The organism is Sulfurospirillum sp. E15m, from assembly GCF_059415145.1.
The window spans coordinates 57,672-173,014 of record NZ_JCAHZS010000005.1; the positions used below are offsets into that span (position 1 = coordinate 57,672).

Genomic DNA, 115,343 nt, shown 5'->3' on the forward strand with positions numbered 1-115,343 from the left:
TTTGCGCTACCAACAAGGCAATGTTCGTAAAACGGTTTTGCTTTTAGGACTCATGCAAATTTTGTTTTCGTATTTGGGATTGGGTTTTAAAGTAAGAGACGATATTTTTATTTTTATTTTGTACGCACTTTGTTTTACGCTAATCTATTTTTTATTAACGAAAGATAAGTTAGAAGCTTATCGAAACGAACGGGATTAACCAGGTCCTAAGTGATTATTAGATACCATCAACTGAAATATTCAGAGATATGGAGATTGCCAATGAAACTTTTAGTCACCGGTGGAGCAGGATTTATAGGTTCTCATACGTGTGTAGAACTTCTTAATCAAGGTGACGAGATCATCGTTTACGATAATTTTTCCAATAGCATGCCGCAAGTGCTTAAGCACATAGAAAAGATTACATGTAAAACCGTTCCTTGTATCGTCGGCGATCTTCGCGACGAAGCTGCACTTGAAAAAGCGTTGGAAGGATGCGATGGTGTTATCCATTTCGCGGGACTTAAGGCTGTAGGCGAGTCGGTAGAAAAACCGTTAGAATACTATGATAATAATGTTCACGGCACACTTTGTTTATTGCGAGTTATGCAAAGATTGCAGATTAAGAAACTTATTTTTAGTTCTTCTGCAACAGTCTATGGTGCCCCACAATATCTTCCTCTTACAGAAGACCACCCTCTTCGCGCAACAAATCCGTACGGTCATACAAAATTAGTTATTGAAGAGATGTTACGTGCTTTATATGCCAGCGATTCTACGTGGTCTATTGTGATTTTGAGATACTTTAATCCAGTAGGTGCGCATGAAAGTGGGTTACTTGGTGAAGTGCCTCAAGGTATCCCAAATAATCTTATGCCATATCTTGCACAAGTGGCAAGTGGACAACGTGAGTGTGTTAATGTTTTTGGCGATGATTATGATACATATGACGGAACAGGTGTTCGTGATTATCTGCATGTGGTAGATTTAGCTAAAGGTCATCTTAATGCTTTAGAAATTTTGAAACAATCGCAGTGCACAGCAATCAATCTTGGAACGGGACGAGGATATAGTGTTTTGGATGTAATACAAACATTTTCAAAAGTATGTGGTAAAAAGATTTCTTATGCCATTTCTCATAGGCGTCCAGGAGATATTGCAATGTGTTATGCAGACCCATGTAAAGCAAAAATATTTTTACATTGGGAAGCACAATATGATTTGACAAAAATGTGCGAGGATATGTGGCGATTTCAACAAAATCTTAATAATAAAAATCTCTTATGAAAAAAATTCTTATTGTTTTTGGAACACGCCCTGAGGCTATTAAAATGATACCTCTGGTAAAAAGTTTTGAAAGACATCTAGGTCTATTTGATATAAAGGTGTGTGTAACGGCACAGCATAGAGAAATGCTAGATCAGGTTTTGGAAATTTTTCAAGTAAAACCTGATTTTGATTTGAACATTATGAAATCAGGGCAAGATTTATATGATATTTCAGCAAATGTTCTTTTAAGAATGAGAGACGTACTCCAAGATTTCCAGCCGGATTTAGTGTTTGTACATGGTGATACGACAACATCTTTCGTAACTTCACTTGCGTGTTTTTATGAAAAAATAAAAGTCGCGCATGTAGAAGCGGGGCTTAGAACATATGACATGTACTCTCCTTGGCCGGAAGAAGCCAATCGACAACTTACATGTAAACTGACACATTTTCATTTTGCACCTACTTCAAAAGCACAAGAAAACCTTCTTTTAGAACATGTTCCTGAAAAAAATATCTTAGTAACTGGCAATACGGTGATTGACACTCTTTTTATGGTTAATGATCAAATAACGAACAATTTTAACTTACAAAGCCAATTACAGGCTGAACTAAAGACGAGCGGGTATGGTATAAATAATGACAGAAAAATCATTCTCGTGACAGGGCACCGTCGAGAAAACTTTGGTCAAGGGTTTGTCAATATTTGTGAGGCATTAAAGGTCTTAGCGTTCAACAATCCTGCTGTAGACATTGTTTATCCTGTGCATCTTAATCCGCATGTTCAAGAGCCTGTTAGAGAAATACTCTCACAGGTTGCAAATATCTTTTTGATCGAACCTTTAAGTTATTTACCGTTTGTGTATTTGATGTCAAAGTCTTATCTTATCATAACCGATAGCGGTGGAGTTCAAGAAGAAGCACCTAGTTTAGGGAAACCCGTGCTGGTTATGCGAGATACGACAGAACGTCCTGAGGCAGTAGATGCTGGAACGGTCAAGCTTGTTGGTACGGATAAAGAAAAAATCATTCAAGAAACACAGATACTTTTAGATAACAAAAATGCTTATGACATCATGTCCAAAGCCAATAACCCTTACGGTGATGGTAAAGCGTGTGAGAGAATCGTAAAATTTGTAAGAGGACTTCAATGAAAAAAAGAGATATTTGTATTATAGGGCTAGGTTATATTGGACTTCCAACTTCAGCATTACTTGCCAATAGAGGATATATGGTGCATGGTGTGGATGTTGTACAAAATGTAGTAGATACTATTAACCAAGGGAAAATTCATATCGTAGAACCAGAATTGGATGTTTTTGTGAAAGCAGCCGTAAATAGTGGAAATCTGACAGCAGATACCAAAGCGACGTTCGCAGATATTTTTATCATTGCTGTTCCAACTCCTTTTCATAAAGGGTATGTCCCAAATATTGATTATGTTATTTCTGCGACAAAGTCTATTGCCCCTTATGTAAAAGAAGGCAATATTGTCATTCTTGAGTCTACATCTCCTGTAGGGACGACCTATCAAATAGAAAAAGTCTTAAAAGAATGTGGTATTGATACTACGAAGATTTATATTGCTCATTGTCCAGAGCGTGTGCTCCCTGGACATATTATGAAAGAATTAGTAGCAAATGATCGTATTGTAGGTGGCATAACGACTGAAGCGACAAACATGACGGCAGCTTTTTATCGAGAATTTGTTGCAGGTGAAGTACTTGAAACAGATGCCAAAACAGCGGAGATGGCAAAGCTTACGGAGAACTCTTTTAGAGATACAAACATAGCATTTGCCAATGAACTAAGTATGCTTTGCGATAAGTTTGGCATCAATGTTTGGGAACTTATAAAACTAACTAATCGCCACCCAAGAGTAAATATACTTAACCCAGGTGCTGGTGTAGGTGGACACTGTATAGCGGTTGATCCGTGGTTTATAGTCCATGCGGGGCAAGAAACAGCAAAACTTATCAAAACAAGTAGAGAAGTAAATAACTACAAAACAGAATGGGTGATCGAAAAGATAAAAAATGCATCATTAAAGTTTGAAGCTGAAAATGGAAGAAAAGCAAAAGTTGCATGTATGGGACTTGCTTTTAAACCAGACATAGATGACTTAAGAGAATCACCAGCACTCTACATAGCTAGAAGGCTTAAAGCTGATGGATTAGATGTGTTAGCAGTTGAGCCAAATATAGAATCTCACAAAGAGTTTGAGATAATAAACTACAAAAAAGCATTAGAACAAGCTGACATAGTAACGTTTTTAGTAGCTCATAAAGAGTTTAAAAAACTTGATATAAAAACTGATTTAGATTTTTGTGGGGTACTTAACTAATGATACAAGCAATAGTAAAAAAAGGAAAAGTTTTAGGAGAAGAAATTTCAGCTCCAAATGTTTCAAAAGGTTCAATTCTTATAAAAGTTGTCAATAGTTGTATATCAGCGGGAACTGAAATAAGCGGTGTTTCAAATAGTGGAAAATCACTTATCAAAAGAGCAATGGAACAACCTGAAAATGTAAAAAAAGTGCTCAATATGGTCAAATCTGATGGTATTGCCAGTGTTTACTTAAAAGTAAAAGGCAAACTAGAGAGAGGAAACCCTACAGGGTATTCTATAAGTGGAGTTGTTATAGCAGTTGGTGAAGGTGTGACAGACTTTAAAATAGGGGATAGTGTAGCAGCAGCTGGTGCAGGTCTAGCTAATCATGCCGAGTATGTAGATGTACCTCAAAACCTTGTGATGAAAACCCCAAAAGGGATGAGTTTTGAACATGCTTCTACGGTTACTCTTGGTGGTATCGCTATGCAAGGCGTGCGAAGAAGTGACCTTAAGCTTGGAGAAATGTGTGTGGTTGTAGGTGCAGGGATACTTGGACTTCTTGCAGTACAAATGCTTAGACTTTCAGGTGTGAGAGTATCTGTTACAGATTTTGATGATAGACGACTTGAAATTGCAAAAGAATATGGAGCAGAATTAGTACTGAATCCATCAAGAGAAGATGTTGCAAATACCATCACAAATTGGAGTGATGGTCATGGTGCTGATGCAGTCCTTTTTACCGCAGCAACAGGTAGTAGCGAGCCACTTTCTCAAAGCTTTCAGATGTGCAAGAAAAAAGGTAAAGTCATCCTTGTGGGTGTAGTAGGTATGGAGATAAAAAGAGAAGATATGTATGCTAAAGAGCTTGATTTTCTTATCTCTACCTCTTATGGTCCTGGGCGATATGACAAAAACTATGAAGAGAAAGGGTTTGATTATCCGTACAGTTATGTAAGATGGACTGAAAATAGAAATATGACAGAGTATCTTCGACTTGTACACACAGGTGCTATAAATCTAGATAAACTTATCGATGCCAACTTCCCAATAGAAAGAGTTACAGAGGCTTTTGAGTCACTGCAAGCACCAGGTGCTAAGCCTTTAATGGTATTGCTTGATTATGGAATAGTAGATTTAGAACAACTTGAAACATATCTAAATCACGATAGAAAAGTCGTTCTTAACAACAATCCTATCCAAAAAGAGATCATCAATGTAGCACTTATCGGTGCAGGTGGATTTGCTACTGGTATGCACTTACCAAACATAGCTAAACTATCAAGCAAATACAAACTTCATGCAGTGATGAATCGCACAGGACATAAGGCGAAAGCAGTATCGGAGCAATACAAAGCAAACTATGCAACAACAAACTATGAAGATATCCTTAATGATAAAGATGTAGATTTGGTACTTATATCTACTAGACACGATAGTCATGCAGAGCTTAGTCTAAAAGCTTTACAAGCTGGAAAAAATGTATTTGTAGAAAAACCACTTGCTACAAATCAAGAAGACCTAGATAGTATTAAAGCTTTTTATGAAAGCGACACTTCAAATAAACCAGTACTTTTTATAGGATTTAACAGACGATTTAGCAAATACACAACTGAAATTAAAAAACATACAAACAAACGAATTAATCCTATGATGATACGATACCGTATGAATGCAGGATATATACCGCTAGATCACTGGGTACACGAGGATGGTGGTCGTATGGTGGGAGAAGCGTGTCATATCATAGACCTTATGACTGCACTAACAGAAAGCAAAATAGTGAGTATCTCGGTAGAGTCACTTACCCCAAAAACTGATAATTATAGTAGTAGTGATAATAAATCTATCACACTAAAATATGCTGATGGCTCAGTGGCTAGTATTGAGTACTTTGCAAATGGAAGTAAAGAGCTCGCAAAAGAGTTTATGGAGGTACATTTTGATGATAAAAGTATCGTCATGGATGACTACAAATCTCTTAAAGGTTACGGTGTAAAACTAACTGAGATAAAAGATGAAATAAGCCAAAAAGGTCAATATGAAGAGCTTGAAGCACTTTATGAGACTATCAAAGGCAACAAAAAAGAGTGGCCAATAGAACTTTGGGATATGGTACAAACTACTGAGGCTACATTTGTAGTATAAAGGCTGCAAAATGGTAAAAAATGGAAAAATTGATGATTTGGTAGATAAATTAGATGATGACAATACCATAAGTGCTGATAAATTAGATCCTATTTTAGATGGAACTTGTCCTACAAAAGTAAATTTTTCTAGAAGTACGCCAAATGTATTTGGGATATTTAGACAGTATAAAGAAAAAAGATAAATCTTGCTCCACAATTTCAGCGAGAAAAAGTATGGACTAAAAAATAAAATTCAGAATTTATAGAATCTATTTTGATAGGAATACCGCTTCATATTAATAGTAGATTATGAAATCCTGATGATAGTTCGAGTAAAGACTTTAGTTATATGGAAAAGGTGAAGTAGATGAAAAATAATATACTCAAAAAAATAACTAATAAAACACTAAATTATTTATCATTTAAAAAGAATGTAAAAGAATATCAAGATTTTCAGTGGAAAACAAAAGTTGAGATCACAAATATTCAAACTGAAAAACTAAAGAAACTATTATCAATAGCAGTTAAAACGGTTCCATTTTATAAAAATCTTAATTTAAAAATTGATTTTGAAAACTTCACATTGAAAGAACTAGATAAATTTCCAATAGTAGATAAAAAAATAATAAGAAAAGATTTTAAAGCTTTTTGTTCTACTAAATATGATGGTAAATTATCTCATACTTCTGGTTCAACGGGTAATCCATTTGAATTTAAAATTACTGAAGAAAGTGATGTATTTGAAGATTTGACAAAATGTCGTGCATGGGGTATGGGAAAAGACTATAGCTATAAAAAAGGTGATCCTATTATTGTACTTAGAAGTTACTCTCCAAAAGAAAATGAACCACTTGTAAAAGTATCTAAATCTTCTAACTATTGGTATCTATCTCCATTTCACATAAATAAAGAAAATCTTGATTTATACATTGATTTTATGAAAAAATCAAATGCCAAAATCATAAGAGGATATCCAAGTTCAATTTATATTTTTACTCTTTTATTAAAAGAAAACAATATCAAACTACCTCAAATAAAAACTTTGATAACTTCATCAGAAACTCTTTTACCAATGTATCGAGAGATTATTAAAGAATACTGGGACCTTCCAGTATTAGATTGGTATGGACAAAATGAAAGAACAGTTACAGTACAACAGTGCTGGGCTGGAAGTTATCATAATAATGATGATTATGGAATTGTAGAGATTGATGAGCAAAACAATATTATAGCTACTTCTTTAAATAATTATAGTATGCCTTTTATACGATACAACACAAGTGACAAAGCTATTCCTTTGGATAAATCAATAGAAATTTGCCCTTGTGGAAGAGAGATGTCAATACCATTTAAAGGTATAGAAGGCAGAAGTGATGATATTTTAATAAAAGATGATGGGACAATGATTCCATCAATTAATATATATACACTAATGCATGAACTTGATTTTGTAAAGCAATTTCAAATTATTCAACAAAAGAATAATTCCATGATAATAAAAGTGGTAGGAGACATTAACAATGGAAATTCAATTAAACTTGAAGATGGCATGAAAAAGAGATTGGGAAATATTAATTTAATAATTGAAATTGTTGAAAATATTGAAAGAGATATGAAAACTGGCAAAATCAAAACGATAGTAAGGGAACAATAAAATGTTTGCAAATAAATATGTAAAAGTATTAAAACCATATCCTTTAGTTTCTCATAGAGCATGGGAGTTACAAGGTAAAGAAGATGTATTAAAACTTGATTGGAATGAAGCAACCGTACCACCTTCGCCAAAAGTAAAAGAAAATATTTTAAAGTTTTTAGAAACTGGGAATATGCATTGGTATCCAGATGTAAATAATAGTCTATTGCTAGAGGAATTATCAAGTTATAATAATTTACCAGTAGAAAATATTCAGTATTTTGCTAGTTCAGACTCACTACATGAGTATATTGTTAGAACATTTATAGAGCCAGAAGATAGAATTGTGATAGTGGCACCAACTTATGATAATTTTAGAGCAGTAGTCGAAAGCAATGGGGCAATGACAGAGTTTTATTATCTTGATGAAAATTTTCAGTTAGATTTGGAACATTTCGAAAATTATCTTAGCTTACATAAGCCAAAAATAGTATATATTTGTAATCCAAATAATCCAACTGGAACAATGTATAAGAAAGAAACTATAGAGCAATTAATAGTAAAATTTGATGACATAATGTTTATTATAGATGAAGCATATTATGAATTTACAAAAAATACATGTAAAGATTTAGTACCTAATCATGAAAATTTGCTTATTTCAAGAACATTTTCAAAAGCATTCGCATTGGCAAGTTTTAGAATTGGATATACTATTTCATCACAGCATAATATTAAACTACTTTCAAAAATAAGAAATCCAAAAAATATAAGTACATTTTCTCAAATAGCTGCCATATCAGCACTCCAAGACAAAGAATATATGAATTCTTTTGTCGAGCAAGTAAATAATGCAAAAACATTTTTTGATAGTGAACTCAAAAAATTAGGTTATACAGTTATGGGTGATGGCGGTAATTTTAGTATGTTGAAATTTGATTTTTCTGTTAAAAAAGATTTTATTAAATATCTTGAAAAGAACAATACTTTTGTTAGAGACTATGGACATGTTAAAGGTATGGAAAATTATTTGAGAATTACAATAGGTACAAAAGAACAAATGAAGAAAGTGTTAAAAATAATTGAGAGTTTTAAAAGTGCTAATTAAAAAAAAGTTATCTATTTTTGACTTTTGTGATACTATTTTTGATGGACAGTCAATAAGTTATTTTTTGGATTATTTAGAATCAAAATTACCAATTCATAAAAAAATTTATTCAAAAATACGGAAAAGACTAAATCGAATACCATCTAGTGAAAGTAAAAGATATAAAGAGCATTTATTAAAAGTTTTTAAAAATATTAGTAAGTCCGAAATAGAAAAATACTCTGAAGAATATTTTGAAAATATAATCCAAAAAAAATTGCATAAATCGGTTATTGAGAAGTTAACGGAGCATAAAAAACAAGGTCATATAATTGTTATAGTCTCTGGAGGTTTTGAAAACTATCTGAAATATTTTGCTGATAAGTATAAAATTGACTATCTTTTTTGTACAAAATTGCAATTTAGAAATGAAAAATTTACATCAAAAATTTTTGGAAATGAATGTTTAGGGATTGAAAAAGTGAATCAACTAAAGCAATTGGATTTAAGTCAGTATGATTTAGAAAATTCTTATGTATATAGTGATCATCATAGTGACAAGCCACTTTTTGATTTAGTTGGAAATAAAGTTTTAGTCAAAAATAAACAGAATATAGATTGGATAGATGAAAGATATACAGTATTGGATGTAAATAATTAAATGCTTAAAAAACTAAAATCCTCAAAAACATCTATGCAAACATTGTTACTATTTAGTGCTCAAATATTTGGTATGGTAGTTGGATTTATATCAAATATGCTTTTAGCAAAAGAGATGGGTGTTCAGGCTTTTGGAATATACTCGTTTGCTTTGGCTATTATCTCTTTTTTGGCTATATTTTTTGAGTTTGGATATTTTTCAAGTGCTTCACGACTTCTGGCGGTTAATCATGACAAAATAAAAGAAAAAGAGTTGATAGGGTCTTCATTGGTGATTGTTTTGGGAATATCTATTTTATTTTTTATTACCATATTTGTGGTCTCATTCTTTATAGATAATATTTTTCAAGATAAAGTCGGAGAGATCATAAGAATAGCATCTATTGTAAGTTGGAGTTTTATAGTACCCTTTTTTATGGATTTGATATTAAAAGGAAGTAATCACATAGAGTATTTAGCAGGATTTAATCTCTTTTGGAAACTCCTTTTTGTTGCTTCTTTGTTTGGTTTGTATTTTCAAGATGTATTGACACCTTTAAATGTTTTATTGTGTTTTTCTAGTACGGCTATTATCTCGTTTGTTATTTTTATCATTAAACTAAAACCTTCATTTATAAACCTCAAATCAAATATTTCTCAAATCCATAATGAAAATATGATCTATGGCATACATTTATACAGTGGGAGAGTTGTAGATACTGCAAGCTATCAGTTGGATAGATTAATGATAGGATTTTTTGTAGGTGCTAAAGATGTTGGTTTGTATTCGTTAGCTAATTCTATGGCTGCACCTATAAATACTTTTTCAAATGCTTTGTCCAGTTCAAAATTCAAAAGTTTTTCAAATAGACTTGAAATTCCTAAAAAAGTTCTAAAAATTAATTTTTTATGGATATTAATAGCTTTATTAGGCACTAATTTATTAGGGTTTATTATTATTCAGTTTTACTTAACTACAGAATATCAAGATGTCCAGTTATTACTATTTTTTATGTCTTTGGCAATAGCTTTTCAAGCGGCATATCAACCTTATAATGCATGGCTTGGCACAAATGGTTTTGGAAAATTTTTAAAGAAAAAAGCAATTTATACAGCAATAGTAAATGTAGTATTGAATTTTCTGCTTATTCCCGTTTACGGAGTAATTGGAGCAGTCATAGCTAGTATGCTTTCTATGTTTTTTTCGTACATTTTACATATCAAATATTACAGATTAGGAGTATCAAGTGAAAATACTCTATCTTAGAACACTTTATTGGTTTAATCTAAAAGCAGGTGGCTCAGTAGGTCATACTGCTGGTGTTATAAATGCTATGGATAAAAAGGCTGATTTACATGTTGTGTCAAACGACAATTTAGCAGAAGTGAAAAAAGAGATAGAGATTCTAAAACCTATATTTTTACCATTTTTGCCAATAGAGATAAGTGAGCTGTTTTATAACTTCAATGTCATAAAGCATTGTAAAATTATGAAAAGTGATGTGATTTATCAAAGATACAATGGTTTTAGTTTTTGCGGAGCATATTTAGCCAAACAAAAAAATATCCCCTTTGTACTAGAGTTTAACTCTTCTGATGTATGGAAGATTAAGCACTGGAAATCAAATGATAATAAAGTTAAAAAAATAGCAAAATTAATATATAACAAGTTATTTAGACTCCCAATTGTGAGCTTTATAGAAAACTACAATCTCAACAATGCTTCTAGTATCGTAGTAGTATCTGATGCACTCAAAAATACTCTCGTAGAGTTTGGAGTAGATAAAAGAAAGATTATAGTTAATCCAAATGGAATAGATGAAAAAAAATATCGTCCAGATATAGAATGTGATGATATCAAACAAAAATATGACTTAGAAAATAAATGTATACTTGGATTTATAGGCACTTTTGGTCAATGGCATGGAGCTGAAAACATTGCTTTAGCTTATGGAAAATTGTTACAAAAATATCCAGAATATAAAGAAAAATCAAAACTTCTAATGATAGGTGACGGTATTAAAATAGGTGAAGTAAAAAAATACATCTCTGATTTTGGTATTGATAAAAATGTAGTTTTAACTGGACTTGTACCTCAAAGTGTAGGAGCTAAATATTTGGCAACTTGTGATGTTCTGATAAATTCTACCGTACTAAATCCTGATGGAAGTGAATTTTTTGGGAGTCCTACAAAGCTTTTTGAATATATGGCAATGGGTAAAGCTATCATTTGTAGCGATATGGCTCAGATGGGAGAGATTTTAAAACAAAATAAAACAGCCTATATGGTAAAACCAGCTGATATTGATGAACTAATAATAGCAATGAAGATACTTATAGATGATAAAAAAATACGACAGTTGTTAGGTGAAAATGCTAGAAAAGAAGTAGTTGCTAAATATACTTGGGATAAGCATGTAGAAAATATTTTGAAGAGAATAAATGAGTAAACTTAACCATTACATAAAAAAAGCATTATCAATGCCACCTCAAGAAGTGGCAAAAAAAGTGGTAAATAAACTAAACACTAAAGTTAAAAATAAACTACAAAGAACCAAAGATTTAAGTAAAGGCACTCATATAGACTTTGATGTGCCACTGATACAAAATAGCTATATAGATATAAAAGAGCTTGATACTTCAAATATAGATACGAAGGTGGCTCAGTATTTATCTCAGATGTATATCGACCACCGATTTGATTTACTTGGTAGTGGATGGGTCAAAAATAGTTATGACTCAATAGCTTTTGGCGTTGAGGGATATAAGTATGATAGGAATGTATCTGCTCCTAAAAATATTGATGATAGCTATAAGCCGATAGACTGGCAAAAAGATTATAAAAGTGGTTTCAGATGGAGTGAAAAGACTTGGTATAAAGAGCAGAGAATCGGTCATAAAATAGGAAGTGATATAAAAGTACCTTGGGAGTTAGCTAGGTTTCAGCATCTACCACAACTTGCAATCTTTTCACTTGTTGACGAGAGCCTAAAAAAGCAAAACATCAAAGAGTTCAAACATCAAATGCTTGACTTCATAGCAAACAATCCACCACGAATGGGTGTAAACTGGGTTTGCACTATGGATGTAGGTATCAGAGCTGCCAATATGCTTGTAGCTTATGATATGTTTACACAAATAGATAACTTTGGGATACTTGATGATAAATTTAAACAAATATTTGTTAATAGCATTTATGAACATGGCGTGCATATAGTTAATAATCTTGAATATAGTGAATTTTTAACTTCCAATCATTATCTTAGCGATATCGCTGGACTTCTATATGTAGCAGTATACTTAGAAAACAGTAAAGAGATAAACCAATGGCTTGCATTTAGCATCCAAGAAGTTATAAATGAAATGGACTATGAGTTTTACGAAGATGGTGGAAACTTTGAGAGTTCTACCAGCTATCATAGACTAAGCGGTGAATTGATGATATTTAGTACTTCTTTGATACTTGGTTTAAAAGAAAATAAAATCAATGCACTTCAAGACTATAATCTCAAGGGCTGGAAAGTTAAGCCAAAATTAAAACCACTTCAAAATCAACAATTTAAAATTAATAATTTAGCATTCAAAATTGAATTACCTCCACAGTATATCGATAGACTTTATAAAATAGGTAGATTTACAGTTGATATTACAAAGCCAAATGATGAAATACCGCAATTTGGGGACAATGATAGTGGGAGATTTTTTAGGTTTAGTCCAAATGGAGAGTTTCTTTTAAATAAAGAGGCTGTAAGAAAGTATTTAAACCTCAAGGGATATAGTGAGGATGATGAACTTTCTTGGGATGAAAATATATTAAATCATAGTACTTTTATAAGTTGTTTTGGTGGATTATTTACAGATGAAATATTTGAAAATAATATAAAATTTGAAAAAAGCTTTATAAAATCTACAGCTAATAATACTCTTCTAGCTAAAGATAAATCTTATAAAGAAATTCGGAAAAATAGTTATAGTTCAGAAGGATTAAATCACAAAAAAAGTATAATCATAAATACAAAACTAGATACTAAAAACTTAAAATTTATAGCTTATCCTGATAGTGGAATATATATTTTTAAAACAAATAATTTTCATTTAAGTATTTGTGCTACACCGCTTGGGCAAAAAGACAGTGGCGGTCATACGCATAATGACAAACTTGGGTATGAATTATGGATAAATGGTGAGGATGTAGTTAAAGATCCGGGAACATACCTTTATACACCATTGCTTAATAGAAGAAATGAGTTTAGAAGTGTAATGGCTCACAATGTACCAATAGTTGAATGTATAGAGCAAAATAGCTGGAGCAAAGGAAATATTGGACTTTTTGGAATGTTTAATGAGTCAAAATGTTTTGTGAGAGATTTTGGAAATGATTTTTTAGAGTTGGTTTTGGAATATAAAGATATCAAAATAATAAGAAAATTTCAAATCAAAAAAGATAGTTTAGAGGTCATTGATATATGTAATAAGGAATTTATATATTATAAATATGAATTATATTCAAATGGCTATGGAAAAGTAACCCTTAATGATATTTTATAACATAGTCATTATTGTAAGTTATTTAATTGGATTGTATATTATTTTACTATACTGTCAAGACCTATTTTCAATAAAATCTTTTTTTTATGTGATAGCTGGAACATGGATTTTTGGTAGTCTTTTGACAGAAAATGGATATTTTGCATGGCCAGGTGATGAGATAGCTAGTCCACATAACTACGCCACATTGGTTTTAATGATCAGTGTACAATTGACATATCTTATAACTAAAATTCTGAGTGCATCCCTGTCTAACGCGTATCATTTAGAAACTATAAATAATAAATTTATTGAATTAAATAATTCTATATTTTTGATTGTCGAAATTATGATCTTTTTAATTCAAGTTTTATTTTCAGTTTATATTATTTGCGTCGGTGCACCTTTTTTTGCAGAAAATTCAGATATTGCTCGTACAGTATTTTGGAAAGAAAATGCATATGAGTTTTTAAATCGGATGATAACTGTTTTTTTACCTGCCGCCTTTATTTTTTTATATTTGTATGGACGAACAAAAATACAAAGTTTATTTTTGATTATTAATATAATAAATTATATTTTTCTTTGTATTTTATTGTCTCAGAAATCAAATATATTATTTATTATTTTTCCATTATTTTGTGCATTTTTTTATAAAAATAGAAAAATAATAAATATTAAAAAGAATATATTGGTTGCTCTTATCATCGGATTAATATTCTTTGAATTTTCATCTTTTTTAGCTTATAACAATATGACAGATCCTTTATTAGTGCATGGAAAAGAATTACGAAAAAGTTTTATCTCTGGCAATATAGTGTTTGCAAGTAGAATCACACTGGGACAAGGAGAACCGTATTGGCGAATTTATAATGATTATATAATAAATGAAGAAGACCCATTGCAACTAAATGGGATTCAACATTTTTTCAGTACTATTGTTAACTCAAAATATTTTGGTATCGTACTGTCGCATGATGATAGTTTTGAATATTGGATTACAAAAAAATTGACTTCAGATTTGTTTGCCGAAAATAGGAATTTAGTTATCACATATTTGGGAGAAGGTATAGTATATTTTGGTTTTTTTGGATTAGGTATAGGAATACTTACTTTGTCATTTGTCTTAGGCATTATTGATTTTATTTTAAAATATACAATGCAACAAAAATATTACATAAGCTTTATATTATTTTTGATTTTTTTTCAATACAAAATCTTTGCTTGGATACAAATGGGTAATATATTTAACCTTTTTAGAATCATGGATTATCTATATATAATATTTTTGTTTATATGTTTGGTAATTTTAACAAAAATTACGGATATAAAACTTTTGAAACAGAGTCTTGTATGAAAAAATTGTTAATGCTTGAAAATCTTCCCTTTAAAGCAAATATTAAAATAGGGAGCCATCATTATGCAGAGATATTTTCTGAAAAATATGAAGTATTATGGATCTCACTACCGTGGCATATTTTACAATGGATAAAAGACAAAAAAACTGATCGCATACAAAATTGGAATCGAAACAAACCATTAAAAATCAAAGATGGTTTAACGGCACTTACACCTTTTATTTTGCTTCCTTATCGTAATAACTTTGTATTGAAAAGCCCTTGGTATCTTGAACACTATTATCTTTTTATGCCTTTTTTACTACGGCATATTAAACAACTTGGATTTGATAAACCTGATGTTGTGTGGTTTACCGATCCTAGGCACATATCCATTTTGAATTATATAGAACCTAAGCAAATTTTTTATCGTTGTGTTGATAACTTAGAACATTTTGATGATATACCAAAAACATTGATGGCTCAAGAACAACAACTTGTTGCGATGGCAGATGGGGTCTTTTTTACATCGTATGACCTTATGGAAAAATATAAAAAGTATAATCAAGCTTCTTTTTATCTTTCAAATGGGTGTGATTTTGATTATTTTGATGATGTTCTAAATAATACAGAGATGGATGCTCAAATTGATCCATATTTCGCAAAAGGAAAATTGAATATACTATATACGGGTGCTATTGCAGAATGGTTTGACTTTGAAGCTATTTTAGAACTTTCAAATTTTTCAGATGTACACGTTGTTGTCGTTGGGCCTATTCGGACAGAGGTGCCCCAGGTATTAAAAGATCAAGAAAATATTATTTTTTCTGGCCCATATCCATATGCTTTTATGCCTTATTTTGCTAAAAAGGCTAGCATCGGCATTATTCCATTTAAAATAAATACTATGACAGACTCCGTGAATCCTATTAAGCTTTATGAATACTGTGCTTCTGGATTACCGACAATAACTTCTGCATTCAAAACAGTAAAAGATATAGATGGACCCTTTAAAATGTATAGTAACACTAAGGAACTGCAAGATGCTTATAAATGGGCTTGTAATATGATTGATAAAGTAGATGAAAAAATCATAATGAAAAATTTTGCAAAAGAAAATTCTTGGCGACAGCGTGCAAAATTCGTTGAGAATTTTTTTATAAAAGAGGATTTCTTGTGAAAATATTAATTAATGGCTATGTAGGTAAAAAAATTACAGGCATTGGAAGAACGTTAATAGAAACGATAAAGCATATGGCAGCACTCAATAAAAGTAACCAATTTGTAGTTTATACTAACTATGATAATGATGATTTCTTTAATATTGAATTTCCAAAAAATGTAATTATTAAAAAAATAAATGTGACTAAAATGAGTTCTTTAAAAAACTTATTGTTCAATACTTTTATTTTTCCTTTTTTATCAGTAAAAGAGAATGCAGATATAGTTTATTTACCAAATTTTACATTGATAAGCTTTTCTTTTAAACCTATTGTTGTTGTAATTCATGATATGATTGAGTTTAAAGTCGGAGAAAAGTTTTCTAAACTTCGTATGGGTTATCGACATATGATTGTTCCAAGAATGGCAAAAAAATCAAAAACAGTTATAACAGTATCGGAAAATTCAAAAAAAGATATTATAGAGATATGTGGAACAGAAGCCGAAAAAATAAATGTTATTTACGATGCAGTATCAAATGATTTCAATAAACTGAGAGATGAAAACTCCAGACTTGTTCAAGATCATTATATTCTATATGTAGGTACAGTTGATCACCCAGGGAAAAACCTTTTTAACGCTCTTAAAGCATTTGAAAAATATAAAGATAGTACTAAAAGCAGTATAAAGTTTGTAGTGTGTGGGATGCCAGGCAAGGGCTTTGAAATAGTTGATGATTTCATGAAAAATTCAAAATATAGTTATGATATTTTATACAAAGGATTTGTAAATGATAAGGAGTTATTTAACTACTATTCATTTGCAAGCTTATTTGTTTTTATCTCATATTATGAAGGTTTTGGTATGCCAATCCTTGAAGCTATGAAGTTTGGAATACCTGTAATAACTTCTAATAGATCATCTTTACCTGAAGTTGCTGGAGATGCTGCGATAATTTGTGACTCTGATAATATTGATGAAATTGCAGCATACATTGATAAAATTATTCGTGATGATGCCATAAGAAAAAACTTAATTATCAATGGATATAAAAACTTGGAACGATTTTCATGGGATCAAACTGCAAGTAAAACTTTAGAAGTATTTACAAAAATAATGGAGAATAAATAATATGAAAAATAATATAACTATGCCAACAGATATATCAATCATCACAACATACAGATGTCAAATGGAGTGCAAGATGTGTAATATTTGGCAAAATTGGACTGATCCTAAAAAAGAGATAACGCCACAAGAGTTAGAGATATTACCAAATTTTAAATTTGTAAATATTACTGGAGGAGAGCCATTTTTAAGAGATGACTTAGAAGAGATTGTCGAAGTCATGTTTAAAAAATCTGAGAGAATTGTTATATCGACATCAGGTTGGCATACGGAAAAAATATTTAAACTAGCAAAACGCTTTCCCAACATTGGTATAAGGGTAAGTATCGAAGGACTGAGTCAAAAAAATGATGACTTAAGAGGAAAAGACGGTGGATTTGATAGAGGGCTTAGAACTCTTTTAGGATTAAGAAATATGGGCGTAAAAGATGCAGGCTTTGGTATTACGGTGTCCAATAAAAACTCTGGTGATATGCTTTGGCTTTATGAACTTGCACAGCAGTTAGGTATGGAATTTGCAACGGCTTCGTTTCATAACTCATACTATTTTCACAAAGATGACAACTTTATTACTAACCAAGATGAAGTTATAGCAAACTTCACTGAACTCATTCAAAGACTTATGAAAGAAAATAGTCCAAAAAGTTGGTATAGGGCTTTTTTTAACCTTGGTCTTATCAACTATATCAAGGGTGGAAAAAGGATGCTTCCGTGTGAAGCTGGCACTGCTAACTTTTTTCTTGATCCATATGGTGAAGTTTTACCATGTAATGGACTTGAAGAAAAGTACTGGAAAGAGTCTATGGGAAATATTAGAGAAGCTAAAAGTTTTGAAGAGATATGGTTTAGCGATCAAGCACAAAAAGTAAGAGACTTAGTAAGAACTTGTCCTAAAAACTGTTGGATGGTAGGAACAGCTGCTCCTGTTATGAAGAAGTACATCAAATATCCAACGAAATGGGTAGTGAAGAATAAGATAAAAAGTTTACTAGGTCGCTCTATATGTACAGACTTTATTCCAACATGTGATGTAGGACAAGACCCAAGGCAAGGAGACCTTAGGATTCCTCACAAATGAAGATTGTAGTACTAGGCACTAGAGGAATACCTGATATCCAAGGTGGGGTTGAGACTCATTGTCAAGAGCTTTATCCTAGACTTGTTAAGTTGGGTTGTGATGTTACACTAATAACTCGAAAATCTTATGTAGAAGATTTGGGGATGAAAGAGTTTCATGGTGTAAAGCTAAAGCATATTTTTACCCCAAGGAAAAAAAGTTTTGAAGCAATTATCCATACTTTTTTAGGTGTACTATATGCTAAAACTCAAAATCCAGATATTTTGCATATCCATGCCATAGGGCCATCCCTTTTGGTACCATTTGCGAAGCTACTAGGACTCAAAGTAGTAGTGACAAATCATGGGCCAGATTATGATAGACAAAAATGGGGAAAATTAGCGAAAAAAGTCTTGATGCTTGGTGAAAAATTTGGTAGTAAATATGCAGAGAAAGTGATTGTGATATCAAATGTAATCAAAAGGATTCAAGAAAATAAATATAATAGGATGGACTGTGAATTGATTCGCAATGGAGTTAATTTACCTGAGAAATCTGTAAACATCGACTATATAGAATCATTAAAACTTGAGCCATTCAAATATATTTTAGCGATAGGTAGGTTTGTTCCGGAAAAAGGTTTTCATGATTTGATACAGGCTTACAGTACTTTAAATACTCATTTAAAGCTCGTCTTGGTGGGTGCTGCTGATCATGAAGACGAATATAGTATATTGCTGCAAAAAGCAGCTAAGGAAAATGAAATTATTTTGACAGGTTTTATTAAGGGCGAGCAATTAAATCAAATTTTTACTAATGCAAGATTATTTGTTATGCCGTCATATCATGAAGGATTGCCTATTGGATTATTAGAAGCGATGAGTTACAATCTTGATGTCTTAGTAAGTAATATCCCTGCGAACCTAGAAGTAAAATTAGCGGAAGAAGATTATTTTGAAGTAGGTAATTTGGTAGATTTAGTATATCAGTTAAAAAGAAAAATTTTTACTAACATACAAACTAAACAATTTTTTTTGAATTTATTGCGAACAGAATATGATTGGGAACATATTGCAATGCAAACCAAAAAAGTCTATGATGATATCTTAAAATGAAAGCAATGAAAGACTAAAAATGAAGATATATTTATCATATAGTGTCTTGATGATTGTTGATGCGAGTTGTATAGCAATAACTATTTTTTTTGCATACCTCTTACGTCTTCAATTAGGGAATTTTTCAGGAGAAGGAACTATTTATGAAGTTGTAACTTACATAAGATTACCTTTGATTTATAGTGTAGTTTTAGTGCTTTTTTTCTATGAAGGGTTATACACAAAACGTTATGATTTTTGGCATGAAAGCTATTTAATTCTTAAAACATTGCTCTTTAGCTTGATTATCATATTAGCGTATCTTGGTCTAACAAAGACAATTCAAGAATATTCGCGTTTTATCATTATCGTCGCTTTTGTGATAATGACTTTTTTGATTCCTTTAGTAAAAAAGATACTAAAAAAATTTTTATTTCATTTAGGTCTTTGGGAAAGAAAGGCGAAAATCTATGGAAGTCAAGACTCTTTCATCGAAAAAGAAATTTTCGAAAATCATTATTTAGGATATTCCAAAGCTCATGGGACAGAAGCAAAAACAATTTTTATTAATTCTTTGACCTTTAGTACTGATGCACTAAGAAACGTTATTGAAAATGAGATACGTCAGTCTCATGAGGTTGTTTTTATACCATTAGTGAATGATTATGACTTTTCAAAATCACCTATGTATTTATTAAACAATTCTCGTACAAATCTTTTTATTTTAGAAAATCGCTTAAAAAGCCGCTTGAGAAAATATATCAAACATGTTATTGATATTATTCTTTTAGTCAGTATCTTTCCAATAGCATTGATTGTTTTTGCGTTCATTATTTTCTTAATAAAAAAAGAAGAACCCAATGCAAAGATTTTTTTTATACAAAAAAGATTAGGCAAAGACGGACATATTTTCAAGTGTTATAAGTTTAGAACGATGTATGATAAAAGTGAACTAAAGCTTCAAAGTTATTTGAATGCGCACCCGGAGGAAATAGAATATTATTCGACCTATCATAAATATAAAAATGATCCTCGAATAACTACAATAGGAGCATTTTTACGTAAGACATCTTTAGATGAGTTACCTCAGATTTTTAATGTTTTAAAAAATGAGATGAGTTTTATAGGTCCAAGACCGTATATGCTTAATGAAGCTGAAAAAATGGGTCGTATGAAAGATATAGTTCTTGATGTAAAACCAGGGATTTCTGGCTTATGGCAAGTAAGTGGTCGAAGTGATCTGGATTTTTTTAAACGGATAGAGCTAGATACATGGTATGTTCGCAATTGGAGTATTTGGCTTGATGTTGTCATTATACTCAAAACGATTAAGGTTGTTTTACTTCGTAAAGGTGCGAGTTGATGAGAATATTACATATTTTGCATGCAGATACACTAGGTGGAATGGAAAAACTCTGTATTGAATTGTGTAATGCGTTAAGTGCTGAACATGAAGTATTCTTGATGACCGATAAAATATTTTTACCAAGAATATCTCCTGCAGTTAGATTTATTGAAATTAATATCAATGCCAGTAAAATGCGTCCCAAAACATTATGGTGGTTTTACAGAACCATTCAACATATTGCTCCTGACATTATTCATACACATAAACAAAAAAGTAGTTACATAGTTAAGTGGATATTCCCATTTTTGAAGATACCATATGTTGCAACTAAACATGATATGCAAAGAAAAAAAGTTTATAATAAAATCCCTAATGTGATAGCAATCTCTGATGAAACTGCAGGGACGTTTCAGGCATCACATGTATATAAAATTTATACGGCTGTTCAAAAAAAAGAGCAGCCGAAAATTGATAAAGAATCTTGCTTTACGATAGTCGCTGTGGGCGGATTACGAGCTGTAAAAGGTTTCGATAAGCTTATTTGTGCATGCCAAACATTACCATTTCTTTTTCAAGTGTGGATATTGGGAGAAGGCGAAGAACGTGCTCGATTAGAATCTTTGATTGCTTCTGTTGGATTGCAAGACAAAATTCGTTTATTGGGATTTCAAGAAAATGTTCATGAATGGATTGCAAAAGCTCACTTACAAGTTATTAGCTCCCATTCTGAAGGCTTTAGCCTCGCGATGATTGAAGGTGTTTTTTATGCAGATGTGCTAATAAGTACGAGAGTGAGCGGTTGCGTAGAGGTATTGCCCGAGGCGTTATTAACCAGCCAAGATGAAATGACACAAAAAATAATTGAAATTTACAATAACTACAGCTACTTTAGGACATTATTCGAATCTATTAAAATATTATGGACGCAAAAACTAGAAATCAATTTTTGTAAGGAGGAACATGTTACAGTTTATCGAGATATTATCTCCAAGATTTAATAAACGCTTTATTGTGAAATGGAGTTATATTCTCTTTTTTGCTTCAGTCCCGTTGACAAAAAGTATTTCATATGTAGGTTACGGTTTACCAATAATATTAATGATATATTTTAGCTACGTAGATGATGGCAGTCGAGCTATATTGAATAAAATCATAAAAAGTCCGCTGACATATTTTTTCGTTTATCTTATTATCCTTAATTCTTTACATCATATCGCTTTTGTAAAATCTCAAATAGAGATGAAGTTGTTATGTTACAGTTTGATTATGGTGGCGACAAATTATTTCCTGAAGCACAATATGATTACGTTACGGTTTTTATATTCTAGTTTTTTAGGGGTGGCATTATTGCTATTAGTAGATGGATATTGGCAATATTTTTTTGGTATAGATTTTTTATTAAATCGTACGCTTGGTAATAAATATTATGTGATTAGTGCTATGGAACACTGGAATTCTTTCGGATTGCTAATGTTCTTTGCTTATATATTAGTTGTTTATCTTTTATTTGAGAAATCTTCAAAACCAATTTATAAAATCTTAACTATCGTTTCTCTTTTTGCGATATTCGGTATGATTTTGTTATCAGGAAGCAGAAGCATATGGTTAGCGACAATTGGTTTTAGCATAATTATCTTATATTATAAACGGCAGGAACTTTCATGGAAAATATGGGGGCCGTTTATAAGCTTGAGTGTGGGTGGCTTTTTGAGTATAAGTTATTTCATTCCATCCGTTTGGGCACGCGTTCTTATGATTTTGCAAGGAAATTCTTCGGGGAGGGGAAGTATTTGGCTATATTTTTTGGAAAAAATTCCAGAAAATTGGTTCTTTGGACACGGACTGACTTCCCCACATTATATTGAATCGTTAAAATGTAGTTTTTTATATCCTCATAATCTCACAATAGAAATAATTTATTCATTTGGTGTGGTGGGCTTTGGGTTGGCTATTTTTTGGTTTTATATGATGCTATTAGCACTTCGTAATGTCTCAGATATACATATTCGTCCTTATTTAATTGCAAGTTTTTTAGCGCTTTTCTTATTGCAACAACAATTTGAAACATCTATTTTTATTCATAAAGTAGCAGGACCTTTTTTATTTTTATATCTAGGGGTTGTATATTTTCTAATTTTAAATTCTAAACAAAAGGTAGTATCGTGAATCAGAATGTATATTGTCAAGACGACGAAATTGATCTTCGGGATATGTGGCAAACACTTGTTAAACGAAAAGCATTAATCGCTATAGTCACTTGTTTCGTAACTATTTGTGCGACAATTTTTGCTTTTGTTCAAATACCTTTGTACGAGGTTAAGACAGTTGTAGATATTGGTTTTTATGGAACATCTTTATTGGAAGAACCTGCCAATTTGGTAAAGCGCGTGGAAATAAAATATATCAATAACGAAAACAAAGAAGCCGTAGCAAGATTGGAGAAGGTCATGCAAGTTAAAGGTGCTAACAATTTGGTAGAGCTAACTGCCATTGCGCCTTCAAATGAAGAAGCAAAATCTCTGCTCAATGCAATCGTAGAAGATATAAAAAATAGGCATCATCAACTATTGCAGTCGTATGTCGGGTCCGTGCAGGCAAAAATACAAAATTTAGAGAATCAAAAAAAAGATTTAGTGGCAGAACAAAAACAACTTGCTCAAGAGATTGTTCACAAGACAGCCAATATTGATCGAATTATTAAAGACAATCCTGCCGTTGCTGCAGTTTATACTATAGAACTCAGTAGCAAAACGACCGAATTGTCAGCGTTAAAAGATAAAATTTTTATGTTAAATAATCAATTGAGCGATTTATCGTTAGCAATTTCGTCCAGTAATATTCAAGACACAAACATGATGGACAAAATGACGTTTGGTGATTCTCCTGCAAAACCAAAGAAAAAAATGATTGTTACAGTAGCCTTGATATCAGGTGCTATAGTGTCAATTTTTCTCGCATTTTTTTTGGAATTTATAGGAAAAAATAGACATGAATAGTTTACATGTAAACTATAAAGTAATTTTATATATATTTTTAGCTTTTCTCTTTAGCGTTGCCGTACGCCTTATTTGGGTGTATCAGTTCCAAGATTTTGAGAGTTTCAAATACGCCGGGCAATTTATGATTAATACTAATGACGGTTATTATTGGGCCGAGGGTGCTAGGGATTTGTTCAGCGGGGTACATCAAAAATTTGATCTTTCACCGATAGATCAAGCGCCTGCGCAGCTCACATATCTTTTAGCAAAAATTTTACCTGTATCGTTTGAAACACTTATTTTTTATATGCCAGCGTTGATAGGTTCGCTGATTGTCGTTCCTATTATTTTAATAGCTTATAATTTGGCAATAGTGGAAGTAGGATTTTTAGCGGCTCTCTTAGCGTCTATTGCCGTGAGTTATTACAATCGAACGATGATAGGCTATTACGATACGGATATGCTTACAATCGTATTGCCTACATTTTTGCTGTGGTCACTCATATTGTCTTTACGAACCAAAGAAGAAAAGTATCTTCTTATTACGGCTTTGGAGATTATCGCTTATCGTTGGTGGTATCCTCAGAGTTATTCGCTTGAGTTTGCTTATTTTGGTTTGATTTTAGTGTATGCATCTCTCTTTGATCGCAAAAATCTTTTTAATTTTAAGTTGCTCAGCATTATGATTTTTGCAATGATGGGGCTACCTAGTCTTATCCGTTTGATGAGTGTTATTGGTATCTATGTTATTTTTAAAAAAATCAAATTACCAAAATATGTTTGGTATGTATTGGTCGTTGGTATCCTACTATTTTTTGTTACAGGTGGGCTATCGCCAATTGTAGGGCAACTTAAAGGATATGTATTTAAAGATGCAATTGAAATAAGCTCTGAAAACTTATCGCTTCACTTTTTCTCTGTCATGCAAACGGTTCGTGAAGCAGGCCAAATTCCTTTTAGCGTTTTTGCTGAACGCATTAGCGGGCATACGATTACCTTTATTACTTCTATTGTGGGATGTGCTCTTCTTATGTGGCAATACCGTGTAATGTTATTAGGTCTTCCACTCCTTGGATTAGGTTTCCTAGCTCTTTGGGGAGGACTTCGTTTTACCATTTATGCCGTGCCAGTCTGTGCATTAGGGACATCATATCTGCTCTTCACCTGTGCTCAATATATTACCAGTATTTTTACAAATCAAAAAGCCGGAAGCTTTGTAAAATCAAGCTTTGTGGTGCTTGCTAGCTTAGGTATTTTGTATCCAAATCTTTTACATGTAATTGATTATCGTGTCCCAACAGTCTTTACCAAAGCGGAAGTCGAAGAACTCATTAAATTAAAAAAGATTACAGGAAGAGAAGATTACGTTGTTTCGTGGTGGGACTATGGCTATCCGATTCGTTATTACAGTGATGTTAAGACATTAATAGATGGAGGAAAACACAATGGCGATGTGAATTTTCCTGTGAGTTATATGCTGACCCATGATGAAGAGAGTGCTGCACGTTTAGCTAGGTTGGAAGTCGAATACACTGAAAAAGCATTTATAGAAGCAGAAAAAAATGAGACAAAACCAAGTAAAGAGCAGACAAAAATTATTAACAATACCGCACAAATGACGTTAGATTATGGCTTTCACGATGCCAATGATTTTTTGGCTGCTTTGCAAACACCTCTTACTTTACCGGTTAAAACACGGGATATCTATTTTTATTTACCGTTTCGTATGATGAGTATTTTTCCAACTGTTGCACAATTTAGCAATATTGATTTGATGAACGGCAATACGATACGCCAACCGTTTTTCTTTCAAGCAACTCGTTTTCAAGACAGTGCAAAAACACTTAATTTTGGCAGTGGCATCGTGCTTGATAAAGAAAAAGGGATGCTCAAAATTGGTATGGATGATGTGCCTGTGAAGCATTTTATACAAACAACGTATGATGCCAACAAAAAACTCGTAAAAAATCAACAAATCATTCATCAAAATGGTATGGTTAATATTATTTATATGCAACCGTACAATACCTTTTTATTGCTTGACACGGCGATGTTCAATTCATCGTATATACAGCTTTTTGTTTTAGAAAATTTCGATGAACGCTTTTTTGAGCCGATTATTTTAGAACCATACGCTAAAATATATCGTCTTAAAATTTAGTTACAATTAGAAAAAACAAAAGGTAGAAAATATGATTATTCGAGAAATTCAGCAGTTTGCTGAAGTACGAACACGGGCAAGAGCCTATTTGTGCTATCTCTTTACCCGTAATATCCCCAATCGTATGCCTGCCCCTAATTTGGATGTGATTACAGCCAGTTTAGATAAGATTGTGCATGAGGTAGAAGATTTTGAGGCACTTTATCTCCTCGATCATACGGGGGAACAAGTGATTAATAATATCACGGATGACCCTCATAAAAAAGGTGGTTTAGGTCAAAATCGTAGCGGAAAATCCTATTATTATCGAGCGGTACGCGAAAAGCGTTGCGTGTTAAGTGACCCTTATCCTTCTACTCTGACCAATGATTTAACGGTTACGGCTTCGTATCCTATTTATGATGACCAAGGTGCGTTAAAGTTTATTGCCTGTATTGATGTCTCTTTAGAGCATATTTTAAAAATTGCACATCCTTCATCATTGCAATCAGGCTTTGGAAAAACGTCACAGCTTATTTATACACTTTTTTCGGCGTCCTTGTTGGCAGTTGCGCTTTTATTGTTGTTTAATGGTATGCGTAGTCTTTTTATGCACGGATTGGCGTTTGAACTTCTAGATATTAAAGCCATGTTTGAATCCACGATTTTAATTACATTGGCACTTGCCATTTTTGATTTAGTGAAAACCATTTTTGAAGAAGAAGTGCTTGGGCGTAATGAGAAAGATGAAACATCGGGAATGCATAAAACAATGGTGCGTTTTTTAGGTTCTATTATTATTGCATTGGCGATTGAGGCATTGATGCTGGTCTTTAAATTCGCTATTATTGATGCTTCGCATATTGTGAATGCTGTTTATTTGATTTGCGGTGTTGCATTATTGTTATTTGGCTTGGCGTTTTATGTCAAATCTGTAGGACAAAAGAGAGATTTATGATTGGTTTAATTGATTATAACATGGGAAATTTACGTAGCGTTACCAATGCCTTTGAAAAGCTTGGGCGAAGCATCGAAATTGTCAAAGATGCAGACGCTGTGGACAAATACGATAAGATTATCCTTCCGGGTGTGGGTGCCTTTAAAGATGCGATGACGTGTTTAGAAGAACGCAATATGGATAAAGCCATCAAAGCGTTTGCGGCTTCTGGAAAACCGCTTTTAGGTATTTGTCTTGGCATGCAATTGCTCTTTGAGAGCAGCGTCGAATTTGGAAACACGCAAGGGCTAGGTTTGATTGAAGGTCAAGTGATTAAATTTGACACGTCCCGTTTTCAAACACGGTTGAAAGTACCGCATATGGGATGGAATGAATTACATGTAAAAAAAGAGACACCGCTTTTTAAAAGAATGCCGGCTTCTTTTTACCTCTATTTTGTGCATAGTTTTCATGTGCAGTGTGATGAACGCTATGTGATTGGTTCAACAACCTATGGGTATGAATTTCCAAGTGCCGTACAAAAAGACAATGTGTATGGTTTTCAACCGCACCCTGAAAAATCACATGCGAATGGATTAACAATTTTAAAGAATTTTGTGGAGTTATAATGGATATTTTACCAGCAATTGATCTCAAAGATGGCAAAGCTGTACGCCTTAGCAAAGGACTCATGGAGAGTGCAAAAATTTATTCCAATGAGCCTTGGGAAGTAGCAAAAACATTTCAAGAGATGGGTTCATCGTGGGTACATTTAGTGGATTTAAACGGGGCATTTGCAGGTGAACCAAAGAATTTAGAGCAGATTCAAAAGATCCGTAAAAAATGCAATTTAAAGCTTGAACTAGGTGGCGGCATCAGGGATGAAGAGACAATTCGCCGTTATGTGGATTTAGGAATTGACCGTGTTATTTTAGGCTCGATTGCTCTTAAAAATCCTGCTTTTGTCAAAGAAATGTGTCAAAAATACCGTGTTGTCGTGGGGATTGATGCCATTGATGGTTATGTCGCTGTTGAGGGATGGGCAGAAAAATCTACGATGAAAGCTACTGATTTAGCAAAGGAATTTGCTAATGCGGGTGTGGAAGCAATTATCTGCACAGATGTAGGACGTGATGGAATGCTCAGTGGCGTGAACGTGGATTTTACCCTTGCAATTGCTGAAGCATCAGGTATTGCTACGATTGCGAGTGGAGGCGTTAAAAATTTGGACGATATAGTAGCATTGAAAGCGTGTCAAAAAGTTGCTGGCGTCATTGTCGGCAAAGCATTTTATGAAGGTACGTTGGATTTACATGAAGCCTTTGCACTTTGTCGCTAAAAGAGTGCTTTAAACTAAGTTCAAACTAAAGTTCGTTAGAATTGAACACTATAACCTAAGATAAAGGAGTGACATTGAAGCTGCTTGTAGTAGATGATAGCTCAACAATGCGCCGTATTATAAAAAACACATTACAGAGATTGGGTTTTAATGACGTATTAGAAGCAGAACATGGTGTTGAAGCATGGCAAATCATGGAGCGAACACCGGATATTAATGTACTAATTACAGACTGGAACATGCCTGAAATGAATGGACTTGACTTGGTTCGTAAAGTAAGGGCCGAGAAACGTTATGATGGCATGCCAATCATTATGGTTACAACAGAAGGTGGAAAAGCTGAAGTTATCACAGCTCTTAAAGCAGGTGTGAATAACTATATCGTTAAGCCTTTTACGCCACAAGTCTTAAAAGAAAAACTCGAGGATGTTTTAGGTTAATTTGAATGAAACAAACCTATAACGAACTGCATCTCACCCCTAGTAGCGAATACTCACTTTTTATCGATTGTCTGATGAGCCTCAGCGATGAGGCCATTGAAGAAAAAGATGGCACCATCATTCTTCGAAGCGAAGATGACCTTGACATGATTCAATTTGGTATGGAAACCTTTGCAAAAGAGCTCTCCCTTGCGCTTGGCAAAAAAATTGATCTTGTTTCCGCCTTGTATGTAAAAGAAAATGAGGACTGGATATCGCAATATCGCAACTCCATACAGCCTTTACATGTAAAAGAGCTGTATATTCATCCTAGTTGGCTTGAAGATGACGCTTCAAAAATAAATATTATTATTGATCCGGCACTTGCATTTGGATCAGGCCATCATGAAACAACATACGGGTGTTTACTTCTTTTACAAAAATATGTACACAAAGATATTGCATTGCTCGATGTGGGATGCGGCAGTGGTATTTTGTCAATTGCCGCACGTAAATTGGGTGCCGTTGTTGATTTGTGTGATACGGACGAGCAAGCAACGAGTAGTGCTGCAGAAAATTTTAAATTAAACCATGAAGATTTTCATCGTATCTGGACAGGCTCCGTACAAAAACGTACACAAGAGTATAATATTGTAGTTGCGAACATTATTGCGGATGTGCTGATTATGCTTGCAACGGATCTTCAAAGTGCAGTTAAAAAAGATGGCTTGTTAATTTTATCGGGTATTTTAGATAAATATGTTGAGAAAGTTGAACAAAAATTTTCTTCCATGAAATGTATGGAAAAATACCAAAAAGATGAGTGGTTTACACTCGTGTTACAAAGGAACTAAATGAATCCGAATCAAAATAAAGATAATAAAAACGACAAAAAAAATAGCTTTTTTAACCAAAATCCTCTTTTGATGTTTGCTATTTTCTCGATCATCGTTATTTTACTTTTTAAAAATTTTACATCCGTCTCCGATAATGGAATGGCGGCAAACTTTAGCGTTCAAAACAGTGCAACAAAGAACATTAGCTATTATGATCTGAAAGAACTTATCAAAAAAAATCAGATTAGCTATGTCGCAATCGGACAAACTACCATAAAAGCATTTTCTAACGAAGGTGCTCAAAAAACAGTTTATATTGTCAAAAAAGTTGGTGAAGATAGCACGTTTATCCCTTTAATGGATGAGAAAAAAGTAGGGTATGGTGGCTATAACGAATCCAATATTTTTACAGAAATTTTATTTTCATGGGTCTTACCCGTGTTTGTCTTTTTTGGAATTTGGATGTTTCTGGCAAATAAAATGCAAAAAAATATGGGTGGCGGAATTCTTGGAATGGGGAGCAGTAAAAAGCTTGTCAATTCTGAAAAACCAAAAGTTAAATTCGAAGATGTTGCAGGTGTTGAAGAGGCAAAAGAAGAGGTCAAAGAGATTGTTGATTTTCTTAAGTTTCCAGACCGCTATATGAATTTAGGAGCAAAAATTCCTAAAGGTGTTCTTTTAGTAGGCCCTCCAGGTACGGGTAAAACGTTATTGGCAAAAGCTGTTGCAGGAGAAGCAAGTGTTCCTTTTTTCTCTGTTTCAGGATCAAGTTTTATTGAGATGTTTGTAGGCGTTGGCGCAAGCCGTGTACGTGATTTGTTTGAAAATGCTAAAAAAGAAGCACCTGCAATTGTCTTTATTGATGAGATTGATGCCATCGGTAAAAGCAGAGCCGCGAGTGGTATGATGGGTGGCAATGATGAAAGAGAACAAACACTCAATCAACTCCTTGCTGAAATGGATGGTTTTAGTTCTGATAAATCACCTGTTATTGTCCTAGCGGCAACCAATCGACCAGAAGTCTTGGATGCTGCGCTTTTACGACCAGGTCGTTTTGACAGACAAGTGTTAGTTGATAAACCTGATTTTCAAGGAAGAAAAGATATTTTAAAAGTTCACAGTGTGGATATTAAAATGGGTAAAGATATCAATCTTGAGGAGATCGCGCGTTTGACAGCTGGTCTTGCGGGAGCTGATCTTGCCAATATTATCAATGAAGCAGCTCTTTTGGGTGGTCGTAAAAATAAAGCCTATGTTGAACAAATTGATTTAGTAGAAGCTGTTGAAAGAGCTATTGCCGGACTTGAAAAGAAAAGCAGACGTATTAATCCGGAAGAAAAACGTATTGTTGCTTATCATGAAAGTGGCCATGCACTCATTGCTGAAACAACAACCGGTGCTAAAAAAGTCTCAAAAGTATCTATTATTCCAAGAGGCTTAGCGGCTCTTGGTTATACGTTGAATACCCCTGAAGAAAATAAATTTTTGATGCAAAAACATGAATTGATTGCAGAAGTTGATGTTCTTTTGGGAGGACGAGCCGCAGAAGAAGTTTTCTTAGGTGAAATTTCAACCGGTGCTGGTAACGATTTAGAGCGAGCCACAGATATTGTCAAAGCGATGGTGAGTATTTACGGCATGAGTGATGTCGCTGGGCTTATGGTTTTAGAAAAACAACGCAATACATTTTTAAACGGTGGCACAACCAAAGATTACAGTGACAAAATGGCTGAGAATCTTGATGAACATATTAAAAAGACGCTACAAGAACGTTATGTGATTGTCAAAGAGCGCTTAGAAGAGTACCGCGAATGTATTGAACGTATTGTTGCTAAATTAGGTGAGTACGAAACAATTGATGGTGAACAGTTACGCGAAGTGATTGTTGCTTTTGAAGAGGAGTTTAATATCCCTTCAAAGCTTAAACATGTCACTCCATCCAATAAAATTTCACACGAGCAACCCAACAGTGATGCGTAATTCGTACACCACAACACAAATTATTGCGAAAGAGGGCTGGAACAGAATCGTTCTAGCCTTTATGGTTTTTTTGCTCTCTTACGCACTTTCATTTTTTTCATGGTTTTTCTTTGCGATTTTTTTAGGAACGCTTTATGGGTACCGCAATCCAGAGCGTATTCCTGAAGAAGATGATGCGCGATGTATTATTGCACCGTTGGATGGAAAGATTACGAATATTTCAAAAATTAGTCTCAGCGATGGAAGCGATGTTCTTCGTATCGTCATTCGAAAATCATTTTGGGATGTAGGCATCCTAAGAGCACCAATGAGTATGGAAGTCACAAGCGTTAAAAATCGTTTTGGTCTTTTCATGGACTCATCATCCGCTCTTTTTGATACGTTATGTGAACGAAAAACACTGACATGTAAAACAGCATTTTCTCCGTTTAAAATTGTGATGAGTGTGGGGATACTAGGTCAAAAGATTGATTTTTTTCAAAAAACAGGTTTGTTTAAAACAAGTGAAAGAATAGGTTTTCTACGAGACGGTGAACTTGCCTTGTTAGTTCCACTTGATACGCGTGTAAAAGTTGTTTTAAACAATGAAGTTAAAGCCGGTGTGAGTGTACTTGGCTACCTTTCCTATAAGGATAAAGATGATCAATAATAATGGCAATAAATTACAATTAATTTATATTTTCCCAAATTTGTTTACCGCGGCTAGTGCTTTTTTGGGAATTATCAGTATCTTAGCTTCTGCCAGTGGACAATTTGAAAAAGCAGCAGTCTATATTTTATTATCTTTGATTTTTGATGGACTCGATGGCAGGGTTGCTCGTCTTACGAATGCAACCAGTAAATTTGGGGCTGAATTTGACTCTTTGGCGGATATTGTAGCCTTCGGTGTTGCACCAGCGATGCTTTTTTATTTTAGTATTGGGCATATGTACGGTAAATTGGGTTCTTTGCTGTGTGCAATGTATGTTGTTTTCGGGGCAATCAGACTGGCACGTTTTAACGTGATGATAGGTTCGGTTGAGCCATCCGTTTTTATAGGCGTACCTATTCCAACAGCCGCCGTTGTTGTTTCCATGTGGATATTGTTCTACAAAGAATATACCATGATGCAAGGGTTTGAAACTTTGATGCTTTTTGGACTTGCTGTTCTTTCTTTCTTGATGGTAAGTAATATTCGCTATCCAAGCTTTAAAAAAATTGATTTTAAGAAAGCCAATTTAATTAAGATACTTGTTTATATGGTTATCTCTTTCTCATTACTCTATCTTTATCCGATAGAAGTAGGGACATTTTTAATTACGCTCTATTTGATGTATGGATTGGTGCGAGGTGTTTATAATTTTGTCGTTGCTAAATATCATAAAAATTTAGTATAATACCCTCACTTTGAGTCATCAAAGAAATTTTTGCAAAGGAGAAGCGATGAATAGCGTTGATACCGGCATTATGAAATCAATCAAAATTTTACCTAAAATAGAGATCAAAAACGCTCTCCTGCACAAACTTCTCTCCCTCTAATCTACTCTTATTTTTATATTTTTAAAGACATACCCAAAGGATAAACACTATGGACAATAATACTATTATCATTTTTGATACGACATTACGCGATGGGGAACAAAGCCCTGGTGCTTCGATGAATACGGAAGAAAAAATTCAAATTGCATTGCAACTCCAAAAATTAGGGGTTGATGTTATTGAAGCAGGTTTTGCTGCGGCAAGTCCTGGTGATTTTGATGCAATTGCCAGAATTAGCGAGGTAATCACCAAAAGCCGTGTTTGCTCGTTAGCGAGAGCTTTAGACAAAGATATTAAAGCTGCAGGGGAAGCTGTAGCAAAAGCCAATTTAAGACGTATTCATACCTTTATTGCTACGAGTCCTATTCATATGCAGTACAAACTTAAAATGAGCCCGGACCAAGTTATCAAAAAAGCAGTTGAAGCCGTACAATATGCACGAACGTTTTGTGACGATATTGAGTTTAGTTGTGAAGATGCAGGTAGAAGTGACATTAGCTTTATGAAAGAAGTTCTTGATGCTGTTATCAATGCGGGAGCTTCTACGCTAAATATCCCTGATACGGTAGGCTATCGCCTACCAACAGAGATGGGCTCCATCATTAAATCATTGGCAGATTTTGTGGGCAATAGGGCTATTATCTCTGTGCATAATCATAACGATTTAGGCTTAGCGGTGGCTAACTCTTTAGCGTGTATTGAAAACGGTGCACGTCAGGTTGAATGTACGATTAATGGTTTAGGTGAGCGCGCTGGAAATGCGGCACTTGAAGAGATCGTGATGGCTCTTCGTACGCGTAAAGATTACTTTAGCGGCTATGAGACAAACATTAATATCAAAGAGATTTATCCAACCAGCAAGTTGGTCTCTTCAATTACCGGTATTGAGCCTCAGCCTAATAAAGCTATTGTCGGTAAAAACGCATTTTCGCATGAAAGTGGTATTCATCAAGACGGTGTTTTAAAACATACGCAAACGTATGAGATTATGAGTGCTAAAGACATTGGTTTAGATAAAAACTCCATTGTGCTTGGTAAACATTCAGGTCGCCATGCATTTAAAGACAAATTGAATAGTTTAGGTTATGAACTTAAAGATGAAGAAGTCAATGAAGCCTTTGATCGTTTTAAAATTTTAGCCGATCAGAAAAAAGAGATTTTTGATGATGATTTACGTGCGCTTGTTGCAGAAGAAATTACAAAAATTCCTCAAATTTTTGAATTGACACGCTTACAACTTTCAGATTGTGCACCAGGAGGCGTTCCAAGTGCTGCTGTGACAATCTTACATGAGGGAAAAGAGATTACGGATGCTGCCATCGGTAATGGTACAATGGATGCTATTTTTAAAGTTATTGATCGTGTGTGTGGGGTGAGTGGAGAATTGAAAGATTATAAAGTAGATGCTGTATCACAAGGTAAAGATGCGATGGCACGCGTGCTTGTTAAAGTCGTTTTTGATGAGAGCAAACCGGCGATTATGGGACATGGTCTTAGTGTAGATACTATGCTTGCAACGGCAAAAGCATATATTGGCGCACTTAACAGTTATATGTCTATGAAAGAGCGTTTACGTAGTGTCCAAAAGATTGAGCAAGAAGGGATTTAAAACGTTTTTACATGTAAAGGATTTTCTCCTTTACATGGTCTTTATTTAACGAGAGCAAATGTAAAATATTGTGAGATGAATCCTATATTTCCAATACTACGATATTGCGCATTTGCCGCTTCATAATTGCCTACTTCTTGATACAATAATCCTAAAGCGTATTTACTTTCGACATTACTTGGATCGGTAAGTTTTGAAAGTTCTAACAATGCAATGGCATTTTCACTGTGACCTGCACCGATTGCGGCAACGGAAGCTAAAAAGATAGTATGCGTGTCTTTTTGTTTGAAGTCATCTATAAGCTTATTGTACAGGGTAAATGCCTCTTCAAAATTATTGGTATAAATTTCCATATACGCTAGTGTCTGCATAATAGAAGGAATATCGACGCGCTCTTCTTCCATTTTTGCTTTGACACTGTTGCGTTTTTGATGCAATAACCCTCCAATTTGGAGCAGGGTAATATACTGCTCTTTAACAATTTTCGGTCCATAATAAAACGCATCATAATCCAAATTGAGATGATTGAATTCCATTTGTATGGCTTTAGCATAGTTCTTAATATCTTGTTTTTGATGTTTGACATTAAAGGCAATGATATTTGCCATAATATCTTTGGGGAGCAATGCTTGGAGCTTTTGCGTATTCAGACGGTAGAGACGGTCATTCCCCAATTTTTGAGCAGCAATGATATTTAAAACCAGACTGAGTGGTGTGTCATCTTTATCTTTTTCAATCCATCGTGTGAGTGAAAACTGATTGCCATCGGTAAGATGAATCAGTGAAGCGTAAAGACTATCTTTTTCCAAAGAGCTATTTTTAGCAATACTTTCTTTCACATCTTCACTTAACTTTGTGATGTCTTTACCAATGAGATTGCCACTCATCAAAGCAAAAACACCGGCTAAATAGTTGTTACTATCTAAATGGTAACTTTTTGAAAAATGTTTATAAGCTGCTGCATAATCACCCATTTGAGCGTAGGTTAATGCTAAATTGTAGTGCAGTATCGAGTGGTTTTTGTACTCTTCGACCATTTTAAGAAAAATTTCATTGGCTTCATAGACATGAAAGTCGAGTGCTTTTTTGATGCCTTTACTAATGGCAATATTAACTTTAGAAATTGTAGAGCTGGCTTTGAGGTATGAGAGGGCTGGCCCAATTTCATCAATGAAGATATTCATACTGCCTTTGCGAATATAATCAATCGTCTGTTTAGCATCAAATACTTTATACGGCGCATAATAGAAAATAAGATTATAGGTATTTTCATTGTCAAAGAAGAGCTCTTTTTCAAATTCACTTTGCGCTTTGTCCACATCAAACAGTGTAGGTCTTAAAATAGCACGCGTTTTATAAATAGGTGTGACATCGGTATTTTGAACTTTGACCACTTCGCTGATAAGCGAAGCCGTGTTGGCAAGGTTACCCAATTTATTTTCTACCAATGCCAATGCCATTTTTATTTTAGGATTTTCACTATCATTTTGTAGGGCTTTAGTGAGGTATGCTTTGGCTTTGGTGTAGTCACCTAGTTTTGCTTCGAGTAGGCCTAATGTAAAATTATCGCTCTCTCTCGCAATGGGTTCTAATACTTTAAGTGCGGCATCGTTGTAATTAAGTGAGGCTAAAATTTTGGAGGCGAGATATTTCTGATCGTCTTGATAAAAATCATTGATAGGATGTGAAACAGCGCTTAACGCTTCGTAATAGTAGTTTTTATAGTAGTGTACTAATCCAACGTAATAGGAATACAATGGCGCATTACTCTCTTCAGGAAGGTACGCGTACGCAAGATCAACATAATAGTGAAAGAGCTTTTTGTCTTTCATCTCTAAGGCACACACTGCAGCATTAATAGCGCTAATGCACCGATGTTCTTTATTCTGAATTGCTTTTTTGAACGCATCAAGAGCATCACTGAAATTGCGCTCTTTAAGTTTTGCAACACCAATATTATAAAAGGAGATAGCTTCATTATAAGTTGCAATTTTTTCATAAATTTTCAGCGCTTCATCTTTGTTGCCTTGTTCGTAAAGCAAATGCGCTTTTTTAATCATACCATCGAGTCTGGATGGCGAAAATTGTTCTTTGATAATAGGGGCTTCTTCAACTTTTGTAACGACAGCGGGGGGAGTTTCAGTGTGAGATTTTAATTTAATAATAACAATAATAGCAACGATAATGGCAAGAAGAAGTATGCCGCCAGCTAAGAGAAGGAGCAATAGTTTTTTCTTTTTAGTTTGTGTTGCTCTTTCATCAAAAGCAACAATCTCTAAACCGGTTCCTTCTTCACTGTTTTCCTCTTCAATAGGTGCAAATCCTTCTTCATTGGATGTTGCTCCATCGGCTTCGAGGATAACGACTTCTTCTTCAGCCATCTTACATGTACTTTTTCAAAACTTCAGGAATGGCTATCGTGCCATCTTCTTGTTGATAATTTTCCATAAGAGCAATGAGGGTTCGACCTACTGCCAATGATGAGCCATTGAGTGTATGTACCAAACGATTTTTACCATTATCTTTAAAGCGGATTTTGGCACGTCTGGCTTGGAAATCAAAGGTATTTGAGACTGAGCTGATTTCTCTGTATCTGTTTTGTCCTGGCAACCACACTTCAAGATCAACAGTTTTTGCCGCACTAAAGCCAAGGTCACCGCCACACAACATCAAATGACGGTGAGGAAGTCCTAGGGACGTCAAAAGGTCTGATGCGCAAGAGAGCATCTCTTCAAAAACAGCTTCACTTTGCTCAGGTGTCGTAATAGAGACAAGTTCTACTTTATCAAATTGGTGTTGGCGAATCATGCCTCTTGTATCACGCCCCGCGCTTCCTGCTTCTTTTCTAAAACAAGCAGAATAACAGGTCATTTTCAAAGGAAGCTCTTCTGCATTGAGAATTTCATCTCGAAAAAGATTGGTGACAGGAACTTCAGCAGTAGGAATTAAAAAGAGGTCTTCGCCTTCTATTTTGAAGAGGTCATCTTCGAATTTAGGTAGCTGTCCCGTGCCCATCAGTGTTTCGCGATTGACGATGTAGGGAACGGCGACTTCATGAAAACCGCGTGTTCGATTAAAATCTAACATATAATTAATCAGCGCGCGCTCAAGTCGTGCCGCTTCATTTTTCAACACGCTAAAACGACTTTTAGAGAGTTTGACACCTCTTTCAAAATCAATCCAATTTTGTTTACTATCGATATCCCAATGCTCTTTAGGCGTAAAAGAAAAGACACGAGGCTCAAGAACACGTTTTAACTCGACATTATCATTTTCATCTTCACCATCGGGGACTAAAGGTGAGGGCATATTTGGAATAACCGCAGCCATGGCTTCTAGCTTTTCTTCAAGGCTTCGAACACTTTCTGTTGCTTCAGCTATTTTTTCTTTGTTCAAAGAGAGTTCGGCTTTAAGTGCGCCTACATCTTTTCCCTCTTTTGCATAGACACCAAAAAGCTTACTTTTGGCATTTTGTTCTGCTTGCAAAGGCTCTAAAACAAGACGTGCACTTTTAAGTTCCAATGAAAGAACACGCAGTTCTTCTAAAAGACTCTCATCGACTTTTTTCTTGCGAAGGCTTTTAGCAACGGCATCAAAATCATTTTGTATCAGTTTTATATCTAACATACTTTCCCTTAACGATAAATTCCAACAAGATCACGAATAACACGCATTTTTTCACTAGCAATTTTACGTGTTTTAGCAGCACCGTCGTCTAAAATAGCAAACACTTCATCTTTATGGTCTAAATAATATGCTCTTTTTTCACGTGCTTCTGTAAAATAATCCCAAATCAGTGTGCTGAGGTAGGCTTTAAAATGACCATAGCCTTCACCACCTTTTTTGTAGCGTTCTTGCAATGCAACTACTTCGTCATTTTCCAAAAAGAGTTTAGCGAGTGCGTAGATATTGCATGTCGTATAATCTTTTGGCTCTTCCATCGGAGTAGAGTCGGTCACAATACGTGAAGTAGCCTTTTTGAGCTCTTTTTCAGTACAAAAAATATCAATGGTATTGCCATAGCTTTTACTCATTTTAGCACCATCAAGCCCAGGAACAGTTGCGACATTATCATCCACTCTAAATTCAGGCAGTGTAAAAATATCTCCGAAATCGTTGTTGAACTTTATCGCGATATCGCGTGTGATTTCAACATGTTGAATCTGGTCTTTTCCCACAGGAATGATGTCTGCGTCATACAGTAAAATATCGGCTGCCATAAGCACAGGGTAAGAGAAAAGGGCATGATTGGCCGCGATACCTTTAGCGACTTTATCTTTGTATCCATGGGCTCGCTCTAAAAGTCCCATCGGGGTGTATCCTGAAAGTACCCAGTAGAGTTCCAAAACTTCTTTGACATCCGATTGCGCCCACAAAGTTGCTTTTGTTGGGTCAATGCCAAGGCTTAAAAAGTTAATAGCTGCATCGAGCGTGTTGTTTTTAAGTGCTACCCCATCTTTTAAAGAGGTGAGGGCATGATAGTTGGGGATGAAAATAAATAGGTCGCTTGTTTCTTGAAGATCGACCATTTGTTTAATGGCACCAAAATAGTTTCCTATATGCAGTGCCCCTGAAGGTTGAATTCCCGTTAGTACTCTCATAAATCTATCCTAATCCTTTTTTAACTTTAAAACCTGAATAATGTCAGCCACAATCTCTTGTACACTGCGATTTTCAACATCAATAATAATATCTGCTTTAGCTTCGTAAAGGGATGAGCGCTCATTAAACAATGCGCGTGCTTTGTCTTCGTCAGTCAGTAGTGGACGCTTTGCCAATTTAAGATCAGCATTTTCATGGGCTTTTAAACGTGCTAAAATACCATCAAATGAAGAACGAAGATAGACAATCGTGCCAATTTTGTCGAGATTATCCACTTTAAAAAAACCACCGCCGGTTGAGATAATGGCATTTTTGACATTTTTTTGAAGCCATTTTGCTGTTTTCTTTTCAAGCTTGCGAAAATAACTTTCACTATTTTCTTCAAAAATTGCTTTAATCTTGCGGTTTTCCATACTCTCAATGAGGTCGTCCGTATCGAGTCCAAAACGTTTGGTGGTTTTAATGAGGGCTCTTGAAATCGTTCCTTTTCCCACACCCATAAAACCGATAAAAACAATATTTTTATTTTTAGGATTCAGCACCGTTGTCTTCCTGTTCGACGTCTCTTTCACCTTTAGCGCGAGGATAAAGGAGAATTGGAGAGCCTTCTAAGTTAAAATGCTCACGTAATTTATTGGCAAGATAGCGTCTATAGCTAAAATGAAGGGAACGCGGTTTATTCATAACCAACGCGATACGTGGAGGCTTTGTTAAGTATTGGGTCGCAAAATAAATTTTGACGACTTTTGAGTGGTCACTTGGAATTTGATGCTTAATTGTCGCATCTTTGATGACTTCATTGAGGACACGTGTTGGAAGATGTTGTGAATAATTGGCATAGACTTCTAAAATCATATCTTTGATTTTTGAAACCCTTTGTTTGCTTTTTGCCGAAACGGTAATCAGTGGCGCATAGGAAAGAAACTTAAATCGGTGTCTGACTTCAGCGGTCACTTTTTCATAATCATCCATCGCATTGTCCCATTTATTTAACACAATGATACATGCAAGATGATTCTCTTCTACCAGCCCTGCAATACGCTCATCCAGCTCTAAAAAGGGTTCACTGGTGTCTAAAACAAGTAATGCAATGTTGGCACGTTCTAGCATCTCTTTGGTGCGCATAAGTGCAAACTTTTCAATGCCTTCTATCTTTCCACGGCGGCGAAGCCCCGCAGTATCGACAAAATTGATAATTTTATCTTCGTACTCAATACTCTCATCCACAGGGTCAATCGTTGTGCCAGCCACACTACTCACCACAGCGCGTTGTTTACCAACAAGAGCATTTAGAAGAGAACTTTTCCCAACATTCACACGTCCAATAATCGCAACATTGATTTGATTGGTTTCGACTTCTTCGACGATTTCAGGAATCGCTTCTTCTTCATCGTCTTCCTCAAAGGATTCTTCTTCATCCCAATCGTCTTCAACGTCTTCATCATCATTCTCATCTTCATCGCTTGGCGGTGGTGTTGCACCTTCCACTGCTGGTAAAAATCCACCGATCCACTCTAAAAGAGCACTGACCCCTCGGTTATGAGAGACTGAAATTGGGAAAACATTTTCCGCACCAAATTCACTAAATTCCCAAGCGCGTTCCATCTCTTTATCGTTGTCAATTTTATTGATGACTAAGGCAATGGGCTTATTGCGTGCTTGCAGTGCATAAAAAATCTTTTTTTCTTCATCACTTGGAAGGAGTTTGCCATCGACGACCATGATGATGATATCTGCTTTTTTAGACGTCTCCATAGACATATTATGAACGTTTTCAAAGAGCTCAGATGATTTATCAAGTCCGCCTGTATCGAGGATAAGGCAAGGTTTTTCAGTGATATAAACTTGTTGTGTTTTAATATCGCGTGTTGTGCCGCTAAAATCAGACGTAATAGCGATACGTTGTTTAGCGATACGGTTAAAAAGGGAGCTTTTGCCAACATTGGGCAGCCCGATAATTGCTATTTTTTTCATAGTAACCTTTAATAATGTGTACCTAAATGGGATACATTATACCTTTTGTTTGCTGTTATTTTGGTAAACTCTCAACATAGAGCGATTGGCTAGGGAAGGCAAAACTGGTTCCATGTTTTGCGACAATCTGCATGATTTTAAAATTGACATCTTCTCTTACATGTAAATAATCATTCCAGACCGTTGTTTTCGTAAAACAGTAGAGAAAAATGCTTAACGCGCTGTTCTCAAATTCATCAAAATTAACAAGAATGGTCTCTTGGTGAATATCGGGATGGTTTTTGAGCATCGTTTTAATGTCGCTTACAATTGCTTGCATTTGCTCAACCGTGGTGCTGTACGTAAGTCCAATTCTCGTTCGAATGCGACGTTTTCCCATACGTGACCAATTAGTAATGGGTGTATTGGCAAGCGTTGCATTAGGAACACTGACTAATGCTTGGGCAAACGTACGCACTTTGGTGGAACGAATACCTATCTCTTCAATAAACCCTTCCACTAAAGGCGTCTCGACCCAATCGCCAACTTTAAAAGGACGGTCACCAAAGATAACGAGCGAACCGAAAAGATTGGCAACCGTATCTTTCGCTGCCAAAGCAAATGCCAAACCTCCAAGACCCAGCGATGCAACAAAGGCGCTCACATTGATGCCCCATTCTTGTAAAATAGCCATGAGTCCTAGTGCGATAATAATCACACGCATGGTTTTGGTCAAAAAGTTTTGAATATCGGAATGGAGTTCTTTGCCAAATTTTGAAGAAAAAAGATGAAAAAGGTGTGAAAATGCATCCACGAGGCGATACAAAATCCAAAAAATAACAAAGATAAAGACGGAGCGAACAAACAACTCTAAAAAGCGGTCAATGCCATCAACAGGAAGCCATCGCATCGAGAAATAAGCGCCACCTAAAACAATTGAGACTTTTAAAGGCTCTTCAATAACATCAATGAGTTTATCATCGTTAAGTGTTTTTGTTCTGTTGGCAAGTTTGCGTAATGGTTTGAGCAGAATCTTGCTCAGTAAGGTACGACATAAAAGTGAAAAAAAGAAAATTGCGATAGCAATGCCTATGTGTGTGATAGGAATGCCCCACAGCTTATAGTTTAGAATAAGATGAAAATCCATACTCTCTCCCGAAGCTAAGATGTAAAAATCAACGGATTTTAACACATAATGGATTAAGATTACGTATTTATGGTCTTCATTGGAGTGAGCGTGAAAGAGTTTTTTTTAGGGATTAACAAAGGTGTTATCTTTATGTTAATTTCTTCATTTAGTTTTGCCTTTGATGGTGCTTTTGCAAAAGTACTCAGTCATGACATGGATTCAGTAGAAGTCGTTTTTTTTCGTAATGGACTTACGATGCTTTTTGTCGCCTTAAGTATTTTTAAATTGCCGATTAAACAAGTAGGCGGCAAGCCTTGGCTACTGCTTTTTAGAGCCTTGATTGGATTTGCTTCGATGTTGGTTTTCTTTTACAATATTGCGCATATCCCTTTGGCCGATGCCATTACCTTCTCGCGTACAGCACCTATTTTTACCGCTATTTTGGCGTTTATTTTTCTGAAAGAAAAGATTGGTTGGAAAGGCTGGGTTGCTGTATTTGTTGGGTTTATCGGCATTGTTTTTGTCATGAAACCCAGTGGATTGATGCTCTCAAAAACAGATTTGTTTGGGCTGTTTAGCGGTCTTGGCGCGGCACTGGCTTATACCAGCGTGCGTGAACTCAATAAAGTCTATGACACTCGCGTCATTGTGTTGGCTTTCACATCAACAGGAACGATTTTCCCTGCACTTTTTATGGTTTTGAGTGATTATTTTCACACACCTATGTTTGATTTCATGTTGGGACATTTTGTAATGCCCTCAGGCGTAGCGTGGCTTTATATCATTTTGATGGGCTTTTCAGGTGCCATTGGTCAGGTCTATATGACCAAAGCATTTGCAACCACGAAAGCAGGCATTGTCGGCGCTGCTGGATATTCTATTATTTTCTTTTCACTGATTATCGGCATTTTTTTAGGAGATGCCTTACCAGATTTTGCTGGACTATTTGGTATACTCTTAGTCGTTCTTAGTGGAATTATCGTAGCAAAGGAGAAAGAGTGATTTTAATTGCAGGACCATGTGTCATTGAAAGCAGAGACAACCTGTTTCGGGTTGCAGAACAATTAATGCCTTATCATGAAGATACAACCATAGATTTTTATTTTAAAAGCAGTTTTGACAAAGCCAATCGAACCAGTATTGATAGTTTTAGAGGTCCAGGTATGGATGAGGGTTTAAAACTACTCGATGAGGTACGAAAAGAGTTTGGATACAACCTCTTAACCGATATTCATGATTACACCCAAGCCAAACCGGTAGGTGAGGTGGTTGATGTGCTTCAAATCCCCGCATTTTTATGCCGCCAAACGGATTTGTTGGTTGCAGCAGCACAGACGAAATGCGTGGTCAATATCAAAAAGGGGCAGTTTTTAAATCCTGCTGATATGCGCTATTCGGTCAAAAAAGTGCTCGATACCAGAGGTATCAAAGAAGAGGGGTATGCAGCAGCCAAAAAAGCTGGCGTATGGCTTACTGAGCGAGGAAGCACGTTTGGATACGGCAATTTAGTCGTCGATGCACGCAGTTTTGTCATTATGAGAGAGTTTGCGCCCGTTGTTTTTGATGCAACGCATTCGGTGCAAATGCCTGGAATGGAAGGGGGCAAAAGCGGTGGAAAACGCGAATACGTCCGTCCTCTTTCACGCGCAGCTGCGGCTGTGGGCGTGGATGGTTTCTTCTTTGAAACCCATTTTAATCCATGCGAAGCGTTGTGCGACGGTCCGAATATGCTTGATTTAGATGATTTGTCGTTGGCAATACGTGACATTAAGGCAATTCAAAATACCCTAAAGGTGTAGGTATGCAATTGATTCCAACACGAAATATTCTTCTGAATGTAGGTGATGCGGAGCACAAAAGGCAAGAAATCAGGGACTATTTTTTAAAAACATATAGCCTTTACGAAAAACTTTTTGAACTGATGAAGGATGAAGAGAGTTACTACCTCACGGCAGACCCGCTGCGTCATCCTTTGGTTTTTTATTTTGGACACACTGCGACATTTTTTATCAATAAACTTGTTCTTGCCAAACTCTTAGATAAGCGTATCAATCCTACGTATGAGTCCATTTTTGCCATTGGTGTGGATGAAATGAGTTGGGATGATTTGAACCAAGAACATTATAAATGGCCTAAAATCGCTGAAATTAAAGCGTATCGTGATGCGGTGAAAACCAAAATTCTAGAACTGATAGATACGTTACCTCTTCGTATGCCTATTTCATGGGATAGCCCATTTTGGGCAATTTTGATGGGGATTGAGCATGAACGCATTCATCTTGAAACATCATCGGTTTTAATACGCCAACTTCCACTGACAAAAGTTCAGCCAAGCGATTTTTGGAAAGTCTGTCCTCTTGATACACCCATTGTGGAAAATACGTTATTACATGTAAACGGAACAACACTTCGTTTGGAAAAGAAAAAAGACGATGCATTGTACGGATGGGATAACGAATACGGTTTACATATAAAAGAGGTCAAAGCATTCAAAGCTTCGAAATACCTTGTCAGTAATGCCGAATTTTTGAGTTTTATTGAAGATAGTGGTTATGAAAATGAGTGCTATTGGAATGAAGAGGGGTGGAAATGGAAGTGCTATAAAAACGCCACAATGCCTCTTTTCTGGCGCAAAGATACGTCAGGCTACCGTCTTCGATTGGTAGCAGAAGAGATAGCGATGCCATGGAGTTGGCCTGTTGAGATTAATTATCTTGAAGCCAAAGCCTTTTGTAATTGGAAAAGTGCCAAAACAGGCAAGTCGATACGCCTTCCAAGTGAGGAAGAGTGGTATGTTCTGCGCGATTTACATGTAAAAAAAGATGAGCCTTTTTGGGAGAAGGCTCCTGGTAATGTCAATTTGGAATATTTTGCCTCATCTGTCCCTGTCGATACCTTCACTTTTGGTGAATTCTATGATGTCATCGGCAATGTGTGGCAGTGGAGTGAAACCCCTATGAATGGGTTTGATGGCTTTGAAGTTCATCCCCTTTATGATGATTTTTCGGTTCCTACATTTGATGATAGACACACTATCATGAAAGGCGGTTCGTGGATTAGCACAGGCAATGAACTGATTCGCTCTTCTCGTTATGCATTTCGCCGTCATTTTTATCAACATGCAGGATTTCGTTATGTTGAATCGAATGACCCGGTGGAAACACACTCTGTATTTTATGAAACTGATTTTGCCCTTTCTGAAATTTGCCATGCTCATTTTGGTGAAAAAGAGAGTAATTACTATGAGACAATGGCTCAGTTTTGTATTGATTTGGGGAGTGCCAAAACCAAAGCATTGGAGATTGGGTGTGGCATAGGGCGCGGAACCTTTGCACTTGCAAAAGCATTTTCTATGGTTCATGGTATTGAATTTACGGCGCGAGTCGTACGTTTAGCAACGAATTTCAAAGAGAGCGGAAAACTCAAATATGCCCTGAAAGAAGAGGGCGAATTAGCTTCGTTTCTTGAGCGGAATCTCAGTGATTTTGGCATCGACCCTAAGTCTCAAAAAGTAGAGTTTTGGCAAGCAGACCCACACAATATGAAGCCTTATTTTGATGGCTATGACCTCATTCTTGCCAATGATATTTTAGATACGCTTTATGATCCAGCGCTGTTTTTAAAGACGATAAAAGAGCGGCTCAATGAGAAGGGGTTATTGGTGATTGCAAGCAGCTACGACTGGGATGAAAGTAAAACACCGAAGGAAAAATGGTTGGGTGGCATTAAAAAAAATGGTGAAAAGTACAGTACATACGATGCTTTAAACGAACATCTAAGTTCATCGTTTATCAACATGCAAGAGCCAGTAAACATGGCGTTAGTACGCTATGTCAGCGAGCGCAAAAGTGTGATAAAAACGTTACACGTGAGCGTGTGGAAAAAACGATAATAGTTCTCTAATCAAAAATGCGGTATTATTGAACCACTTTACAAATAATTGAAGGATTGTTATGAATATCATTGAAGGAAAATTATCCCTTAGTGGCAAAGAAAAAGTAGCCATCATTAACAGTAGATTTAACCATATTATTACGGATCGTCTTGTTGAAGGTGCCCGTGACGCTTTTATTCGTCATGGTGGTGATGAAAAACATTTAGACCTTATATTAGTTCCGGGCGCATATGAAATTCCCTTAGCACTTGATAGAATCTTAAGCAGTGGTAAATACGATGCGGTATGTTGTGTCGGTGCTGTGATTCGCGGAAGTACACCGCATTTTGATTATGTTGCAGCTGAGACAACAAAAGGCGTTGCCAATACCGCACTCAAATATCAAAAACCCGTTACCTTTGGTGTTTTAACAACCGATACGATTGAGCAAGCGATTGAACGTGCGGGTAGTAAAGCCGGAAACAAAGGGTTTGAAGCGATGACAGGTTTGATTGAGCTTATTAGCCTTTACAAAAACCTTTAAGGAACTCTTTTGGCAACACGACATCAAGCACGAGAAAGTATTATAGGTCTTTTGTACGCAGAAGACATTGGTAACGCAGGCATTGAAAAATTTATTGATGAACTTTTTGAAGAAAAAAAGATTCGCAATCAGCAAAAAGAGTTTGCATTAGGACTGTATCATGGTGTTAAAGAGCATCTTGAAGTTATAGACGCTGCGATTAATTGCCACCTGAAAGAGTGGAATTTAAGTGAAATTGGTACGATTGAACGCGCTATTTTGCGTTTGGGCGGTTATGAAGTGCTTTATTCATCGTTGGATAATGCTGTTGTCATTAATGAAGCGATTGAACTTGCTAAAAAGCTCTGTAATGAAACCAGTCCAAAATTTATTAATGGTGTTTTAGATGCCATTTGTAAAGATCAGGAAAATAAGCAATGAAGCTTTGTGTCGCACTTGATCTTCCTAGCAAAGCCGAAAATTTAAATTTAATACAAAAACTAAAAAGCGAAGATGCCTGGCTTAAAGTCGGCCTTCGCTCCTTTATCCGCGATGGCAAATCGCTTCTTGAAGAGATAAAAACCATCAATCCCTCTTTTAAAATCTTTTTAGACCTTAAAATTCATGATATTCCCAATACAATGGCAGATGCGGCAGAGTCTATGGTTGGGCTTGGCGTGGAGATGTTTAATGTTCATGCCTCTAGTGGTAAAAAAGCGATGCAAACCGTTATGGAACGGGTGAATGCTTTGCCAAAACCACCTATCGTTTTAGCCGTGACGGCATTGACCAGTTTTGATAATGCGTCTTTTGAAGCGGTGTACAACGCTCCCATTGCCGAAAAAGCAGTGACATTTGCTAAAGATGCTTATGAAAGTGGTATTCATGGTGTTGTCTGTTCTGTTTTTGAAAGCCACGCGATCAAATCGCATACCAGCCGCTCTTTTTTAACATTGACACCTGGCATTCGCCCTTTTGGCGAAAGCAGTAACGATCAAGAAAGAGTAGCCGATTTAGCCCTTGCCAAAGAACAACTCTCCGATTTTATTGTTGTTGGACGCCCTATATATCAAAGTCCAGACCCCCTAGGGATTGTTAAAAAAATTCTTGAAAATATATAAATTATAAGAGGTAAGAATGGTCCAAAAAATATTGCTTAGTATTGTCTTATTTTGTGCTGTAAGTATTGTTGCGTTTTTTTTGCTCATTAAAGTGATTGATTTTAATGAATATAAACCAAGAATTCAAAAAGCCATCAAAGAGAGTACCGGCTATGAGATTGTCATTCATGGCGATATTGCACTCTCATTATCCCCAGCAGGTGTTAGTATCTCAGATATTGAAGTATCGAATCCTTATTATAAACCAGAAGCACCTTTTGCAAAGCTAGGGAGTTTTGACATTGCGCTTGATTTATCGGCTCTTTTGAAAAAAGAGGTAAAAGTCAGTCATCTTTCATTGGACAATTTAACGTTGGTGATTGAAAAAAACAGTGATGGTAACTTCAATTATGTTTTGCCAAAAACGGCCAAAGAAGCAGTCTCTACCCCAAAAGCTCCAGACAGCAATGTTACGGCGGAACTTGACGCTAATTTTCCTTTGGTCAATGTCACAAAAGTAAAATTTAGCAATGCAAACATTTTGTATAAAGATGTGAATGGTAGCGATGAAGCGGCATTTCAAAAAGTTGATCTTGAAATGAATAATATTAACTATGACCCTACTAAACATCAGCTTCAAGGGCTCTCTTTCTTAGCGAAAACGCATATTGATAAAATCGTGTACGATAAATATTTTATCAGTGATATCTCAATGGCATTGGAGATGAAAGATGCCATAGCTGTCAGTGAAAATCTTAAATATACTCTTTTTGATACGCCTATTGTAGGTAGCGGCAAGTTTGATTTTAGCGGTAAACAGCCTAAAATTTTAATTAAAAATAAGATAGATGGCTTAAAACTTTCAACGCTTTCAAAAGCACTTTTTAACAAAGATTTGCTAGATGGCACCGCCAATGGCGATATCAAGCTCTCTTTCTTTGTGGGAGATGCCTTAAGTTTCAAAAGTACCATTAATGGGTATATTCACCTATCCGGTAAAGATATAACACTTACAGGTTATGATATAGATAAAATGGCAACATTGTTTGATGCTCCATCTTCTCCTAAAAATTTAAATACGCTTTTAGCTCCCTTAGAAGGGTTACAAGGTGGAAAAAGCGTGCTTAAAGAGGTCAATACCAATGTTGATGTTGGTTATTCAGAAATTCAACTCAGCGATGTCGCTTTAAGTACCGCAAAAAACAGAGCAGCACTTAAAGGGACCGTAAATATTGTTGATGAGAAGTTTGTTGATGTTCAAGCCGCACTTTTAAACGCAAAAGGGTGTGCAACTGTTCAACAAAAAATTAGTGGAACATTTGCTAAGCCTAACATGAAAATGGATGAATCCACGGTAACGACACTGACGAATGTCGCTCTTTCTTTTTTGGTCAAACCGAAGAAAACAGTACCGGTTCAAACAGAGCAGGCAAGTGATGAAAATTGTACTGTATTTTATGAAGGAGTTGTCGCACACCCTGTACCGTGAAAATAAATATGGAATATGTTTTGCTTTTTTAAGATGAATTATATTGATCTTAAAAAGGAGTACCAATGCATTTTATAGAAGGTGTTGAGCTCATCGTGATGCTTAAGAGTAAGATTGAGGAAGCGAAAAAAACAGATCAAGTAAGCGCTAAAAAACTTCAAAAATTACTTGAAAAGCTTTTAAAATCACAAGATGCAGCGTACATTTAACCGATAAACGGCTTAAGTAACGCCACTTAAGCCGTTTATTATTTACTCTTGCTATAATTGCACTCTACTTTTTACTTGGACAGATGGGTGAGTGGCTGAAACCACATCCCTGCTAAGGATGCGTCGGGGTAACCTGACCGAGGGTTCAAATCCCTCTCTGTCCGCCACCAAACTTCCAAATATTTTTTCACAAAACTCAACTCTTTTATAGGTATGTTAAATTACACAACGAAAGTCAAATAATGGTTAAAAAATATGTTCACTTTATTACCCAACATTTCAAAGCAGTTTTATTCGCTGTTGCCGTTGTAACAGCCTTTTTTGGTTATTACGCGCAATATCTTAGTATTGATGCATCAGCAGAAACACTTCTACTTGAAAATGACCATGACTTAAAACTGACACGCGAAGTTCATGGACGTTATGTGAGTCCGGATTATTTAGTGATTGCATATAGTCCTAAAGCCTATATGCTCTCCGATGAAACACTCTCCACCATCAAACAGCTCAAAAAAGACCTGCTAAAAGTGCAGGGTGTGGAGCGTGTTACAACCTTACTGGATGTTCCACTTTTAGAAAGCCCTCCTAAACCCATTCAAGAAGTTATTGGGAATGTTCGTACTTTAGAGTCGCCAGATATTAATAAAACGATGGTACAAAATGAGCTGACGACAAGCCCTTTGTATGCGAGTAATCTTGTCAGTCGTGACTTTAAAACAACAGCAATTCTTGTTATTTTAAAAGATGATGTTAAATATACGGAATTTTTAACGAAGCGCAACGCCTTTTTAGAGCTTTCAAAAGAACGAAAACTCACGCCTCAAGAAGAAGAGCAATATGAGACGATTAAAAAAGAATTTAAAGAGTATCGCAATAGTTCGCGTGCAGAGATTCACCAATTAATTGATAATGTCAGAGCCGTCATCAAAACATACCATAGCGAAGGAACCCTCTTTTTAGGGGGCGTTATGATGATTGCAGATGATATGATCAGCTTTGTGAAAAGCGATATCGCAACGTACGGTATAGCAATTCTCGTGATTATGATTCTTGTCCTATGGGTCATTTTTAGGCAAGTTCGTTTTGTGGTATTGCCTATCATCGTTGCATTCGTCGCAGTGATTATTACCACGGGTATTAATGCGCTTGTGGGACTTGAAGTAACGGTTATTTCTTCAAATTATGTTGCCATGCAACTTATCAGTACGCTTTCTCTTATTATTCATCTTATCGTTAGTTATCGCGAAGAGTATGCGCTGATGCCTGAAGCATCACAACAAGAGTTAATTGAGGTCACGCTTCAACGCATGAGTATACCTTCCGTCTTTGTCATTTTAACGTCAGTTGCAGGGTTTAGCTCTTTGATTATGTGCAATATCTTGCCGATTATCGACCTTGGAAGTATGATGAACATTGGTATCACTGTTTCGTTAATTACCGCGTATGTTCTTTTCCCTGCGTTAATGATGCTTCTTAAAAAAACACCTCCAGTATTAGCGTTTGATAATATCTTTACGCTGACACGAACTTTTGCGCGCATTGTCGAGCATCGTGGAAAGGTGATTATCGCTGTAACCGTTGCTATGTGTTTGTTTAGTGCTTATGGTGTGACCCAGTTAATGGTTGAAAACAGTTTTATCAACTATTTTAAATCCAGTACCGAAATATACAAAGGTATGCAAGCCATTGATAATAACTTGGGTGGTACAACACCCCTTGAAATTGTTGTCACGTTTCCTAAAACAAATACCAAAACCACTTCTAAAAGTGCGGATTCTTCAGGACTTGACAGTTTTGAAGATGAGTTTGATAAGATGAACAACGATGCGCAGTATTGGTTTACGGCTCAGAAAATGGAGACGATTTTAAAAGTGCATGATTACTTGTTGTCATTGCCTGAAGTCGGGCATGTCTCTTCTTTGGGAACATTGAGTAAAGTAGGGCGAATTTTAAAAAATGGACAAGATTTTGACGGTGTTGAATTGGCACTGTTGTACAATGAATTGCCTAAAGAGTATAAACGAATTCTTATTTCGCCGTATGTCAATATCGAACACAATGAAGCACGCTTTGTGATTCGCGTGGTCGATTCCAATAAAAATCTAAGACGCAATGAATTATTGCAAAAAATTCAAACCGAGCTGCACACCAAAGTAGGGTTAGATACAAAAGATTATGAACTCGTAGGCATGATGGTCTTGTACAATAATATGCTCCAATCACTCTTTAGTTCTCAAATCTCAACGTTGGGTCTAGCCGCTTTAGCACTGGGTGGTATGTTCTTGTTCTTGTTCCGCTCCATCAAAGTAGCCGCTGTTGCGATGGTTGTTAATATTATTCCAGTTAGTATTATTTTTGGCATTATGGGCATGGCGAAAATTCCACTTGACATGATGAGCATTACGATTGCATCTATTTCATTGGGTATCGCTGTCGATAATACTATCCACTATTACTACCGATTTAAAGAAGAACTGGCTCTTAGTGGAGATTATCTTGTGGCGATGCACAAAGCGCATAGTACCATAGGGTTTGGTATGTTTTATTATGCGCTAGCGACGATTATCGGCTTCTTGGTTTTGGTGACATCCAATTTTATCCCGACCATGATTTTTGGTCTTTTAATTGTTCTTGTGCTAGTCGTTGCTTTATTGTCTGACCTGTTGCTTTCACCTTTTTTAGTCGTAACACTCAAACCTTTTGGAAAACAAAAGCCTAAAAAGTAAACAGTCACCTCTCACTTCTTGGAACGTAAACGCGTTATACTCTGTTTCAAGGAGTGATGCATGCTGTCTTTAAATTGTCCCTTGCTAGATGGTTACCATGAACAAAGCGAAGCGATTCTCTCTTCCTTTGACTTTGCCCATTTTGAAGCCTCTTTTTTACATCTGATTGATTACACAAAAGAGCATTTTGCGCATGAAGAAAGCTTGATGCAGGCGTACAATTTTTATGGTTATCGCGAGCATTGTGACGAGCATCACACAATCTTAGCAGAGATGCAACGCTTTTATGAGATGGCACTTCTTGGCAACACACTCTTTGCAAAAAACTACATCAAAAATGGTATTGCAGAGCGGTTTGACTTGCACATACGCACGATTGATTCACAACTGGCGATGTTTTTAAAGCGCCAAGAACTTTGAAAGTGCTACTCCTGAAAAACCTATCAGTCCTAGTCCAATAATTTTTTGCAATGGATAGAGCCAATGAAGATACGAAAGAGCGTTTGGGTTGCCAAATAAAAAAGCGATGAACATATCCCATCCAAGTAACATCGTAACCATCCACAGGGCATAAAAAATTTTTACATGTAAAAGCGTTTGTGGCTCAATAATTGTAAAGAGCAGTGAAAAATAAAATAGAATATTCTTAGGGTTAAGTAATGCCGATAAAAGCCCTTGACTAAAGAGTTTAAACGCTATTTTGCTTTTTACATGTAATGTCTTTTCCAACGCTGGTTTGGGCGCAAAAAGCAGTAAAAAACCAAGGTAGGCTAAGAAGAGTGCACCGCCTAATTCGATGCTCGAAACAATAAGCGGATAACGCGCTAAAAGCGCATGTCCCATGTATGCCAAAGCGATGTAAAGTGCATTGCCACTGGCGATACCGAAAACGCTCCACCATGCTTTACGGTATCCATGATACAACGCATGTTTGATAATAAGAAAAAAATCTTGTCCTGGGCTAAGAAGCGCCAAAAAATAGATGGAACTGAGTGTTAAGAGTTGTGAACTTGGCATGCTATTCCTTTTTGGATGGAAGCATAAAGAATTTTGCATTTTTTTTCTTGTATAAAATTGACAATGTAAATGACGTGTTAATACTCTGGATGTATAATGTCGTAAATTTTCAATGTGGACACATCAATGCGCATCACTTTAATCGGATGTCTCATCGCAACGTCTCTTATCAGCGGTATCGCAGGGGAAAACGACCCTTTTGATACACAAGCATTAGTCACAACTCCCTCTTTATTGGCATGTCATAAAATTGACATGACGCGTCCTTTGAGTCTTGAAGACGTTGTCAATCAATCGTTATGCAATAATCCTCAAACCAAGATAGCGTGGCAAGCTGCGCTGTATCAAGCCGCCTTGGTAGGCGCCAATCAATCTTCTTTTCTTCCAACCCTGAGTGCGACGGGTTCTATCGCTCAGGTGGAAAGCAGTGAAACGAAAACGGGAAATCAAGACAATGCTTCTTTAACACTCTCTTATTTACTGTATGATTTTGGAAAACGCGATGCAACCCTAGAAAATGCAAAGCAGTTATTAAACGCCGCATTGGCATCGCAAGACAGTACCATTCAGAGTGTTTTTTTACAAGCCGTTCAATCGTACTACGCTCTTTTTGGCGCGCAAGCATCATTGGAAGCATTTCAAGAAGCGGAACAGTATGCCAAAGAGAGTTTAAGTGCTGCCAACACAAGGCTGCGTGTTGGTACAACCACCAAAGCGGACATGTTACAAGCGCAAACGGCGTATTCACAAGCGATGCTCAATCGTATTAAAGCGCAAGGCAGTGTCAAAAGTGCCCAAGGTGCATTGGCAAGTGCTATGAACCTAGCACCCGATGATGCATTAGCGTTACAGCAACCCTCCCTGAAGCCTCCTACGGAGGAGTTTACCAAGAACATCCATACCCTCATGCAAGAGGCGCAAGGCAAGCATCCTGACCTGTTGGCGGCGCAAGCAAAAATCAAGGCGTATGAAGCCAGCGTGAAAGCCGCTAAAGCAGACAACATGCCAACCTTTTCGCTCTCATCTTCCGTAGGAAATACCGATACAACAGTCTTGTCGCACTCTTCACGAACATCTAGCATTGGGTTGTATGTTTCTATTCCAATTTTTACAGGCTATAACACTAAGTATAAAATACAAGCAGCTCAAGAACAACTCCGCCAAAGTGAAGTCGAATATGAAAAACTGAGTCATGATGTTGCTTTAGATGTCTATCAGACGTATCAAACGCTCATGAGTGAAACGCAAGCCATTGATGCAAGCCGTGACTTGGTCATGAGTGCAGAAGCATCGCACGATATGGCAATGGGACGTTATAAAGCAGGAGTTGGCTCCATCTTAGACCTGCTTAATGCGCAAAGTGCGCTCGCAAGTGCGCGACAAGAATATGTACAATCACTCTATAATTGGTATATTACTAAAGCGGCTCTGGCAAAAGCAATGGGCGGGCTTGATTTCTCACAACTCAAAGGACACTAAGAATGCAAAAGTATCTATGGAATAAATGGAGTTTTCTCATCTTGCTTTGTGGTATTGGTATTGTGGCGGTCTGGATGTGGGAAAAGTGGAATACCGTGCCACCCGAAGCCAAGTATAAATTGCAAAGCATCGAACAAGGTGATTTGACACAAATGGTTTCAGCCAATGGTACGCTTAATCCACTGGTTCTTGTAAGCGTTGGTTCGCAAGTTTCTGGAAAGATTATTCGATTGCATGCAGATTTTAACGACAGAGTGATCGAAGGTCAAGTCTTAGCGGAACTGGACCCTGCTTTATTTGAAGCACAATTGGCACAAAGTGAAGCCAATGTCAAAAGTGCAGAAGCAACGTATGAGTTAGCCTTCGCCAATGCTAAACGTTCGCGTGAGCTTTATGTGCAACAATACATCTCTAAACAAGATTTAGATACATCCATACAATCACTCAAAGCAGCGCAAGCGGCAGTAGAACTTGCCAAAGCGCAACGCCAAAAAGATGCTACTAATTTGGCCTATACGGTGATAAAATCACCCGTTTCAGGCGTTGTCATCGACAGACAAATCGATGTGGGACAAACCGTTGCTGCAAGCTTACAAGCGCCAGTCCTTTTTAAAATTGCTCAAGATTTACGTAAAATGCAAATTGACTCGAGCTTTGCCGAAGCCGATATTGGACGCATCAAAGAGGGACAAGTGGTGAGTTTTGCTGTCGATGCATTTCCTAACCGTACTTTTAATGGTATCGTCAAACAAGTTCGCCTTAATGCGACAACCGTTTCCAATGTTGTCACATATGACGTGGTGGTTCAAGTCGAAAATCCAGATGAAATTTTAGCACCAGGAATGACCGCGTATGTCAATGTCATTATCGCTGAGAAGAAAAATGTTTTACTCGTACCCAATGCGGCACTTCGTTACAAACCAAGCGCTGTTAAAGAGAGTGTGGGAGTGGAAGGTAAAGCATCTCAACGTAAACGAGAAAAACCGTCCACGAAAATGGGAACAGTGTATGTCTTGGAAAATGGCGTGCCTAAAGCATTACCTGTCACGCTTGGCATTACCGATAACCGTTTAACGGAAGTTATTTCAGATACCTTAAAAGCAGGTGATTCTATCATTGTAGAGGAGATAAAAGCCTCCAATGCTCAAAATAAAAAACCAGCGACACTTGGAAGACCGTTTTAATGGAAGAGATTATTCGCATTGAGCATTTAACCAAAAACTACCATACCGATGCGGGGGAAGTCGTTGTTCTTAAAGGGGTTGATATTGCGATTAACAGCGGCGAGTTTGTTGCGATTATGGGACCTTCTGGTTCAGGAAAATCGACGTTTATGAATATTTTAGGCTGTCTGGATAAAGCCACTTCGGGGGAGTATTTTCTCAATCAGACCAGTACCACAATTTTAAGCAAAAATGCCCTGGCAACCCTGCGCAATCATGTGATAGGCTTTGTGTTTCAAGGGTTTAATCTTTTACCGCGTAAAAATTTGATTGATAATGTCGCTTTGCCGCTTGTCTATGCAGGCATTGGGATGAGTGAGCGTAAGAAAAGAGCCAAAGAGGTACTAAAAAGTGTTGGATTAGAAGCGTTTGGGACGTACTTGCCGACACAAATCTCAGGAGGCCAACAACAGCGCGTTGCAATTGCGAGGGCGTTAGTCAATCGTCCCAAATTGATTTTAGCGGATGAACCAACGGGCAATCTCGACACCAAAACCAGCCAAGAAATTATGCAACTTTTTACGGAACTGAATGAAAAAGAGAACATTACCATTGTTTTAGTCACGCATGAGCCTGATATTGCCGAGTATGCTAAAAGACTCATCAATTTTGTGGATGGGCGTATCCAACACGACGGACCAACCAAGCGCATGATGGAGAAGAACTTATGAGTTGGATAATGCTTCTTGAAGCGTGGAGCGCTATGGGCGCAAACCGCTTGCGTACTTTTTTAACGATGTTAGGTATGGTCATCGGCGTGGGCGCTGTTATTTTAATGTCCTCCATTGGCGCAGGAACCCAAGCTGCCGTGAAGCAATCTATCGCTTCGATGGGAAGCAATCTTTTTATCGTGCTTGCAGGTTCCATGACTTCAGGAGGTGTTCGCATCGGAAGTGGAGGTGTTCAAACGCTGACGTTTAATGATGCCAATGCCATTAGCGACCTCTCTTCTATTGCCGCAACCGCTCCAGTGGTACCGGGTTCGGCTCAAATGGTCTATCAATCTTCCAACTGGTACACGCAAATACTAGGCACGACACCTTCTTTTTTTGAAGTGCGCGATTGGAATATTGATCAAGGCTATCCTTTTACCGACTCGGATGTCAGGGGTGCGACGCGTGTGGTTGTGCTTGGTAAAACCGTTGCCCAAAATCTTTTTGGAGATGAAGACCCTGTGGGTAAAACCATACGTATTAAAAATAGCCCCTATATCGTCCTAGGCGTGTTGGCTTCAAAAGGGCAGAGTTTAGACGGAAGAGATCAAGACGATACGGCGATGGTACCTCTGACGACGGCACAAACCAAACTATTTGGTAGCCAATTTAAAGGCGTTGTGCGTTTTATTATGGTTGAAGCCATGTCTGAAAATGTTATGGACCAAGCAGAGAAACAGATGCAGCAGCTCTTAAGAGAGCGCCATAAATTACGAGCCAACGTGGATGATGACTTTACGATTCGGAACTTAACCGCTCTGGCTAATACCGCAGAAGAGACCACCAAAGCGATGTCCTTAATGTTAGCGGCCATTGCTTCTATATCGCTTTTAGTAGGCGGCATTGGTATTATGAATATCATGCTTGTTTCCGTGACTGAGCGCACAAGGGAGATTGGTATTCGCGTTGCTATTGGCGCAAAACAAAATCATATTTTGATGCAGTTTTTACTTGAAGCATTGATGATTTCGATTATTGGCTGTTTTATTGGGGTCTGTGTTGGTGTGGGAGGCGCTTATGTGGTAGCGCATTTTTTTCCTATCACAATTGTGATTACGCAAAGCTCCATCGTAATTTCTTTCTTGGTGGCAACAGGAGTGGGTGTCTTTTTTGGCTTTTATCCTGCACGTAAAGCGGCTAATCTAGAGCCGATTGAAGCCCTTCGTTACCAATAAGAATTTTACGTTTTTGCTTCTTATGAAAGTGGGTTATTAAAGCTTTGCTGGTACTCTTTAGGCGTTAGTGCTGTTTTACGTTTGAAAAAGCGGTGAAAATGGCTTTGATCGACAAACCCGCAATACAAAGCACACAACGAGAGGGAAACACCCTCATGCAGTAATGTTTTGGCATGGTGAATGCGCGCATCGAGCCAATAGTGTTTGGGTGTACATCCATACGCTTTTTTAAACTGACGTATCAAAGAGAACGTATTAAAACCAAAGCGCTTTGCTAAATCACTCAAACGAATAGGCTCATCCAGCCTATTTTCTAAAAAGTAGGCAACTTTTTGTAACGAGATTGGCATTTTTGGTACGGGAGCATCGAATGAGTAAAGCTCCAAAAATGCTTCCAACCATGCTAGGAAATTTTTTACATGTAAAGGTGTATAAGTTTCTAAAAGTGAGAGGATAATGCGTGTAAATGTCTCGTACAACTCTTTATGAAACACAAGTGGGGCACGAAGTGGTAGCAGTGTTTTGTTGTTAAAATGCTTAGCTTGTAACGTGGTGCAAAGAGCCGCATCAATATAAACCATCACATAACTTCGACTCTGTTTGGGCAAAGGATTGCAGGTGTGTTGAAGATGCGGTTCGATAATGGCAAGGGAGCCATGCGCAAGCCTAAATTCACCTTCGGGGGTGTGAAAAAGTGTTTCACCCTCAAGCATAAAACCAATCGAGAGTGTCGGATGCGCATGGGCTTCGTACGGACGGTCACTGTTTTGGGTAAGACGGATTGTGAGAAAAGGCGCTTCAGGGTAAGAAATCATGCGTGATGAGGTCGGTAACGTTGGTGTGCGTTGGTTTTTTGTATTGCGTTGCATCATCGATATTCCTCATCTGTTTCTTTAGGAGAAGATTTTAACATGTTTCATCTGTTTTATAAAAAATAATTTTAGTGTTTTTAATGAGTATTTGGGCTATCATAATTAAAACAAAGGCAAGGAGAAGTGTATGCGAAAACTATGGTTACTCAGCACACTACTGGCTTTTACGATGAGTGTGTATGCGTTTGACTTTGCGCGCGAAAGCAGTTTTCAAAATGCGTGTGACAAAGGTGATGCGCAGGCGTGTTTGGACCTTGGCATCATGTACCATTTAGGAGATGGCGTGTCTCAAAACTTTAAACATGCGCGCAGTTTATATGAACAGGCTTGCAAAATGGGTTTAGGTGAAGGCTGTGAAACGCTAGGGTATATGTATGAAAATGGACATGCAGGAACCAATTATGCGAAGGCTTCTGAACTCTACCTCAAAGGGTGCGAGTTAGGACGCGCGAGTGCGTGTGCAAGTTTAGCCAAGCTGTACGAAAATGGTACAGGTGTGGAAGAAGATATGCAACAAGCCGTCGATTTTTACGATAAAGCGTGCGATGGTGGAGATGGACGAAGTTGCGCTCATTTAGGATTATTGTATGACCAAGATGATAACGACACGTATGCTGCGATGTATTACCAAAAAGCATGTGACGCAAAAGATGCGGATGCATGTTCAACCCTTGGCATCATGTATATGAATGGAAAAGGTGTCAATACCAATGCACAAAAAGCGTATGAGCTTTTTCAACAAGCCTGCAAATTAGGCAATGAAATCGGTTGCAAAAATTATGAATCCATGAAAAATAGCTCGTGGTATTAGAGGCATATCTCAAACAACATTTTACATGTAAAATGTTGTTTAGTCTTTAAAGGACGTAGTGTAGAGAAATTGAGCAATCTCATAAAGGGTCTCTTCATCATAACCAAGCGTAGGCATCAGACCAAATTTATTGACTGCTTCTTGCATGATGGCACTTTTCGCATCAGGCTTTTGTAGCCATGCTACCATGAAGGCTGTAAATTTTTTCTTGGTATCGAAGCGTTGTTTGTAGCGTGTTTGAACGTCTTGTATCGCAGGTGCGGAATTTGCTTTTGAGACATCGTGGCATGTCACACAGTTGCCATGAAAGAGCGTCTCGCCCAGTGTGGCGGCATGAAGTGAAAGAACTATTAAAAGTAGAAAACAAAGATGACGCATTGAAAAAATCCCCATATTTTTAAATAATTGTAGAAAAGGAAATTCTAAATATATTTTTATATCTCAATAGTTATTTTTTTATATTGAAATCAAAACTATTGTTATTAACAACCAATTTCAGGCATAACCACCATACATATGCAGTTGGGTATGAGTTTAGTTCTCCTACTTCAGATAATCCATGTGCTAGATTGTTTCTAAAATTGTAACCGAGTGGTTTTGTTAATAAAACGTGCAACTCAAACAGTAAACTATCATCTAAAAAAAGTTGTACATCTTCCTTATCTAATAATGTAGATAATCCTTGTTCTGTTTCAATCCCTTCTTTATCAATTATTGTTGTTTTAGCCCCTCTAACCTTTAATTGTGATCGAACAAAATGCTCGATTTGTGGAATTAGAAGATGAATAGCAACTAAAAAGTTAAGTTCAAAACCTTGCCATAAGCCTTCAACCCATATATCGATCCTTTCTTTAGGAATCAGTGTTGAGTTATCACAAATGTGATATAAATCTTCCTTGGTAATGCGATGTTCAAGCAATAGCTGAAAAAGGGCAGGTGCAATATATGCTTTAGCGGTAAGTTCAATATAATTTTTATAGTTCTGTACCATTGTAGGAAATAGTGCATCAAAATTATCTGTCAGGCTCTCCGCTAAATCTATTGAAGGTGTCTTGGCTATGATTCTTCCGTCATGATTTATATGCACGCCACTGAATAAATGTTGCATGGGAAATTGTTGGATATGCTCTTGCGCTTGCTTTTTAAAATATTCTTTGGTTGGTATATGAATTAAGTTAGCAAAAATATGTAGCGTTTTAAATTTTGGCTGATTGGATACGGCTTTTTCACTGTATTCAACCATCTCTTTAGTGTCTATTTTAGTTTCCATTCTTTGCATATATTCTAATGCGATTTGATTTGATTCAGGGATTTTTCTTTCAATCACAGCTATAAGAGTATTGATGTCATCTGTATCACGATATTTTTTTGGAATTTGTCTAAAGGTTTGAAGTGCATTTTCATAATCTGATGTACTTTGAAACTCATAGGGTTGGGCAAGGGCATTTTGATAAAAAGAAAAACCTATTTCATAGAGCATCTTATAGCATAGTTCTTTATTTTGTAGTTTTCTAGCCCATTTTAAAGCACATTGGTAATAACGTGTACTTTGATTGTATAGTTTTTGCGCTTGAAATTGTTGTGCGACTGTTTCAAGTTGAGCCACAACAATTTCTATATCTTCTCTTCGCAATTTAGCAACATCTAAGATTTCTACGAGATGCATTAAATAAAAATTGTCTTGACTCGAAGCGTTTTTAATGTGTTCCAAAATAGGATTAGTGAGGTTTTCAGTAGGTTGATTAATAGTTAAGGCTAGTAATAATGCGCGTTGCCATGCTTTCCCAGCATGATGGATTGTGTCGTGGGAAAGTAAATATTTTTGATAATTTTCAATAGCAATTTTTGCAAAATCGATAGCTTTGCCTCGTTTTAATGTCCATAAGACATCGGCAATACGAGCTTTGATTTGGTATGCTTTACATTCAGGGAGTACGAGTTCAAAAAAATCTAATTCCTCTGTAATGAAATCATCAAGTATTGCTGAACGATGTCCATCATGCCATTTTACCATTGCGCCAAAAGGTTCACTTTGACTCTGCGGTACTAACATCATTGAACATAGATCACCCATTAAAAAACAAATTCTTGCGATAGTTGGATCATCGCTATCTTGCACTAATCGATGAAAGATCGATGAAAAATCATAACAATCTTCTTGATATTCAATTTGGTTTTGAATAGTTATAAAACTTTGGAGTATTAAGGGCGCATTTTTACATTCTTCTCTGGTCATCGTAATATCTCCAAAGTATTTCCCTTATTCTACGTCAATTATTTTTATAAGTAAAGATTTCCACTATCCTTGACAACATTTTACATGTAAAGTAAAATAGGCCTCGAACTCCCATAAAAAGGTTGATTATGCAAAAAGTACTTTGGTGTTTTTTCTTCATCGTTTCGTGCAGTTTTGCCGCAGGCGATGTGCAGTCCATCACACTTGCCAAAACAGATAAAAGTTGGGATGGTGCCACATTGCCGGCGTATCCTAAAGAGATGCCCGAGATTTCTGTTTTGAAAATCACCATTCCCGCACATGCGACATTACCGCTTCATAAGCACCCTATCATTAATGCGGGATATTTGCTTAAAGGCACGCTGAAAGTTGTTACAGATGAGAATAAAACCTTAGAACTCAAAGCCGGAGAAGCGATTGTCGAAGTGGTCAATACGTGGCATTATGGTGTGAATGAAGGCGATGAACCTGCTGAAATCGTTGTGTTTTATGCCGGTACCAAAGAGAGTGCATTGGCGATCAAACGCTAAAAATTGACAGCGCGTTGGTGGTCAAGTTTTTTGTCTTCGTACATACGCTCATCCGCAACATTGATGAGTGTTTCGATGTCATTGGCATCTTCAGGGAAAATGGCCCAACCCACACTGGCACTACTATCGACAGTAATATCGTTGATGGTATAAGTTTGGTAAAGCGCTTTTTTTAACGCAATCCCATACGTTTCTAACTCTTGGTATGAAGTAATTTTTTCAAAGATGATGATAAACTCGTCGCCACCAAAGCGTCCAAGTAGCGCATTGTATAGTAACTGCTTTTGAAGATGGTGCGCGAAACATGTCAGCAGTTCATCCCCAAAATTATGCCCGTAGGTGTCATTAATAGGTTTAAAGTAGTTAATATCAATCAGCATAATGCCAAAATGTTTTTGGTGTAAGTTCGTGTTATACGCCAATTCATTTAAAAATGACTCGATATAACGGCGATTCCATACGCCTGTGAGGTGGTCGTGGTAGGCTAAAAACTCAATATGCGATTGCGCTTCTGTATGTTTGGATATTTCGTCTTTTAATTTCTCGTTGAGAATGAGCGCTTGAATCGCTGTTTTAGAATTAATGAGCGCTTTTCGTAAGAGGACAATTTCACAAATAAAAAAAACGGTAGCCAATACAAGATAAAACGAGTCATGCGACGCTAGAAAATTGATGCAAAGTTTCACTTCCAAAGGAATCAGCGCGCCTATAAAGTAGACCAAATACTGCAAAGGCAAGATGCTGTAACTGAGCATACCAACGTTAATAAACGTAGACATTGCGATGTAAGAAAGCGTATAGCCTAGCATCGATTCCTTGGGCATTAGTTGTGCAAAAAATCCCCAAACCAATGCGATACAAAAACCTATCAAGAGACGTATTAAGACTTGATAAGCTAATTTCTCTTGGTAAAATCCTGCTCTGATAATCGCGGTTTCATAGAAATAAACAACAAAACCCAAACTCGAAAGTGCGATAGCCCACACAACGATGTAAGGTGTAGGGACGTTAAAAAATGAGAGCAGCACAATAGCCAGAAATAATCCTAAAAAAAGTGCATTCAAGCTTCCTTTGGTGTTACTAAAGTATATTTTTGAGCGTTCGAGATTGACACGGGCTCTTAACTCTTTGGAGTGAATTGTATCGTGTGGAATACCGAAAAATAGTAACTTTTGCAGTGAATTCATCTCTTTTTTGCAACTTCTTAAAATATGTGGATTATTAGAAATCAAAATAATACTACTTTAATACTTTATTAAATATTTATCTTTACATGTAAACATCTTGGAAATTCTTGGCACAAAGAGAAGGTCTCAACCATGCTTTTTGTTATAATTATGCAATCAACGGACAAGGAGACTGCAATGGAACAAGAATTTCAAAGCCTTCAAAAGTTTTATACCATCATTATTGAGTTTTTAACAACGTATAGTTTTCAGCTTATTGGTGCGCTGATTATTATTTTGATGGGTTGGTTTGCGGCGAAATATACCTACAACCTTTTGATGCGTGTTTTTGAAAGACACCATTTTGACATGACCTTAGGAAAGTTTCTAGCCAGTGTTGCTAAAGTGCTTGTTTTTGCCGCGATGAGCGTGATAGCCCTTGGCAAAATTGGCATTTCCATCGCTCCGTTCGTCGCAGCTATCGGTGCAGCATCACTCACGGCAGGATTAGCGCTTCAAGGCAGTGTTTCCAATTATGCCGCGGGAATTTTACTGATTATCAGTCGTCCATTTAAAGTAGGCGATACCCTCTCTGTTGCAGGGGTTTATGGCGTGGTGGAAGAGATAAAGCTTGCATATACCATGCTTCGTAATGAAGATGAAGAGTTGATTACTGTTCCAAATAAAAAGATGATAGGCGATGTTTTAGTCAATTCGTTTGAATACAGAGTCGTTGAATCGGGGATTGGTATCGCTTATGAGAGTGCACCCCAAAAAGCAATTGATGTGATTCATACCGTTTTAGCAAGCTTTTCTGAGGTTTCTAAAGAGCAAAAGCCTATTGTGGGAATTGCTAATTTTGGGGAGAGTTCCATTGACCTTGGGCTTCGTTATTGGGTTCCGACAAAGCGTTATTTTAAACTTCAGTATGAGGTAAACTTGGCTATTTTTAACGCATTGCTTGCCCATGAGATTCACATTCCTTATCCTCAACGTGAAGTGCGTATGCTCACCGAGAAACGCTAGCGTAGTAGGGGGCTTATTCTTTAGTGACGCACAAACTCAATAAGCCCCATCACGATTTCAAATCCAATTAGTACGATGATAATCCACTCTAAAAATTCGCTGTGTTTGTGATTGAAAAGGTCTAAAGCCATACTAATGTCTTCTTTGAGATTGGAGAGTTTATGTTCGACAATTTCAAAACGGTCTTTAAGTTCTAGGATGGAAGAGAGGCGGTTGTACAATTTCTCCGCTTCTTCGTTGTCCCACAAAATATTGGGCTTATCCAGCAAAAGCAGGTCACTGACCATTCCATGCCTGATGACGGTGAGACTGCGTGCAAATTCGATAAGTTTTGAGCGCTTCAGCAGAGAATAACTTTTTGTTAAATCAAGCAACTGTTGGCTACGTTCAAAATGAAGATTGAGGTCTTGTTCGTATTTTTCTAACCCCACGCTTTGCGAAATAACTAGCGCGATGATAATAAGATAGAGACTCAAAGGCTCTTTTAGGACAATTTGTTCATTACTGACTTTACATGTAACGTCTAATGTAGGGTCAATTAGGATAGGATAATCTTGATAAATCGTGCGTTGTTCAAACAAGGCCGCTTCTTTAATATCCAGTTTTTCCAGCGCTTTGATAATCTCTTCTTTACTCCAATTAATGAAGGTCAAGACATTAAATTGGGTATACACCAAATAGGTCTCACGGTATTCATAGTAAAACGCTTTTTCAATGCCTTTTTTAAAAGAGCAGACCAAGCGCGTTTCTATCTCATGCCTTGAGTAGGAGAGTGGAAGATAAATAGAGATGAGTGAGTATTTGGTATCCATCGTGTTTACTCCTTTTTCGTCTTATGAAAAAAGCTTTTTGCATCTTCAAGCATCATGTAAATAGCGGGAACAAAAACCAACGAAATAACCGTTGAGAATAATATACCATAACCCAGTGAAATTGCCATAGGGATCATAAATTTAGCTTGAATGGATGTCTCGTAAATCATGGGGGCTAGCCCTCCAAACGTGGTTGCTGTGGTCAAGAAAATAGGGCGAAAACGTCTGGTTGCCGCAAGAATGATCGCTTCAAGGGGTGAATGTCCCTCTTTTCGCATGATATTTGAATAATCTACCATCACCAGTGTATCATTTACCACAACGCCACACAGTGCCACGATACCCAAGGCACTGACCATACTCAAACTATAACCTAAAAGCATATGCCCTAAAAATGCCCCAACGATACCAAATGGAATGGCAAGCATAATGATAAGCGGTTGCGTGTAACTTGCAAACGGAATCGCAAGCATCACGTATAAAACCGCTAACACCAGTAAGAAGCTTGCCATCAAGCTTTGACTGCTCTCTTTGGTTTCTGCTTGACGCCCTTGATAGGAGACTTGTAGCTCAGGGTATTTTTGTTCCAATTGTGGAATGTAGGTTTCATTAAGCGCTTGGATAAGAATAGGCGTGTCACGCTCTGGCTCAACATTGGCGGTTACATTGATGATGCGTTTGCCATCGCGTCGTAAAATGTGCGTATAGGCATTGCCTTCAATGCGTTTGGCAACATCACCAAGGCGCACAAATCCGCCGCTACTGGTTTTGATTTTGATGTTGTCGATATTGGCTTCATTATCCCGTTCAAGCGCATCTTGTCGTACCATGATTTTAACTTCATTGCGTCCGTGTTGTTCACGAATGGCTTCTTTTCCATAGGTGGTATAACGCACTTGTCGCGCAATTTCATAAGCGCTCAAGCCAAGTTTTTCACCTAAAGGCAAAAGCTCAAAGTCAATTTGACGTTTGCCCGAAGAGGTTCCATCATCAATATCTTTTGCGATGGCAAAGCTGCGTAAGTCGTTGGCTAACGTTTCACATGCTTGGTCTAAAAGCGTGTTATTGCTATGACTAAGCTCAATCGTTAAAGCCGCTCTTCCGCCTCCAGGCCCTCCGATATCTTTTTTGAAAATCATCGATTCGATACCTGCGAGTTGGCCTAAATTTTGGCGCCATTTTGTATTAAAATCACTGGTTGAAATCTTGCGTTTTTCACCATCTTGCAGATAAAAAGTCACTTGGATTTGGTTGTCGTCAATTTTGCTTTTATAGCCTTGATTGAGGTCAGGTTCATTGACCTCGGCAATGGTCTTAAGTCCCGCTTGAATAATTTTTTGATTAACGGCTTCGATAGTGGCATGTGGCACACCAATAGGAAGCGTGGCATAGACAACCGCTCGATTGGACTCAACGCGCGGCATCATCTCAAAGCCTAAACGACCACTGATGGCATACGCCAAAACGAGCGCTAAAATAACAAAACCTGTGATGATGGTGCTGTAACGATTATGGACACAAAAGAGCAAAAACGGTTTGTAAATCGTTTCAACAAAACGATCAAAGGCACGTGCTACCTTTTGTTGTTGTAGCCAAAGTTTATGTGCAAACCCTCCTTTTTGCGCCTCTTTTTTAAACGCCAAGTGGGCAGGTAAAATAAACAGTGCTTCCAGCCACGAAATTGTAAAAACCGTTGCAACAACGATGGGAATAGGATAAAACATCTTGCCAAACATACCCGGTACAAAAAGAAGCGGGATGAACGCTACCACATTGGTTAAGATACTAAACGTGACAGGAACCGCGACATCTTTGGTTCCTTGAATCGCCGCTTCAATGTAGTTCATTCCCCGTTGGCGGTATTCATAGACATTTTCACCCACAATAATGGCATCATCCACAACAATTCCCAATGCGACAATGAAGGCAAACATAGAGACCATATTGATGGATACACCAAAATATTGAAGAAATAACAAAGAACCCAAAAAGGAAGTCGGAATACCAAGCGAGACCCAAAATGCGAGTTTGAATTCCAAAAAAGCACCTAAAATAATCAAAACAAGCGCAAGTCCCAGCATACCATTGTTTAAAAGAAGTTCCAATCTGGCATCGTAAATTTTAGAACTGTCGTCATTGATTTTTAGTTCATAAGGTGCGGGAAGGTCTTTTGAAATGGCTTCTACGGCTTTGAGTGTCGCCTCTGAAACACTTTTTGGAGTCTCTTTTCCCAAACGATAGACTTCAATCTCAATGGCGGGTTTATTGTTATACGTAAAATAGATATTGTCATCCACAAAGGTATCTTTAATGCGTGCGACATCCCCTAAGCGAATAGTCTCTCCGGTACTACTGGTTAATAGCGGTAAGGTCTCAAACTTAGCCGCGCTAATGCGGCGTGTTTTCACACGCAGTAAAATATCACCTGCGTTACTTTTGACACTACCGCCTGAAAGCTCAACCGATTGCTTTTCAACAATGTCAGCGACATTTTGCATAGACAGACCGTACTTTTCCAGTGCCAATTTATTGAGTGCGATTTCAATTTCATATGACCTTGCTCCCACCAGTTCAACTTGGCTGATACCCTCACTTTGCAACAGTTTATCGCGTACTTTTTCTGCCATTTCGCGTAAAACCATGGGGTCATTGTCACCCATAATGGCTAAGGAGACAACGCGTCTTTTGCGCATGGTCATGGAGATAATAGGCTTTTCAGCATCTTCAGGGAATGTCGTAATGCTATCAACCGCTTGTTTAATGTCTTGATAGGTTCTGTTTTTATTGCTTCCTTCTGAAAGTTCCGCCACAATTTGAGCAACTCCCTCTTTGGCGGTTGCGGTAACTTCTTTGACCCCTTCAATACTGCGAATTTCTTCTTCCACCGCTAAGATAATGCCTTGTTCGACCTCTTCAGGACTTGCCCCAGGATACGCGACATTAATGGTCACCATATCTAAATCAAACTCGGGGAAAACCTCTTTTTTGATATAAAAGCTCATATAGATGCCGCCAATCAAAAAGATAAGCATGAATAGATTTGCAGTGACTTTATTATGTACCAACCATGCAATAATCGAATTTTGCTCTTTACGCATTATTCACCTTTTTTTGGTTTGGACACTGTGGCAAGATTGACTAAGTTCATGCCAGAAATGGGTGCGGTAAGGTACGTCGAGATGATGTGGTCGTTTTCTGTGATGCCTGAGGTAATCAGCACTTGTTGAGGGTTCTTATACAACACTTCGACAGGTTTGATGGCAAGTGTTTTGTTTTCATCCATCACCCAAACGGTGTTGTTGGGACGTAGTAATGATGCCGGTAATGCATAAATAGCATCAAAACGTTTCCCTGCAATCGTGGCTTGCAGCGTTTCTCCTAACAATAAAGCATGTTTTTCTTTTCTGGACTCTTTAAGTCCAAAAGGATCGTGCACACCTATTAAGAGTTTGGCTTGTTTGGTGGTGCTATCAAGATCAGGCAAGATTTTAAGCAGATTTGCTTTTACATGTAAAGGGTGATTGGTATTCGACAGAAGCGTTACTTTGATGTGTGAAAGTGCTTTGGCATCGGTGGTATCCAAAAATTTCAAATAAGAGACAGGCAGTGTAACACGCATCCAAAATTCATCGGTTGAAACAAGTTCAAGTAGGGTACTTTGTGTGGAGACATAGCTACCCAGTTCGGCTGATTTTGTGATAATCACACCATCATATGGCGCTTTGATACTTGTCTCTTTAAGGTTATTGAGTGCACTAGCATAGGAGGCTTCTAGTTCCATGATGGTTGCTTTGACTTGAGCAAGTTGCGGTTCGCGTAAAATTAAAGCGCGACTCAGTCCTGTGGGATTTTCTTTGGAGAGTTCTAACTCTTTTTTAGCGCTCTCTTGTTGTCCCATTTCAATCATCTCAGATGCTTTCGCGGAAAGGAGTTTTGCTTTGATTTCATCAACTGCTGATTGATAATCCACAGGGTCGATTTGTGCTAAGAGTTCTCCTTTTTTAACAAAACTACCGAGTGTAAAATTGGGGTGTGTTTGTATGATTTTACCCGAAACTTTAGAGGCAATCGTTGTTTTTTGTGAAGCTTCAATGGTTCCAATAACAGGAAGAATGACCTCTTGGGAGGAGGACTTTATCTGAACAACTTCGACAATGGTTCCTGTGATTTGGCGCTTTTGTTTTTGTGCTTGCGGCGCAGTGCTAAGAAGATACTTAGCGGCTCCTACCCCAAAAGCGATGATTAAAACCGAAGCGGTTATATTGATGATAATTTTTTTAGTTGTCATACTTTCTCCATTCTTGTTTCACATCATAGTCTAAAAGGCCACCTGCTAAAGCGCGGTGCAAAGCAATGCGTTCGCTAATAAGGTTTTGTTGTTTTGAAAGCTTGGTTTGTTCTAACTCTTGCAAACTCGCTTGTGCATTAAGAACGTTTAAGTAGGTTTCTACACCGTATTCGTATTTGGCTTTTTGGCGTTCAAAAATTACTTGGGCAAGAGCGACACGTTCGTTGAGTTGGTTGAGGTATTGTGTTTGTGTCTTTTCGGCTTCTAGGGCATCTTCTACTTCACCAAATGCTTCAAGGAGCGTTTGTTTGTATGTCAATGTATATTCATTAGACGTAAACAGCGCTTTTTTCACTAAGGACTCTTTTGCACCTGCATCAAAAAGCGTTCCGCTAAGACTTGCAACGGCACTGCCGATAATCGTATCGAGAACATTGGAAAACTGCGATGATGTGGCAATGCTTGAGAGCGAAATATTAAGGGATGGGTATTGGTTTTTAATCGCTTCAGAGAGTGCGGCATTGGCAGAGGTTAGGGTATAAAATGCTTGTTTGACATCGGGGCGTTGCAACAATTTGGTTGCAGGAATACCCACAGCAGGTTGTGGCGGTAATACAATCAATTTTGCCAAAGATGCTTGCGGTAACTCTTCTAAAACAGAGCGCCCTAAAAGAAGATTGAGTGCGCGTATTTGTGTTTGAATATCGCCTTCTAACGTAATTTTTTGTGCTTCAAGATTTTTGATATATTGTTCTTGTTGCCAAACGTCTGTGATGGAGTTTTTTCCACTTTCATGTTTGAGTTTTGTGAGCGCTAAAATCTTAGTGGCAACATCCTTTTGGTCATTTAAAAGTGCTAAGCTCTCTTTCTTATATGCTAAGGTGTACCACGCATTGGCAAGTTCAGCGACTAAAGAGATGCCACTCACTTGCATGGCTTCATAACTCGCACGATACGTTGCTTGTTGTGCATCAATGCTATCGGAGCGTTTACCAAATAAATCCACTTCATACGATGCACCAAGGGTTGCAGAATAGCTCTCTTTTTGTGTTTCTATGCCTCTTAGTTCTCGCTCTTTCGTTACTGAACCAGAAAGAGAGAGACTGGGGAAATTGGCGGCTTGTTTGGTGTGCAATGTTGCATATGCTTGTAAAACGCGTTGCTGTGCGGCTTGAAAACTTAGGCTTTGTTTTAACGCTTCATCGACCAGTTGGTTGAGCGTTGTATCGTGCAACTCTTGCCACCATGGGTCGATTTTAGAGTCGAAAGGCGGCGGTGAATGAATAGGTTGTGGTGTAGGCGAGATACAACCGCTAAGTGTGATGGCAATACTAAACAAAGCGATATAAACGAGCTGTTTCATCAAGACTCCCAATAAGTAGTGAGTTATTATTATACCTTGCGGTGTATTAACAAAATGTAACGCTAAATGCGTTATAATTTTTAAAAAACGAGGATAACCAATGAAATTACTCCTAATTGGCGCAGGTAACATGGGTGGAGCAATGCTTCAAGGATTACATGTCAATGATCTTAGTGTCGTGGTGCGTAACCCTGAACGCGCAAAAAAGATTCATGAAATGTATCCTTCCATTACTATTTTAACAGAAACTCCCTCTTTAGATGGTTATACCGTTATTTTAGCCATTAAACCTCAAGCTTTTGCTTCGTTTAAAACGCAAGGGTGTGCCAAAGGTGTAATTTCCATTATGGCGGGTATTAGCCTTGAGCAGTTGCGAAAGGGCATTAATGCAAAGCATTATATTCGCTCTATGCCTAATATGGCGGCTTCTGTGCAAAAATCCGCTACTTCCGTCTGTGGCGATGAAGCACTCAAAGAGAATGCTTTACGCATTTTAGGGACGATAGGAAGTTGTTTTTGGTTAGAGAGCGAAAAAGAGCTAGATATTGCAATGGGACTAGCAGGATGCGCACCCGCATGGGTCGCGTTGGTTGCTGAAGCATTAAGCGATGGCGCGGTGAATTTAGGATTGAAACGTGATTTAACCTATCCGATGATTGCGGCATTGTTTGAAGGTATGGGCGCTGTGCTTCAACACGAGCATCCCGCCATTTTAAAAGATAAAGTCATGTCACCTTCGGGTACAACTGTAGCGGGGTATCTGAAACTCGAAGAGGGAAAAGTACGCGATAGTTTTATCAAAGCGATGGAAGCTTCGTATGAAAGAGCAAAAAGTCTAGGAAAAAAATAGAATTATAAAGGCTTGTAAAACAAGCCTTTATGCAATCGTATGTGCTTTTTTCTTACTGGTTTTTTTCGTTTGCTTTGTACTAGGTGCAGCGGGTTTTTTAGACGCTGACCTTGTATCTGTAATATCGGGTAAAACATCTTCAAAAATGGTGCGTATATCATTCCAACGGTGTTCAGAATTGAGCATTACCACTAAAATATCTCTATTATCTTTTTTAGCACGGGCAATCAAACACGGTCCTGCTTTTTGAGTGTAACCTGTTTTAATACCCACTGCGTATTTATAATTATTGAGAAGTCTATTATGCGTATAAGCGGCATAAGCGCGTTTTGTGTTGAGAGAGCGAAAGTCGTAACGTTTTAATTTTGCGATTTCATTGAAATTATTATTTTTAATAGCATATTCGCTGAGTGTTAAAAGATCAAGTGCGGTTGAGTAGTGATTGCCTATGTCAAATCCGCATGGATTGGTAAAGTGTGTATTTTTCATGCCAATTTTTTTAGCTTTTGCGTTCATCTCTTTAACAAAATTATCGACATTGCCATCGCCTAGATAAACACCAATAGCCATTGCCGCATCATTGGCTGACATAACCATAGCTGCCTTGACTAAATCTCTTAAGTAAAATTTCTCACCGATGCGTAAATTAGCTTTGGTAGGTTCAACATGCGTCATCTCACGCGTGATTGTCACCACATCGTTCATGCGACCACTTTCAAGTGCCAACATAGAGGTCATGATTTTAGTAAGACTGGCAGGTTGATTAATCTTTTGCTCATCTTTGGCAAAAATTAACTGTTTGCTGGTTAAATCTTTAGCAATAATGGCATCTGTATTTTTACGGATGCGATTGGCAGTCTCTTTATCGAGATAGTTTGCACTGAGTGTGGAAGACATTAGACATACGCTGCAGAAAAGCGTTAAAAGTGGTTTAATCATGCTGCTCTTTTTTGGAAATAGTTTGTTTGATTTTAGTGAAAAAAACTTAAATCTTTCCTTTGAAAATGGCTACTTTAGCCATTTTGATGAAATTTTTATCTGTGCTCAAAAATTCACCATGAAGCGTTATAACTCTTAAGGTTATATCGCTATAATGTTCGAAAAGTTTTAAACGAGTCGCTATCGTTATATACTTTTACTATATAAGGAAGAAGCATGGAAGGTATCTCTACTGGATTGATGAGCTTTGATAAGCCTGCACTTCTTGAAAAACGTGTCAAATTATTGGAAGCCATCGCCATTACAGGTTCTATTAGCAGCGCTGCAAAAATGGTAGGACTCAGCTATAAGGCGGCATGGGAAGCGGTAGATACCATGAACAATCTCTCCAATAAACCTTTAGTTGTGCGTATAACAGGAGGAAGTGGCGGCGGTGGAACAACATTAACCCCCCTTGGGACAGAAGTTGTTGCCAATTACGCCATTTTAAAAAAAGAGTATGAGCGGTTTTTAGCCAGACTCTCTGATGTGAGCAATTTTGAGATGCATTCGCTCAAACACATACAAAGGATTGCTATGCAAATCAGTGCGCGAAATCAGCTGATGGGTAAAATCGGCGAGATTAAACAGGCAAAAGTCAATGCAGAGGTGAGCATTGTGCTCAAAAGTGGTGTCGTGCTTGTTTCTACGATTACCAATAGTGCTGTTGAGGAGTTGGGTTTACATATTGGGGATGAAGTGGTCGGCATCATTAAAGCTTCATCGGTTCTCATTTCCAATGCTCTTGATGTCGCAACCAGTGCTCGCAATAAATTAGCAGGTGTCGTTACCGACATTAAACTCGGTGAAGTCAATGCACAAGTCAGCATTGATATCGGTCAAAATGATGTTGTCGTTGCAACCATTACTACGGACTCTGTTAGAAACTTAGGCCTTAGTATTGGGTGTCGTGTGTGTGCGATTATTAAATCCAGTAGTATCTTAATCGGAAAATAAAGGAGTTATCATGTTAAAACTGTTTATCAGTAGTTTTGTATTGTCTGTTTCCTTGCTTGCAGGGGAGATTAGTATCGCTGTGGCGGCCAATATGACCGATGCGATAGAAGTGCTCAAAGGTGAATTTGCCAAAACAAACCCAAACACTAAAATCAATACGGTTTTAGGTTCGAGTGGAAAATTAACGGCTCAAATGAAAAATGGTGCACCGTTTGATCTTTTCTTTAGTGCCGATATGAAATTTCCAGAAGCTTTGTACGCTGAAAAATTAGCTGTGACAAAGCCTGTGGTTTATGCAAGTGGGGCATTGGCTATGATGAGTGTCAAAGGTCTTGATTTGAGTAAAGGATTGAGTATCTTAACCGACGCCAAAGTGGGTAAAGTTGCTATCGCAAATCCAAAAACAGCTCCGTATGGAACGGCGGCTGTGGAAGCGTTTAAAAATGCCAAAGTCTATGATGCCATCGAATCTAAGTTGGTTTTTGGCGAGAGTATCTCTCAAACCGTACAATTTGCAACAACGGCAGCCGATGTTGGTTTTGTAAATAAATCAGCATTTTACAGCGATAAAATGAAAGCCTATAAAGAAGGAAAAGAGTGGATAAGCGTTGATCCAAAACTTTACACACCTATTGCTCAAGGTGTTGTCGTTTTAAAACAAGCGCAAAACAATGCGGAAGCAAAAGCATTTTATGACTTTGTTCTCACCAATGCAAAAGCAAAAGCAATTCTAAAAGATTTTGGATATATCGTCAATGACTAAGCTTCAAGCTGTTGTAACCCATATTGAGGGAGAGCAAAACCTTCACATCATTAGTTTTGATTGTGAAGGGACTCCTTTAAAAATGATGGGACTTGATTTGCCAAAGGGATTACATGTAAAAAGCCATGTAACCCTTGGCGTTAAGCCTTCACATGTCGCTTTGGCAAAAGATTTGAGTGGTGCATTGAGCTATTCTAATCAACTGCAAGCGACGATTGAACGCATTGAAAATGGGAAATTATTAAGCAGTATTGTTTTACATGTAAAAGGTCAAACACTTCAAAGTTTTATTACATGTGCTTCAGCCAAACGTATGAATTTGAGTGTGGGTGATGAGGTTACCATTTTAATTAAAGCCAGCGAATTGTTTGTTTTAGAGGTGCACGATGTTTGAAAAATTTTCACATCTTGAATTCACACCGTTTCTGATTTCATTTAAATTGGCGATTATCACAACCACAATTTTGTTTATCGTTTCCCTTTTTTTAGCATGGTCGCTTTCGCAAAGCAGGTCACGCTATAAACCTATCTTTGAGGCTATTACCGCGTTGCCTATTGTCTTGCCTCCATCGGTTTTAGGTTTTTATTTGCTCTATACCCTCTCTTATAATTCGCCCTTAGGCGCATTTTTTCAAAACGTTTTTGGCATCAAACTGGTTTTCAATTTTACAGGGTTGGTGATAGCCAGTTGTTGTTACTCGCTGCCTTTTATGGTGCAACCTTTACAAAGTGGTTTTGAAAGTTTGCCAAAAAATATGCTAGAAGCGTCTTATATTGCAGGTAAAAGTAAAATAACGACCCTGCTTCGCGTGGCATTACCCAATATTAAACCCTCTTTATTGACCGCCATTATTATTACGTTTGCGCATACCGTAGGTGAATTTGGTGTCGTTTTAATGGTTGGAGGGAGTATTCCTGGCAATACAAAAGTCGCTTCGGTAGCTATTTATGAAATGGTTGAAATCATGGACTACACGAGTGCTCATATTTACAGTGGCATTATGGTAGCGCTTAGCTTTGTGGTGCTTTTGAGTGTGTATATATTTAATGGAAAGCAAAAGCACCATTTAGGAGGTATGCATGATTGAAATCAATGTCCAAAAAGAGCTTTTGGGCTCTTTGGGTAAAATGGATTTAGAGGTCAATCTTACCATTGAAAAACAGCATTTTATAGCGCTTTCAGGGCAAAGTGGTAGCGGTAAAACGACGCTGCTTCGTATCTTAGCAGGGCTTGAGAGTGCAGAGGGAAAAATCAGAGTCAATGATGAGCTGTGGCTTGATGGCACGCAATCACGCTCAGTCCAAGAGCGAGGTATCGGTTTTGTTTTCCAAGACTATGCACTTTTCCCCAATATGAGTGTTTTGGATAACCTTCTTTTTGTCAAAAAAGATGCCACGTTAGCGCATAAACTCTTAAGTCTCACCGAACTAAGCGAGTTAGCCCATCGTGCACCTTCCACTCTTTCTGGTGGGCAGAAGCAACGTGTGAGTTTATGTCGAGCGATGATGAATCGTCCCAAGCTTCTTTTGATGGATGAACCTCTCTCCGCACTTGATCCTGCTATGCGACTCAAATTGCAACACGAGATATTGACTTTGCATAAAGAGTTTGAAACCACAACGATTATGGTCAGTCATGATCCGAGCGAAATGTATCGATTAAGTAACCGTGTGATTGTTCTCTCTCAAGGAAAAGTCATCCAAGACGGTGCGGCCAAAGATGTTCTGCTCCGTACGCAAGGCTCTCAAAAATTTTCTTTTGAGGGTGAACTTTTGGACATTGTCAAAGTCGATGTCATTTTCGTTGCCATTGTGAGTATTGGACAACAATTGGTGGAAGTTGTATTAGATGAAAGCGAAGCCAAAGAGCTACAAGTAGGAGATATTGTAAACCTGAGTACGAAAGCATTTGCACCTATCATTCAGTCACAAAAGGAAAAGAGATGAGAGTTTTATGGATTGTATGTTTTATTTTCATCAGCATTGGTCTGGCAGATACTTTAAAAATTGCCGTAGGCGCTGGGTATAAAAAACCTGTTCAAGAGGTGATTAAACTCTATGAAGCAAAACATGGGACGGTGGATGCCGTATATGGCAATATGGCGCAAATTTTTGCGCATGCGAAGCAAGCGGAAATTGCTCTGGTCATTGCCGATAAAAAATTTTTGAAAAAACAGCAAGCCTTAACGTTTGAAGCTTATCAAACGATTGGATTAGGACGAGCTGTCATAGCATATGCGAAGGATGTTCCTTTTGAAAAATGGGAAGATTTAAAAGATGCTCGTATCAAATCGATTGCTATGCCTGAAGTGAAAAAAGCCATTTATGGCGGTGCAGGAATGGAGTTTTTGGAAAAGAGTCAATTGTATGAGGCTGTCAAATCAAAACTGTTAATCGTTGCAACCGTACCCCAAGTAAGCGCTTATGTCAGTACCAAAGAGGTGGATGCAGGGATTATGAATTTAACAGCAGCCTTGGACAGCAAAGAGAAGTTGGGCGGATATATCGAAATTCCCCAAGCATATTACACTCCCATTGAAATTGTTGCAGGAAGCTTGAGTAGTTGCAAAGCGGATAATCAATGTCACGCGTTTTTACAGTTTTTGACATCACCTGAAGCCAAAGCAGTTTTCGCTAAATATGGACTTTGATATTGTGCAGGTTTGGCACCCTTTGGTGCTAAGCCTCAAAATTTTGTGTGTGGTTCTTTTTTTATACGTGATTCTAGGCATTCCTTTAGCCTATCTTCTCTCATTTGAAAAACTAAAATTCAAATGGTTTTTTGAAACCCTTGTTACCCTCCCTTTGGTCTTTCCTCCCATCGCAATAGGCTTTTTATTGTTACTTCTTTTAGGAAAACATGGATGGTTGGGTAGTTATTTATACCCTTTGGGCATCCATTTCATTTTTGATTTTAAAGGGTTGGTGTTGGCAGGATTTATCTCTGGACTTCCCCTGATGGTGAAACCTTTGCAATCTGCCATTGAACTTTTCCCAAAAGCGATAAAAGAGGCGGCCTATCTTAGTGGAAAAAGTGGTTTAACCACCCTTTTGTGTGTGGTTTTACCGTGTATTAAAAAGAGTGTGGTTGCCGCTTTATTGATCGCCTTAGCAAGAGCCCTTGGCGAAGTCGGGATTACCTTGATGCTGGGAGGCAATATTGTCGGAAAAACCGATACGATCTCTTTAGCCATCTACAATGCTGTTTTTGACGGTGATTATACGCTTGCTCTTGGATTGTGCGCAATACTCATTGTGATCTCTTTAGGCGTTTTCATAGCGTTACACTTTTTTCAGGAAGGAAAAGAAAAGTTCCTTTAACAAAGTTTTGTTACAATTATTAATAATTATTTTTATTGCAAAAGGTTATGTAAAATGATGGATATGATCCGTGAGGATGTAGGGCTCATCGATATGACAACCGTTGGTTTAGAGATTGGTGATCTGCAAGGTAAAATTAGTTTTTCTCCTAAAAAAGCTGTTGTATTGTGTGGTTCTGAGATGGTAGAAGATATCTGCAAGCGTATGCATTTAGATGTAAAACGATTTAAAGATAGCGGAGAGAGTGTTGCAGAAGATGAGATTATTCTCGAAGCATATGGATTGGCCGAAAATATCCATCAAATTTGGAAGGTGTGCCAGAATATTTTAGAGTACTCGTGTGGTATTGCAACCAAAACACATGAAATGCTCTCCCTTGCACGCGTTCATAACCCTCATATCGAACTTCTTACCACACGTAAAATTTTTCCACGAACAAAAGAATTAGCGCTAAAAGCAGTTTATGCGGGTGGTGGAGCGCACCATCGTTTAGGGCTTTATGACTCAATTTTGGTTTTCAAACAACACCGTGCTTTTTTTGATGATGCGGCTTCGTTTGAAGCACAGTTTGCAAAAATGAAGCGTAAGTTTTTGGAAAAAAAGATTGTGGTTGAAGTCGAAAATTGTGAAGAAGCCTTCTATTTTGCACGTTTGGGTGCTGATATTTTGCAATGCGAAAAAATGAGTTATGCGGAACTGGGTAAATGCATTACAGAAGTGCGAAAAGAGTTCCCTCTGATGCTCTTTTCTGCAACCGGGGGCGTGGGGGAGAAGAATATTGCAGAGTACGCTAAAGTTGGTGCTGATTTCATTGTGACATCTTCGCCGTACCACGCAAAACCTGCCGATATTCGAGTCATTATTGAGAAGTGCTGATGCAAACGGTCAATTCGATTTTTTCTGCCTCATTTGAGGAAAAGAAATCGACATTTTTAAGTTTTTTATGTCCGATAGATGATTTTGAAGCATTACATGTAAAACTAAAAAACGAACACCCCAAAGCTGCTCATATTGTTTGGGCAAAACGACTGTTTAACGAATACCGTCAGATCGTTGAAAATAACTCCGACGATGGAGAACCTAAAGGTACCTCAGGTCCTCCTGTCTTAAACGTAATGCGTGGCAGTGAACTTGTGGGTGTTGGCATCTTAATCGTACGCTATTTTGGTGGAATAAAGCTAGGTACTGGCGGATTGGTTCGCGCTTATGGTAGTAGTGCAAAAGAGGTCATTGCAATAGCATCTCTTCAACCTTTTGTGTTTAAAGAAGAACTTTCTTTTCATACGGAATACTCTTTAACGCCACGCTTTGAACATTACTTTGCGACGCATAATGTGGTGATGAATGAGCGTTTGTTTGATGCTACGGGGGTTGTTTGGAAGATAGCGGTGAGCCAAGAAGAAAAAGAGGAATTTTTACTCTTTGCTCACCTGTATGAACGGGATGGTTTTAAGCGATTATAATTCGATTGCTTCGACATCAATGGTGAGATTGACCGTATCATCAACCGTGAGTCCACCACCTTCTAAGATTTTATTCCAAACGAGTCCAAAATCTTTACGATTGAGTTTGCCCTCTAGGCTAAAGCCTATACGTTGGTGCCCTTGAAAATCTTTAATCAATCCATGCACGGTAGCATTTAAGACAATCTCTTTAGTGATACCATGAATCGTAATGTTTCCATAGACTTTATTGCCTTCAACACGGCTCATCACAAAGTCAATGGTTTTAAATTTATCCACGTTGAAAAAATCAGCACTGCGTAGGTGATCGTCTCTTTTTGTAATTCCTGTATCGATAGAAGCGGCATTGATTTTGGCATCAAGCTTTGTGAAGACTTTTTTGTCCGTATCGTATTCAATATCAGCAGAATAGTTGGTAAAATTACCTTTGACATTGGAAATCATCATATGCTTGATGGTGAAGCCAATGTTTGAGTGTGCGTTATCAATAACGAACTCCTTTGCTGAAGCAAAAGAGAAAACAAGAGCTATTATACTAAAGAGTTTCATAAGACGTTTCATATACTATCCTTTTAACTAAACGTTATGTTTATAGTATAGTCGTATGACGCTTATGAACTTAGTATTACAGAAAAGTAACTTTTTAGATTAAATTAGCAGCAAGTTGATACGATGCAGCACTACAGATGCCTGCTAAAACGCCAGCGAGCATATCATCGCCCATGACGCCCCAGCCGCCTTTGACATCGCGGTCAATTTTACCAATCAGTGAAGGTTTCCAAATGTCAAACAAACGGAAAAATGCAAAGCTTGCTAAAACTTGAAACCATGTCCCAGAACTTAAAATAAGAGCAATCCAAACACCAACGACTTCATCGATGACAATTCTTTTGTCATCATGAATGGCGCTACTTGCCTCATAAGCATTAATGTGTTTAATGCCAACCATTGTCATTAAAATGGTTAAAAGGACGAGTGTTTCCATTGAAACATAGCGTATGATGATAACACCTAAAAGAGTTGCAACCAAAGAACCTACGGTTCCTGGTGCTTTGGGAGAGAGTCCACTGTAAAAAAAGGTTAATAAAAAATTGGGCATAAGCTTCCTACGTGAGTGATGTTGTTTGATGCAAGCGCATGAGTTCAAGATAAAAATCGCGTTCATCGTGATTTTCTAAAAGACCACTGTTCGGGAAAATAGCATCGTAAATTTTTCCAATATTCTCAAAGCGATTTTTGAAAAGCCTACTCAAAAGAAGCGCAGAGATATCTTTACGCATAAAGATTGCTGGTGGCAGCATGCCCACTTTTAAAATTTCTAGGAGAGACTCTGCATGATACTTAATGTGGTGATGTGCTCCATGCGGACATGTATTGGTGCTGACTAACGTTTTACATTCATTGCAATACACAAATTCTGTAATAATTTCGACTTCAATAGCCAAATCTTCATAATGGCTGACAAGAGACTGCATGACATTTTGTGCATAATAGGCACCAATGCCGCTATGATGTTGTCCAAGCACGAGTTTATTGCACCCAAAGTTTGAAGCGCAAATGGCATCCAAAATAGCATTTTTATAACTTGAAAAAAGGTAAGTATTTTCAAATGGGACAATGACCACTCTATTTTTAGGAAGGTAGTTATCGACAAAATACTGCAACGCTTTTAGGCGTAATTCATAAGAGAGCAGGTCTTGCTTATAGGGTTTGAGTAAAAAGATAACGAGCATATCGCATTTTTCAAGTGTAATACGAATGACTCTCTCATGGGCTCTGTGAAAGGGGTTCGCGTTAATCATCATCGCTGAGACATTTTTAGCGCCCAATTGCTCTTTAGCAGCTTCTATTTTGTTCTTGACATTTTTGATATCGTCGAAATGAAGCTCATATTCACCACAAACGGCCACATCTCCCAATCGCTTAAGAAACATTTGTGTTTCTGGATTGGAAATATCATACGTACCGAAAATTTGCTCTATTCGCTTTTTTTTATCAACTTCAAAGACTTCATCGACAATAATCGTTCCTTTGATTTTTCCATCGACTACAAAATCCAGCGGTTCACCTTGATAGGAGGTTGTTAAGATTTCTCTATTTTTTTCTCCCGCAGGTGCAATAATAAAAGGAAATGGAAACGGTTTACCTTTGTAATACCCTGTTTCTTCAACTTCTGTTGCCTCTTTCTTGTTCATCAGCTTATCAACAGGATGCAATATACCTTCTTTGGCAAGCGCTAAGGTTGCTACAAACTCTTTATCTAAAAAGAGTTGTCGATTATTTTTTCTTGTTGATTCCATACTTCTTCCTTTTTTCCCATAAGCTTTTGCGTGAAATTCCTAATTTTTTAGAGAGTTCGGTATCTGGAAATTTATTTTGAAAATTAAAGATGACATATTTGACATAGTCATCAATACACAAAATATCTCCTTGGTCAAGAATCTTACTGTCGGTATTAATCTCAATCGTTGAAAATTCACTCTCTTCGTTAGGGTCCGTACTGCAAATAATAGCACGTTTGCCTTCGATGATATTGTAAACTTTGAGTTTTTCGCTCTTTTTGAGATTTTGCAGATCAATAATGTAGAGTAATTCCTCACTTCCTACACGAGCGATTCTCTCAAAAGCATTACTTTGTGTAAGAGAGATAAACGTAAAAGTCTCATTTTGTGAACTTGCGTAATTAAAGACAAGCGCATCTGCGTGTTTTTGAAAATTGGTTTTAATTAAAATAGGGAATTTTGCTTTTTTATCTATGGGTTCTAAATTGGCACTTGAAAAGAGATTTTTGACATACTCTTTATAGGTTTCATTTTCTTTTTTGAGGTTTTTAAAGTCATTTAAATGCTGTAATTTTCGAATGAGCTCTTCAATCATAAACGGCTTTTGAATGTAATCACATGCGCCTGCTTTGATAGGATTGGTAACCGTATCATTACTGATATAAGAGATCATTAAAATAATAATGGAGCTTCTGTGTTTTTCTATAACAGGATAAAAATTTTGTCCTGAAATATTGGTAGAGAGTAAGACAGCGTCGTACTTTTCATCTTTGAGTGCATCTTTTATACTGGTCGCTATCTCACATAAATGTCCAATTTCCATTAACTTAGAGGCAATACTTTGAGCAAGGTAAATCTCATTTTCAACGATTAAAATCTTCATGCATTCATCCAATCATAATATTTTAGTGTAGCCGTTGCACTGACTGCAACACCTTCTTGTCGCCCGATAAATCCAAGTTTTTCTGTCGTAGTTGCTTTAATATTCACATGAATGGGAGATAATGCCAAAAGATTGGCAAGGCAAAAGCGCATGGCATCCTTAAATGTGCTTAAACGTGGAAATTCAGCCATAATGGTAATATCACAATGGATGATTTCAAATCCCACTCTTGATAGAAAAGAACAGACCTCCTGCAATAATTGTTTTGAGTCAATATTTTTATAACGTATGTCACTGTCTGGAAATAATTCACCAATATCGCCCACACCCGCTGCACCTAAGAGTGCATCTATTAGGGCATGAATCGCAACATCTCCATCCGAGTGCGCTTTAAATCCAATGGTAGGATGCACTTCAATACCACCTAACATCATTGCTTTACCTTCTTCATAGGCATGCACGTCAAATCCTTGTCCGACAAAAGGGTGAGAGGAAGGAGGCTTAAGGCATGTGATGGCGTTTATATCTTCTTTGGATGTTAGTTTCTTGGCATGAGGATTTCCTAGAACATAACAGACTTTCCCACCCATAGCTTGAATCGCACTACTATCATCGGTATAGTCTATTGAGGTATCAAGGGCTTTGGTTAAAAGCGCTGTTTTGGAAAGCTGAGGCGTTTGAATCAATTTAACATAGTCTCTGTCAATCGTCTGAGCCTCATAAACAACCGTGTCTACCACGGGAAGATACGGTACGACAATATCCGCATCATGCGATGCATTCAAAAGGCGTTCAAACATCGCTTGGTCAATGCAAGGCCTTGCACTATCACTCACAAGCACATAAGGTGTTTTTACATGTAAAAGAGCATTTTTAAGAGACTCTTGACGTGTTGCACCACCTTTGACAAAAGTAATAGTGTCGCTAAACTTGGATGCATACGCTAATTCATCCTGAGAGGTTGTAACAATAATTTGACTAAACGAATAGAGTTTTTGAATATTTTGTGTAGCAAAGAGCCATAGAGGCGTGTCATCAATGCGTAGCCACTGCTTTTTCACACGCTGATTGAACCGCGTGGAACTACCGGCCCCTAACATCACAAGAGCTAAATCGGGCAAACTTTGTCCTTTATTTCTGAAGTGTTACAATATTATACATTTCAAAAGCTTTTTTTTATCTTTTTTGTGTTAAATTCCGCCATTACTTAAGTATAGAGGTCAAGAAATGTTAAACAAAGATACAGTCAGCGCCGCACTTGGTGGCGTAAAATACCCTGGTTTTGATAAAGATATCGTAACATTTGGTTTTGTTAAAGATATCGATGTATCAGATAATAATGTTTATGTTGAAACAGAAATCGTCTCATCTAGTAAAGAAGTTGCTGACGAATTAAAAGTCAATATTGAAAAAACACTAAAAGCACTTGGTGCTGCGAGAATAGATATTGTCGTTAAACAACCTAAGCCTCCTGTTGAAAAAAGCAACTCTCAATCAGGTAAAAACATGGCACCACACATCAAAAATTTTGTGATGGTCAGCTCAGGAAAAGGTGGTGTGGGTAAAACAACCACTACGGTAAACCTTGCCATTTCTCTTGCAAGCCAAGGCAAAAAAGTAGGGCTTTTGGATGCAGATATTTATGGACCTAATGTTCCTCGTATGATGGGTGCTGTTGATACACACCCTGAAATTGTCGGTCAAAAAGTCAAACCTATTGTTGTGTATGGTGTTGAGATGATGAGTATGGGCTCTTTAATGGAAAATGGTCAGTCTCTCATTTGGAGAGGTGCGATGGTCATGAAAGCCATTGAGCAGCTCTTACGTGATATTTTATGGAGTGACTTAGATGTTCTTTTTATCGATATGCCTCCAGGAACGGGTGATGCTCAATTAACACTTGCTCAAAGTGTGCCAGTAACCGCTGGTATTTGTGTCACAACGCCACAACAAGTCGCCCTAGATGACACCGAGCGAAGTTTGGATATGTTCCAAAAATTGCATATTCCCATCGCAGGAATTATGGAAAACATGAGTGGTTTTATCTGTCCTGAGACCAATAAAGAGTATGATATTTTTGGCAAAGGAACAACGAAGCCACTTGCCGATAAATTTGAAACCATTGTCATTGGTGAGATTCCAATTGAACCTGCGGTTCGCGAAGGCGGCGATGCTGGAAAACCAGTGAGCTTCTTCCATCCTGAGAGCGAAACCGCTAAGCGTTACCAAGCATCTGCTCGTAAACTTTGGGAGTGCATTGAAAAAGTCAATGCAGAAGGTGGTGCAAATAATGAGGCCATTCAACCAACCATGGGCATCAATGGAGCGCCAAGTGCGTGTTCAAGCGCAAAACATTAAAAAAGGACGATAAATGGCACTTAGACTTACACTAGACGAAACAGATTTTAAAGAACTTGTACGAGAGATAGAGTCACAAGAAGGATACCGCAAACCCATTGCATTTGGTATTGCACGTGTTGATCGTGGACAATTGAACTCGGATAAGATTTTGCAAGCAACTTTCCCTGTGATTAATTGGAATGAAAACTTTGGTAGTGCTGCTATTTTATTAGGCGCATTACAAGAAAGCGGCGTTGATATTGATTTTAGTGGCAGTGAGTTTGTCTGTGATGTCAAGAAAAAATGTGTTAAAAGTGCTATGAATGCGTTTACGCCTTACTTAAACAAAGCCTTTGGCGATGCACATAAAAATGTTCAAGTGATTAAAACACTTGATTGGATTGCGCAAACTGAAAAATTAAAAAAAGATTACCGTATCGTCTTTTTATTTGCCGATGAAAAACCATTGAGCCCAGAAGCTGTTTATCTTAAACTCTATGCACTTTCCACTGGAAAAGCCGCTCTTAGAAGTGTGAATCTGACAGGCGCTTTTGGTGTTTTAGAAAATGTTGCATGGTCGTTTGGTCAGCCTATTGAGCTTGAATGGTTACGTCAAAATGAAATTGAGATGAAACTTTACGGTAATTATCCATTAATTGAATCTGTCGATAAATTTCCACGTTTCTTATCTCATATTATTCCGGCAGATAACACACGTGTCCTTGATTCCAGTAAAGTGAGAATGGGCGCGCAGTTGCATCCTGGAACCACGATTATGCCAGGCGCAAGTTATGTTAATTTTAATGCAGGTACTACAGGTCCAGTCATGGTTGAGGGCCGTATTAGCTCTTCTGTTATTGTTGGTAGCGGAAGTGATGTTGGTGGTGGTGCGAGTATTTTAGGCGTTCTGAGTGGAACGAATGGCAACCCTGTTAGCATCGGTGAAAATACCTTGCTCGGTGCCAATTCTGTGACGGGTATTCCTTTGGGTGATGCGTGCATCGTCGATGCAGGAATTGCTATCTTAGAAGGGACAAAAGTTGGTGTAAGTGCCACAGAACTTTCAAAAATAGCCGAAGCCAATCCGAAAGTAAAATTCAAAAAAGCGGGTAAGGAAGAGGTGGTCTTTTTAAAAGGGCTTGAACTTGCTGGATTGAATGGCATTCACTTTCGCCAAAATAGCGTTAATGGTATGATTCAAGCGGCTAGAAGTAAGCGCGAAATTAAACTCAATAGTGATTTACACTAATCTTCTTTTTTAAAGCAGGAAGGCTTTTAACGAAGCTTTCCTGCAACTTGATTATGCTTTTCTGCCCATAATGTCGTGATGTGCTCATAGGTCTGAGATGCAATGGCATTTGCTTTAAAGAGTCCATTGTGGCACTGCTCACATGCTTTAAGTTGTTCTGCGAGCTCTTGTAACGGTAAAAAAACAAGTTGCCTACTTTTTTGTTTACACTCTTCTTGTGTACATGAGTTTTTTTCTGAAGTCATGGTTTTCCTTTGCAGCAAATTCATAGGCTTTACATGTAAAAATATCAAAAACATGAAAAGGATTAAGCGAAGGCTAAAAGGCTATGTATGATTTATATTAAATCGTACTAACTCAAAAACAACTGAAAAAAGAAAATTACACCATTCAGAAGAAGAAAATGTCTATGGCAGAAAATTACCCTTTAATAAGGGCTTTGTTAAATTCTTCGGCCCATTTCAAAGAGACTTTTTGATAGGTTTCTTGGGCAACGCTATCGTCTTTGAGTATCCAATTTCCACACGTTGCGCAACGCGTTGCGTAGTGCTCAAGCTCATCTAAATTCATATAATCAATCTCTTTAAGCCTTGCTTTGCATTCTGCTAGGGTACATTTAAGTGCCATACTACTCACAAAAACTCCTTTAATAGAGAATCATTTTCGTTTATTGTAACATAGCAAAAAAGAAGGATTATGTGTTTATTATAAGCAAATGAGGCAATTACGACCACTCTCTTTGGCTTTATAGAGAGCTTCATCAGCCGTTTTAATCACATCTTGCGGAAGCTTACCTTTTTGAGAAAGCGATGCCCCAATACTTACGGAGAGTTTTTCTTTTTTGACGGGCGTTTGTGGTGTATTTTTTTTCGGAGCTTTTTCAGGTCTATTTTTATCGCGAATAGCAAATCCTCGCCTAAAAATGCGTTCTCTAACCTCTTCAAGTGCCATGATACACTCTTCTTTTTTCTTTCCGCTAAATAAAATGGTAAATTCTTCACCCCCATAACGGTATGCTTTGCCGCCATTTTTAACATGACTTAGCTCTTTTGCCACCATTTTTAAGACTTCATCACCGATGTCATGCCCAAATTTATCATTAAACTTTTTAAAAAAATCGATATCCACCATAGCGATAAGATAGTGTGAACCCAAGTGTAAAAAACGCTCTTCTAAAGCGCGACGCCCTGGAATGCCGGTGAGTGTATCGACGTAGGCCATACGATACGCATCGTGTACCAAAGCGCTAATGGCAATGAGTGAAGAAAGTAGCGAGAAAAGAACAAAACTCTGGCTCTCTTGCAAGGTTAAAAAAGGAACCATCAAGGCTAGTAACATCCAAAAAGGAGCTTTTTGCGTCTGGTTGTCAAAAAGTAAAGAGACAAGAAAGATAAAGCAAAGGGCAATCAATGCAATAATCAAAAGAAAATCACTTGCTTTGGTCAGTCCATGCAATAGATTGGGCAATATGGGCGTATCCAAGGCTTTTTGCATCGCAGGTGAAAAATATTTCATTGCAACAAAACTTATCCCCAAAAAAATAAGACCAATGCCGGTTCGTAAAAGCCCAAAAGAGCTAAAGAGACCGCGTTCTTGCAGCGCATAGAGAATGAGATACCCTATGGCACATGCCAGAGGCGCAATATGCCAAAAGGCAGATACACTTAGTTTACTAAAAAGCGTATTGGGAAATGCCAATGCTAAGGTGAAAAAGAGCGGAAAGAGCAAAAGAACAAATAATTTGCTTTTATTAAAATAGATACTAAGTGCAATCGCAATGAGTAAAAAGACGAAGGTACTTTGCCACAAAAGATAGAAAGCATAAGGCGGAATAATGTTCATCTTAAAAATAAGCAGTGTTATAAGAATAGCCCCTAAACAAAGAGCATTAAAGGTATAAAGAGCATTTTTCAGTTGTTGCATTACCGTCCTAATATACGTCAATCTTTATGTGTTTGGAAGATGCGTAAAATCATATTCCCATAAATCTCCCATCAACAAATCTTGAAGATGAGGTTTTCCTAAAAGTAATTTTACCACCTCTACGCTTTGAATTGAGGCAGCAAAGCAGACTGTGAAGGCTGGATTGCCTGAGCGCTTTTCTGCACCATCCCCTTTTTCACGATAGAGATGCTCCAATGTGGTACAACTTGCAAATTGCGTATAATACCCACCAATAGCGCCATGAACGAAAGGTTTGTTTAATTTCATAGCCGTTTGTGCTAAAAGACATTTGAGGTCTGGATTGTCCAAAGCATCGATAACAATATCGGCAGTTTGGATAAGGTTTTCATCTTTTGGAAGTTGCAAAAATGAAGAAAGTGCTTTTACATGTAAAGCGGGATTGATCTCTTCGAGCTTTTCTTTTAGCACATCTGCTTTAAATCGCCCGAGTGTTTTAAGGGATGAAAAATTTTGGCGATTGAGATTATGTTCTTCAAAGACATCGCCATCACACAGAATGAGGTTGCCAACGCCGATACGTGCAAGCATTTCGCTGATGAATCCTCCAAGTCCTCCACATCCAACAATCAGCGCTGTTGCATTAAAAAGCGTGTATTGTTCTGCTGTAGAAAGGGTCTTTTGGTTGCGTTTGTAACGAAGTGGCACGATGCCATTTTCAAGAGCAACTTTTTCGACATCACGGAAATTACATGTAAAGACTTGCATCGCTTTAAAAGCTGTTTCTAACGGTAAGAAACCATCGTGTGTAGCGTTTTGAAGGTAGGTCAAAAGTGTCATAGTTATCCTTTGATAGGGTATAATAACGTGTTAAAAGAGAAGGAACAATCATGCATATTGTACTCAATGCTTTTTCATTTTTAAGAGCAAAGATAGCACAAAAAGGATTTGGTTATCTTGATGAAGTTATCACGCTAGAAGAGGGTGCGAACATCAGTGCTTTAATGGATGTATTGCAACTTTCACAACATGATGTTGAAGCTGCTTTTGTAAACCATAAAGTTGTGCCCAAAGAGACAACGCTTCATGAAAATGACCGAGTTGCGCTCATTCCTCCAGGAACTCCAGGGTCGTATAGATTGCTATCGGGATTGAAAGAAGATTAACCACCACCAACTTTTGGGAAGAGGGCGACTTCATCGCCCTCTTGTAAGCCATACGTTGTATCAACATGTCTTCCATTAACCATTAAAACACCTAAAGGCGACGTTTTTTCAAGCTCTAACATGTCTATGACCGTTTGAGCTGTTGTCCCTTGAGGATATTCTTTTTGCTCAGCCTTGAAGCGACCTTCTCGGTATTGAGCAAACAGTTTAATCAAAACGTGCATTAGAAGTTCCAGAACTCATCAATTTCTTCACCTGTAAAATCCCAAACAACATTGTGCGGAGGAAGTGTTTCGTATTTCATAAATTCTGGTAATCTATCATCTGCATTATTAAGACCTGCTTTGATGTTAAATTCATGCTCTCTTTTTAAAATCGTTTTACCCAAATTAACCACATCGTCAATGCTAAGATTACAGCCAAAACGAGCGTTAATCATATCGACAAGTGCTGGTAAACATTTTGGATCATCCAACGCTGGGAATGCGACAAAAATACACATACCCGTACTATCAACGGCAGCGGTTGCAATTTGAAGATTGCGTGCGAGTTCAACTTGTCCCTCTTTTTTGAGTGGATCAATATGCCCACCACTGTTTAGAATGTTGGTTGCAACGGCATAACCTGATGTATGGTCCGCTCCCATCGTTGAAGTAGCATAGGTAATACCTTGACCCTTAACCGCACGCGGTTCATACGCAGGAATACCTTGACTTTTAACCGTTGGTACGCGTACCAATCCGTAAATTTTTCCTAAAATATGCGTACCGCTTCCGATAATACGACCTATTGGCGTACCGTTTGGTAAATCTTGGGATAAGAGTTCATACGCTTTTTGACCATCGCCATAAGCAAGAATGCCTGCATCCACAGCAAGACCAAGCGTGACACTCGCTTCGATAGAATCGACGCCTAAATCATCCATCAAACCATCCATCTTAGCAATCAAATCTAAATCTTCGATACCAAAGTTTGCTCCAAGTGCCCAAATGGTTTCGTATTCAAAGCCCGATGTGAGGTAGTTTCCATCTTTATCATTATAGACTTGCGAGCATTGGATGACACAGCCTGCATGGCAGCCATGGGTTGTTTTTCCTCCTCTGGCTTTGATGTTCTCCGCCATGGTTTCACCACAGATGTTTTCAGCATGTTCCCATGAACCTTCTCTAAAGTTACGGGTTGGAAGACCACCTGCTTCATTCAGGATATTGACAAGAACGTTTGTTCCAAATGCAGGTAAGCCTTGACCACTGATAGGGTTTTCTTGAAGCGCTTTTGTAAAAATTTTACTGGCTTCTTTAAATTTTTCAGGATCAGCAATCGTGACTTCTTTATAGTTTTCTGCATTGACGGTGATACACTTGATTTTTTTAGAACCCATAACGGCACCAAGACCACCACGTCCATGGCTTCTGATTTTTCCACCAGGGTCTTTGACAGAGATATTGGCAAGATTCATACGCATCTCTCCCACTCGACCAATACTCATAACGGCAACTTTTTTGTCATATTTTGCTGCCATTGCATCTAAGACAGCGTAGTTGTCTTTTCCGACAAGCTCTGGTACCGGATTGAATTCCACGTTATTTTTGGTGATATGTAATTGATAGAAGGTATTTTCATCTTTAGGTAAGCCTTCGATAATCAACGCTTTGATACCGAGTTTTGAAAAGATACCAGCACTCGTTCCACCAACGTTAGACTCTTTGATACCTCCGGTTAAGGGGCTTTTAGCTCCCGCTGAATTACGGCCACTATTCGAAGCCGAGGTTCCTGAAAGAAGACCTGGAGCAAAAACAAGTTTATTGTTTGGTCCTAGAGGATGACATTCTGGATCAACTTCTTCTGCAACAATCGTTGATGTAAGAGCGCGACCTCCTAATCCCATCCAATGACTTGGAACTTCTTCTATTTTAAAACTCAAGTTTGACATATTGACACGATAAATTAAATCTGCCATGATAACTCCTTTACAAGTTTCGTATAGCGCAATCATATTTAAAAAAAATAGCGCCAAAATAGCGTAATAATTCTATCTTCTAACGGTATATCCCATCCCTCTAACATTGACAATCAAGTCTTCTTTTAAAACATTTTTTAAGCGATTAATTTCGGCTCGAATAGTGGGTACATCGACTTCTATGTCATCCCAGACATCATCCATAAACATTTCATAACTGCAAACAAGTCCTTTATTACGAGCTAAAAAATTGATGATTTTAAGTTGTCGTTTTGAGAGAACTTGGGGTTCGTTATTAAAATAGAGTGCCATTGTTTCTGAATTAAAACTATAACAAGGAGAGAGTCTTTTATGACGTACTGTCACAGTTTGTGGTTGCGTAATCTTATTGATTCGAAGTCCTAATTCTTTTAGGTGGAATGGTTTTTTAAGGTAGTCAAAACAGCCTAACTCAAAGGCATTGGAGATGTCTTCAATGTCAGTGAGTGCAGAGATAAAAATAACAGGAGCCATTTTTTTAATGGCATGCAGTTTTCGCACGATGCTTAAACCATCCACATTAGGAACATTGATATCTAAAATGAGAAGGTCAAAAAAGTTCTCTTGGAGTACATGTAAACAAACGTCTCCATCTCGTACGGGTGTGATAGCGTGTCCAATGGATGTTAAATACTGAGTGATAGCACTATTCAGTAAAATATCATCCTCAAGCAGTAAAATTTTCATTGCTACGTTCTCGTTTATAATGATAAATTTATCCTTGTTTCGTGAGTATAAAACCCCAAGGACATAATTATTATAAACCGATTAAAACAGAGAGTCAAAAAAAAATGTTAAAACAAAAATATGCTTTTTAGGCATATCTTTTTTTACACACTTTTCCTAAAGAAGGAGTGGAAAAGACCACTACTTCTTAGGTTTGAGAGATTGAAGTTCGATGATACGAAGGATAATAGCAGAGTAATAAGGGATACTTTGAATTAAAAGAGTGAAGGCAAAAACATAAATTTCTGTAATACGTGTGAAGTTTGTAAAATACAATGCAAAGAACGAAAGCGTTAAAAGTCCCGCCAAAATCATCTCATGGCGAATAGGGTTTTTATTGACCTTTTTGGTGTTACCGCCTTTTTCAGTACGTTTAAAAGGTAACCCGTCTTTGACAAAACCATCGTATACGGCTTTAAAAATGACCAACTGCAAACTCATAGATGCAATGGCACTTAAAACAGTCTCTTTGATACCCATTTTAACACGGGTATGGTATAAAATGAATGCATGCAAGATATTGACCAAGAACGCAACTACAATTGGCAATGTCAAAGGAAGCGTTGGGATGGTTACCCCTACAAAAATAATAAACGGCACCCAAAAAATATTTAAAAAAGCTGTCATCGCGCCAAAGGCATCGGAAAGCCAGAAAAACCAGCCTGCCACAAAGTGATATTTTTGGTATCGGGTGAGCGTTGTGGATGAAGGCATAAAATGGCGCCAGTGACGTTTGAGAATTTGAATCGCTCCATACGCCCAGCGATGGCGTTGTGTTCGAAATGCTTCTACCGTATCGGGTAATAATCCCCATCCATAACGTCGGTTGGTATAATGCGCCGTATAACCCGCTTCAAATAGACGAAGCCCCAGTTCAGAATCTTCAACAATCGTGTACGTCGTCCAATCACCGACTTCATGCATCGCAGAAAGACGGGTCATGAGCATGGTACCGTGTGCTACGATGGCATTTTCTTCATTGCGTTCAACCATGCCGATATCGAAAAAGCCTGCATATTCTGCATTCATGGCTTGCTTAATTAAAGACTCATTGCCATCACGGTGATCTTGAGGGGCTTGTACAAGAGCGACTTTTGGATCATCAAAAAGCGGCACAAGATCAATCAGCCAATCTTCACTGACCACATAATCCGCATCAATGACCGCTAAAATCTCTGCTTTTTCATTGGTAAATTTAAGGGCTTCATTGAGTGCGCCTGCTTTAAAACCTTTACATGTAATGTTTAAAAAGATAAATTTATCACCCAATTTGGCACAGTGCTCTTCAATCGGCTTCCAATAAAACTCTTCAGGCGTGTTGTTAATAACGACTAAGACTTCATAATTGGTGTACTTCATTTTTGAGAGCGCATCGAGTGTTTCAATCAAAACATGCGGTTGCTCTTTGTAGGCTGGCACGTGAATGGAGACAAAAGGAGCGTGTTCTAATTTAAGATGCAATGGCGCAAGACGAGCAGGTGCAATGCCAAGGGTACATTTAAAAAGCTCGTTAATTTTTGCCAATGTAATAATGACCAGTGGAATCATCAAAATGATACCCATAACCCACATAACCCACATACCAAAGTTCATATAGTAGATAAATGGGTATGTTGCTGCCATTGCGATACCAAAACCCATGGCTTGTGCTGCTGCGGCATAGGTCATAGAGTGTGCGAGATTGACGCGTTGATTACGTAAACCAAAGTAGGTCAAAAGAATTCCAAAAAAGACAGATGCCGCCATTTGGTATCGCCATAATGGATTGACAATGGTTTGCTTAATAAAATGAAATTTCGGTTGTTTGTTGGTATCGAAAAGTCCCCAATAAGGACCTACGCTACCTTCATGAACCCCTTTCCACGGTTGATCAAATGCTTCAACAATGTTATAGCTCCATTTTTCTTGCTTTGCCATCTCCAAAAAGCCCGTAATTGCCGCAATTTGATTGCTGAGTGTGGCTTCAGCTTTTTCATTGTTGTACCCACTACTTGGCCAACCAAACTCCCCGATGGTAATGGGCTTTCTTGGATACATTTTAGCAATAGCATCGTACTTTTCTTTCGTAAATGCCAATGTTTTTTCAATAGGAATTTTTTCCCAATACGGAAGAATATGCACACAAATAAAATCAACGTGTTTGGCGAGTTCTTTGTTGGTCAGCCAAACGTGCTGAACTTCAGCGGTGGTAACAGGAATACGTGTTCGCTTGGAAACTCTATCGATATACTCCATCAATTCTTCAGGTGTTAAATCCGCACGAAGTAAAACCTCATTGCCTACAATGATAGAAGAAATTTTTGGATAATACAGTTTTGTGAGTTCAAAGAGTGTTTCTATTTCTGACTCATTGGCACTCTTATCGGTTGAGAGCCATAACCCTACATCAACTTTGAGCTTGGTGTCTTTAATGTTTTCCAAAACTCTTTGGGCGTCAGCAATAGCATATGTTCTGACTTTACGAGAGATACTCGCAATGATTTTCATATCTTGTTCAATCTCTTGGTTGCTTTTAGGCGCTTTATCAAACCCTTTATACGGAGTATAAGAGAGAGAATCAACTTTTTCGCCAATTTGAGGGGATGTAACAATTTTATCGCCGCCTCTTGTCCATAAGAGAACTTGAAAAAGGGATGTAACGACAATAGAGAGTAGAATATATTTGAAGTATTTCAAACGTTTGCTCCGAAAAAAATTAGGTGATTGTACAACAAGTTTGTTTAAACATCCAATCGTACATAGGGATTACATGTAAAGCGTTGTCATGTTTAATAAAGTAGCAATAGGTTAGGGAAAAAAGCTTTATACGAGAGAAAAAATAACCAACAAGAGCATGTTCTCAACACCTTTATCGACAATGGATTATGGACAATCCTTGTCAATAAAGATGTGGATATAGCGTCATTAAGAATCTAAAAGGGCATCAAGTTCTTTAAGTTTTCCTAATGCTTTTTGCGCGGAAGTTTGAGCTGACTCACTTAAGCCTTCACTAAAATGCAAAACATTTTCCAATAAAACACAAATGCCCAAAAAGATTGTTTTTGTGCAAATGTCTCTGAGACAACTCATGAGAATAGGGGTGGGAATATTGTGCGTGGAATAGACATAGGTGCGTTCATCGCTGAGATCAAAAAATTCTATTTTATCTTCCTTAAAGCCGCTCATCGCATCAACAACGACAATAATATCTGGTTCAAATGCGCGTAAATGCCCAAACTCATTTTCAGGAGTGTCATAACCAAAGAAAACCCTCCACTCGGGTAAATGTTCTTCAACCAATCGTCCCACCGCAATGGCAACGCCATCATCTCCTCTGAGTTCATTGCCGATACACAGAACCGCTTTTTTCATCAATCTCCCTTATTCCTCTATGAGTTTTGAAAATCTTTTCTTAAAACCAAGTACCCCTCTTTTAAGTTTTTAAGTACTTCTTTAAAGGGGCATTCTATCATATGAGGAAAAAGTTGCGCTGCATGTTCTGGAAATATCTCTATTTCAAAATATTTACTCAAGTTTCCAATCTTAAATTTTAGATACTCGTCGCCATGGTGCAAAATTTGTTCAAATTCCTTCTCGTCGATCTCTAAAACTTTTTCACTAAAATCAATTGTGCCAACGCCGTGCCCTATACACGTAGAGAAAATTTTAATCTGATCGAGTTTGACATTACCAGACTTTGCGCCGTCAATATGTTTTTTAGTTAATTGATAAACTTCTACCACTTAGTGCCCCCACTCAACTCTATGAAGACTGATTCTATCTTCTTCCTCACACGGAACATATTGCGTATAAATCTCGTTGTGTAGGATACCTAAACATTCAGCATATCGAGGATCTTCTTCTATTTTCATGGCTTCAGAGATAGCAGCTTTTGTTGCTTTTGTGTCTTTAATGTTGCCACTTTTTATGAGAGCTGCAAGGTATTTATCGTAAAGTTTACGTCCAAAAACATAACTCATCAGTCGTTTAGAGTGGACGAGTAAGTCTCTTTCAAAAAGAGTGTTTCCAAGAACGGAATCTTCAACCAACGGTGGCATTTCATCATCTTGTTCATAGCTTACTTTTTGAAGTCTTTGATCCATAACACCAAGAGCCGTTGTAAGACCATAGATGATACTGGCTGGATGAGGAGGACACCCTGGAATATAAACATCGACAGGAATGATTTTATCGATGCCGCTAAGGACGCTGTACGCATCATAAAAAATACCACCGGTTGCACCACACGCTCCTAGGGCAACAACGATTTTAGGATCGGGCGTTGCCTCATAAGCGCGCAATAACGGATAATACATTTGTCTGGTGACAGGACCTGTACAGAGTAGAATATCAGCATGGCGCGGATTGGCAACCAATTTAAATCCAAATCGCTCTGGGTCCCACAACGGTGTAATAGCCGCAAAAATTTCAATTTCACAGCCATTGCAACTTCCACAGTCTACACGATAAACGCTAAAACTACGTCCAATATGTTTGAGTAACTCAAGCTTTTCTTCTAATGAATTGGCATCTGCAATGTTTTGAGGAACTTCATATGTTTTCATTCTATCACCATCTCTTTGCCATCGGTAAAATTAGATACGGTGGCATTTTTTTTGCATGTTGGACAAAGACTAAGATAATTTTTTGACTCTTCCAGTCTTTTCTCGCCTAAGTTAGCTTTGCTGAGACGCTCAAAACTATATTTAATCAGCCTCTTAGCTGCAAAGGGTTTATGGCATTGTGTGCAATATTGACTATCAAGCTCGCCTCGTTGAATCAGCGCTTCTTTATCAAATTTGACAGCGAGTTCAAACTCTTCACTAAGTCTAATCGCTCCTGTGGGGCAGACTTCATCACATCTGCCACAAAAGATACAACGTCCACAATCAAATTCCCAAATTAATTTACTTTGATCATGATTAAAGGCAACGGTAATTGCATTAGAGGGGCACGCGATACCGCATGCTGCACAGCCAATGCATAATTCATAAATATACGCTGGTTTTCCTCGAAAATTATCGGCAACTTTGTAAGGCTCAAACGGGTATTTATGGGTAATTTCGCCGTATTTTTTGCTAATATCAAGAAGTTTCATCATCTTAAATCCTTCATCGGACTATTTTTGAGTGTTTTAGAAAATTCTTTCAAATCATTATTTGTCAAAATTTTACTCTTTTTACTGTTAATATCGACAACCGTTACACGCTCGGTACACGAATAACATGGATCTAAACTACAAACGATAAGTGCGGCATCCGCGATGGTGTTTCCACGGAATTGGAAACGAAGGCTAGGCCAGTTATTGTAAGTAGCGGCTCTACATCTCCAGCGATAGACTTTTTGCGCACTGCCTTGCATAATCCAGTGAACATTCTCTCCACGTGGGGCTTCGACATACGCTAAAGAGTAGTTCTCCGGGGTCACATGGAATTTTGGATCAATAATAATCGCTGTTTGTGGCATCAACTCAAAACATTGGCGAATGATAGAGACGGAACTTTTAAGCTCCATGTAGCGTACCATTTCTCTTGCAAAAACATCGCCTCCGTGAACAACGGCTACTTCAAATTCAATCTGTTTGAAAAAATCATACGGATGGTCGTATCGTGTATCGCGTTTGATACCACTTCCTCTAATGTTAGGACCAACGGCTGAAAAATCGCGTGCGACTTGTTTGTCAAGTACACCTACGCCTTTCCATCGCTTCATTTGGCGTTGATCATCCATCACTGCGTCCCACACTTCATCGACTTGCGTATCAATGATTTGCAAGATACGTAAACTCTCTTTGATTTCATGACCTGTCATATCGCGTCTGAGTCCACCCATGACAACATTACCATAGGTTTTGCGTCCACCCGTGACAAGTTCTGCAAGTTTCATAGAATATTCACGGATTCTAAAGATGTGCATAAAAGCGTTGTAGTTTCCGGTTACTTCACACGCAAGACCAATATTGAGCAAATGGCTGTGAAGACGTTCGATTTCGGAACAGATAATACGAATGGCTTGAGCACGCGCTGGAATTTCTAAATTGATTGCTTTTTCTGCTGCTTCAATGCACGCAATCGCATGGGCATAACCACAAATACCACACACACGTTCAGCTAAATAGCCCATTTGATCGTAGTTCATACGGTTTTCAGCCAGCTTTTCCATTCCTCTGTGTTGGTAAAAAAGTCTGTAATCTGCATCAACAATCGTATCTCCGTCACAAAAAAGTCTAAAGTGACCAGGCTCATCCGCCGTTACATGTAAAGGTCCAAGAGGAACATCAATAATGCCTGAACCCTCTGGTCGTAAGAACTCATATTCGGGTTCATTGTAGTGTTCACGCATATCCGGACGGTAGCGGTAATCCATCGCATCTTTGCGCAATGGGAAGAGTCCCTCTGGCCAATCATCACTGAGCACCAAACGCCTTTTATCGGGTAATCCTTCTGCCACAAGTCCAAACATATCGAACGCTTCTCGTTCATACCATACACATGCAGGGACTAAAGGTGTCACAGATGGATAGGTAAGGCTATCCGGAGAGATAAGCACTTTAACAGTGACAAAGCACTTCTCATCTTGCGCTATCTCATCGCCTTCAAACATTTTGCCACCTTCCATTGAAAGGGCATAATAAAGAGCGTAATGTTTATTGAGACTTCTCTCGTCATTAGGAATCATGGTAGAGAGATATCCGCCCATATCATAATATAAGAAGCGAACGGCTTCAGGAAGGTCACCCAGTTCAACCAAAACGGTGACTTGATCTTCACATTGTCTTGTTACTTCTAAAATCTTAATTTTAGCTCCTAGAGCTTCTACAAATTTATCACATTTCATTAGGAGTCCTATCTTTTCATTATGGTATTAACGCTCTCATTAAGGAGAAACGCAAACGAATCAAACTGCCAAATACCAAAACTTACAATCAAAATGGCTAAGGCAATGAGTGGTAAATTTTCACTCAGTTTCATTTCACCGTTGTACTCAACTTTGCCTTCTACTTTACCAAATGAAGCTAAAAAGAAGTGCGAGAAATCGGCAATAAAAATAATGGCTAAGGCAACTGCAAAGATACCCATCAAAATATATTTACCGTCAATCGCTGCTGCTTTAAAGATTAAAAATTCGCTTACAAAAATAGCAAAGCCTGGAACACCGACAAGGGAGCAAATGGCAATACCAAACAAAACAGCCGTTAGTGGTGCAATATGTATCATCCCGCCCATCTTAGTCATGTCTTTCGTCCCGTAAATTTTGGCGATATTTCCTGTTGAACAAAAGGCCAAAGCTTTTGTAAATGAGTGTGCTGCGCAGTGAAACAGTGCTGCAAAAAGTCCAATGGCTCCTCCCACACCTAAACCAAACGCAATAACGCCCATGTGTGCAATGGAGTGATACGCAAACATACGTTTGACATTATGTTGTCGAATCAAGAAAAAGGCAGAGATAAAAAGGGTTAATGTGCCGCTGATGATCATAACCGTTTGTACAAAATCAAAGCCAACACCATTGGCAACAACCGCATAGTAACGAATGAGTCCTAACATGGCACATTTTAAAAGCACACCAGAAAGTAAGGCAGATGTTGGGGCAGGTCCTTCAGCGTGAACATCGGGTAACCACGTATGGGTAGGCGCGAGTCCCGCTTTGGTTCCAAAACCGATGAGAGCAAAGATAAAAACAAGTTTTAAAGCCATACTGTCTAGGCTGGCTGCATTAGCAAGCAAGTTCGTGTACAGCATTGCCTCACCATCGATTTTACCGTTGGCAGCGGAGTAGAGTAAAATCGTTGCATAAAGAGCAAATGCTAGGCCAATGCTACATAAAACAATATATTTGTAACCGCTTTCAGTCGATTTTTTATCTCGTTTAACGGCAACAAGAAAAACTGAAGCCAGTGTTGTTGCTTCAATAGCTGCCCACATAAAAGCGATGTTATTACACACAACGCTTAAACTCATGGTCCATGTAAAAATAAAGCTAAGTGCAAAATAGTTTTTAACTTCTTTTAGGCTGATATGGCCGTCTTCCATTTCCCATTTCATATAGGTTGTTGCATAGATATTGACTAATAAACCAGTAATCGCAATAAGTGATAAAAAGATAGCACCCAATGAATCTAAAAAGATATTGTTATGAAAAACGGAAAGTTGGGCTCCATGAACAACTTGATTCACAGCGGTTAGTAAAACCGATGAAACAGCAATGCTCAATACAATATGGAGCTTTTGTAACAACTTAAAATTCAATGGCATCACAAACATGAACACGCCGCAAACAAAAGGTATGATTAGTATTAATGATAAAATATTCATGTTATCCCTTTAAATTGACCGCTTTAGAGGTGTTCAAACTCTCATAAGAGGCGTAAAATCGTTTTGCTAAAACACTCATAATAATGACAGCAAAAATTGCGTCAGTTAATATACCAACCTCCACAAGTTCGTGAGAGGTATAAGCCATAAGCGCAAGGCTAAGGTGAATGCCATTTTCAAACAGACAATATGAGAGAATCTGTTTTAAAAAGGATGTTCTTAGAATAAAGCCGAAAATTCCCATCATAAAGACAAAAGAAGCGGCAAAGAGTGGTAAGACATCTTTAAAGATTGAAAAATGGATAAAAACTTTATACAACATCATTGAAACGGCAAGTGAAAAGCTAAGCGCAACGACAGGTGAAATAAAAAAACCACCCACAGGTTCATCTTCAACGACGACCCCTAGTTGTTTAATTAATCTAAGAAGATATAGAGGTACACAGACCACTTTGATAACAAAAGCAGTCATTGACCAAACGAGGAGTTCATGTGAGCCGTATTTGACATACAATGCTAAAAAGATAGCGACCAGTAATAGCGTTTGCAAGGCATACGCTAGAATACTATGTCGGTATTGTCGTAAACTAAATACCGCAAAACTCGTTCCCATCATCAAGACGGCGATAATGTCGATTAGATTGATAGTTGCCATAGTTAAATCCCCATGATATAGAGTACTAACGAAGTACATGCAATTGCAAGCGCATAGAGCATCGTTCGTTTCATACCTTTATTGATTGTAAATCTTGGTCCAAAGTTATCGATAAAAACACCCATAACATATAAAAAGCCTACTTCTGCTAAGAAAATAATCAACGATAAAATTGGATTATCAACAAGACCTCCCCATGGCATAAAAATGATTAGGAAAAAGCCTAGTACTGTAATTTGTTTCAGTAAGATTGCAATATCAATAATCGCAAAATCTTTACCACAAAATTCACCCAAAACACCCTCTTGTAACTCTTGTTCAGCTTCTGCTAAGTCATAAGGTTTACGCCCTGTTTCAACATACATGACCCATAAAAATGCCGTAGAGGCGATAGCGAAAGAAGGGATAGCATAACCGTAACTACCATGCTGTACCAAAGATGAGATAAACGGTAAATTCGTACTTCCTGTACCCATCATAACAACTACAAGACAAATGACAGCCACTTCTTCTGTATAAAAACCGATGGTACCTTCCCTGCTAGAGCTGATACCGGCAAATGGATTAGCCGTATCGATACCCGCCACAATAAAAATAAATCGAAACAATGCCCCTAAATAGAGTAAAACAAAGATATCCGAAAACTGTGACAAAGTAGCAGAACTTGTGCTGTACGTAATGGGCAAAGCACAAAACATAGCCGCAGCACTTACAAATAATAAGTAAGGCGAGATTTGATAAATATAACTTGCACTATGAGATTTTGTTCTTCCTCTCTTGAGTAATTTGTAAATATCATAATACGTTTGAAAAATGCTTGGTCCCATTCTTGACTGAAATTTGGCTCTTAGCTTTCTTGAAATTCCATCAAAAAGGGGAGCAACTAATATAGCTGAAACCAGTTGTAATAGTAAGTATAAAAAATCCATTTTGCCCGCTCCTTATAGATAGTAATACCCAAACATGAGTATCAAACACAGATAAACTAAGATATACCCAGCATATAGATTGGTTCTTCCATTTTGAAAGACGCCAATCTTGTCAGCAATAATCATGATAAGACGAATGACAGGTGCATAAAGTTTTTCCCAAAAGAAATCGTGTGTTTTGTGTGTATAAACAACTTTTGAAAAATAGCCATCTAGTTTTATCTCTTGTTCATGTTTTAAAAGAAAACTGAGAGCTTTTCTAACATCGCCCGTAAAAGAGTTAGAACCGATTTGCATGTTTTTATTGTAAAGAAAACCACACGCCCATGGGTCTGTAATGCGTACTTCTTTATTGTTTGCTTTGAGAAGATAGAGCAATACAAATGGGATGATGGCACAAAGAATCATGACCATAACGATAATAGGCATAGAGATAAAACCGTACGTACTTATGCTTGTTGGCGGTATTAATGTCAGAACAATTTTAGAGAGCATCTCGACAACGTGATTCATAAACAAGCCAATTCCCACACACAAACTGGCAAGTATTCCTAGTGGCAACAGTCTCGTAAATGAGACCTCTTTAGCTTCTGCAACGCTTTTAGTATCACGAGGTACGCCTAAAAAGATGGCACCATATACTTTGGAAAATGCCATAATAGCCATCGCTCCTGTAATAGAAAGCGCTATGATCGCTAGAGTAAAAAAGAAGCGAGAGATGGCACCTTCTTCAATACCACCCATGACCATTGTTTTATAAACTGTCCACTCACTCGCAAAACCATTGAGTGGAGGCAACGCACAAATGGACAATACCGTAACGAAAAATATGATAGATGTGATTGGCATTTTTTTATGAAGTCCACCGAGAATATCCATATTACGTGTTTTAGTTTCTGTGTAAACATTGCCACTTAGCATGAACAGCAGCGATTTGAAAACCGCGTGATTTAAGATATGAAAAAATCCTGCGATAAAGCCAAGTAATGCAATCATCGGTGAATTGGTTCCAAGCCCATAAAAAGCACCGCCAAGTCCTAAAAAGATAATCCCTACATTTTCACATGAACTATATGCAATAGACGCTTTGTAGTCGTTGGAAACGAGTGCGTAAATAATTCCAAAAATACAACTCAATGCTCCAATTAAGATAAGGAGGTATCCAAATTGAGCAAACTGTGGTAAAAGCAGTGAAAATTTAATAAATGCAAAGAGTGCCACTTTTATCATAACGCCACTCATCAGTGCCGAAGCATTTGAAGGGGATTGACAGTAAGCTATTGGTAACCAGACATGAAATGGAAACATACCTGCTTTAGAACCAAGACCCAAAAGTAGGAGTGTAAAAAGAGTGAAACTCATTCCAAAACCGATATTGAGGTTATCAAATTTACTAAACTCAAATGTTCCTGCAGCACTTGCCATGATTAAAAGTGCTACCATTAAACAAAAAGCTCCAATTTGGGCAATTCCCAAATAAATCATAACATTTTTCCCTGCACCTTCACCATCATTAACCAAAATTAAAAGAGCAGAGATAAGCGTCATAAGTTCCCATAAAAGCATAAATGAAAACACATTATCGCTGGCAATGACTAAAAGCATGGAGAGAATAAATGCGTTAAAAAGTGAAGCAAAAACAGCTAAGTTTGATTTTTTCTCATAAAATCTTGCATAATCAAAACTAAAAAGCGAAACTGCAAAAGCAATTAAACTGACCAAAAAGCTAAAAAACATTCCTAAAGAGTCTAGTCTAAAAATAGGCAAACTGATAAAATTTCCCGGTAGTTTCCAGACTAAAATATTCCCCAAATTGGAAAAGAAAAAAATCGCTGCGTAAAGCGAAATGAGGCTCGCCAAACCAAATCCTATCTTTTGAGCCAGGAGAGGTTTTTTATAGAGCGCAAGTGAAAGAAGTGCGGTTAAAAAAAACAAAATATAGATCGTTTGCATTATGCTTCCTCTTTGTTGGTTTCTATCGTATCAGAGGGAGAAGACTCGGGTTTTGGCTCTTTTGGTTTTTTTACCTCTGGAAGCGGAATATTGGCAAAGGTAACATCCGGTACAACAGCCTTTAAAAAAGGCGTCATGTCTCCTTTAACTTTTTTGCCAAATTTGCATTCGCCCAGCACTGGATCAATCATCACCAATGCGCCCGTTGGGCATGCACTTACACAAGCTGGTCCACTCTCGATACCATCACACATATCACATTTAATAGCGATACTTTTTAGCCCACTGATGCAACCTGCTTCTAGATTTCTTTCCACTTCCTCTTTGATTGAAGGTGGAAATTCAGCATCAATATAAATTGCCCCATAAGGGCAAGCAATCGTACAGAGCTTACATCCGATACATATCTCTTCACAAAGCTCAACACAAGAATTGGCAACACGAAGCGCACCTGTTGGACAAACATGCGCACATGGCGCATCATCACATTGGCGGCATTGATTAGGCATTTTCCCGCTCTCTAATGTAAGGACATCAAGTCTTTTCTTAGAGAGTTTGCCTCGCATGTAGGCATGCTTGACACATGTTTTCATACAGGCGTTGCAAGCAATGCATAGGGTAGGGTTGGTAATAACGAATTTATGAACTTTAGACATAGACTTTCCTCTATGGTTTGTTTGACTTAATTAATAAACTAGCATATTAATTTAAGAATTATATCGTCGTTAAATGACTTAACTATGATATTCACTCTTTTCACCCTAGAATCATATATTAAATTTATAGCATGAGAATAGCATAGTTTAAAAATTTATGGTTTCTTTCAAAATTACTCTTTTTACTCTTAAAATGAATTCGTAAATTCGATAGTGCGCTTTTCCTTCTAAAAGTTTTATTGTGTTAAATGATGAATAATTTATTTTAAAGTAATCAACAATCAAAAACGATGGGCTATGATAATAAGGGCTTTTGAGAAGATAAATTTTGGAACAAGCTACATAGTGCTATAATCCGCGAAAACTTAAGAAAGAGATTCGATGGTAGAAGTAAACAATTTGACGATGCGTTTTTCGCATCAATTGTTATTTGAAAATATAAATTTAAAGTTAGATAAGGGAAAACGTTACGGGCTGATTGGTGCTAATGGTGCAGGTAAAACAACATTTTTAAAGATTTTATCGAAACAGATTGAAGCAACAAGTGGAAATATTTCAATTGAAAACGGTTTACGAGTAGGTGTTTTGAACCAAAATCAATATGCCTTTGAAGAGTACACGCTAAAAGACGCTGTTATGTATGGCAACAAACGCTTGTATGATGCTATTAAAGAGAAAGAGCATCTTTATGTAACAGGTGATTTTTCAGATGATAAAGTCAATGATCGTTTGGCTGAGCTTGAGATTATTTGTGCCGAAGAAGACCCAACGTATGAAGTAGATGTCAATATTGAAAAGATTTTAGCATCTTTAGGTTTTCCTGTTGAAATGCACGATAGTCTTATGAGTGAATTAACGGGTGGGGATAAGTTCAAAATCTTACTTGCACAAGTGCTTTATCCCAAACCTGATGTTCTTTTCTTGGATGAACCAACCAATAACTTAGACCTTGAAGCCATTTCATGGTTAGAAGACCAACTCATTCGCCATGAAGGAACCATGGTTGTTATCTCGCACGATAGACACTTTTTAAATGCCGTCGTAACGAATATTCTTGATGTTGATTTTAAAAAAATTCGTGAATTTACCGGTAACTATGACGAATGGTATATGGCTGCCAATTTGATCGCTAAACAGCAAGAGATGGATCGAGATAAAAAGCTCAAAGAAAAAGAAGAGCTCGAAGCCTTCGTCAGACGCTTTTCTGCTAATGCTTCTAAAGCGAAACAAGCGACTTCCCGTCAAAAAAGACTTGAAAAATTGGATATTGCCGATATTCAAACCTCTTCACGCCGAGATCCAAGTATTATGTTTAGAATGGGACGCGATATCGGTAATGAAGTCTTGGACGTTGAAGGAATTGAAAAAAGCTATGGAGATCAAAAAGTCCTTCATAACATCAGTTTTAAGGTGGAAAAGGGCGATAAAATTGCTCTTATCGGACATAACGGTGTGGGTAAAACAACTTTGTGTAACATCATCATGGAGCAATTATCTAAAGATGCGGGAAGTGTTAAATGGGGTGCAACGATTATTCCGAGTTATTTCCCTCAAAATACAACCGACATGATTAATGGTGATCTTCAACTCTTTGAATGGCTTCAACAGTTTGATGATAAAAAAGATTTGGATGAAATTCGTAAATGCCTTGGTCGTATGCTTTTTTCCGGAGAAGAGCAAAAAAAGAGTGTCGGACAGCTCAGTGGTGGTGAAAAACACCGTATTGGTCTTTCAAAAATGATGTTAGAAAAAGGCAATTTTTTGGTTTTAGACGAACCCAACAACCACTTAGACCTTGAAGCAATTATCGCTTTAGGTGAAGGACTTTTTAAATTTGCGGGCAATGTTATCTGTGTCACGCACGATAGAGAACTGATTGACGCTTTTGCCAATCGTATTATTGAATTACATCCCGATGGAAGTATGACCGATTTTAAAGGCGATTACGAAGCTTTTAGAGAAATGTATGGCAGATAATAAAATACTTTTTAGTCTAGGTTCTTCGTTAGATCAAGATAAAGAATGGGCTTTGGTTGAAGAAAAAACTTCAGCCAAGCCTATTGAACTTAAACTTCCTTCCAAACATTTTCTTGTACTTAAAATGGAAAAGAGACAAGGCAAACCTGTGAGTATTGTTGGTCCATTTTGGCTTTCAAAAGAGCATATGCAAAGCTTATGTTCTACATTGAAGAAGAAGCTAGGAAGCGGTGGTACACTCAAAGAGGAATGGATGGAGTTTCAAGGTGAATGCAGAGAAAAACTCAAAAAATTTTTAGAAGTCGAAGGATTTCGTTTTAAGGCTTAAAAATGACGCATATCTTAAATTCATTATTGCCTATTTGTCTTATTATCTTTACGGGATACTGTTTTAAACACGCTAAATTCCCGTCTCCAGATTTCTGGCCTATGGCAGATAAATTTACCTACTATGTGCTTATGCCTTCTTTATTGGTCTATAAATTATCCATTGCCAAAATAGACTTATCCCATGCTGTCTCTTTAGTTGCTACCACAATGAGTACGATATTTTTAGTTCTGTTGTTTTTAGTGCTTCTCAATTTCTTTTTACATTTTGAAAATCGCGCATTTACTTCTATTGTCCAAGGGGGAATACGATTTAATACCTATGTTTTTCTTGCTTTTGTCGATACCGCTTATGGTGATAAAGGCCTCATCTTAGCCGCAATTGTCATTGCCTTTGTGATTCCTTTTTTAAATGTTTTATGTATCTCCATTTTTGCGATTTATACACGCAATGGTAAGTTCTCTATGCGTTCATTTTTAAAAACAATTGTTAAAAATCCGTTGATTGGAGCATGTGTCATTGGTGGATGCATTAATGCAAGTGGTTTGCCTCTTCCTCTTTTTGCACTAAAATCACTTTCTATTATCAGCAATGCCGCACTTCCTGTGGGTCTATTATCTGTTGGTGTTGGATTGGAATTAAAGTATCTTAAACATGCCAAAAAAGAGCTTGTAGTCTCTACCGTGACCAAACTCTTAATTTTCCCATTTTTAATGTATGGTGTTGGAAAACTCTTTGGCTTAGAGGGAATTGATCTTAGTATCGCAGTCATCTTTGGTGCGATGCCTACAGCAGTGTCAGCATATATTTTAGCGAGAGAATTAGGAGGAGATGTCTCTTTGATGGCCTCTATTATCACGTTGCAAACATTGGCGTGTGTTGGCACACTTTTTTTAATTGTTCCTTTGTTATAGACTAAAATCCATTTTAAAACGTTCAATTTCGCCGCTTTCTCCTACCACAACTAAAATATCACCTTGATCCAGTTTGTGGTTATGTCCTTCTGTAATAAAAATGAACTCTCTTTTGAGCTCTTTATCATGAAGTCCAAGAAGAAGCATATTGTATTCTTGTGTCGGATAGCACTCGCTTAGGGTTAAGCCGTTGAGTGGTGAGTGCGCGGTAATCATGATTTGTTCCATATTGACATCTTCTTCGCCAAAAATGGTTGTTTCTATGACTTGCATGACTTCAGGCTGTGTAATCAATTTGTATATTTTTTTACCCGTAATTTGGTAGGGGTCTAAAATGGTACTTGCGCCAGCAATTTCTAATTTGTGAATAGCATCTTTTGTATGTGTCGTCGCTACAATATGTACTTTAGGGTCAAGAGCGCGAATGGAAAGCGTTAAAAAAACATTTTTGACATCTTCATCAAACAGGGCAAAAACAAATTTGACATCTTCACTAATGCCAAGATCAATTAAAATATCATCATCACTGTAATCCGTGATTTGTAAATCAAAACCCAGTTTCTTTGCTTTAGATACAAGTGTTGGGTCATTGTCGATGATACTAAAGGCATACCCTTGTGCTTGGAGTCTTGTGCCTATTTCAAGCGATGCACGGCTAAAACCAAAGAGGATAATTTTCCCATCTCTCATTAGAAACTCCTCTTATCATTTTGTTTTCGTAGTGAGATAATATGATGTTTTCTTCCCATCAAAATGAGAGTGTCATTATTTTGCAGTAACAAATCACCCGAAGGGTTAAAATGGAGTTGTTTCGCACCTTTAGTGTCATTTTCTCGTAAAATCCCAAATAATAAAAGACGTTTTTCACGCAGTTTCAAAGATTCGACGGTGGTATTGACAAAGCATGAGTATTCATGGATAAGAATGGATTCAAATACAACGCCTGTATTTTCAGTCAGCATCTCATCTAACGCAGCATAAGAGATAGGTTGAGAAATATATTGCGCCCCCATTAAACCAATAGTTTCATCCGCACTAAAAGCATAATTGGCTCCGGCAAGAAGGTATTTCTTTTTATGAATTTGCTTGATAACACGGGCAATGATAGTGACATTTTTACTTAAACTTCGTGCCGTGAGTGTAATGAAAATATTTAGTTCGTCGCTGTTTGTTGCGCAAATAATGTGTGAAGCTCGTTTATCAACTCCCATAGCTCCTAAAATTTTACTTTTGGAAGCATCGGCGACAATGCCTATCATGCCGCGTTGTTGTGCAAGTTTGATTTTTTCTGTATCGGTGTCGATAATAACTAAATTTGTACCATCCTCATGCAACATCTTTGCAACAACTTCACCGACTCTTCCGTATCCGCAAATCACAATAAAGTGTTGCAATCGTTCTATGTCAGAGAAGAGGCGAACTTCTTTGAGTTCAATAAGCTTGTTTTGAAATGATGAGACGATGATAGACGTTAGAAATGCAATAATCGCTACACCAAAAATAATCAGTATCATTGAAACGACCATGCCTTCAGTCGTGATGGGGACAATATCGCCATATCCAACCGTTCCCATCGTCACAATCGCCCAGTACAGAGCATCAAACATCGTATTGATTTTAGGATTGAGATGGGTTTCAAAGATGTAAAAAGCAGAACTTCCCGCAAAAATAACAAAGCTTGCAAAGATAGCGAGCGTAAAGAGTTCAAATCTCTTTTCTTGAATAATGGTCGTAAAGGTCTTCATACTTTTGGCATAGCGAAAGAGCTTAAAAATCCTAAAAAGTAAAAAAATACGTAAAAAGCGTAAAGGCCTATAACTAGGGATAATAGCCAAAAGATCAATAATTGCAAGAGGCGATACCACATATTCTATTTTTTTGAGAACGACTTTCCCTAGTGTCTTCCAAAGGGAGAAGGGGAGATTGTTATTAATAGCATACTCATACGTATCGATTAAAATTGTATGGCTATCTGAAGATATCCAAAAGCGCATCAAATATTCGATAATAAAGATTACCAATGAAACTTGAATGACAAGGTCCAAGAAAGGTGATTCATCAGGGTGTTTAACTTCGTAAAGCAGGGATAAAACACTAAAAACAACCAATAAAACCATAAAAATATCGCAGTAAAATTTTAGTTTAGAGTGCTGATATTCTAAGAGCGTTCGTACAAACTCTTTCAATCGACGGTAGGCTGACCAACCGTCTATAAAATAAGCAAAACGAATCACCCACAACGTGATTTTATTCAAAATTTACCTTTTTAATTCTTTTTACATGTAATATTCTGTTTTAGGTAGGGTATCCTGCTTTTTGTAGCAATAATACAATTTCACCGACTTCAGGAAAACGTTCAACAGGTGTTCCAATTTTTTCTGTTTTTGAGAAAATTATCACATTATCGACTTCAACATCAAAGAAACCTCCCGTCTTGGGAATCAATGTAATGTTAGCCTCTTTATATGCATGTTGTATTTCATCTTTCACACGGAAAGCTCGTGGCATATATCCTCATCGTGTGCAGTAATAGAGTGTAACGTTCATACCTATCCTTTGGTTAATGTTCTTCTTTAGAGTGTTCCGTTGCTTCGACAAAAACGGTGGCATGCGTACATGCATCGTAAAGCTGTTCCGTTGTAAAACACGGATAATGTCCTAGCGCTTCAATGGTTTTTTGCGTATCACTTGCATGATTCATCTCAATAGCAATGTGCAATAATTCACCCAAAAAGCCTTCATGATGCAAAATGGCATTCTTAATCTCATCGTCAAGATGGATTTTCTCTAAAAATTCACTCATGGGGATGTTAAGATAGGCATCAATTAAAGAGAGACTGCCTGTTAAAAAAGCTTTATTTGCCAACTCTTTTTGATTACATGCTAGAGTTAATTCTTCCATCGCTTTGGCGCGAAATTTTGCATTATTAAAGAGTTCATTACCAAAAGGGTGAAGATGTGGTGCTCCGTAGAGAAACAACCCTAACCACGAGAGAAGCTTTTGAGGGCCTAAGAGAATCACCATTTGTTTAATAGAGGTAATTTTTTGTCTAAAATGGTAAGCTCCAGAATTTACATGGCGTAAAAGATTGTATACAAGATCAGGACACGTTGCAAATTTGTTTGAAATAAAGGTGGTATCGTTATTTTCTTGAATACAATTAATCAGCCTAATGGCATTTAACGTACTAGGCTCTATCTTTCGGCCACTTAAAATGACAGGTTTTTCAAAAAAATATCCTTGATACAAAGCAAAGTCCAGTTTTAAGCAAGCTTCATGCTCTTCGTGGGTTTCAATTTTTTCAGCTAAAAGGGGGATATTATATTTTGTGAGTTTTGAAACGGCTTCGCCAATATGCTCCAGTCCTATCGCTTGAATATCCACTTTGATGATATCCACATAAGGGAAAAGAGGCTCATAATATTTTAGCATGGTATCACTGCAATCGAAATCATCTAAAGAGAAACGATATCCTAATCGACGTAAGTGCTTGATTCTTTCGTACAATGCGAGTGAAACTTGTGTATGCTCTAAAATCTCAAAACCAAAATATTCTTTGGGAAGTAACAAAATGGCATCACTAAAAAGCATTGTCTCATCTACATTGATGAAGCCTAATTTATGCCCAATAATAGGTGCTAGTCCAATGTTGTGAATGAGATTGACAATCACACGTGCGGTTGCTTTGGCATTATCTTGGAAAGTTGCTATATTGTTCGTTTCACAAGAGCGATACAGGAGTTCATACCCGAAACATACACCTTCTTTATCAAAAATAGGTTGTCTTCCGACATAGGTACTCACTGAACACTCCTTGCTTTTAAACAATTATATAACAAAAAATATAAAGCTAGTTCTTACTTTTTTTGGCATCTTCGAACTTAATATTCACCATACCGCAAAATTTCTTTCCTCTGTAAAATTGTACCATATAAGTACTTTCGTCCTTATCGATGGCATAATTTTTCATAATGTCTTTTTGTTCAATTTTAATGCCGCTTTCATTAGTGACACCTGCTTTTGAATACCCGATGACGTTAATGCGGTACCCAGGAATATCATCAATTTGAAAGCTATGGTGTGCAGAAATCAGTGAACCGATTTTAGCTTTGCTTTTTTGTCCATCAATCATCAGTCCGACTTCATTTAAAGAATTTTCAAATTCTATAAAATCAGGTTTGAGTTTAGAAACCACGCTGTTACCATTCATGATTTTGTAGATATCTTTTTCTTTAATAACAGCGACTAAAGGGTTATTGCTTGTATAAGATAGCTTGTCTTTATCCATTGGAAAAAACTTGATATACGGTTTGAGCGTTGCAAGATTTAACATAATTTTTGTCGGTGGAATTTCAAGCATGCCATCGTCTTCAAGTAATTTTTTAATAACCGGTTGCGACAACTCAAATGGACGTGAAAATTTGATATTCATGACATTCATAAATTTTTCAATCGTTTTGAGTTGGTAAAAAACCTTTTGAGAAAGGTCTGTGATGTTTTTACTGGTTTCAATGGCAAACGCAGGCTTATTGTTCGTAATTGAAAAATAAGTAAGGCTTTGTTGCATCGCCTTATCTTGCGTTTTAGTATTAGTGTTTTTGACATTAAATTCATGCACATCTTCAATTAACCCGACATTGGTTTCTTGATTGACTTTTTTAGCAATCTCCGCGAGGTTGCCAAATTTTGCGCTGTGGATTTGCTGTTGGTCAATGATGGTTGCTTGTCCCCATGCTTTTGAGTTAAATGTTTTGTCAATATTCTTTTCACGGTAAAACCCTTGTCCGTCGTGGAGGTTTAACGTTAGATCAACTTTAGGATTTAAGATAAGCTTTTTGACTTCCGTGACAATATCGAAATCTTTATCTTTAGGCTCGATTTTCGCAAATTTACGGTTCATATCGCCATTGATGCCACGTTTATTTTGCACGATACTATCAAAATTTAAATTGGGAACAATCCAAACGCTTCCACTTTCAATTTTATAATATTTAGAAAGAAGCATAGGCGCGAAATAACCACCGGGTTCGTCACCGTGTATCCCTCCAATAACGAGGAGCATACTTCCTTCTTTGCCACTCTCTTTTTTAATCAGTGAATAATGCAATGTGTTGCTAAAAGCGTAGGTTGAAAAGAATAAACAGGATGCGAGAGCGAGTTTTTTTATCATAGGGTATCTTTGTCTTTTTTTAATTTTTTCCGAAAAGCTTATCAAATGCGAGATTAAATTTTCCCACTAGCATCTGCTTGTGAGAGTTTGTCTTGTAAAATAGTAACAAATGTATCAAAGCTAGGTAAAACAAGTGTGGCTTCACGTTGTTTAATACCCCACATTGATTCAGGAAAGTGTGAGTCATCTTCAAAACGTGCCATCACATGAATGTGCAGATGCGGAACGTAGTTGCCAAACATGGCTATGTTTATCTTTTTCGGATTGTAATATAAACGCATGGTTTGTTCTACGATTAACATTGCTTCTAGAATAGCTTTTTGTGTTGTTTCATCGCAATCACTCAACTCTTTATAGGGTTTTTGCGTAAAAATTTTTACCCAAGGAATGATGGAATTTTCACGTAAAATATAAAAGGAGTTGTTTTCATACAGTTTTTCAAGCATCAGTCTTCCTTAAATCGTTGTTTATAGCTGCATTTTTGACAAAGAGGCTCAACTGCTTTATGGTGTTTAAATCCATCGATAATAGCTTGGGTGCGTTTTTGATGCAAAATATCGTGTAGGCTATTTACATGTAAATCACCTAATTCTATAACACCTTCTTTATCTAAGCAGCACGGAACCACTTTTCCATTAGATAAGATACCAAAATGTGACTGAAGTCCAAGACAGGTACCATCGCTGTGATGTGTTGAGTGTAAAGAAGGCCATTCAAAATAGGTATCAAAATGCAACAGTATTTTTTCCGCGACCCTGATGGAACGCGTGCTTTGGTTTAAAGAAGTTTTTACATGTAAAGAGGTGTTAAATGCTTTTTCAAGATACGCAAAAAGCTTTTCATTAAACAACTTTTCACTGTGTTGCGCATCGAGATTCCATAAGCGCAGATTGATAAACATCGTTTTGTTGTGTTCTAATTTCGCCTTACATACTTTGATAATAGCGTCCATATAGGCATCAAACGAAAGTGATGTCTGGTTTTTATTGAAGCTATTAAGTGATATATTCAGCTGCTTAATCGCCGGATGTAACAGTGTCTGCATCGAATGTTTACAGAGATAATACCCGCTGGTAGTAAGCATGACTTTGAAATTTTTTTGATGCGTAATGTCCAGATAGCTTTCGAGATTGGAAAGCGTAAGGGAGTCTCCACCCATATGATATGCAATCTCTTTAGTGTAAGGCATCAGCTCTTGTAATACATGCGTGAAAAAAGGAAGAGACATCGTTTGTGTAGGTTGCTCTCGTGGTGGGCAGAAACTGCATTTCAGCCCACAGATATTCGTCAGCTCAACATAGACGCGGTAAAACTTACTCATGCGTAATTAAAATTCACTTTGGAGATCAGATTCCATCATCTCTGGCGTAAAGCATTTCACACAGTTACGACCACTCTCTTTTGCTTTGTATAAAGCGATGTCCGCGAATTTAATACACTTCCATAACGAGTCAGCATCACTTGGAAAAAACGAAACGCCGACACTGAGCGTTTTGTAAAAGGTAACACCATTATTGGCACGGATAGGCGTCTTTTCAAACAGAATACGGATTTTATTGGCAATTTGTTCAACCATCTGTGCATCGCATTGGTACAACAAGAGTAAAAATTCTTCGCCACCAAAACGAAAAGCAATATCCGCTTCACGAATATTTTCTTGCAAAATTTTAGCAACTGCTTGAATGGCTTTATCGCCAATATCATGCCCATGCGTATCATTGACCATTTTAAAAAAGTCGATGTCTAGCATTAAAACACCGTAAACAATATTGTTGCGCTTGGCTTGTGAGAGTGCTTTTTCGATGTATTCATCCAAATATTTTCGGTTGTAAAGACCTGTGAGTGCATCGGTTGTAGAGGAAATTTTAAGAATTTGCATCAGGTTTTTATTGACCAACTCTGGGCGTGCGGCATCGATATAATTTTGGATTTTAGGCAAATAAGTTTTGATGTGGTCTAGCTCTTCTTGTGTCGCCGCCCAAATACCAATGAGCAATTCAAAATTATCACTGATAGCGTAGGGGACACATACGTGATGTGCAAAAACATCTTTGCACGATTCACAAATGTGGTGAAATTGATCTGAATAGACCGACTGTTTTGTTCGCAAAGCACGGCATACTGGATTGACATTGGTTTTATGTGTAGAAGCGTTGAAAACAACCGTAGGCTGAATGAACTCTTTATTCGATTCTACCAGAATAAAATTGCTCAATCCAAAATCTTTTTGTAAAATGGTGCCAATGCGTTTGTAAATGTGTTCTTTATCCTCATCAAATTCGATAGTGCGCTTAAATTGGTAAATGTCTGAGAGCTCATGGACGACATTTTTAGCATCAATGAGAAGGTCTGAATGATCCGTAGGCGCTAATGCGAGAAATTTTCGGACACTGGTTTCAATTTCATTGAGGGTCCCTTCAAGCTTATTGAGTAAAGAGTTAATCCAGTAGGTTACATTTTTAGCTTCTTTATCATTGCCATTGAACTCAATACGATTGCTGTAATCACCATTTTTTGCTTGGTGCATCACAAAATTAATCGAATTAAATAACTCAAGCAACGGCTTTGTAGAACGATGTATGACTCCAAAAACTAGGAACATAATAGGAATAGAAAAGAGGAAAATTGCAAGTGATGTTAAAATCCCATTGGTACGTAAGTCCGATATGTCAAAAACAATACTAATCGCACCTAAGACTTCACCATCTTTAGCTTGATGACATTGCATGCAGTTAGGTGAGCCGTGCTGGTTCGCAATATAGGGAGTGCTAATGCGTAATTTCGCACTTTGCGATGACT

The 115,343-nt window shown here is 37.5% G+C and carries 111 protein-coding genes and 1 tRNA gene (2 of these 112 cut by a window edge); 65 read left to right on the forward strand and 47 right to left on the reverse strand.

The features are described from left to right. The 31 genes from AC5SLP_RS08140 to AC5SLP_RS08290 form a co-directional block, all read left to right on the forward strand. Positions 1–199 carry the end of a glycosyltransferase family 4 protein gene (locus AC5SLP_RS08140; RefSeq protein ID WP_495254663.1) on the forward strand. The gene continues 830 nt to the left of window position 1, outside the view, so 199 of the gene's 1,029 nt are visible here — the last part of the coding sequence; the start codon falls outside the window, past its left edge; the stop codon is at positions 197–199. 62 nt (positions 200–261) lie between these two features. Further along, positions 262–1,266, forward strand: coding sequence for a UDP-glucose 4-epimerase GalE (galE, locus tag AC5SLP_RS08145; protein ID WP_495254664.1), 1,005 nt, complete (start codon positions 262–264; stop codon positions 1,264–1,266). Beyond that, positions 1,263–2,402, forward strand: a complete 1,140-nt coding sequence (gene wecB, locus AC5SLP_RS08150; RefSeq protein ID WP_495254665.1) for a non-hydrolyzing UDP-N-acetylglucosamine 2-epimerase — start codon at positions 1,263–1,265, stop codon at positions 2,400–2,402. Before galE ends, wecB begins: the two co-directional genes overlap by 4 nt. Further along, positions 2,399–3,592, forward strand: a complete 1,194-nt coding sequence (gene wecC / locus AC5SLP_RS08155) for a UDP-N-acetyl-D-mannosamine dehydrogenase (protein WP_495254666.1) — start codon at positions 2,399–2,401, stop codon at positions 3,590–3,592. The genes wecB and wecC overlap by 4 nt, the downstream gene beginning before the upstream one ends. Then, positions 3,592–5,724: a bi-domain-containing oxidoreductase gene (locus AC5SLP_RS08160; protein WP_495254667.1), complete on the forward strand. Its 2,133-nt coding sequence runs from the start codon at positions 3,592–3,594 to the stop codon at positions 5,722–5,724. The genes wecC and AC5SLP_RS08160 overlap by 1 nt, the downstream gene beginning before the upstream one ends. A 10-nt stretch (positions 5,725–5,734) precedes the next feature. After that, positions 5,735–5,908 (forward strand): hypothetical protein, encoded by a 174-nt coding sequence (locus AC5SLP_RS08165; protein WP_495254668.1) that lies wholly within the window; start codon positions 5,735–5,737, stop codon positions 5,906–5,908. A 164-nt stretch (positions 5,909–6,072) separates the two neighbouring features. Then, a complete protein-coding gene (locus AC5SLP_RS08170) occupies positions 6,073–7,359 on the forward strand; it encodes a phenylacetate--CoA ligase family protein (protein ID WP_495254669.1) in 1,287 nt (428 codons plus the stop codon). A 1-nt stretch (position 7,360) separates the two neighbouring features. Continuing rightward, positions 7,361–8,446, forward strand: coding sequence for a histidinol-phosphate transaminase (hisC, locus tag AC5SLP_RS08175; RefSeq protein WP_495254670.1), 1,086 nt, complete (start codon positions 7,361–7,363; stop codon positions 8,444–8,446). Continuing rightward, a complete protein-coding gene (locus AC5SLP_RS08180; protein ID WP_495254671.1) occupies positions 8,421–9,086 on the forward strand; it encodes an HAD-IB family hydrolase in 666 nt (221 codons plus the stop codon). The genes hisC and AC5SLP_RS08180 overlap by 26 nt, the downstream gene beginning before the upstream one ends. Beyond that, positions 9,087–10,331 carry an oligosaccharide flippase family protein gene (locus AC5SLP_RS08185; protein ID WP_495254672.1) on the forward strand — a complete coding sequence of 415 codons (1,245 nt, stop codon included), beginning with the start codon at positions 9,087–9,089 and terminating at the stop codon, positions 10,329–10,331. After that, positions 10,312–11,514: a glycosyltransferase family 4 protein gene (locus AC5SLP_RS08190; protein WP_495254673.1), complete on the forward strand. Its 1,203-nt coding sequence runs from the start codon at positions 10,312–10,314 to the stop codon at positions 11,512–11,514. Before AC5SLP_RS08185 ends, AC5SLP_RS08190 begins: the two co-directional genes overlap by 20 nt. Then, positions 11,507–13,612 carry a heparinase II/III family protein gene (locus AC5SLP_RS08195; protein WP_495254674.1) on the forward strand — a complete coding sequence of 702 codons (2,106 nt, stop codon included), beginning with the start codon at positions 11,507–11,509 and terminating at the stop codon, positions 13,610–13,612. The genes AC5SLP_RS08190 and AC5SLP_RS08195 overlap by 8 nt, the downstream gene beginning before the upstream one ends. A 121-nt stretch (positions 13,613–13,733) precedes the next feature. Beyond that, complete coding sequence (locus AC5SLP_RS08200; protein WP_495254675.1) at positions 13,734–14,948, forward strand: O-antigen polymerase; 1,215 nt, start codon at positions 13,734–13,736, stop codon at positions 14,946–14,948. Continuing rightward, on the forward strand, positions 14,945–16,108 hold the full coding sequence (locus AC5SLP_RS08205) for a glycosyltransferase family protein (RefSeq protein WP_495254676.1): 1,164 nt from the start codon (positions 14,945–14,947) through the stop codon (positions 16,106–16,108). Before AC5SLP_RS08200 ends, AC5SLP_RS08205 begins: the two co-directional genes overlap by 4 nt. After that, the gene (locus tag AC5SLP_RS08210; RefSeq protein WP_495254677.1) at positions 16,105–17,220 is read left to right on the forward strand and encodes a glycosyltransferase family 4 protein; all 1,116 of its coding nucleotides are present in this window, start codon (positions 16,105–16,107) and stop codon (positions 17,218–17,220) included. Before AC5SLP_RS08205 ends, AC5SLP_RS08210 begins: the two co-directional genes overlap by 4 nt. Before the next feature lies 1 nt (position 17,221). Beyond that, positions 17,222–18,295, forward strand: coding sequence for a radical SAM protein (locus AC5SLP_RS08215; RefSeq protein ID WP_495254678.1), 1,074 nt, complete (start codon positions 17,222–17,224; stop codon positions 18,293–18,295). Further along, positions 18,292–19,389, forward strand: coding sequence for a glycosyltransferase family 4 protein (locus AC5SLP_RS08220; protein ID WP_495254679.1), 1,098 nt, complete (start codon positions 18,292–18,294; stop codon positions 19,387–19,389). The genes AC5SLP_RS08215 and AC5SLP_RS08220 overlap by 4 nt, the downstream gene beginning before the upstream one ends. A gap of 49 nt (positions 19,390–19,438) precedes the next feature. Beyond that, complete coding sequence (locus tag AC5SLP_RS08225; RefSeq protein WP_495254680.1) at positions 19,439–20,731, forward strand: sugar transferase; 1,293 nt, start codon at positions 19,439–19,441, stop codon at positions 20,729–20,731. Next, positions 20,731–21,714: a glycosyltransferase gene (locus AC5SLP_RS08230; RefSeq protein ID WP_495254681.1), complete on the forward strand. Its 984-nt coding sequence runs from the start codon at positions 20,731–20,733 to the stop codon at positions 21,712–21,714. Before AC5SLP_RS08225 ends, AC5SLP_RS08230 begins: the two co-directional genes overlap by 1 nt. Continuing rightward, complete coding sequence (locus AC5SLP_RS08235) at positions 21,677–22,882, forward strand: O-antigen ligase family protein (protein WP_495254682.1); 1,206 nt, start codon at positions 21,677–21,679, stop codon at positions 22,880–22,882. The genes AC5SLP_RS08230 and AC5SLP_RS08235 overlap by 38 nt, the downstream gene beginning before the upstream one ends. Then, positions 22,879–23,712 carry a Wzz/FepE/Etk N-terminal domain-containing protein gene (locus tag AC5SLP_RS08240; RefSeq protein ID WP_495254683.1) on the forward strand — a complete coding sequence of 278 codons (834 nt, stop codon included), beginning with the start codon at positions 22,879–22,881 and terminating at the stop codon, positions 23,710–23,712. The genes AC5SLP_RS08235 and AC5SLP_RS08240 overlap by 4 nt, the downstream gene beginning before the upstream one ends. Continuing rightward, on the forward strand, positions 23,705–25,855 hold the full coding sequence (locus AC5SLP_RS08245; RefSeq protein WP_495254684.1) for an STT3 domain-containing protein: 2,151 nt from the start codon (positions 23,705–23,707) through the stop codon (positions 25,853–25,855). Before AC5SLP_RS08240 ends, AC5SLP_RS08245 begins: the two co-directional genes overlap by 8 nt. A gap of 31 nt (positions 25,856–25,886) precedes the next feature. Next, positions 25,887–26,792: a PDC sensor domain-containing protein gene (locus AC5SLP_RS08250; RefSeq protein ID WP_495254685.1), complete on the forward strand. Its 906-nt coding sequence runs from the start codon at positions 25,887–25,889 to the stop codon at positions 26,790–26,792. Then, positions 26,789–27,400, forward strand: a complete 612-nt coding sequence (gene hisH, locus AC5SLP_RS08255) for an imidazole glycerol phosphate synthase subunit HisH (RefSeq protein WP_495254686.1) — start codon at positions 26,789–26,791, stop codon at positions 27,398–27,400. Before AC5SLP_RS08250 ends, hisH begins: the two co-directional genes overlap by 4 nt. Then, on the forward strand, positions 27,400–28,110 hold the full coding sequence (gene hisA / locus AC5SLP_RS08260; protein ID WP_495254687.1) for a 1-(5-phosphoribosyl)-5-[(5-phosphoribosylamino)methylideneamino]imidazole-4-carboxamide isomerase: 711 nt from the start codon (positions 27,400–27,402) through the stop codon (positions 28,108–28,110). The genes hisH and hisA overlap by 1 nt, the downstream gene beginning before the upstream one ends. A 74-nt stretch (positions 28,111–28,184) precedes the next feature. After that, entirely contained in the window at positions 28,185–28,550 is a 366-nt protein-coding gene (locus AC5SLP_RS08265; RefSeq protein ID WP_495254688.1) for a chemotaxis response regulator CheY, read from the forward strand. A 5-nt stretch (positions 28,551–28,555) separates the two neighbouring features. Then, the gene (locus AC5SLP_RS08270) at positions 28,556–29,383 is read left to right on the forward strand and encodes a 50S ribosomal protein L11 methyltransferase (protein WP_495254689.1); all 828 of its coding nucleotides are present in this window, start codon (positions 28,556–28,558) and stop codon (positions 29,381–29,383) included. Then, positions 29,384–31,345, forward strand: coding sequence for an ATP-dependent zinc metalloprotease FtsH (gene ftsH, locus AC5SLP_RS08275; RefSeq protein WP_495254690.1), 1,962 nt, complete (start codon positions 29,384–29,386; stop codon positions 31,343–31,345). Next, positions 31,293–31,994, forward strand: coding sequence for a phosphatidylserine decarboxylase (locus AC5SLP_RS08280; RefSeq protein WP_495254691.1), 702 nt, complete (start codon positions 31,293–31,295; stop codon positions 31,992–31,994). The genes ftsH and AC5SLP_RS08280 overlap by 53 nt, the downstream gene beginning before the upstream one ends. Continuing rightward, the gene (gene pssA, locus AC5SLP_RS08285) at positions 31,984–32,721 is read left to right on the forward strand and encodes a CDP-diacylglycerol--serine O-phosphatidyltransferase (RefSeq protein ID WP_495254692.1); all 738 of its coding nucleotides are present in this window, start codon (positions 31,984–31,986) and stop codon (positions 32,719–32,721) included. Before AC5SLP_RS08280 ends, pssA begins: the two co-directional genes overlap by 11 nt. 191 nt (positions 32,722–32,912) lie before the next feature. Continuing rightward, the gene (locus tag AC5SLP_RS08290; RefSeq protein WP_495254693.1) at positions 32,913–34,472 is read left to right on the forward strand and encodes a 2-isopropylmalate synthase; all 1,560 of its coding nucleotides are present in this window, start codon (positions 32,913–32,915) and stop codon (positions 34,470–34,472) included. 41 nt (positions 34,473–34,513) lie between these two features. Here the strand turns inward: AC5SLP_RS08290 and AC5SLP_RS08295 are convergent, their stop codons facing one another. The 6 genes from AC5SLP_RS08295 to AC5SLP_RS08320 are packed head-to-tail and all read right to left on the reverse strand — an operon-like array spanning position 34,514 to position 42,174. Continuing rightward, complete coding sequence (locus AC5SLP_RS08295; RefSeq protein ID WP_495254694.1) at positions 34,514–36,853, reverse strand: tetratricopeptide repeat protein; 2,340 nt, start codon at positions 36,851–36,853, stop codon at positions 34,514–34,516. A 1-nt stretch (position 36,854) separates the two neighbouring features. Next, positions 36,855–38,099 carry a serine--tRNA ligase gene (serS, locus tag AC5SLP_RS08300; RefSeq protein WP_495254695.1) on the reverse strand — a complete coding sequence of 415 codons (1,245 nt, stop codon included), beginning with the start codon at positions 38,097–38,099 and terminating at the stop codon, positions 36,855–36,857. A gap of 8 nt (positions 38,100–38,107) precedes the next feature. After that, positions 38,108–39,073 carry a tryptophan--tRNA ligase gene (gene trpS, locus AC5SLP_RS08305; protein ID WP_495254696.1) on the reverse strand — a complete coding sequence of 322 codons (966 nt, stop codon included), beginning with the start codon at positions 39,071–39,073 and terminating at the stop codon, positions 38,108–38,110. A 9-nt stretch (positions 39,074–39,082) separates the two neighbouring features. Beyond that, on the reverse strand, positions 39,083–39,613 hold the full coding sequence (locus tag AC5SLP_RS08310) for a shikimate kinase (protein WP_495254798.1): 531 nt from the start codon (positions 39,611–39,613) through the stop codon (positions 39,083–39,085). Continuing rightward, complete coding sequence (gene der / locus AC5SLP_RS08315) at positions 39,603–41,048, reverse strand: ribosome biogenesis GTPase Der (RefSeq protein ID WP_495254697.1); 1,446 nt, start codon at positions 41,046–41,048, stop codon at positions 39,603–39,605. Before der ends, AC5SLP_RS08310 begins: the two co-directional genes overlap by 11 nt. A 55-nt stretch (positions 41,049–41,103) precedes the next feature. After that, a complete protein-coding gene (locus tag AC5SLP_RS08320; protein ID WP_495254698.1) occupies positions 41,104–42,174 on the reverse strand; it encodes a mechanosensitive ion channel family protein in 1,071 nt (356 codons plus the stop codon). Positions 42,175–42,243: 69 nt separating this feature from the next. Between AC5SLP_RS08320 and AC5SLP_RS08325 the strand changes: the two genes are divergently transcribed. The 11 genes from AC5SLP_RS08325 to AC5SLP_RS08375 all read left to right on the forward strand — a co-directional run bounded on the left by AC5SLP_RS08325 (position 42,244) and on the right by AC5SLP_RS08375 (position 52,497). Then, positions 42,244–43,158: a DMT family transporter gene (locus tag AC5SLP_RS08325; RefSeq protein ID WP_495254699.1), complete on the forward strand. Its 915-nt coding sequence runs from the start codon at positions 42,244–42,246 to the stop codon at positions 43,156–43,158. Beyond that, a complete protein-coding gene (kdsA, locus tag AC5SLP_RS08330) occupies positions 43,155–43,955 on the forward strand; it encodes a 3-deoxy-8-phosphooctulonate synthase (RefSeq protein WP_495254700.1) in 801 nt (266 codons plus the stop codon). Before AC5SLP_RS08325 ends, kdsA begins: the two co-directional genes overlap by 4 nt. A 2-nt stretch (positions 43,956–43,957) precedes the next feature. Beyond that, positions 43,958–46,048: a 5-histidylcysteine sulfoxide synthase gene (gene ovoA / locus AC5SLP_RS08335; protein WP_495254701.1), complete on the forward strand. Its 2,091-nt coding sequence runs from the start codon at positions 43,958–43,960 to the stop codon at positions 46,046–46,048. A 61-nt stretch (positions 46,049–46,109) separates the two neighbouring features. Beyond that, positions 46,110–46,574, forward strand: coding sequence for a 6,7-dimethyl-8-ribityllumazine synthase (ribH, locus tag AC5SLP_RS08340; protein WP_495254702.1), 465 nt, complete (start codon positions 46,110–46,112; stop codon positions 46,572–46,574). Between the two features lie 9 nt (positions 46,575–46,583). Further along, on the forward strand, positions 46,584–46,994 hold the full coding sequence (gene nusB, locus AC5SLP_RS08345; RefSeq protein ID WP_495254703.1) for a transcription antitermination factor NusB: 411 nt from the start codon (positions 46,584–46,586) through the stop codon (positions 46,992–46,994). Next, positions 46,991–47,674 carry an orotidine-5'-phosphate decarboxylase gene (gene pyrF / locus AC5SLP_RS08350; protein ID WP_495254704.1) on the forward strand — a complete coding sequence of 228 codons (684 nt, stop codon included), beginning with the start codon at positions 46,991–46,993 and terminating at the stop codon, positions 47,672–47,674. Before nusB ends, pyrF begins: the two co-directional genes overlap by 4 nt. 16 nt (positions 47,675–47,690) lie before the next feature. Continuing rightward, positions 47,691–49,142: an AsmA family protein gene (locus AC5SLP_RS08355; protein ID WP_495254705.1), complete on the forward strand. Its 1,452-nt coding sequence runs from the start codon at positions 47,691–47,693 to the stop codon at positions 49,140–49,142. Between the two features lie 65 nt (positions 49,143–49,207). Then, the gene (locus AC5SLP_RS08360; RefSeq protein ID WP_495254706.1) at positions 49,208–49,351 is read left to right on the forward strand and encodes a hypothetical protein; all 144 of its coding nucleotides are present in this window, start codon (positions 49,208–49,210) and stop codon (positions 49,349–49,351) included. 77 nt (positions 49,352–49,428) lie between these two features. Further along, a tRNA-Ser gene (locus tag AC5SLP_RS08365) sits at positions 49,429–49,518 on the forward strand. Between the two features lie 75 nt (positions 49,519–49,593). Beyond that, a complete protein-coding gene (locus AC5SLP_RS08370) occupies positions 49,594–52,077 on the forward strand; it encodes an efflux RND transporter permease subunit (RefSeq protein WP_495254707.1) in 2,484 nt (827 codons plus the stop codon). Between the two features lie 60 nt (positions 52,078–52,137). Then, complete coding sequence (locus AC5SLP_RS08375) at positions 52,138–52,497, forward strand: bacteriohemerythrin (RefSeq protein ID WP_495254708.1); 360 nt, start codon at positions 52,138–52,140, stop codon at positions 52,495–52,497. Here the strand turns inward: AC5SLP_RS08375 and AC5SLP_RS08380 are convergent. Continuing rightward, positions 52,477–53,094 (reverse strand): LysE family translocator, encoded by a 618-nt coding sequence (locus AC5SLP_RS08380; protein ID WP_495254709.1) that lies wholly within the window; start codon positions 53,092–53,094, stop codon positions 52,477–52,479. The two genes, AC5SLP_RS08375 and AC5SLP_RS08380, sit on opposite strands and share 21 nt — an antisense overlap. A 126-nt stretch (positions 53,095–53,220) precedes the next feature. On the opposite strand from AC5SLP_RS08380, the gene AC5SLP_RS08385 reads away from it, so the two are divergent. The 4 genes from AC5SLP_RS08385 to AC5SLP_RS08400 are packed head-to-tail and all read left to right on the forward strand — an operon-like array spanning position 53,221 to position 57,684. Next, complete coding sequence (locus AC5SLP_RS08385; RefSeq protein WP_495254710.1) at positions 53,221–54,573, forward strand: TolC family protein; 1,353 nt, start codon at positions 53,221–53,223, stop codon at positions 54,571–54,573. A gap of 2 nt (positions 54,574–54,575) precedes the next feature. Then, a complete protein-coding gene (locus AC5SLP_RS08390) occupies positions 54,576–55,757 on the forward strand; it encodes an efflux RND transporter periplasmic adaptor subunit (RefSeq protein ID WP_495254711.1) in 1,182 nt (393 codons plus the stop codon). Then, positions 55,757–56,467, forward strand: a complete 711-nt coding sequence (locus AC5SLP_RS08395; RefSeq protein ID WP_495254712.1) for an ABC transporter ATP-binding protein — start codon at positions 55,757–55,759, stop codon at positions 56,465–56,467. Before AC5SLP_RS08390 ends, AC5SLP_RS08395 begins: the two co-directional genes overlap by 1 nt. After that, positions 56,464–57,684, forward strand: a complete 1,221-nt coding sequence (locus AC5SLP_RS08400) for an ABC transporter permease (RefSeq protein WP_495254713.1) — start codon at positions 56,464–56,466, stop codon at positions 57,682–57,684. Before AC5SLP_RS08395 ends, AC5SLP_RS08400 begins: the two co-directional genes overlap by 4 nt. 20 nt (positions 57,685–57,704) lie before the next feature. On the opposite strand, the gene AC5SLP_RS08405 is transcribed toward AC5SLP_RS08400, so the two are convergent. Beyond that, complete coding sequence (locus AC5SLP_RS08405; protein WP_495254714.1) at positions 57,705–58,556, reverse strand: helix-turn-helix domain-containing protein; 852 nt, start codon at positions 58,554–58,556, stop codon at positions 57,705–57,707. A gap of 127 nt (positions 58,557–58,683) precedes the next feature. Here AC5SLP_RS08405 and AC5SLP_RS08410 point away from each other — a divergent pair, with 127 nt between their 5' ends. After that, complete coding sequence (locus tag AC5SLP_RS08410; protein ID WP_495254715.1) at positions 58,684–59,367, forward strand: tetratricopeptide repeat protein; 684 nt, start codon at positions 58,684–58,686, stop codon at positions 59,365–59,367. A 39-nt stretch (positions 59,368–59,406) separates the two neighbouring features. Here AC5SLP_RS08410 and AC5SLP_RS08415 read toward each other — a convergent pair whose 3' ends face one another. After that, positions 59,407–59,745, reverse strand: coding sequence for a c-type cytochrome (locus AC5SLP_RS08415; RefSeq protein ID WP_495254716.1), 339 nt, complete (start codon positions 59,743–59,745; stop codon positions 59,407–59,409). 70 nt (positions 59,746–59,815) lie between these two features. After that, entirely contained in the window at positions 59,816–61,603 is a 1,788-nt protein-coding gene (locus AC5SLP_RS08420) for a DUF7380 domain-containing protein (protein ID WP_495254717.1), read from the reverse strand. A gap of 128 nt (positions 61,604–61,731) precedes the next feature. Between AC5SLP_RS08420 and AC5SLP_RS08425 the strand changes: the two genes are divergently transcribed. Further along, positions 61,732–62,133 (forward strand): cupin domain-containing protein, encoded by a 402-nt coding sequence (locus tag AC5SLP_RS08425; protein ID WP_495254718.1) that lies wholly within the window; start codon positions 61,732–61,734, stop codon positions 62,131–62,133. Here AC5SLP_RS08425 and AC5SLP_RS08430 read toward each other — a convergent pair. Then, positions 62,130–63,320, reverse strand: coding sequence for a GGDEF domain-containing protein (locus AC5SLP_RS08430; protein WP_495254719.1), 1,191 nt, complete (start codon positions 63,318–63,320; stop codon positions 62,130–62,132). The genes AC5SLP_RS08425 and AC5SLP_RS08430 overlap by 4 nt on opposite strands. Before the next feature lie 177 nt (positions 63,321–63,497). Between AC5SLP_RS08430 and AC5SLP_RS08435 the strand changes: the two genes are divergently transcribed. Continuing rightward, a complete protein-coding gene (locus AC5SLP_RS08435) occupies positions 63,498–64,325 on the forward strand; it encodes a mechanosensitive ion channel family protein (protein WP_495254720.1) in 828 nt (275 codons plus the stop codon). Positions 64,326–64,345: 20 nt separating this feature from the next. Here AC5SLP_RS08435 and AC5SLP_RS08440 read toward each other — a convergent pair whose 3' ends face one another. Genes AC5SLP_RS08440 through AC5SLP_RS08455 form a run of 4 tightly spaced genes read right to left on the reverse strand, consistent with a single transcriptional unit; the run spans position 64,346 to position 70,788 of the window. Next, positions 64,346–65,137, reverse strand: a complete 792-nt coding sequence (locus AC5SLP_RS08440) for an RMD1 family protein (protein WP_495254721.1) — start codon at positions 65,135–65,137, stop codon at positions 64,346–64,348. Between the two features lie 5 nt (positions 65,138–65,142). Continuing rightward, positions 65,143–68,235, reverse strand: coding sequence for an efflux RND transporter permease subunit (locus AC5SLP_RS08445; RefSeq protein WP_495254722.1), 3,093 nt, complete (start codon positions 68,233–68,235; stop codon positions 65,143–65,145). Beyond that, positions 68,235–69,425, reverse strand: a complete 1,191-nt coding sequence (locus AC5SLP_RS08450) for an efflux RND transporter periplasmic adaptor subunit (protein WP_495254723.1) — start codon at positions 69,423–69,425, stop codon at positions 68,235–68,237. The genes AC5SLP_RS08445 and AC5SLP_RS08450 overlap by 1 nt, the downstream gene beginning before the upstream one ends. Next, complete coding sequence (locus AC5SLP_RS08455; protein WP_495254724.1) at positions 69,415–70,788, reverse strand: efflux transporter outer membrane subunit; 1,374 nt, start codon at positions 70,786–70,788, stop codon at positions 69,415–69,417. The genes AC5SLP_RS08450 and AC5SLP_RS08455 overlap by 11 nt, the downstream gene beginning before the upstream one ends. A gap of 100 nt (positions 70,789–70,888) precedes the next feature. Between AC5SLP_RS08455 and proC the strand changes: the two genes are divergently transcribed. Further along, positions 70,889–71,638, forward strand: coding sequence for a pyrroline-5-carboxylate reductase (gene proC / locus AC5SLP_RS08460; RefSeq protein WP_495254725.1), 750 nt, complete (start codon positions 70,889–70,891; stop codon positions 71,636–71,638). 27 nt (positions 71,639–71,665) lie between these two features. Here proC and AC5SLP_RS08465 read toward each other — a convergent pair whose 3' ends face one another. Further along, positions 71,666–72,577: a D-alanyl-D-alanine carboxypeptidase family protein gene (locus AC5SLP_RS08465; RefSeq protein ID WP_495254726.1), complete on the reverse strand. Its 912-nt coding sequence runs from the start codon at positions 72,575–72,577 to the stop codon at positions 71,666–71,668. Positions 72,578–72,793: 216 nt separating this feature from the next. Between AC5SLP_RS08465 and AC5SLP_RS08470 the strand changes: the two genes are divergently transcribed. The 9 genes from AC5SLP_RS08470 to AC5SLP_RS08510 are packed head-to-tail and all read left to right on the forward strand — an operon-like array spanning position 72,794 to position 79,120. Then, the gene (locus tag AC5SLP_RS08470) at positions 72,794–73,573 is read left to right on the forward strand and encodes a TOBE domain-containing protein (RefSeq protein WP_495254727.1); all 780 of its coding nucleotides are present in this window, start codon (positions 72,794–72,796) and stop codon (positions 73,571–73,573) included. 10 nt (positions 73,574–73,583) lie between these two features. Continuing rightward, on the forward strand, positions 73,584–74,336 hold the full coding sequence (gene modA / locus AC5SLP_RS08475) for a molybdate ABC transporter substrate-binding protein (protein WP_495254728.1): 753 nt from the start codon (positions 73,584–73,586) through the stop codon (positions 74,334–74,336). Then, positions 74,329–74,730 carry a TOBE domain-containing protein gene (locus tag AC5SLP_RS08480; protein WP_495254729.1) on the forward strand — a complete coding sequence of 134 codons (402 nt, stop codon included), beginning with the start codon at positions 74,329–74,331 and terminating at the stop codon, positions 74,728–74,730. The genes modA (AC5SLP_RS08475) and AC5SLP_RS08480 overlap by 8 nt, the downstream gene beginning before the upstream one ends. After that, the gene (gene modB, locus AC5SLP_RS08485; protein WP_495254730.1) at positions 74,723–75,424 is read left to right on the forward strand and encodes a molybdate ABC transporter permease subunit; all 702 of its coding nucleotides are present in this window, start codon (positions 74,723–74,725) and stop codon (positions 75,422–75,424) included. The genes AC5SLP_RS08480 and modB (AC5SLP_RS08485) overlap by 8 nt, the downstream gene beginning before the upstream one ends. Then, complete coding sequence (locus AC5SLP_RS08490; RefSeq protein WP_495254731.1) at positions 75,417–76,283, forward strand: ABC transporter ATP-binding protein; 867 nt, start codon at positions 75,417–75,419, stop codon at positions 76,281–76,283. The genes modB (AC5SLP_RS08485) and AC5SLP_RS08490 overlap by 8 nt, the downstream gene beginning before the upstream one ends. Further along, positions 76,280–76,987: a molybdate ABC transporter substrate-binding protein gene (gene modA / locus AC5SLP_RS08495; RefSeq protein WP_495254732.1), complete on the forward strand. Its 708-nt coding sequence runs from the start codon at positions 76,280–76,282 to the stop codon at positions 76,985–76,987. Before AC5SLP_RS08490 ends, modA (AC5SLP_RS08495) begins: the two co-directional genes overlap by 4 nt. Before the next feature lie 4 nt (positions 76,988–76,991). Continuing rightward, a complete protein-coding gene (modB, locus tag AC5SLP_RS08500) occupies positions 76,992–77,657 on the forward strand; it encodes a molybdate ABC transporter permease subunit (protein WP_495254733.1) in 666 nt (221 codons plus the stop codon). A 54-nt stretch (positions 77,658–77,711) separates the two neighbouring features. After that, positions 77,712–78,533 (forward strand): ModD protein, encoded by an 822-nt coding sequence (gene modD / locus AC5SLP_RS08505; RefSeq protein WP_495254734.1) that lies wholly within the window; start codon positions 77,712–77,714, stop codon positions 78,531–78,533. Then, positions 78,533–79,120 carry an IMPACT family protein gene (locus tag AC5SLP_RS08510; protein ID WP_495254735.1) on the forward strand — a complete coding sequence of 196 codons (588 nt, stop codon included), beginning with the start codon at positions 78,533–78,535 and terminating at the stop codon, positions 79,118–79,120. Before modD ends, AC5SLP_RS08510 begins: the two co-directional genes overlap by 1 nt. Here AC5SLP_RS08510 and AC5SLP_RS08515 read toward each other — a convergent pair. The 5 genes from AC5SLP_RS08515 to AC5SLP_RS08535 all read right to left on the reverse strand — a co-directional run bounded on the left by AC5SLP_RS08515 (position 79,115) and on the right by AC5SLP_RS08535 (position 83,406). Continuing rightward, the gene (locus AC5SLP_RS08515) at positions 79,115–79,681 is read right to left on the reverse strand and encodes a YceI family protein (protein ID WP_495254736.1); all 567 of its coding nucleotides are present in this window, start codon (positions 79,679–79,681) and stop codon (positions 79,115–79,117) included. The genes AC5SLP_RS08510 and AC5SLP_RS08515 overlap by 6 nt on opposite strands. Positions 79,682–79,763: 82 nt before the next feature. After that, on the reverse strand, positions 79,764–80,219 hold the full coding sequence (locus AC5SLP_RS08520) for a phosphatidylglycerophosphatase A family protein (protein WP_495254737.1): 456 nt from the start codon (positions 80,217–80,219) through the stop codon (positions 79,764–79,766). A 7-nt stretch (positions 80,220–80,226) separates the two neighbouring features. Beyond that, positions 80,227–81,420, reverse strand: a complete 1,194-nt coding sequence (locus AC5SLP_RS08525) for a sulfate adenylyltransferase (protein ID WP_495254738.1) — start codon at positions 81,418–81,420, stop codon at positions 80,227–80,229. Next, complete coding sequence (locus AC5SLP_RS08530) at positions 81,398–82,285, reverse strand: response regulator (RefSeq protein WP_495254739.1); 888 nt, start codon at positions 82,283–82,285, stop codon at positions 81,398–81,400. The genes AC5SLP_RS08525 and AC5SLP_RS08530 overlap by 23 nt, the downstream gene beginning before the upstream one ends. Further along, on the reverse strand, positions 82,282–83,406 hold the full coding sequence (locus AC5SLP_RS08535; RefSeq protein WP_495254740.1) for a bifunctional 2-C-methyl-D-erythritol 4-phosphate cytidylyltransferase/2-C-methyl-D-erythritol 2,4-cyclodiphosphate synthase: 1,125 nt from the start codon (positions 83,404–83,406) through the stop codon (positions 82,282–82,284). Before AC5SLP_RS08535 ends, AC5SLP_RS08530 begins: the two co-directional genes overlap by 4 nt. Positions 83,407–83,512: 106 nt before the next feature. Here AC5SLP_RS08535 and AC5SLP_RS08540 point away from each other — a divergent pair, with 106 nt between their 5' ends. Beyond that, on the forward strand, positions 83,513–84,643 hold the full coding sequence (locus AC5SLP_RS08540; protein WP_495254742.1) for an Mrp/NBP35 family ATP-binding protein: 1,131 nt from the start codon (positions 83,513–83,515) through the stop codon (positions 84,641–84,643). Positions 84,644–84,656: 13 nt separating this feature from the next. Beyond that, positions 84,657–85,874 carry a tetrahydrodipicolinate N-succinyltransferase N-terminal domain-containing protein gene (locus tag AC5SLP_RS08545; protein ID WP_495254743.1) on the forward strand — a complete coding sequence of 406 codons (1,218 nt, stop codon included), beginning with the start codon at positions 84,657–84,659 and terminating at the stop codon, positions 85,872–85,874. A gap of 26 nt (positions 85,875–85,900) precedes the next feature. On the opposite strand, the gene AC5SLP_RS08550 is transcribed toward AC5SLP_RS08545, so the two are convergent. From AC5SLP_RS08550 to AC5SLP_RS08565, 4 genes are all read right to left on the reverse strand, one after another. After that, positions 85,901–86,119, reverse strand: a complete 219-nt coding sequence (locus AC5SLP_RS08550) for a hypothetical protein (protein WP_495254744.1) — start codon at positions 86,117–86,119, stop codon at positions 85,901–85,903. 175 nt (positions 86,120–86,294) lie between these two features. After that, complete coding sequence (locus AC5SLP_RS08555) at positions 86,295–86,501, reverse strand: hypothetical protein (RefSeq protein WP_495254799.1); 207 nt, start codon at positions 86,499–86,501, stop codon at positions 86,295–86,297. Between the two features lie 78 nt (positions 86,502–86,579). Next, positions 86,580–87,797, reverse strand: a complete 1,218-nt coding sequence (locus AC5SLP_RS08560) for a GGDEF domain-containing protein (RefSeq protein WP_495254745.1) — start codon at positions 87,795–87,797, stop codon at positions 86,580–86,582. A 24-nt stretch (positions 87,798–87,821) separates the two neighbouring features. Further along, positions 87,822–88,616 (reverse strand): HesA/MoeB/ThiF family protein, encoded by a 795-nt coding sequence (locus AC5SLP_RS08565; RefSeq protein WP_495254746.1) that lies wholly within the window; start codon positions 88,614–88,616, stop codon positions 87,822–87,824. Between the two features lie 50 nt (positions 88,617–88,666). Between AC5SLP_RS08565 and AC5SLP_RS08570 the strand changes: the two genes are divergently transcribed. After that, positions 88,667–88,942 (forward strand): MoaD/ThiS family protein, encoded by a 276-nt coding sequence (locus AC5SLP_RS08570; RefSeq protein WP_495254747.1) that lies wholly within the window; start codon positions 88,667–88,669, stop codon positions 88,940–88,942. Here AC5SLP_RS08570 and AC5SLP_RS08575 read toward each other — a convergent pair. The 14 genes from AC5SLP_RS08575 to AC5SLP_RS08640 form a co-directional block, all read right to left on the reverse strand. Continuing rightward, a complete protein-coding gene (locus tag AC5SLP_RS08575) occupies positions 88,939–89,166 on the reverse strand; it encodes a MoaD/ThiS family protein (protein ID WP_495254748.1) in 228 nt (75 codons plus the stop codon). The genes AC5SLP_RS08570 and AC5SLP_RS08575 overlap by 4 nt on opposite strands. Continuing rightward, positions 89,166–90,902 (reverse strand): aldehyde ferredoxin oxidoreductase C-terminal domain-containing protein, encoded by a 1,737-nt coding sequence (locus tag AC5SLP_RS08580; protein ID WP_495254749.1) that lies wholly within the window; start codon positions 90,900–90,902, stop codon positions 89,166–89,168. Before AC5SLP_RS08580 ends, AC5SLP_RS08575 begins: the two co-directional genes overlap by 1 nt. A 72-nt stretch (positions 90,903–90,974) precedes the next feature. Next, positions 90,975–91,628 (reverse strand): response regulator transcription factor, encoded by a 654-nt coding sequence (locus AC5SLP_RS08585; RefSeq protein WP_495254750.1) that lies wholly within the window; start codon positions 91,626–91,628, stop codon positions 90,975–90,977. A 180-nt stretch (positions 91,629–91,808) separates the two neighbouring features. Further along, the gene (locus tag AC5SLP_RS08590) at positions 91,809–94,343 is read right to left on the reverse strand and encodes a glycosyltransferase family 2 protein (RefSeq protein ID WP_495254751.1); all 2,535 of its coding nucleotides are present in this window, start codon (positions 94,341–94,343) and stop codon (positions 91,809–91,811) included. Between the two features lie 228 nt (positions 94,344–94,571). Continuing rightward, the gene (locus AC5SLP_RS08595; RefSeq protein ID WP_495254752.1) at positions 94,572–95,018 is read right to left on the reverse strand and encodes a hydrogenase 3 maturation endopeptidase HyCI; all 447 of its coding nucleotides are present in this window, start codon (positions 95,016–95,018) and stop codon (positions 94,572–94,574) included. A gap of 17 nt (positions 95,019–95,035) precedes the next feature. After that, positions 95,036–95,389, reverse strand: coding sequence for a formate hydrogenlyase maturation HycH family protein (locus tag AC5SLP_RS08600; protein ID WP_495254753.1), 354 nt, complete (start codon positions 95,387–95,389; stop codon positions 95,036–95,038). Next, entirely contained in the window at positions 95,390–96,211 is an 822-nt protein-coding gene (locus AC5SLP_RS08605) for an NADH-quinone oxidoreductase subunit B family protein (RefSeq protein WP_495254754.1), read from the reverse strand. It abuts the gene before it with no gap. Continuing rightward, a complete protein-coding gene (locus AC5SLP_RS08610) occupies positions 96,208–96,747 on the reverse strand; it encodes a formate hydrogenlyase complex iron-sulfur subunit (protein WP_495254755.1) in 540 nt (179 codons plus the stop codon). The genes AC5SLP_RS08605 and AC5SLP_RS08610 overlap by 4 nt, the downstream gene beginning before the upstream one ends. Next, a complete protein-coding gene (locus AC5SLP_RS08615; protein ID WP_495254756.1) occupies positions 96,744–98,483 on the reverse strand; it encodes a hydrogenase large subunit in 1,740 nt (579 codons plus the stop codon). The genes AC5SLP_RS08610 and AC5SLP_RS08615 overlap by 4 nt, the downstream gene beginning before the upstream one ends. Before the next feature lie 8 nt (positions 98,484–98,491). Then, positions 98,492–99,961: a hydrogenase 4 subunit F gene (locus AC5SLP_RS08620; RefSeq protein WP_495254757.1), complete on the reverse strand. Its 1,470-nt coding sequence runs from the start codon at positions 99,959–99,961 to the stop codon at positions 98,492–98,494. 1 nt (position 99,962) lies between these two features. Continuing rightward, positions 99,963–100,616, reverse strand: a complete 654-nt coding sequence (hyfE, locus tag AC5SLP_RS08625; protein WP_495254758.1) for a hydrogenase 4 membrane subunit — start codon at positions 100,614–100,616, stop codon at positions 99,963–99,965. 2 nt (positions 100,617–100,618) lie between these two features. After that, complete coding sequence (locus AC5SLP_RS08630; protein ID WP_495254759.1) at positions 100,619–101,545, reverse strand: respiratory chain complex I subunit 1 family protein; 927 nt, start codon at positions 101,543–101,545, stop codon at positions 100,619–100,621. Between the two features lie 12 nt (positions 101,546–101,557). Continuing rightward, positions 101,558–103,498 (reverse strand): proton-conducting transporter transmembrane domain-containing protein, encoded by a 1,941-nt coding sequence (locus AC5SLP_RS08635; protein ID WP_495254760.1) that lies wholly within the window; start codon positions 103,496–103,498, stop codon positions 101,558–101,560. Beyond that, positions 103,498–104,154 carry a 4Fe-4S dicluster domain-containing protein gene (locus AC5SLP_RS08640; protein WP_495254761.1) on the reverse strand — a complete coding sequence of 219 codons (657 nt, stop codon included), beginning with the start codon at positions 104,152–104,154 and terminating at the stop codon, positions 103,498–103,500. Before AC5SLP_RS08640 ends, AC5SLP_RS08635 begins: the two co-directional genes overlap by 1 nt. A gap of 381 nt (positions 104,155–104,535) precedes the next feature. Here AC5SLP_RS08640 and AC5SLP_RS08645 point away from each other — a divergent pair, with 381 nt between their 5' ends. Genes AC5SLP_RS08645 through AC5SLP_RS08655 form a run of 3 tightly spaced genes read left to right on the forward strand, consistent with a single transcriptional unit; the run spans position 104,536 to position 107,373 of the window. After that, the gene (locus tag AC5SLP_RS08645) at positions 104,536–106,131 is read left to right on the forward strand and encodes an ABC-F family ATP-binding cassette domain-containing protein (RefSeq protein ID WP_495254762.1); all 1,596 of its coding nucleotides are present in this window, start codon (positions 104,536–104,538) and stop codon (positions 106,129–106,131) included. Beyond that, positions 106,121–106,459: a translation initiation factor gene (locus AC5SLP_RS08650; protein WP_495254763.1), complete on the forward strand. Its 339-nt coding sequence runs from the start codon at positions 106,121–106,123 to the stop codon at positions 106,457–106,459. Before AC5SLP_RS08645 ends, AC5SLP_RS08650 begins: the two co-directional genes overlap by 11 nt. 2 nt (positions 106,460–106,461) lie before the next feature. After that, positions 106,462–107,373, forward strand: coding sequence for an AEC family transporter (locus AC5SLP_RS08655; RefSeq protein ID WP_495254764.1), 912 nt, complete (start codon positions 106,462–106,464; stop codon positions 107,371–107,373). Here the strand turns inward: AC5SLP_RS08655 and AC5SLP_RS08660 are convergent. The 8 genes in view from AC5SLP_RS08660 to AC5SLP_RS08695 are tightly spaced (at most 53 nt apart) and all read right to left on the reverse strand, a layout consistent with a single transcriptional unit that may run on beyond the window. After that, positions 107,368–108,063 carry a potassium channel family protein gene (locus tag AC5SLP_RS08660; protein ID WP_495254765.1) on the reverse strand — a complete coding sequence of 232 codons (696 nt, stop codon included), beginning with the start codon at positions 108,061–108,063 and terminating at the stop codon, positions 107,368–107,370. The genes AC5SLP_RS08655 and AC5SLP_RS08660 overlap by 6 nt on opposite strands. Next, a complete protein-coding gene (locus AC5SLP_RS08665; protein ID WP_495254766.1) occupies positions 108,063–109,628 on the reverse strand; it encodes an NAD-binding protein in 1,566 nt (521 codons plus the stop codon). Before AC5SLP_RS08665 ends, AC5SLP_RS08660 begins: the two co-directional genes overlap by 1 nt. A 40-nt stretch (positions 109,629–109,668) precedes the next feature. Beyond that, complete coding sequence (locus AC5SLP_RS08670; RefSeq protein WP_495254767.1) at positions 109,669–109,881, reverse strand: Rdx family protein; 213 nt, start codon at positions 109,879–109,881, stop codon at positions 109,669–109,671. Positions 109,882–109,933: 52 nt separating this feature from the next. Next, positions 109,934–111,178 carry an EAL and HDOD domain-containing protein gene (locus tag AC5SLP_RS08675; RefSeq protein WP_495254768.1) on the reverse strand — a complete coding sequence of 415 codons (1,245 nt, stop codon included), beginning with the start codon at positions 111,176–111,178 and terminating at the stop codon, positions 109,934–109,936. A 46-nt stretch (positions 111,179–111,224) separates the two neighbouring features. Further along, a complete protein-coding gene (locus AC5SLP_RS08680; protein WP_495254769.1) occupies positions 111,225–112,544 on the reverse strand; it encodes a M99 family carboxypeptidase catalytic domain-containing protein in 1,320 nt (439 codons plus the stop codon). Positions 112,545–112,597: 53 nt separating this feature from the next. Continuing rightward, complete coding sequence (locus tag AC5SLP_RS08685; protein ID WP_495254770.1) at positions 112,598–112,990, reverse strand: HIT family protein; 393 nt, start codon at positions 112,988–112,990, stop codon at positions 112,598–112,600. Further along, a complete protein-coding gene (locus tag AC5SLP_RS08690) occupies positions 112,990–113,865 on the reverse strand; it encodes a radical SAM/SPASM domain-containing protein (protein ID WP_495254771.1) in 876 nt (291 codons plus the stop codon). The genes AC5SLP_RS08685 and AC5SLP_RS08690 overlap by 1 nt, the downstream gene beginning before the upstream one ends. Before the next feature lie 6 nt (positions 113,866–113,871). Next, positions 113,872–115,343, reverse strand: partial view of a GGDEF domain-containing protein gene (locus AC5SLP_RS08695; protein WP_495254772.1) — the 3' portion only. 358 nt of this gene lie beyond the right edge of the window; the window shows 1,472 of its 1,830 coding nt (coding positions 359–1,830); the start codon falls outside the window, past its right edge; its stop codon occupies positions 113,872–113,874.

Coding starts and splice junctions, on each gene's coding strand:
- AC5SLP_RS08410 (WP_495254715.1), top strand. CDS start 58,684: ATGCGAAAACTATGGTTACTCAGCACACTACTGGCTTTTACGATGAGT.
- AC5SLP_RS08680 (WP_495254769.1), bottom strand. CDS start 112,544: ATGATAAAAAAACTCGCTCTCGCATCCTGTTTATTCTTTTCAACCTAC.
- pssA (WP_495254692.1), top strand. CDS start 31,984: ATGATCAATAATAATGGCAATAAATTACAATTAATTTATATTTTCCCA.
- modA (WP_495254732.1), top strand. CDS start 76,280: ATGAGAGTTTTATGGATTGTATGTTTTATTTTCATCAGCATTGGTCTG.
- AC5SLP_RS08225 (WP_495254680.1), top strand. CDS start 19,439: ATGATTGTTGATGCGAGTTGTATAGCAATAACTATTTTTTTTGCATAC.
- galE (WP_495254664.1), top strand. CDS start 262: ATGAAACTTTTAGTCACCGGTGGAGCAGGATTTATAGGTTCTCATACG.
- modA (WP_495254728.1), top strand. CDS start 73,584: ATGTTAAAACTGTTTATCAGTAGTTTTGTATTGTCTGTTTCCTTGCTT.
- AC5SLP_RS08630 (WP_495254759.1), bottom strand. CDS start 101,545: ATGGATTTTTTATACTTACTATTACAACTGGTTTCAGCTATATTAGTT.
- AC5SLP_RS08430 (WP_495254719.1), bottom strand. CDS start 63,320: ATGAATTCACTGCAAAAGTTACTATTTTTCGGTATTCCACACGATACA.
- AC5SLP_RS08160 (WP_495254667.1), top strand. CDS start 3,592: ATGATACAAGCAATAGTAAAAAAAGGAAAAGTTTTAGGAGAAGAAATT.
- serS (WP_495254695.1), bottom strand. CDS start 38,099: ATGTTAGATATAAAACTGATACAAAATGATTTTGATGCCGTTGCTAAA.
- pyrF (WP_495254704.1), top strand. CDS start 46,991: ATGAAGCTTTGTGTCGCACTTGATCTTCCTAGCAAAGCCGAAAATTTA.
- AC5SLP_RS08550 (WP_495254744.1), bottom strand. CDS start 86,119: ATGACTTCAGAAAAAAACTCATGTACACAAGAAGAGTGTAAACAAAAA.
- AC5SLP_RS08415 (WP_495254716.1), bottom strand. CDS start 59,745: ATGCGTCATCTTTGTTTTCTACTTTTAATAGTTCTTTCACTTCATGCC.
- AC5SLP_RS08450 (WP_495254723.1), bottom strand. CDS start 69,425: ATGACAACTAAAAAAATTATCATCAATATAACCGCTTCGGTTTTAATC.
- AC5SLP_RS08515 (WP_495254736.1), bottom strand. CDS start 79,681: ATGAAACGTCTTATGAAACTCTTTAGTATAATAGCTCTTGTTTTCTCT.
- AC5SLP_RS08250 (WP_495254685.1), top strand. CDS start 25,887: ATGATTATTCGAGAAATTCAGCAGTTTGCTGAAGTACGAACACGGGCA.
- AC5SLP_RS08660 (WP_495254765.1), bottom strand. CDS start 108,063: ATGAGAGATGGGAAAATTATCCTCTTTGGTTTTAGCCGTGCATCGCTT.
- AC5SLP_RS08470 (WP_495254727.1), top strand. CDS start 72,794: ATGGAAGGTATCTCTACTGGATTGATGAGCTTTGATAAGCCTGCACTT.
- AC5SLP_RS08560 (WP_495254745.1), bottom strand. CDS start 87,797: ATGCAACAACTGAAAAATGCTCTTTATACCTTTAATGCTCTTTGTTTA.
- modD (WP_495254734.1), top strand. CDS start 77,712: ATGATGGATATGATCCGTGAGGATGTAGGGCTCATCGATATGACAACC.
- AC5SLP_RS08555 (WP_495254799.1), bottom strand. CDS start 86,501: ATGGCACTTAAATGTACCCTAGCAGAATGCAAAGCAAGGCTTAAAGAG.
- AC5SLP_RS08690 (WP_495254771.1), bottom strand. CDS start 113,865: ATGAGTAAGTTTTACCGCGTCTATGTTGAGCTGACGAATATCTGTGGG.
- AC5SLP_RS08570 (WP_495254747.1), top strand. CDS start 88,667: ATGCATATTGTACTCAATGCTTTTTCATTTTTAAGAGCAAAGATAGCA.
- hisH (WP_495254686.1), top strand. CDS start 26,789: ATGATTGGTTTAATTGATTATAACATGGGAAATTTACGTAGCGTTACC.
- AC5SLP_RS08525 (WP_495254738.1), bottom strand. CDS start 81,420: ATGGAATCAACAAGAAAAAATAATCGACAACTCTTTTTAGATAAAGAG.
- AC5SLP_RS08420 (WP_495254717.1), bottom strand. CDS start 61,603: ATGACCAGAGAAGAATGTAAAAATGCGCCCTTAATACTCCAAAGTTTT.
- AC5SLP_RS08290 (WP_495254693.1), top strand. CDS start 32,913: ATGGACAATAATACTATTATCATTTTTGATACGACATTACGCGATGGG.
- ftsH (WP_495254690.1), top strand. CDS start 29,384: ATGAATCCGAATCAAAATAAAGATAATAAAAACGACAAAAAAAATAGC.
- AC5SLP_RS08565 (WP_495254746.1), bottom strand. CDS start 88,616: ATGACACTTTTGACCTACCTTCAAAACGCTACACACGATGGTTTCTTA.
- AC5SLP_RS08220 (WP_495254679.1), top strand. CDS start 18,292: ATGAAGATTGTAGTACTAGGCACTAGAGGAATACCTGATATCCAAGGT.
- AC5SLP_RS08440 (WP_495254721.1), bottom strand. CDS start 65,137: ATGGATACCAAATACTCACTCATCTCTATTTATCTTCCACTCTCCTAC.
- AC5SLP_RS08435 (WP_495254720.1), top strand. CDS start 63,498: ATGGAACAAGAATTTCAAAGCCTTCAAAAGTTTTATACCATCATTATT.
- AC5SLP_RS08510 (WP_495254735.1), top strand. CDS start 78,533: ATGCAAACGGTCAATTCGATTTTTTCTGCCTCATTTGAGGAAAAGAAA.
- AC5SLP_RS08545 (WP_495254743.1), top strand. CDS start 84,657: ATGGCACTTAGACTTACACTAGACGAAACAGATTTTAAAGAACTTGTA.
- AC5SLP_RS08610 (WP_495254755.1), bottom strand. CDS start 96,747: ATGATGAAACTTCTTGATATTAGCAAAAAATACGGCGAAATTACCCAT.
- hisA (WP_495254687.1), top strand. CDS start 27,400: ATGGATATTTTACCAGCAATTGATCTCAAAGATGGCAAAGCTGTACGC.
- AC5SLP_RS08325 (WP_495254699.1), top strand. CDS start 42,244: ATGGTCTTCATTGGAGTGAGCGTGAAAGAGTTTTTTTTAGGGATTAAC.
- AC5SLP_RS08215 (WP_495254678.1), top strand. CDS start 17,222: ATGAAAAATAATATAACTATGCCAACAGATATATCAATCATCACAACA.
- AC5SLP_RS08375 (WP_495254708.1), top strand. CDS start 52,138: ATGCTGTCTTTAAATTGTCCCTTGCTAGATGGTTACCATGAACAAAGC.
- AC5SLP_RS08380 (WP_495254709.1), bottom strand. CDS start 53,094: ATGCCAAGTTCACAACTCTTAACACTCAGTTCCATCTATTTTTTGGCG.
- der (WP_495254697.1), bottom strand. CDS start 41,048: ATGAAAAAAATAGCAATTATCGGGCTGCCCAATGTTGGCAAAAGCTCC.
- AC5SLP_RS08235 (WP_495254682.1), top strand. CDS start 21,677: ATGTTACAGTTTATCGAGATATTATCTCCAAGATTTAATAAACGCTTT.
- AC5SLP_RS08530 (WP_495254739.1), bottom strand. CDS start 82,285: ATGAAGATTTTAATCGTTGAAAATGAGATTTACCTTGCTCAAAGTATT.
- AC5SLP_RS08425 (WP_495254718.1), top strand. CDS start 61,732: ATGCAAAAAGTACTTTGGTGTTTTTTCTTCATCGTTTCGTGCAGTTTT.
- AC5SLP_RS08390 (WP_495254711.1), top strand. CDS start 54,576: ATGCAAAAGTATCTATGGAATAAATGGAGTTTTCTCATCTTGCTTTGT.
- AC5SLP_RS08400 (WP_495254713.1), top strand. CDS start 56,464: ATGAGTTGGATAATGCTTCTTGAAGCGTGGAGCGCTATGGGCGCAAAC.
- AC5SLP_RS08370 (WP_495254707.1), top strand. CDS start 49,594: ATGGTTAAAAAATATGTTCACTTTATTACCCAACATTTCAAAGCAGTT.
- AC5SLP_RS08620 (WP_495254757.1), bottom strand. CDS start 99,961: ATGAATATTTTATCATTAATACTAATCATACCTTTTGTTTGCGGCGTG.
- AC5SLP_RS08230 (WP_495254681.1), top strand. CDS start 20,731: ATGAGAATATTACATATTTTGCATGCAGATACACTAGGTGGAATGGAA.
- AC5SLP_RS08445 (WP_495254722.1), bottom strand. CDS start 68,235: ATGCGTAAAGAGCAAAATTCGATTATTGCATGGTTGGTACATAATAAA.
- AC5SLP_RS08385 (WP_495254710.1), top strand. CDS start 53,221: ATGCGCATCACTTTAATCGGATGTCTCATCGCAACGTCTCTTATCAGC.
- ribH (WP_495254702.1), top strand. CDS start 46,110: ATGAATATCATTGAAGGAAAATTATCCCTTAGTGGCAAAGAAAAAGTA.
- proC (WP_495254725.1), top strand. CDS start 70,889: ATGAAATTACTCCTAATTGGCGCAGGTAACATGGGTGGAGCAATGCTT.
- AC5SLP_RS08595 (WP_495254752.1), bottom strand. CDS start 95,018: ATGAAAAAAGCGGTTCTGTGTATCGGCAATGAACTCAGAGGAGATGAT.
- AC5SLP_RS08205 (WP_495254676.1), top strand. CDS start 14,945: ATGAAAAAATTGTTAATGCTTGAAAATCTTCCCTTTAAAGCAAATATT.
- AC5SLP_RS08605 (WP_495254754.1), bottom strand. CDS start 96,211: ATGAAAACATATGAAGTTCCTCAAAACATTGCAGATGCCAATTCATTA.
- AC5SLP_RS08355 (WP_495254705.1), top strand. CDS start 47,691: ATGGTCCAAAAAATATTGCTTAGTATTGTCTTATTTTGTGCTGTAAGT.
- trpS (WP_495254696.1), bottom strand. CDS start 39,073: ATGAGAGTACTAACGGGAATTCAACCTTCAGGGGCACTGCATATAGGA.
- AC5SLP_RS08650 (WP_495254763.1), top strand. CDS start 106,121: ATGGCAGATAATAAAATACTTTTTAGTCTAGGTTCTTCGTTAGATCAA.
- AC5SLP_RS08165 (WP_495254668.1), top strand. CDS start 5,735: ATGGTAAAAAATGGAAAAATTGATGATTTGGTAGATAAATTAGATGAT.
- AC5SLP_RS08245 (WP_495254684.1), top strand. CDS start 23,705: ATGAATAGTTTACATGTAAACTATAAAGTAATTTTATATATATTTTTA.
- AC5SLP_RS08685 (WP_495254770.1), bottom strand. CDS start 112,990: ATGCTTGAAAAACTGTATGAAAACAACTCCTTTTATATTTTACGTGAA.
- AC5SLP_RS08580 (WP_495254749.1), bottom strand. CDS start 90,902: ATGGCAGATTTAATTTATCGTGTCAATATGTCAAACTTGAGTTTTAAA.
- AC5SLP_RS08540 (WP_495254742.1), top strand. CDS start 83,513: ATGTTAAACAAAGATACAGTCAGCGCCGCACTTGGTGGCGTAAAATAC.
- AC5SLP_RS08670 (WP_495254767.1), bottom strand. CDS start 109,881: ATGCCACGAGCTTTCCGTGTGAAAGATGAAATACAACATGCATATAAA.
- AC5SLP_RS08490 (WP_495254731.1), top strand. CDS start 75,417: ATGATTGAAATCAATGTCCAAAAAGAGCTTTTGGGCTCTTTGGGTAAA.
- AC5SLP_RS08320 (WP_495254698.1), bottom strand. CDS start 42,174: ATGGATTTTCATCTTATTCTAAACTATAAGCTGTGGGGCATTCCTATC.
- AC5SLP_RS08465 (WP_495254726.1), bottom strand. CDS start 72,577: ATGATTAAACCACTTTTAACGCTTTTCTGCAGCGTATGTCTAATGTCT.
- AC5SLP_RS08520 (WP_495254737.1), bottom strand. CDS start 80,219: ATGCCCAATTTTTTATTAACCTTTTTTTACAGTGGACTCTCTCCCAAA.
- hyfE (WP_495254758.1), bottom strand. CDS start 100,616: ATGGCAACTATCAATCTAATCGACATTATCGCCGTCTTGATGATGGGA.
- AC5SLP_RS08270 (WP_495254689.1), top strand. CDS start 28,556: ATGAAACAAACCTATAACGAACTGCATCTCACCCCTAGTAGCGAATAC.
- AC5SLP_RS08405 (WP_495254714.1), bottom strand. CDS start 58,556: ATGATGCAACGCAATACAAAAAACCAACGCACACCAACGTTACCGACC.
- AC5SLP_RS08585 (WP_495254750.1), bottom strand. CDS start 91,628: ATGAAAATTTTACTGCTTGAGGATGATATTTTACTGAATAGTGCTATC.
- AC5SLP_RS08295 (WP_495254694.1), bottom strand. CDS start 36,853: ATGGCTGAAGAAGAAGTCGTTATCCTCGAAGCCGATGGAGCAACATCC.
- AC5SLP_RS08615 (WP_495254756.1), bottom strand. CDS start 98,483: ATGAAATGTGATAAATTTGTAGAAGCTCTAGGAGCTAAAATTAAGATT.
- ovoA (WP_495254701.1), top strand. CDS start 43,958: ATGCAATTGATTCCAACACGAAATATTCTTCTGAATGTAGGTGATGCG.
- AC5SLP_RS08480 (WP_495254729.1), top strand. CDS start 74,329: ATGACTAAGCTTCAAGCTGTTGTAACCCATATTGAGGGAGAGCAAAAC.
- wecB (WP_495254665.1), top strand. CDS start 1,263: ATGAAAAAAATTCTTATTGTTTTTGGAACACGCCCTGAGGCTATTAAA.
- AC5SLP_RS08645 (WP_495254762.1), top strand. CDS start 104,536: ATGGTAGAAGTAAACAATTTGACGATGCGTTTTTCGCATCAATTGTTA.
- AC5SLP_RS08360 (WP_495254706.1), top strand. CDS start 49,208: ATGCATTTTATAGAAGGTGTTGAGCTCATCGTGATGCTTAAGAGTAAG.
- AC5SLP_RS08170 (WP_495254669.1), top strand. CDS start 6,073: ATGAAAAATAATATACTCAAAAAAATAACTAATAAAACACTAAATTAT.
- AC5SLP_RS08635 (WP_495254760.1), bottom strand. CDS start 103,498: ATGCAAACGATCTATATTTTGTTTTTTTTAACCGCACTTCTTTCACTT.
- hisC (WP_495254670.1), top strand. CDS start 7,361: ATGTTTGCAAATAAATATGTAAAAGTATTAAAACCATATCCTTTAGTT.
- AC5SLP_RS08280 (WP_495254691.1), top strand. CDS start 31,293: ATGTCACTCCATCCAATAAAATTTCACACGAGCAACCCAACAGTGATG.
- AC5SLP_RS08640 (WP_495254761.1), bottom strand. CDS start 104,154: ATGTCTAAAGTTCATAAATTCGTTATTACCAACCCTACCCTATGCATT.
- AC5SLP_RS08185 (WP_495254672.1), top strand. CDS start 9,087: ATGCTTAAAAAACTAAAATCCTCAAAAACATCTATGCAAACATTGTTA.
- modB (WP_495254730.1), top strand. CDS start 74,723: ATGTTTGAAAAATTTTCACATCTTGAATTCACACCGTTTCTGATTTCA.
- AC5SLP_RS08455 (WP_495254724.1), bottom strand. CDS start 70,788: ATGAAACAGCTCGTTTATATCGCTTTGTTTAGTATTGCCATCACACTT.
- AC5SLP_RS08655 (WP_495254764.1), top strand. CDS start 106,462: ATGACGCATATCTTAAATTCATTATTGCCTATTTGTCTTATTATCTTT.
- wecC (WP_495254666.1), top strand. CDS start 2,399: ATGAAAAAAAGAGATATTTGTATTATAGGGCTAGGTTATATTGGACTT.
- AC5SLP_RS08575 (WP_495254748.1), bottom strand. CDS start 89,166: ATGCACGTTTTGATTAAACTGTTTGCTCAATACCGAGAAGGTCGCTTC.
- AC5SLP_RS08395 (WP_495254712.1), top strand. CDS start 55,757: ATGGAAGAGATTATTCGCATTGAGCATTTAACCAAAAACTACCATACC.
- AC5SLP_RS08195 (WP_495254674.1), top strand. CDS start 11,507: ATGAGTAAACTTAACCATTACATAAAAAAAGCATTATCAATGCCACCT.